The organism is Paraeggerthella hongkongensis, assembly GCF_003726035.1.
In the GTDB taxonomy this organism is placed as follows: Bacteria; Actinomycetota; Coriobacteriia; order Coriobacteriales; family Eggerthellaceae; genus Paraeggerthella; species Paraeggerthella hongkongensis.
On sequence record NZ_QICD01000003.1, the window covers coordinates 57,672 to 155,028 of the forward strand.

The 97,357-nt window shown below is 62.5% G+C and carries 78 protein-coding genes and 5 tRNA genes (1 of these 83 running past the window's edge); 24 read left to right on the forward strand and 59 right to left on the reverse strand.

Features of this window, described 5'->3' with window-relative positions:
* The 4 genes from DMP08_RS02935 to DMP08_RS02950 form a co-directional block, all read left to right on the forward strand.
* Positions 1-1,661: the 3' portion of a bifunctional diguanylate cyclase/phosphohydrolase gene (locus DMP08_RS02935; RefSeq protein WP_123191505.1), read on the forward strand. 436 nt of this gene lie to the left of the window's left edge; 1,661 of the gene's 2,097 nt are visible here — the last part of the coding sequence; the start codon falls outside the window, past its left edge; the stop codon is at positions 1,659-1,661.
* Complete coding sequence (locus DMP08_RS02940; protein WP_123191506.1) at positions 1,658-3,796, forward strand: ATP-binding response regulator; 2,139 nt, start codon at positions 1,658-1,660, stop codon at positions 3,794-3,796. Before DMP08_RS02935 ends, DMP08_RS02940 begins: the two co-directional genes overlap by 4 nt.
* A complete protein-coding gene (locus DMP08_RS02945; protein WP_123191507.1) occupies positions 3,793-5,649 on the forward strand; it encodes an extracellular solute-binding protein in 1,857 nt (618 codons plus the stop codon). Before DMP08_RS02940 ends, DMP08_RS02945 begins: the two co-directional genes overlap by 4 nt.
* Positions 5,650-6,022: 373 nt before the next feature.
* Positions 6,023-8,179 (forward strand): Tex family protein, encoded by a 2,157-nt coding sequence (locus DMP08_RS02950; protein WP_123191508.1) that lies wholly within the window; start codon positions 6,023-6,025, stop codon positions 8,177-8,179.
* Between the two features lie 129 nt (positions 8,180-8,308).
* Here the strand turns inward: DMP08_RS02950 and DMP08_RS02955 are convergent, their stop codons facing one another.
* Entirely contained in the window at positions 8,309-10,195 is a 1,887-nt protein-coding gene (locus DMP08_RS02955) for an SHIRT domain-containing protein (protein WP_123191509.1), read from the reverse strand.
* A 319-nt stretch (positions 10,196-10,514) separates the two neighbouring features.
* Here DMP08_RS02955 and DMP08_RS02960 point away from each other — a divergent pair, with 319 nt between their 5' ends.
* The 3 genes from DMP08_RS02960 to DMP08_RS02970 are packed head-to-tail and all read left to right on the forward strand — an operon-like array spanning position 10,515 to position 11,665.
* Positions 10,515-10,721, forward strand: a complete 207-nt coding sequence (locus DMP08_RS02960; protein WP_123191510.1) for an ATP-binding protein — start codon at positions 10,515-10,517, stop codon at positions 10,719-10,721.
* Positions 10,718-11,374 carry a 4Fe-4S binding protein gene (locus DMP08_RS02965; protein ID WP_123191511.1) on the forward strand — a complete coding sequence of 219 codons (657 nt, stop codon included), beginning with the start codon at positions 10,718-10,720 and terminating at the stop codon, positions 11,372-11,374. Before DMP08_RS02960 ends, DMP08_RS02965 begins: the two co-directional genes overlap by 4 nt.
* 9 nt (positions 11,375-11,383) lie before the next feature.
* Positions 11,384-11,665, forward strand: a complete 282-nt coding sequence (locus DMP08_RS02970) for an ArsR/SmtB family transcription factor (RefSeq protein ID WP_148042321.1) — start codon at positions 11,384-11,386, stop codon at positions 11,663-11,665.
* A gap of 59 nt (positions 11,666-11,724) precedes the next feature.
* Here the strand turns inward: DMP08_RS02970 and DMP08_RS02975 are convergent, their stop codons facing one another.
* The 3 genes from DMP08_RS02975 to DMP08_RS02985 form a co-directional block, all read right to left on the reverse strand.
* Positions 11,725-13,911: a YhgE/Pip domain-containing protein gene (locus DMP08_RS02975; protein WP_123191512.1), complete on the reverse strand. Its 2,187-nt coding sequence runs from the start codon at positions 13,909-13,911 to the stop codon at positions 11,725-11,727.
* Positions 13,904-16,495 carry a YhgE/Pip domain-containing protein gene (locus DMP08_RS02980; RefSeq protein WP_123191572.1) on the reverse strand — a complete coding sequence of 864 codons (2,592 nt, stop codon included), beginning with the start codon at positions 16,493-16,495 and terminating at the stop codon, positions 13,904-13,906. Before DMP08_RS02980 ends, DMP08_RS02975 begins: the two co-directional genes overlap by 8 nt.
* 511 nt (positions 16,496-17,006) lie before the next feature.
* A complete protein-coding gene (locus DMP08_RS02985; RefSeq protein WP_244596760.1) occupies positions 17,007-17,675 on the reverse strand; it encodes a hypothetical protein in 669 nt (222 codons plus the stop codon).
* Positions 17,676-18,291: 616 nt separating this feature from the next.
* Between DMP08_RS02985 and DMP08_RS02990 the strand changes: the two genes are divergently transcribed.
* Complete coding sequence (locus tag DMP08_RS02990) at positions 18,292-19,494, forward strand: NADP-dependent isocitrate dehydrogenase (protein WP_123191514.1); 1,203 nt, start codon at positions 18,292-18,294, stop codon at positions 19,492-19,494.
* Between the two features lie 112 nt (positions 19,495-19,606).
* On the opposite strand, the gene DMP08_RS02995 is transcribed toward DMP08_RS02990, so the two are convergent.
* The 3 genes from DMP08_RS02995 to brnQ all read right to left on the reverse strand — a co-directional run bounded on the left by DMP08_RS02995 (position 19,607) and on the right by brnQ (position 25,927).
* Complete coding sequence (locus DMP08_RS02995; RefSeq protein WP_123191573.1) at positions 19,607-21,394, reverse strand: ABC transporter ATP-binding protein; 1,788 nt, start codon at positions 21,392-21,394, stop codon at positions 19,607-19,609.
* Positions 21,395-21,541: 147 nt separating this feature from the next.
* Positions 21,542-24,157, reverse strand: a complete 2,616-nt coding sequence (locus DMP08_RS03000; protein WP_123191515.1) for a DEAD/DEAH box helicase — start codon at positions 24,155-24,157, stop codon at positions 21,542-21,544.
* Between the two features lie 429 nt (positions 24,158-24,586).
* Positions 24,587-25,927 carry a branched-chain amino acid transport system II carrier protein gene (gene brnQ / locus DMP08_RS03010; protein WP_244596761.1) on the reverse strand — a complete coding sequence of 447 codons (1,341 nt, stop codon included), beginning with the start codon at positions 25,925-25,927 and terminating at the stop codon, positions 24,587-24,589.
* A gap of 74 nt (positions 25,928-26,001) precedes the next feature.
* Here brnQ and DMP08_RS12415 point away from each other — a divergent pair, with 74 nt between their 5' ends.
* Entirely contained in the window at positions 26,002-26,193 is a 192-nt protein-coding gene (locus DMP08_RS12415) for a hypothetical protein (RefSeq protein ID WP_123191517.1), read from the forward strand.
* Positions 26,194-26,396: 203 nt separating this feature from the next.
* Here the strand turns inward: DMP08_RS12415 and DMP08_RS03020 are convergent, their stop codons facing one another.
* The 7 genes from DMP08_RS03020 to DMP08_RS03050 form a co-directional block, all read right to left on the reverse strand.
* Positions 26,397-27,842 (reverse strand): RsmB/NOP family class I SAM-dependent RNA methyltransferase, encoded by a 1,446-nt coding sequence (locus DMP08_RS03020; RefSeq protein ID WP_123191518.1) that lies wholly within the window; start codon positions 27,840-27,842, stop codon positions 26,397-26,399.
* Complete coding sequence (gene fmt, locus DMP08_RS03025; RefSeq protein ID WP_123191519.1) at positions 27,835-28,794, reverse strand: methionyl-tRNA formyltransferase; 960 nt, start codon at positions 28,792-28,794, stop codon at positions 27,835-27,837. The genes DMP08_RS03020 and fmt overlap by 8 nt, the downstream gene beginning before the upstream one ends.
* 2 nt (positions 28,795-28,796) lie before the next feature.
* The gene (gene def / locus DMP08_RS03030) at positions 28,797-29,345 is read right to left on the reverse strand and encodes a peptide deformylase (RefSeq protein ID WP_123191575.1); all 549 of its coding nucleotides are present in this window, start codon (positions 29,343-29,345) and stop codon (positions 28,797-28,799) included.
* Positions 29,346-29,599: 254 nt separating this feature from the next.
* On the reverse strand, positions 29,600-30,538 hold the full coding sequence (locus DMP08_RS03035; protein WP_123191520.1) for an SPFH domain-containing protein: 939 nt from the start codon (positions 30,536-30,538) through the stop codon (positions 29,600-29,602).
* Positions 30,535-30,963: an NfeD family protein gene (locus DMP08_RS03040; protein WP_123191521.1), complete on the reverse strand. Its 429-nt coding sequence runs from the start codon at positions 30,961-30,963 to the stop codon at positions 30,535-30,537. The genes DMP08_RS03035 and DMP08_RS03040 overlap by 4 nt, the downstream gene beginning before the upstream one ends.
* 88 nt (positions 30,964-31,051) lie before the next feature.
* Positions 31,052-32,908 (reverse strand): DNA primase, encoded by a 1,857-nt coding sequence (gene dnaG / locus DMP08_RS03045; RefSeq protein ID WP_123191522.1) that lies wholly within the window; start codon positions 32,906-32,908, stop codon positions 31,052-31,054.
* Positions 32,909-32,917: 9 nt separating this feature from the next.
* The gene (locus tag DMP08_RS03050) at positions 32,918-33,109 is read right to left on the reverse strand and encodes a hypothetical protein (RefSeq protein ID WP_114565961.1); all 192 of its coding nucleotides are present in this window, start codon (positions 33,107-33,109) and stop codon (positions 32,918-32,920) included.
* Between the two features lie 550 nt (positions 33,110-33,659).
* Here DMP08_RS03050 and DMP08_RS03055 point away from each other — a divergent pair.
* Positions 33,660-34,889, forward strand: coding sequence for a deoxyguanosinetriphosphate triphosphohydrolase family protein (locus tag DMP08_RS03055; RefSeq protein ID WP_123191523.1), 1,230 nt, complete (start codon positions 33,660-33,662; stop codon positions 34,887-34,889).
* Positions 34,890-34,905: 16 nt separating this feature from the next.
* Positions 34,906-35,451 (forward strand): phosphodiesterase, encoded by a 546-nt coding sequence (gene yfcE, locus DMP08_RS03060; protein WP_123191524.1) that lies wholly within the window; start codon positions 34,906-34,908, stop codon positions 35,449-35,451.
* 87 nt (positions 35,452-35,538) lie between these two features.
* On the opposite strand, the gene cydC is transcribed toward yfcE, so the two are convergent.
* The 4 genes from cydC to DMP08_RS03080 all read right to left on the reverse strand — a co-directional run bounded on the left by cydC (position 35,539) and on the right by DMP08_RS03080 (position 41,957).
* Positions 35,539-39,048, reverse strand: coding sequence for a thiol reductant ABC exporter subunit CydC (cydC, locus tag DMP08_RS03065; RefSeq protein ID WP_123191576.1), 3,510 nt, complete (start codon positions 39,046-39,048; stop codon positions 35,539-35,541).
* Positions 39,049-39,054: 6 nt separating this feature from the next.
* On the reverse strand, positions 39,055-39,498 hold the full coding sequence (locus tag DMP08_RS03070; protein WP_123191525.1) for a YbaN family protein: 444 nt from the start codon (positions 39,496-39,498) through the stop codon (positions 39,055-39,057).
* A 287-nt stretch (positions 39,499-39,785) separates the two neighbouring features.
* Positions 39,786-41,105, reverse strand: coding sequence for a Na+/H+ antiporter NhaC family protein (locus DMP08_RS03075; protein WP_123191526.1), 1,320 nt, complete (start codon positions 41,103-41,105; stop codon positions 39,786-39,788).
* Positions 41,106-41,147: 42 nt separating this feature from the next.
* Positions 41,148-41,957, reverse strand: a complete 810-nt coding sequence (locus DMP08_RS03080) for a type III pantothenate kinase (protein ID WP_123191527.1) — start codon at positions 41,955-41,957, stop codon at positions 41,148-41,150.
* 146 nt (positions 41,958-42,103) lie between these two features.
* Between DMP08_RS03080 and DMP08_RS03085 the strand changes: the two genes are divergently transcribed.
* Together DMP08_RS03085 and DMP08_RS12595 are read left to right on the forward strand one after the other, a co-directional pair.
* Positions 42,104-43,816 (forward strand): OPT/YSL family transporter, encoded by a 1,713-nt coding sequence (locus DMP08_RS03085; RefSeq protein WP_123191528.1) that lies wholly within the window; start codon positions 42,104-42,106, stop codon positions 43,814-43,816.
* Positions 43,817-44,323: 507 nt separating this feature from the next.
* Positions 44,324-44,761 carry a hypothetical protein gene (locus DMP08_RS12595; RefSeq protein ID WP_244596762.1) on the forward strand — a complete coding sequence of 146 codons (438 nt, stop codon included), beginning with the start codon at positions 44,324-44,326 and terminating at the stop codon, positions 44,759-44,761.
* Between the two features lie 613 nt (positions 44,762-45,374).
* Here DMP08_RS12595 and DMP08_RS03095 read toward each other — a convergent pair.
* Together DMP08_RS03095 and glf are read right to left on the reverse strand one after the other, a co-directional pair.
* Positions 45,375-46,397, reverse strand: coding sequence for a glycosyltransferase family 2 protein (locus DMP08_RS03095; protein WP_123191529.1), 1,023 nt, complete (start codon positions 46,395-46,397; stop codon positions 45,375-45,377).
* 65 nt (positions 46,398-46,462) lie between these two features.
* Positions 46,463-47,677 (reverse strand): UDP-galactopyranose mutase, encoded by a 1,215-nt coding sequence (gene glf / locus DMP08_RS03100; protein ID WP_123191530.1) that lies wholly within the window; start codon positions 47,675-47,677, stop codon positions 46,463-46,465.
* Positions 47,678-47,900: 223 nt separating this feature from the next.
* On the opposite strand from glf, the gene pta reads away from it, so the two are divergent.
* Positions 47,901-48,902 (forward strand): phosphate acetyltransferase, encoded by a 1,002-nt coding sequence (pta, locus tag DMP08_RS03105; RefSeq protein WP_123191531.1) that lies wholly within the window; start codon positions 47,901-47,903, stop codon positions 48,900-48,902.
* Positions 48,903-48,972: 70 nt separating this feature from the next.
* Here pta and DMP08_RS03110 read toward each other — a convergent pair whose 3' ends face one another.
* From DMP08_RS03110 to rnd, 6 genes are all read right to left on the reverse strand, one after another.
* A complete protein-coding gene (locus DMP08_RS03110; protein ID WP_123191532.1) occupies positions 48,973-50,187 on the reverse strand; it encodes an acetate/propionate family kinase in 1,215 nt (404 codons plus the stop codon).
* 220 nt (positions 50,188-50,407) lie between these two features.
* On the reverse strand, positions 50,408-50,761 hold the full coding sequence (locus tag DMP08_RS03115) for a histidine triad nucleotide-binding protein (protein ID WP_123191533.1): 354 nt from the start codon (positions 50,759-50,761) through the stop codon (positions 50,408-50,410).
* A gap of 159 nt (positions 50,762-50,920) precedes the next feature.
* On the reverse strand, positions 50,921-51,178 hold the full coding sequence (xseB, locus tag DMP08_RS03120; protein ID WP_123191534.1) for an exodeoxyribonuclease VII small subunit: 258 nt from the start codon (positions 51,176-51,178) through the stop codon (positions 50,921-50,923).
* Positions 51,175-52,545 carry an exodeoxyribonuclease VII large subunit gene (xseA, locus tag DMP08_RS03125; RefSeq protein WP_123191535.1) on the reverse strand — a complete coding sequence of 457 codons (1,371 nt, stop codon included), beginning with the start codon at positions 52,543-52,545 and terminating at the stop codon, positions 51,175-51,177. Before xseA ends, xseB begins: the two co-directional genes overlap by 4 nt.
* Positions 52,546-52,554: 9 nt before the next feature.
* Complete coding sequence (locus tag DMP08_RS03130) at positions 52,555-53,217, reverse strand: zinc metallopeptidase (protein ID WP_123191536.1); 663 nt, start codon at positions 53,215-53,217, stop codon at positions 52,555-52,557.
* A 185-nt stretch (positions 53,218-53,402) separates the two neighbouring features.
* Complete coding sequence (rnd, locus tag DMP08_RS03135; protein WP_123191537.1) at positions 53,403-54,548, reverse strand: ribonuclease D; 1,146 nt, start codon at positions 54,546-54,548, stop codon at positions 53,403-53,405.
* 70 nt (positions 54,549-54,618) lie between these two features.
* Between rnd and DMP08_RS03140 the strand changes: the two genes are divergently transcribed.
* On the forward strand, positions 54,619-55,527 hold the full coding sequence (locus DMP08_RS03140) for a diacylglycerol/lipid kinase family protein (RefSeq protein WP_123191538.1): 909 nt from the start codon (positions 54,619-54,621) through the stop codon (positions 55,525-55,527).
* Between the two features lie 528 nt (positions 55,528-56,055).
* Here DMP08_RS03140 and DMP08_RS03145 read toward each other — a convergent pair.
* Positions 56,056-57,168 (reverse strand): TerC family protein, encoded by a 1,113-nt coding sequence (locus DMP08_RS03145; protein ID WP_123191539.1) that lies wholly within the window; start codon positions 57,166-57,168, stop codon positions 56,056-56,058.
* Between the two features lie 307 nt (positions 57,169-57,475).
* Here DMP08_RS03145 and DMP08_RS03150 point away from each other — a divergent pair, with 307 nt between their 5' ends.
* The 6 genes from DMP08_RS03150 to DMP08_RS03175 all read left to right on the forward strand — a co-directional run bounded on the left by DMP08_RS03150 (position 57,476) and on the right by DMP08_RS03175 (position 63,416).
* On the forward strand, positions 57,476-58,267 hold the full coding sequence (locus DMP08_RS03150) for a teichoic acid transporter (RefSeq protein WP_123191540.1): 792 nt from the start codon (positions 57,476-57,478) through the stop codon (positions 58,265-58,267).
* A gap of 253 nt (positions 58,268-58,520) precedes the next feature.
* Positions 58,521-59,129 (forward strand): 4Fe-4S dicluster domain-containing protein, encoded by a 609-nt coding sequence (locus DMP08_RS03155; RefSeq protein ID WP_123191541.1) that lies wholly within the window; start codon positions 58,521-58,523, stop codon positions 59,127-59,129.
* A gap of 97 nt (positions 59,130-59,226) precedes the next feature.
* The gene (gene napA / locus DMP08_RS03160) at positions 59,227-61,782 is read left to right on the forward strand and encodes a nitrate reductase catalytic subunit NapA (RefSeq protein WP_123191542.1); all 2,556 of its coding nucleotides are present in this window, start codon (positions 59,227-59,229) and stop codon (positions 61,780-61,782) included.
* Between the two features lie 11 nt (positions 61,783-61,793).
* Entirely contained in the window at positions 61,794-62,126 is a 333-nt protein-coding gene (locus tag DMP08_RS03165; protein ID WP_123191543.1) for a hypothetical protein, read from the forward strand.
* A gap of 163 nt (positions 62,127-62,289) precedes the next feature.
* Positions 62,290-62,547: a chaperone NapD gene (locus DMP08_RS03170; RefSeq protein WP_123191544.1), complete on the forward strand. Its 258-nt coding sequence runs from the start codon at positions 62,290-62,292 to the stop codon at positions 62,545-62,547.
* A complete protein-coding gene (locus tag DMP08_RS03175; protein WP_123191545.1) occupies positions 62,544-63,416 on the forward strand; it encodes a 4Fe-4S binding protein in 873 nt (290 codons plus the stop codon). Before DMP08_RS03170 ends, DMP08_RS03175 begins: the two co-directional genes overlap by 4 nt.
* Before the next feature lie 126 nt (positions 63,417-63,542).
* Here the strand turns inward: DMP08_RS03175 and DMP08_RS03180 are convergent, their stop codons facing one another.
* The 20 genes from DMP08_RS03180 to DMP08_RS03275 form a co-directional block, all read right to left on the reverse strand.
* Positions 63,543-64,187, reverse strand: a complete 645-nt coding sequence (locus DMP08_RS03180) for a response regulator transcription factor (RefSeq protein ID WP_123191546.1) — start codon at positions 64,185-64,187, stop codon at positions 63,543-63,545.
* Entirely contained in the window at positions 64,184-65,383 is a 1,200-nt protein-coding gene (locus DMP08_RS03185; RefSeq protein WP_123191577.1) for a GAF domain-containing sensor histidine kinase, read from the reverse strand. The genes DMP08_RS03180 and DMP08_RS03185 overlap by 4 nt, the downstream gene beginning before the upstream one ends.
* 105 nt (positions 65,384-65,488) lie before the next feature.
* Positions 65,489-66,079, reverse strand: a complete 591-nt coding sequence (locus DMP08_RS03190; RefSeq protein WP_123191547.1) for a thiamine phosphate synthase — start codon at positions 66,077-66,079, stop codon at positions 65,489-65,491.
* A 1-nt stretch (position 66,080) separates the two neighbouring features.
* On the reverse strand, positions 66,081-67,352 hold the full coding sequence (thiH, locus tag DMP08_RS03195; RefSeq protein ID WP_244596764.1) for a 2-iminoacetate synthase ThiH: 1,272 nt from the start codon (positions 67,350-67,352) through the stop codon (positions 66,081-66,083).
* Between the two features lie 8 nt (positions 67,353-67,360).
* Entirely contained in the window at positions 67,361-68,134 is a 774-nt protein-coding gene (locus DMP08_RS03200) for a thiazole synthase (RefSeq protein ID WP_123191548.1), read from the reverse strand.
* A gap of 61 nt (positions 68,135-68,195) precedes the next feature.
* Positions 68,196-68,825, reverse strand: a complete 630-nt coding sequence (thiF, locus tag DMP08_RS03205; RefSeq protein ID WP_123191549.1) for a sulfur carrier protein ThiS adenylyltransferase ThiF — start codon at positions 68,823-68,825, stop codon at positions 68,196-68,198.
* The gene (thiS, locus tag DMP08_RS03210; RefSeq protein ID WP_123191579.1) at positions 68,825-69,022 is read right to left on the reverse strand and encodes a sulfur carrier protein ThiS; all 198 of its coding nucleotides are present in this window, start codon (positions 69,020-69,022) and stop codon (positions 68,825-68,827) included. The genes thiF and thiS overlap by 1 nt, the downstream gene beginning before the upstream one ends.
* Positions 69,023-69,410: 388 nt before the next feature.
* Positions 69,411-69,486: transfer RNA gene (locus DMP08_RS03215), tRNA-Gly, on the reverse strand.
* 44 nt (positions 69,487-69,530) lie between these two features.
* Positions 69,531-69,604, reverse strand: a tRNA-Cys gene (locus DMP08_RS03220).
* A gap of 66 nt (positions 69,605-69,670) precedes the next feature.
* Positions 69,671-69,746, reverse strand: a tRNA-Gly gene (locus tag DMP08_RS03225).
* 966 nt (positions 69,747-70,712) lie between these two features.
* Positions 70,713-70,787 (reverse strand) — tRNA-Val (locus tag DMP08_RS03230).
* 160 nt (positions 70,788-70,947) lie between these two features.
* A complete protein-coding gene (locus tag DMP08_RS03235) occupies positions 70,948-71,661 on the reverse strand; it encodes an HAD family hydrolase (RefSeq protein ID WP_123191550.1) in 714 nt (237 codons plus the stop codon).
* A complete protein-coding gene (locus DMP08_RS03240) occupies positions 71,658-72,563 on the reverse strand; it encodes a cation diffusion facilitator family transporter (RefSeq protein ID WP_123191551.1) in 906 nt (301 codons plus the stop codon). Before DMP08_RS03240 ends, DMP08_RS03235 begins: the two co-directional genes overlap by 4 nt.
* A 73-nt stretch (positions 72,564-72,636) precedes the next feature.
* Positions 72,637-72,723 (reverse strand) — tRNA-Leu (locus DMP08_RS03245).
* Positions 72,724-73,005: 282 nt separating this feature from the next.
* Positions 73,006-73,263, reverse strand: a complete 258-nt coding sequence (gene secG / locus DMP08_RS03250; protein WP_123191552.1) for a preprotein translocase subunit SecG — start codon at positions 73,261-73,263, stop codon at positions 73,006-73,008.
* Positions 73,264-73,420: 157 nt separating this feature from the next.
* Complete coding sequence (gene gpmI, locus DMP08_RS03255; protein WP_123191553.1) at positions 73,421-74,968, reverse strand: 2,3-bisphosphoglycerate-independent phosphoglycerate mutase; 1,548 nt, start codon at positions 74,966-74,968, stop codon at positions 73,421-73,423.
* The gene (gene tpiA / locus DMP08_RS03260) at positions 74,965-75,738 is read right to left on the reverse strand and encodes a triose-phosphate isomerase (protein WP_123191554.1); all 774 of its coding nucleotides are present in this window, start codon (positions 75,736-75,738) and stop codon (positions 74,965-74,967) included. The genes gpmI and tpiA overlap by 4 nt, the downstream gene beginning before the upstream one ends.
* A 45-nt stretch (positions 75,739-75,783) precedes the next feature.
* The gene (locus tag DMP08_RS03265) at positions 75,784-76,968 is read right to left on the reverse strand and encodes a phosphoglycerate kinase (RefSeq protein ID WP_123191555.1); all 1,185 of its coding nucleotides are present in this window, start codon (positions 76,966-76,968) and stop codon (positions 75,784-75,786) included.
* Positions 76,969-77,237: 269 nt separating this feature from the next.
* Positions 77,238-78,239 (reverse strand): type I glyceraldehyde-3-phosphate dehydrogenase, encoded by a 1,002-nt coding sequence (gene gap, locus DMP08_RS03270; RefSeq protein ID WP_123191556.1) that lies wholly within the window; start codon positions 78,237-78,239, stop codon positions 77,238-77,240.
* Positions 78,240-78,533: 294 nt separating this feature from the next.
* Positions 78,534-79,613: an AbrB family transcriptional regulator gene (locus tag DMP08_RS03275; protein WP_123191557.1), complete on the reverse strand. Its 1,080-nt coding sequence runs from the start codon at positions 79,611-79,613 to the stop codon at positions 78,534-78,536.
* A 156-nt stretch (positions 79,614-79,769) separates the two neighbouring features.
* Between DMP08_RS03275 and DMP08_RS03280 the strand changes: the two genes are divergently transcribed.
* On the forward strand, positions 79,770-80,657 hold the full coding sequence (locus DMP08_RS03280; RefSeq protein ID WP_211328376.1) for a helix-turn-helix transcriptional regulator: 888 nt from the start codon (positions 79,770-79,772) through the stop codon (positions 80,655-80,657).
* Between the two features lie 13 nt (positions 80,658-80,670).
* On the opposite strand, the gene whiA is transcribed toward DMP08_RS03280, so the two are convergent.
* The 11 genes from whiA to dltA form a co-directional block, all read right to left on the reverse strand.
* Positions 80,671-81,603 carry a DNA-binding protein WhiA gene (gene whiA / locus DMP08_RS03285; protein WP_114566916.1) on the reverse strand — a complete coding sequence of 311 codons (933 nt, stop codon included), beginning with the start codon at positions 81,601-81,603 and terminating at the stop codon, positions 80,671-80,673.
* Positions 81,582-82,706 carry a gluconeogenesis factor YvcK family protein gene (locus tag DMP08_RS03290; RefSeq protein WP_123191559.1) on the reverse strand — a complete coding sequence of 375 codons (1,125 nt, stop codon included), beginning with the start codon at positions 82,704-82,706 and terminating at the stop codon, positions 81,582-81,584. The genes whiA and DMP08_RS03290 overlap by 22 nt, the downstream gene beginning before the upstream one ends.
* An 8-nt stretch (positions 82,707-82,714) precedes the next feature.
* Positions 82,715-83,674, reverse strand: coding sequence for an RNase adapter RapZ (rapZ, locus tag DMP08_RS03295; RefSeq protein ID WP_123191560.1), 960 nt, complete (start codon positions 83,672-83,674; stop codon positions 82,715-82,717).
* Positions 83,655-85,919, reverse strand: a complete 2,265-nt coding sequence (gene uvrC / locus DMP08_RS03300; protein WP_244596766.1) for an excinuclease ABC subunit UvrC — start codon at positions 85,917-85,919, stop codon at positions 83,655-83,657. Before uvrC ends, rapZ begins: the two co-directional genes overlap by 20 nt.
* 129 nt (positions 85,920-86,048) lie before the next feature.
* Complete coding sequence (locus DMP08_RS03305) at positions 86,049-86,990, reverse strand: LysO family transporter (protein WP_244596769.1); 942 nt, start codon at positions 86,988-86,990, stop codon at positions 86,049-86,051.
* Between the two features lie 123 nt (positions 86,991-87,113).
* Complete coding sequence (locus DMP08_RS03310; RefSeq protein ID WP_123191561.1) at positions 87,114-88,748, reverse strand: serine hydrolase domain-containing protein; 1,635 nt, start codon at positions 88,746-88,748, stop codon at positions 87,114-87,116.
* A gap of 19 nt (positions 88,749-88,767) precedes the next feature.
* Positions 88,768-88,941 (reverse strand): hypothetical protein, encoded by a 174-nt coding sequence (locus tag DMP08_RS12420; protein WP_161555410.1) that lies wholly within the window; start codon positions 88,939-88,941, stop codon positions 88,768-88,770.
* A complete protein-coding gene (gene dltD / locus DMP08_RS03315; protein ID WP_123191562.1) occupies positions 88,938-90,215 on the reverse strand; it encodes a D-alanyl-lipoteichoic acid biosynthesis protein DltD in 1,278 nt (425 codons plus the stop codon). The genes DMP08_RS12420 and dltD overlap by 4 nt, the downstream gene beginning before the upstream one ends.
* A 12-nt stretch (positions 90,216-90,227) precedes the next feature.
* A complete protein-coding gene (gene dltC / locus DMP08_RS03320) occupies positions 90,228-90,482 on the reverse strand; it encodes a D-alanine--poly(phosphoribitol) ligase subunit DltC (RefSeq protein ID WP_114566922.1) in 255 nt (84 codons plus the stop codon).
* Positions 90,475-91,647, reverse strand: a complete 1,173-nt coding sequence (gene dltB / locus DMP08_RS03325; protein ID WP_123191563.1) for a D-alanyl-lipoteichoic acid biosynthesis protein DltB — start codon at positions 91,645-91,647, stop codon at positions 90,475-90,477. Before dltB ends, dltC begins: the two co-directional genes overlap by 8 nt.
* A 12-nt stretch (positions 91,648-91,659) precedes the next feature.
* On the reverse strand, positions 91,660-93,210 hold the full coding sequence (gene dltA / locus DMP08_RS03330) for a D-alanine--poly(phosphoribitol) ligase subunit DltA (RefSeq protein WP_123191564.1): 1,551 nt from the start codon (positions 93,208-93,210) through the stop codon (positions 91,660-91,662).
* 300 nt (positions 93,211-93,510) lie between these two features.
* Here dltA and DMP08_RS03335 point away from each other — a divergent pair, with 300 nt between their 5' ends.
* Positions 93,511-94,005, forward strand: coding sequence for a YaiI/YqxD family protein (locus DMP08_RS03335; protein WP_123191565.1), 495 nt, complete (start codon positions 93,511-93,513; stop codon positions 94,003-94,005).
* 84 nt (positions 94,006-94,089) lie between these two features.
* Here DMP08_RS03335 and DMP08_RS03340 read toward each other — a convergent pair whose 3' ends face one another.
* Positions 94,090-95,445: a DUF2130 domain-containing protein gene (locus DMP08_RS03340; protein ID WP_123191566.1), complete on the reverse strand. Its 1,356-nt coding sequence runs from the start codon at positions 95,443-95,445 to the stop codon at positions 94,090-94,092.
* A 238-nt stretch (positions 95,446-95,683) separates the two neighbouring features.
* On the opposite strand from DMP08_RS03340, the gene gdhA reads away from it, so the two are divergent.
* Entirely contained in the window at positions 95,684-97,015 is a 1,332-nt protein-coding gene (gene gdhA, locus DMP08_RS03345; RefSeq protein ID WP_123191567.1) for an NADP-specific glutamate dehydrogenase, read from the forward strand.
* The last annotated feature ends 342 nt before the right edge of the window (positions 97,016-97,357 follow it).

Genomic DNA, 97,357 nt, shown 5'->3' on the forward strand with positions numbered 1-97,357 from the left:
GCAACCTCATCATGGTGGAGCTTCTGAGCCACATCGTCGAGTTCCGCAACGGCGAAAGCGGCATGCACGTGCTCAACATCCGCTCCATCACCAAGATGCTGCTCACCCAACTGTGCCGCACGTCGGACCAGTACGCATCCATCCGATCGAAGATAGCGCTGATCGCGAACGCCTCCTCCTTGCACGACATCGGCAAGATCTCGGTGCCCGAGCACATCCTGAACAAGCCCGGCGCCCTCACGGCCGACGAATGGGCCGTCATGAAGACCCACAGCATGGCGGGCGCCAACATCTTGGAAAGCACCCGCTACTATCCAGACGAGGAATTGGTGCGGGTGGCGCGGGACATATGCCGGTGGCACCATGAGCGCTACGACGGAAGCGGATACCCCGATGCCCTGGTGGGTGACCAAATCCCCATCGAAGCCCAGGTGGTCGCGCTGGCGGACGCGTACGACGCCCTTACCCACAAACGGGTGTACAAAGACGCCATCTCGCACGAAGAAACGATGCGCATGATCTTCAACGGCGAATACGGGGCGTTCAACCCGCTGCTTTTGCAGTGCCTGGCCGACATCGGCCCTCAGCTGAAGAGCGAACTGGATCTGAAATCCCTCGGCCGCATCACGAAGGAGGACATGCTCGACGTCACGCGCAGCATGATGCAGGCGGGCAACGTCTCCAACCGAACGCTGGCCCTTTTGGAGCAAGAACGAACCAAGTACCGGTTCTTCGCCCATTTGTCCCAGGAGATCCAGTTCGAATACACCGTGCAAACCGACCTTTTGATGCTTTCGGAATGGGGCGCTGGCATGCTGGGCATGCCCAGCATCATCCCGAACCCGCGCGAGCACGGCCGCCTGCGCGAGATCATCATGCCCGACGATCTGCTCAGCCTGCGCGACCTCATCCTGTCCGCCACGCCCGACAACCCCAACGTGAGCTCGAACTACCTGCTGCACGTCAACGGCCAGCAGCGCTGGCACAAGCTTCTCGCGCGCCCCCTGTGGCTGGGAAACGATGCGAAAGCCCTGACCGGCTTCATCGGCAAATGCGTGGACGTGCACGAAGAGCAGCTGAAGCTCGACCATCTCATACGCCAAGCGAACACCGATCCGCTCACGGGCATGCTCCATCGCGAAGCCGCTCGACAGGCCATCCTGTCGCAGCTCGCGCAAGGCGAACGGCAGGGGAAGCGGTTCGCGCTCATGCTCTTCGACTTAGACCGCTTCAAGACGGCGAACGACAGCTACGGCCACCTGTTCGGCGACAAGATCCTGAAAGAGATGGCGCGGCGCGTGCAGCACGGCGTTCGCGAATCGGACATCACGGCGCGCATCGGCGGAGACGAGTTTCTCATATTCATCGAATACGAGAAGGACCCCCATGCGGCTTGCAAGCGGATATTCGAATCGCTTGCAAGCTCAAACGACGAATACCCCATGACCGTCAGCATGGGCATCGCCTTGTTCCCCGCCCACGCGACCCGCTACGACGAGCTGTTCCACTGCGCAGACCAAGCGCTCTACGCGGCCAAGCAGCAAGGGCGCGCCCGCTCCTGCTTCTACGACGACTCGATGGCCGGGCTCCTGTCCGTGCTTTCGGAGATCCCCTGCCAGGAACAGAAGCGGGAAGGCCTCGAAGGAACCCGCGGACGATGAAGCGAAGAGAAGGATCGTCGCTGGCGGAAGCGCCTTTCTGGCTCAAAGCCACAAGCGGGCTGCTCCTGGCGATGCTGCTATGCTCCGTGTTCGCCTTTGCGGGAACGTACAGCAACCTCAACCAGTCGATCAACGAAGAGCGCGTCGAATCCGTGCAGCAGATCGGCAGTTTGATCTCGAAGAAGCTCAAACTGCTCAAGCAAGGCCACGAAGAGGACGCCAGCATGTCGGCGCGCTTCCTGACGCACTCCGGCGCAACCACCATGGAGGAAGTCAAAGACCTCCTCGGCGACTCGGAGGAAACGTACCTGCTCGCCGAGGACGGAAGGTGCCTGTCGCTCCAAGGGCAGGCCATCGTCATATCGAGCACCATGCTCTCCGAGAACATCCATACCTGGGAAGGCGTGAAATCCGAGTTCTGCACCGTGCAGAGCAAAGGCGATTTCTGGGTGTTCGCAGCACCCGTCGAAGGCGTCGTCGTCAACGGCATACCCATGGCGGGCCTTTTGAAGGTGGTGGACGCCCAGCAATACGCCGACGTGGCCATTCTCCCCATCTTCAACGGCCAAGGAGCCTCGTACGTCGTCGACAAGAACGGCGTGATTCTGCTGCGGCCCTCGGACTCCCAGGCCAACAAAAGCTTCGAGAGCCACAACATCGTGCAGATCCTTGAGAAGGAGCATGTGGACCAAAGCTTGGTGAACACGCTGAAATCCTCGCTGCAAAACTGCACGGAAGCCCAGTTCCTCATGAAGTTCCTAGGCGATACATGGCTTTTGCAGTGCTTCCCCGACAACGAAGGTCGCAACATCGTCATGGCCATCCCCGTTTCGAAGACCGCCCAGAAGACGTTCGAGGGAATGCAGAGCGTCATCGCGCTGGTGGCGGTCATCGTGCTGATCGTCGCGACGCTGTCGGTCACCTGGATGTACCACTTCGTGAACAGAAACCAGAAAGTCAAGATAGAGAGCGCGCGCGTGAACCTGAAGAGCGACTTTTTGACCAAGATGTCGCACGACATACGAACGCCGCTCAACGCCATCATGGGGTCGAACGAATTGGCGCTGCGCTCCATCGACGATGCCGAAATCCTGAAAAAGCACCTGGAAACCTCGAGAAAGTCCGGGGAGTATCTGCTCTCCATCATCAACGACATGCTGGACATGAACCGCATAGACAGCGGGAAGATGACCATAGCGAACCGACCGTTCGCGCTGCCCGACCTTCTGGACTCCATCATCGTCTTGCAAATCGGTCCGGCCGAGAAGAAGGGCGTCGTGCTCGAGGAATCATCGCGCCATCTCGTTCACGAGCAGTTCCTCGGCGACGACACCCGAATAAAGCAGTGCTTGGTCAACCTTGTTTCGAATGCGGTGAAATTCACGCCCGAGCAGGGAACGGTCCTGCTTTCCTGCGAAGAGACCGTGCAGGAAGGATCGGACTCGCGCATAAGATTCACCGTGAGGGATACCGGCATCGGCATGAGCGAGTCGTTCATGGAAAGGCTGTTCGAACCGTTCGAGCAAGAGCAGTCGTCCCTCACCTCGACCCAGGTCGGCAGCGGATTGGGGCTTCCCATCGTGCATAACCTCGTGAGCCTGATGGGCGGCACCGTGCACGTCGAAAGCGAGCAGGGCCAAGGCACTACGTTCGTGGTGGAGATACCGCTGAAGCCGCTCGACGAACCTTACCGCCCCGCAGACGACCGCACCGCGAAGGCCCTGCGATCGGATTACAGCGGCACGCGCATCCTGCTGGCGGAAGACAACGAGATGAACCGTGAAATCATCGTCGACCTGCTTTCCGACCTCAACGTCGACGTGGAGGCGGCATGCAACGGCGCCGAAGCGCTCGAAAAAGTCGCCGCCTCCGAACCGGGGCGCTACGCGCTCGTGCTCATGGACATCCAGATGCCCGTCATGAACGGGCTTGAAGCCGCATCCGCCATCAGGGCGTCGGGCCACCCCGATGCGGCGCGCCTTCCCATTATCGCGCTTTCAGCGGGTGCGTTCGAAGAGGACGTGCAGCGCTCCCTGCGCCATGGCATGCAGGAGCACTTGTCCAAGCCAATGGACCTCGACGACGTGCGCAACGTGTTCCATCGTTACATCGACCAACAGGAGGGACCGCAATGAGAACCTGGGCACGAACCTTCGCGGCGGCTTTAACCGCCGCGGCCATGATGGCGGGGCTAACGTCGTGCGCGCAAGCCCAACCGGAGACCGATCGCGCAATCTGCGCGGAAAACGAGATCGTGACCTACGAGCCGACGGACACCGCCAAGACCGTCATCACCATGGGTCGCTACATCATATTCAACTCGGAGCCGCTGCAAAAAGCCCTGGTCGAGCGGCTGCCCGAGGCGAGCTTCGTCTTCGTCGACGCTCCCGGCACCAACGACGTGAGGGCCTACGTCGAAGAGCAAGCCGAACAAGAGGACCTGCCCGACGTGGTCTTCAGCGGCATGCGCATGGGATCGAGCGAATACGCTTGCGACCTGTCCGCAGAGGGGTTCACGGGCCGGTACAATCTTTCGGCGCTCGAAAAGCTGAGCGTTGACGGAACCTTGCGCCAGCTGCCCATCAACAGCTCCGTAAAGGGCATTTTCTACAACAAGACGCTCTTCGAGGAACACGGCTGGCAGATCCCCGAAACCCTTGACGAGTTCTACGCCCTTTGCGACGCCATCTCGGCCGAAGGCATCCGCCCCTTCGTTCCCTGCCTGAAATACTCGGTGCAGGACGTGGGCCTGGGCCTGGCCAGCCGAGAGCTTTTCGGCACTTCGGAGAAACGCGCCTGGTACGACGCCGTGGTCAAAAAAGAGGCGTCGTGCGAAGGCCTGCTCGAACCCTACTACGAGGTGCTCAAGGAGCTGTACGATCGAGGGATCGTGGTAGAAAGCGACTTCACGTCGAGCCTCACCAAAAACCGCCAAGCCATGTATGCCGGGGAGATCGCGATGATCCCCAACGACCTATCGATGTACGGCCTGTACGAACAAGAGAACCCCGGTTGCGAGATCGACTTCATAGGGTACCCGACCGACACGCCGAACGAGCGCTGGATGCAGATGTCGCTGGGCGTGAACATGATGGCTTCCCAAAAGGCCATGGACGACCCGGAGAAAAAGCGCATCCTGCTTGACATGCTGGACTTCCTGAGCACCGACGAGGGGCAAGCCGTCCTGTTCGAGTGCTTCACCGGCATAAGCAACGTCAAATCGTACCAGCAGAACATTCGCCCCGAGTTCTGGGACGTGAAGAACTGCCTTGATGCAGGCTCCATGTACTTCGCCGACCAATTCGGAGAGACGTCCGATTTCAAAACCGCATTCGAGTGGATGCGCGGCAACATGACCATGGACGAAGTCATACGGGCAACCGACGAGTTCGCGCCCTGCAACATATACGGCTCGACGCAGACCCCCGTCATAGGAAAGGCAGCCGAGGACTTCACGGTGCTGGAAACCAGCAACCTGATAGCGGACGTCATGCGCGATGCTTCCGGCGCCGACATGGCGCTGATGCTCAACAACCACTATTACAAGGGCAACTCCGGAAAGCTCTACCAAGGAGACATCTCCCTGGCCGACCGGTTCAACCTTCGCAGCGTCACAGCCGACGACGCGCTCACAACGTACGAGATCAGCGGAGCGAATCTGAAGAAGCTCATGGAGCACCCGATGATCAGCGGCAAGGAGATCGACGCGATGTACGCGTGCTCGGGCCTCAAGATGGAATACGCGCCTTGGCGCGCCGCCGACCAGAACGTGCTGAGCCTGACGCTGCCCGACGGAACCGAGATCTCCGACGACGCGAAGTACACGGTGGCCGCCTGGGCCGGGTCGATCGACGATTCCTACGTTTCCTCTATCGTGCAGGAGCATTCCGACCGAGGAACCTGCGTTGACCTCATGACCGAGTACCTGGCCGATGCAGGCGACGTATCCCCTGCCAAAGACGGTCGCATCGTGCTGAACTGGGAATAGACTGGCATCAGCCGGGCGACGGTTGCGCGTCGCTCGGCTGACGGCTTTGCGGAAGCGACGCCTCCGGCTAGCAGCGGCGCTTCCGGTTCCGCGTCGCTCGACGGACGATTCCGCCGCAGCGCCACGCATTGTCAAAACGGTCGAGTTTTACTGGTCCTCAAGTCAGGATAAAAGCTTATGACGGCTTTTTGACCTGGTGCGATGTAAAACGCATCCGAAAAGCAATGTGCTCAAAGGCGAAAAACCGCCACAAAACTCGATCGTTTTGACAGCGCGCGCCGACTTCTGCATCCGGAAACGCGGATATTCCGAACGGCAACGTTCGCGTATAATGGCAAGCTCGATTTCAAGCCGGAACACAGGAGCTCATTCCATGTCGAACATCCACACCACGCTCGCACGCGAGCTGGGGCTTTCCGCGGCGCAGGTCACAGCCGTCATTGCCCTCGTCGACGAGGGCAACACCATTCCGTTCATCGCCCGCTACCGCAAGGAAGCCACCGGAGGCATGGACGACGCCCAGCTGCGCGCCTTCGACGAGCGCCTAAGCTATCTGCGCGCCCTTGAGGCCCGCAAGGACGAAGTGCTGCGCGCTATCGACGAGCAGGGCAAACTCACGCCCGAACTGCGCACGAAGATCGAAGGCGCCGCGATCATGCAGCGCGTGGAGGACCTGTACAAGCCGTACAAGAAAAAGCGCGCCACCCGCGCGTCGAAAGCGCGTGATGCCGGGCTGGAGCCGCTTGCCCTGCTCATCTTGGCGCAGGGACGCTCGGACAAGAGCCCGCTCGCCCTTGCCGCCGAGCTCGCGAACGCAGAGGCCGGCTTCCCCACGGCTGAAGCAGCGCTGCAGGGCGCACGCGATATCGTAGCCGAGACGATAGCCGACGACGCCGAGCACACCGCCGTGCTGCGCAGCTTCACCCAGCGCACCGGCTCGTTGGCCGTCGAGGCAACCGACGCACAGGAAAAAACCGTCTACGAGTCGTACTACGATTTCTCGGAACCGCTCTCGCGCATTCCCAACCATCGCGTGCTCGCCGTGAACCGCGGCGAAAAAGAGGGCAAGCTGCGCGTGAAGGTGCGCGTTCAGGCAGACGCCGCAGTGGAGCAGCTGGAACGTCGCGTGGTCACGCGCCCGCAAAGCCCCTTCGCCGATACGCTACGCGAAGCCGTTTCCGACGGCTACAAACGTCTGATGGCGCCTGCTCTCGATCGCGAGATGCGCAGCCTTCTTACCGAGCGCGCGCAGACCGACGCCATCCGCGCGTTCGCCAAGAACACCGAGAACCTCCTGCAACAGCGCCCCGTGCGCGGCGCGCGCGTCCTTGCGCTCGACCCCGGTTACCGCACCGGCTGCAAAGTGGCGGTGCTCGACGAGTACGGCAAGCTGCTCGACTACACGACGGTCTACCCCACGCCGCCGCGCTCGCAAGTGAAGGAGGCGCAGGCCGCGCTCGAAAGCCTGATCAAGAAGCACCGCGTGAACGTGGTGGCCATCGGCAACGGCACCGGCAGCCGCGAAACCGAGGACGCCGTGGCCGACCTTCTAGCGCGATTGGACCAGCCCGTGCAGTACACCATCGTGAACGAAGCCGGGGCCTCGGTGTACTCTGCGTCGCAGCTTGCCAGCGAGGAGTATCCCGACCTCGACGTGACCACGCGCGGCGCCATGAGCCTGGGGCGCCGCCTGCAAGACCCCCTGGCCGAGCTGGTGAAGATTCCGCCCCAGGCAATCGGCGTGGGCCAATACCAGCACGACCTGGACCAGGCAGCGCTCGGACGCGCACTGGGCGACGTGGTGGAGCGCGTCGTGAACCGGGTAGGCGTCGATCTCAATACGGCAAGCGCAAGTCTTTTGGGCTACGTGTCGGGCGTGAACGCCACCGTGGCGAAGAACATCGTGGCCTATCGGGAAGAGCACGGCGCCTTTGCCGATCGCCGCGAACTGAAGAAGGTACCGAAGCTGGGCGCGAAAGCCTTCCAGAACTGCGCTGGATTCCTGCGCATCGCGAACGGCGCGAACCCGCTCGACGCCACGAGCGTTCATCCCGAAAGCTACCCCGTTGCGCGCGAGCTTTTGAAGCGCGCGCAGGTGAAGCCGGAAGCGCTCGCCCAAGGCGGAGTACCCGACGTCGCAAGCCGCCTGGGCAACGTGGCGGTCCTTTCCGAAGAACTGGGCGTCGGCCTTCCCACGCTTAAAGACATAGTGGCCGAACTGGAGAAACCGGGTCGCGACCCCCGCGACGACGCGCCGGCGGCGGTGTTCGATCGCACCGTGCGGGACTTCGACGACCTGTCCGTCGGCATGGAGCTGACCGGCACCGTGCGCAACGTGGTAGACTTCGGAGCGTTCGTCGACATCGGCGTCAAGCAAGACGGGCTCGTCCACATCTCCAAACTGTCCGACCGCTTCGTCAAGCACCCGAGCGAAATCGCGTCCGTTGGCGACACGGTAACCGTTTGGGTAACCGGCATCGACAAAGATCGCGGCAAGATCTCGCTTTCGATGGTGAAGGGAAAAGCATAGCGTCCCTGCATGCACTCGCAGCGCGAAGCAACGGCAACGATGCCCCTTCCGCGGCACACGCAGCATCGGGGCGGACACGCGCCTGCGCATCCGCCCCGATCACCTGCCCTTCAAACGACTTAGCGATTGTTACTTTCCCGACCGTCTCTTTCCTACGGCGATGGCAGCGGTAAGGATCGCCACGCCCGCCAGGAAGGCCGCGCCCGCGAACGCAGCGACGGCCGTCAAGCTTGAGTCGCCCGTAACGGGAAGCGCCTTTGCCAATGCCTTTGCGGATTCGGGCATCGGCTTGGGCTGCTGCCCCGTGGTCCCGTGCTCGACCGGGTCGGCCGGGTTGACCGGACCCGCCGGGTCGGTCGGACCCGGCGGATCGACCGGCACAGGATCGGCCACGAATTCCCAATACCCTACGAACTCGCCGTCGGCGTCGTCGACCAGATGCGACTCCTTGTCCCAGAAGCGGAACGCCCATTTCCCGCCTTCGACCTGGACCTCGGTCTGAAGCAGCTCTTCGGGGAACACGCGGATACCCGTCTCCAGACCTTCGAACGGCGCAGGCAGAAGAGCCAGCACGTCCGCAGGCAGGTCCTTGCCTTCCGTCATGCTTTCGAAGCGATACGAAACCTGGTAGGTTTGCGCCACGAAGGCTATCCGCACCGAAGGGCTGTCGATTCGGGGGATGCCCTGCTTGATCGAGGCCACCTTCACCACGCCGTCGATGTAGCCGCCCAGCGTAACCGACTCGTTCGCGGATTCAAGCGCATACGCCGCCTCCTTCGAAACGAAGAAGGGACGTCCCGGTGCTGTAAGCACCATCGGCTCGAGCACCTGCGAAGCCGAAGCGTTCAGGAGGTTCACCGGATTGCCGTCGCGTCGCACCGTAACCCGAACGATAAACGTGGTCTTGCCTTGGCGATCGAACGAGAACACCGAGGTCGGGCTCCCCTGCACCAGGGAATCGCCTATTCGGGCAAGCACGTTGTAGTTTTCATCGAGCACGTACGAAGGCTTGAACTGATAGCTGGTGAACGACACGTTCTCCAAAACGTCGGGCATGCCGATGCGCTCGTCAAGCACCACGTGCAGATCGACGTGCGTATACGACGCGCCCTGCTTCGGGCCGTCCGACCAGGTTCCGCTGTTGGTCATGATGCCGCCAGGATTCCTGAACACCATGTGCGCGAGCACCTTGTTGAAGCCGAATTCCGGACGCGCCGCAATCCCGTAACCCGGCGTCGACGGATCCAGCATCACGGTTGCCGTTTTGTCCGCCTGATCGGTCCCGAACCCTTCGTGCTCGACAATCTCGCCCTCCACGGTGTCGGAAGCACTCATGCCGCGGTTCATGTCAATGTAGCCCGCACTGTTCAAAGCTTCGAACCCGCCCGCGAAAATGGCGTACAGTCGACGCGGCTCGGACAGGCCTTCGGGAAACGCCGCAGAAACCGGCTCGCTTTCATAGAAAAGGCGGCCTTGCGCGTTAACCGCGTAGTCAGGCACGTCCGACCAGCCGATGAAGTACTTTTTGAATATCCAGCTTCCCATGTCGTACAAACCGAAATTGCCCAGCACGTCGTCGCCGCTCGCGAACGCCTTGGGCTGCACGCCGTTCCCGGCAACGGTCATGTCGAACTCCACGATGCCGTTGAAATCGGGTTGTTCCGCAGGTCCCGTACCGCGTGCATCTACCGGACGCCCCTCTTCCGTCCCCGATTCGGACACCATGGGATCTTCCTTGTCGATCGATATGGAAAGAGGCTCGGTGATCGCCGACGGCAACTCGGCGCCCGTCGGCGCTTCAGGCGCTGGCACCGGCACGCCGTCAACGGAAGAGCCCTCCTCGCCACGGCCCTCCGATAAGCCGACATCGCTCGAAGTCGCCTCGGGCGCAACGCCTCGAACCTCCGCCTCCGCCAAACTGCTGTCGGGGTCGGCAAACGCGAAGCTGCCCGGCATCGCAACGCCCGCAACCAGCCCGACGGCAACGACAAGGCGAAGCACGCTGTCTCGTAGCATTTCAACTCCCTTCGTCCTGATGGCTCAAGTTGAAGCGCAAAGCCCGCATCCTGCCAGCTCGAAAACCGTCCGTCACGACGCGAAGACTAGAAGCTTCCCAAGCTATGCTATTCCCATGACAGCGCCGTTACGGTCGGAAACCCCGGATGCTTTAGCACCTTATTCATTGCCCCCTCTATAATGAAACGTCGTTGACAGCCTTTTCCATGCGCATTTTTCGCTGATGAAGCCGAGCGCGCTATTGCACGGTTGCGCGTCGTTTCCTTTTGGTTTATTATTTAAGAATATTCTTATATTCTAATCTAGAGAAAGGAAGACGGTGGCAAAGAAGATAGCGGTCGTAGCCGAGAAAGCCTGCATCGCCTGCGGCGCATGCGCTCACGTCTGCCCCCGGGAAGCCGTTTCAGTCTGGCGCGGAACAAGGGCGTACGTGAACGCGACCCTTTGCGTGGGTTGCGGAGCATGCGAAGCAGAATGCCCGGCATCCGCCGTAACCGTGCACCGACGCGAGGCGGTGTCGGCATGAACGGCAAGAAGGCGTGCGGCAAGTCATGCGCACCGCGCTGGTACGACCGCCTGTACGTGATCACGCCCATCTACCTGGCACTGGGTTTCTTCAACATCCTGTTCGCATGGATCGGCCTCGTGTTCTTCTTCGTGCCGCTCATCGTTTCCCTAGCAGGCGGCGGAAAAGCCTACTGCAACCGCTACTGCGATCGCGGACAGTTCCTGACGCTTCTGGGCAAGCGGTTCGGCCTCTCGCGCAACAAGCCGACTCCGCGCATCCTGCGGTCGCGCGCGTTCAGGCTGGGCTTCCTGGTGTTCTTCATGGCCATGTTCGCGAACATGCTGTTCGTCACCTGGATGGTGTTCGCCGGAAGCAGCGAGCTGGGAACGGCCGTACAGCTTCTGTGGACCTTCTCGCTGCCGTGGGATTGGGCCTATCCGATGGAAGTGGAACCGTGGGTTGCGCAATTCGCCTTCGGGTTCTACAGTATCATGCTGACGTCGAACCTGATCGGACTTGCAGTCATGGCCCTGTACCGACCGCGCTCGTGGTGCGCGTTCTGCCCCATGGGCACCATGACCCAGCTCATCTCCAAAGGCCGCGCGCACGGCATGGAACCGCCGACAGAAGAGCGACCCGCGACGTCCGCAAACCCTTCGACTTCCGCATAGGAGACTGCCATGGAAGAAAAAGCGCATCAGGTAGCGGAACTGTTTCGCCTGCTCGCTAACGAGAATCGGCTCTTGATTCTCTGCGCGCTGCTTGAATCCGACCAAACCGTGGCCCAGTTGGCCGAAAGCGTTCCCAACATCAGCCGGCCCGCGCTTTCTCAGCATCTTTCGGCACTTCGCCTTGCAGGCGTGGTACATGCCCAGCGTACCGGGCATTACGTCGTGTACAGCTTGGCTGACCAGCGCATTCGATCGCTGTTTCAAGCGGTGAAGGATGCCTACTGCTCCTGATGCGCGCTACGTAGCGCATGCAGGCGATGCCCGCGATACGTGCGCGGGCATCGCCTGCTCTACCCCACCAGCTTCGAGGACTCCACCTGCTCGACGTACCATGTCATGAACTTCGCCAACGGCTTGCGCAGCACCAAGCCGATGAACGCAGCGGGAAGCAGGAACAGCGCCAGCTTGCCCAACTCGATCCAGAAGTCGTTGCCGAACGTTCCGAACATGGCCGCGCGCATGGCGTTGACCACATGGGTTGCCGGCAGCCATGGGCTGAGATCCTGGACGAACGAGGGCAGCAGCTGCAACGGATAGGAGCCCCCGCATCCCGTCACCTGAATGATCAGAAGCAGCACCGCAACGGCTTTGCCCAAGTTGGCGAACGCCGCCACCAGCGCATAGATCAAGAACGTGAACACCAGGCCCGCCACCCAGAAGCACAGCATGAACAGCATCGGGTGAGCTACCTGCACCTGCAAGAACAGCATGTTGCCCAAGCCCATGAGCGTGGTCTGCGCCAGCGACAGAAACGCCATGACTCCGAAATGCCCTAAGAACAGCTCGCGGGGACGCGGGTTGCTCAAAAGCGCCCTCGTCTTATCGGAGACACCCGGCTTCACCGCAACCAGAATAAGCAGCGAGCCAATGAACAGGGCAAGCGTCGTGTACAGCGGAGCCATGGCCGATCCGAAGTTGTCCGCCGGAAACACGGCGATGCGATCGATGGCAACCGGTGCCGAAAGCGCTTTCGAAAGCACCTGGGTGTCCGAGCCCAGCACATGGCGCAAAGCCTCCAAGTCGCCGCTTGCAAGCGCTTGGTCGATGCTGTCGGCCAAAGATGCCAGCTCGGTGGCCGATCCGCGCAGCTTCTGCGCCGCGCCGTCGATCTTCGAAGCCGCCGACCCCAGCAGATCGTTGGCCGACCCCGCGGAATCGGCCAGCCCGGAACTCGAAGCCCGCAGGTTGTCCACGCCAGCCCCAACGTTGGCCGCAAGCGTGGAGACATTGCTTGCCAACTGCTGCATGGCCGGTTTCACGTTCGCATCGAAATCGCCTTTGACCGCCGACATGCCCTCCTGCGCCTGCGCGGCAAGCTTCTTGATCTCCTCGCGCTCGGCCTGCGTGTTCGCGTTGCCCGCTTCCAGCTTGGTCGCCGCGCTGCGCAGGTTGTCGCGCACGCCCTCCATAAGCTCGACAACGGCGTTCAGCCGCACGATCACCGCGTCCACGGCAGGTTGATATTCTTCGGGCACCTGCCCCCGCAGCTGCTCCAACTGGTCGACCAGGGCAACGTAGTGGCTGATCTGCCCGTCCACCGTATCGGCCTGCGCGCGCATCTGCGCAACGCACTCCTGCGTTCCCGAAGAAGCCGTATCGAACAGGGCGTCCACCGAATCGGAAACCGCGCCGAAGCCCTGCCCCGTGCCCTCGAGCGCGCGCGACAGGTCGTCGACCGACTGCTTCAGGGCTTCGACCATGTCGCCCGTAGCCGCCGCGCCCTGCGAAGCCGTTGCGCCCATGCCGTCCAACTCGGAGCGGGCCGACCCAATGAGCTTGACCGAATCCCCGATAAGCGTTTGCGAAGAACGCGCGAGCGAAGCGTACAGATCGAGCACCGAGCCCATCTGCTTCACCTGCTCCCCCATGCCGCGCACGTGTTTGGACAGGTCGGCGATGCGGCCGTTCACGTCGGCGTCGTCGGCATAGCGCGAGAGAGATTCCGCCAAGCTGAGGGCAACTTCCGAAAGCGTTTCGGCAAACACCTCGTTTACCTGGTACGATACGGAATCGGCACCCTTGTCGGTAATTTTCGGGGCAATCGCGCTCTTCTTCTCGTTCGCGTAGTACACGATTTTCGCGTGCTGCACGTCCTGCGAATAAAAGGTGAGCATATCCTTGCTGAAGCTGCGCGGAATGACCACCGCCGCGTAGTAGCGTCCCGATTTCGCACCGTCCACGGCGTCCTCTTCGGACGTGAAGGTCCAATCGATCTGGTCGTTGGCGCGCAGCGCGGAAACCACCTGCTCGCCCACGTTGACGCGCAAGGGAACCAAATCGCTTTCATACCCCTCGTCAACATTGGCCACCGCCACGGTAAGGTTGCCGGTGTTATCGAACACGTTCCAGCACGCAATGACGTTGTACCAGGCGAAGATGGAAGGCATGACCACCAAGCCCACGGCGATGATGATGCTCATCGCGTTCGCGAACAGGCTTTTGAAGTCGCTGCGAAGGATGCGCCACAGGTTACTCATGGCCGCCACCTCCCTTCAAGCCGCGAAGGGCATCCGAGGTTCGCGCCATGCTGTTGCGCGACGCGCCCAGTTCCAGCAAACCTTCTTCGGACATGCCGTCAAGCTTCAGCTGCCGCTCGAAGCTGTCGCGCAAGCTCTCCAGCACCACCAAGAACACGAACACGGTAACCATCCATATCAGCCACGCGGTCAGCAGCCATACCTTCTCGGTGGGCGTGAGCGCGAATATCACGGTCAGCGCAACGGGCACCGCTAGGCCCAGCGCCACGGATCCGCGGATAAGCCGAGGATACCAGCGAGCGAAACGCTCGTAGCGAAGCTGCAGCTCTTCGCGGTACTCGTCCTTGTCCGCAAGCGCGCGGAACAGCTGCGCGAACCGGTACGGGCGCTCGGGAACTTCCACGTCCTCGCCGTTGAACAGGCCGCTTTGGCTCACTTGTCCCGCAACCATGCGGTTCACGTTCGCCATGAGGGGCCGAACGATGATCCCCAAGGCCATGAACAGCGCGAAAAACAACGCAAGCATGCCCACAGCGTCGGCGTAGTGGGAGCCGTAAAACCCGCAGATAGCCTCGCGCATGGCGCCGATGCCGTAGGTGAACGGGAAGAAGGGATACACCGCTTGGAAAAAGCCCGAGGTCATCTCGATGGGGTACAAGCCCGTCGCGCCCGGAATCTGCGCGAACACCAGCACCACGCAGATGCCCTTGCCAATGTGCTGCAACGTAACCGAAAGCGCGTAGATGATGCTCAGGTAGGAAAGCGACGCCACCGCCGCCGCGAAAAACAGCGCAGGCGCGTTCACGGCCTGGACCCCTATGACCAAAACGCCAGCGCAGCAGATGACCGCCTGCAGAACCGCCATGACGGCCAGCAGCAAAAACCTGCCCAAGTAGCGTTGCGTTACGGTCAGGTTCCGTATGCCCTCCCCATCCACCTCCTGTTTCATGATGACCAGCAGCATGAAGGCGCCGATCCAAAACGTCAGGTTCATGAACAGCGGAGCCATGGCGGACCCGTAGGCGTTAAGCGGATAAAGCTGCTCGGTGACAAGCTTGGTGGGAGATCCCATGAATTCAGCGATCTTCGTGGCATCCAGCCCGTCTTCTCCGAACAGCTTCGTCAAAACCCCCGACTCTCCCAGCGACAGCACATCGGTTTTCACCGTATCAAGGCTTTCGCTCAAGCTTGCCAGAATGGCGTCGGTTTGGCCAAGCGCTTCTTTCGCCGTGGCAAGCGTCGAGGAAAGCTGGTCGAGAACCAGCGACGTCTGATCAATCAGAAGCCGCTGGTTGGCAACGGCCGCGCCCAGCGTGGCCGAAGTTGCGCTCACCTGCGACAAGCTTTGGTTGACCAGGGGAATTGTAGTTCCGAACAACCCGTTTGAATACACGTTCGCATCGTTGACGGCAAGCTGCACCGCAGCATTGAGCGAATCGCCCGTCTGCGACACCGACTGGGACAGCTTGCCCGCTTCCCCGTTGAGGCTCGTAAGGCCGTCCAGGGTTTTCTGCGCATCGGCCGCGCGGCGATCCAGCTCGTCCGCCATGGCCGCAAGGGGTTCCTTGCCGGGGTCGCCGGCGGGAAGTCCGTCCGCCATCGTGCGCAGGTAGGCGGCTAGCGCCTTGCTCTCCTGGACGATCGCCTGCCCCTGGGACAACGAGGCGCCTATGCCCGCCTGGGCCTCCCCCGCAGCTGTCGTCAAATCCCCTATCGCGCCGTTTGCCTTGGAAGACGCCTGGGAAACAGCAAGCAGGCTTTGGCTCACGGCGGGCGCTGCGGCAGTCGAAACGCTTGCCAACCCGCTTTGCATCTGCCCGGCAAGGCTCGACACGTTTTGCAGCGCGCTGCTGGCGCTTGCAATCTCGGTGCGCGCGCGATCGAGCGTGCCGCGCGAATTCCCAACTTTATTCTGAGCCTCGTCGGTGGCCGCCGAAATAGCGCCGAGCGATGCGCGGGCGTCGCTTACCAGCTGAGCCGTTTCGGATATCTCGGAAACCGCGCGAGAGCGCGACGAGTCGATCGATCCGCGCGCATCGGACACCGCCTGGTCTATGGCTTCGGCAGCAACGTCGCTTACGGTCGAGACGAACGTGGAGTTGATGGTTTCGTCAAGCGTCGTGGCGCCCGTATCGGTGATCTTAGGCGAAACCGGGCCAAGCTTTTCGTTGACGTAGTATTGGATTTCCGGCTGCGTGAAATCACCGGTCGTCAAAGAGAGCAAGTGCTCGGTAAAGTCCTTCGGTATGACGAAGGACGCGTAGCTCTTACCCGATTGAAGTTCGGACAAAGCGGTATCATGATCGGTGAAAACCCAGTCCAACTGCTTGTTTTCATGCAGTTTCTCAACGATCATGTCGCCAACGTGAAGCTCGCCGGTCAAATCGCTTGAGCCGCCGACGTCCTCGTTCACCACGCACACGCGCAAATTCCCCGTATTGTCGTACGGGTTCCAAAAGCCCACCACGTTGTACCAAGTGTAGACCGACGGCAGAACCAGCAAGGCGACGACCACCACCAAGGCGGGCGGCACCTTCAACAGGCGCAAAAGGTCACGCTTGAACACGCGAAAAACGTTTCCCATCTTGCCGCAACCCTCCTTCGTGAAGCTCGCCGAACACATCCGGCCTATGATACTCCTCTTACATGAAGGCGCCATGCCCGATTGACGTTTGAATACCAAACGTCAATCGGGCATGGTTGAATCACGGTGTCTAGCAAAAAACAGGTTGCGAGCGGCGTGCAGGTTTCAAGCGGCGTGCCGATTGCGCAGCGGAAACCAGCGATTTTGGCAGGAAGTCGGCGATATTCGTCGTATTCGCCAGCTTTCTTGGCACCTCTTGTTCCAGATGATCGCAATAGCAAAACCACAGGCTTGCGAACTGGGGGGACAGTCAGGGTTTTTGGAGCTTGCATTCTGCCGCGCAGCGAGACCGGCGAGCGTGACGAATATCGCCGACTTCCTGCCACGAATGGGATTTTTCGCTGCACAGCGGGATCACGTCCCTGTTGCCCAAAGCTTAGCGGATGGATGCGTCGCGCGCTGGGTTGCGCGCACCTGGAGCGCCAAGGACGTCACGCGGCTGGATGCTGTTTCAGCTGAGCAGGGCTCTCCGAAGAGCGAACTGCCTTTGCGCATAGTTTGAGCATCCTGGCCTGATCCTGGTGCGCAGATGGCCGGCCAAAATCTTTACGAACCGATTGTATTCCTGATAATTGGCCACCTGCCGCCAGGTAGCAGTTACTACGGTGAGTCCCATAGCTTCAAGCGCGTTGCGCCGACTTGCGTCGCGTGCGATGCGCTCCGCCCCGGTATGGCATAAGGTGCTGTCGTATTCGACGACTACGTTTTGCTCGGGCCAAAGAAGGTCGCATCTGAAATGCGATTTTCCGGTTATTCCTTGATGCCGTTTTCCGGGAGCAACGGCCGAGTTCATGACGGGTTGCGCCAGCATACTTCCACCGCGTGCGTAGGGAAGCGTTGCCAGCATGGCCAGCGTAGATTCTCGCGGCGACGCTGAATTTGCCAGCACGTAGGGAAGCGCCGAGCGTGCTTGCGCCGATCCACGGACATGAGCTGCCTTTGCGCGAAAGGCAGCTAGCTTTTCCGGCGTGGTGAGCGGTTGTCTGCCGCGCACGCCGAAGGGCTGGCTTTCGTCTGGCGCGTAAGTGCCGCAAAGCTCGAACCCAAGGTGGACCGCATGGGGAAAGTCCAGCATTCCCGAAACTTGGATGAAGGTTAGTTCCGGACTGGTAACGAACACGCCGCCCTCGAGTCCGGGCGCGTCGACTCTTCGCAGCGATCCTCCGGGAATCTCCGAAAGCTGGTGGACTACAAGGTTGTCGCTGCGCCCACGCCGTCCATCGTGCGACAAAACATGAAGGGGCGCCGACATTGTGCGGCAGCAGGCGCGCTGGACGGCCCGCACCTCAGATGCGCTCGGGGCCTTTGCCGGTAGACCTCCGGCTCGGCACGCTTGCCGAGCCGCGCCCGCATCGCTTGCGATGCTGCGCCAGTATTCTAGAGCTGATTTATGCGAAACAACTGTTTTCATGGCGTGAGTATAGCATCTTATAATACCTGGTAAAAAGCTAATTTGGCCTTTTCTCACACGTTAGAAAACCGCTGGATCCGCGCTAGCTTCGCGCTGGTTCCGTGCTAGATCCACGCTGGAATCGCACTAGTTTCGTGCTAAATTCGCCCCGGATCCGCGTGAGAACGCGGAAAACGAGAACGTGCGAAAAACACGGTTCCGGAAATCGGAATCGCTGGGATTTGAGGCCGTCCGCGCGCATTCCGCGCTATCATGGTTTCATGCATGCGAACAAGCGCGCCGATGCGCGCGACGGGCGAAGGCCCGCAGGAACGAAAGGCTAGCTATGGCGAAAATTGCAATGACCACGCCGCTTGTTGAGATGGACGGCGACGAGATGACACGCATCATCTGGCAGATGATCAAAGACGAACTGCTCGCGCCGCATATCGACCTGAAGACCGAGTACTACGACCTAGGGCTGGAGCACCGCAACGCCACCGACGACCAGGTGACGGTCGATTCAGCCGAGGCGACCAAGCGCCTGGGCGTGGCCGTGAAATGCGCCACCATCACGCCGAACGCCGCGCGCATGGACGAGTACGACCTGAAGCAGATGTGGAAGAGCCCTAACGGCACTATCCGCGCCATGCTCGACGGCACCGTGTTCCGCACGCCCATCACGGTTGCGGGCATTGAGCCGTGCGTGCGCAACTGGGTGAAGCCCATCACCATCGCGCGCCACGCTTACGGCGACGTGTACAAGAACGCCGAGATCCGCGTTCCCGGTCCCGGCAGGGTGGAGCTCGTCTACACCGCGGAGGACGGTACCGAGACGCGCGAGCTCGTGCATGAGTTCGACGGTCCGGGTGTGGCGCAGGGCATGCACAACCTGGATGCATCCATCGAGAGCTTTGCGCGCAGCTGCTTCGAGTATGCGCTCGACATCAAGCAGGATATCTGGTTCGCCACGAAGGACACCATCTCGAAGAAGTACGACCATCGCTTCAAGGACGTGTTCCAGGAAGTCTACGACGCCGAGTATGCGAATCGCTTCGAAGAGGCCGGCATCGAGTACTTCTACACGCTGATCGACGACGCGGTGGCGCGCGTGATGAAGGCCGACGGCGGCTTCATCTGGGCATGCAAGAACTACGACGGCGACGTGATGAGCGACATGGTGTCGAGCGCGTTCGGCTCGCTTGCCATGATGACGTCGGTGCTGGTCAGTCCGCAGGGCTACTACGAGTACGAAGCCGCGCACGGCACCGTGCAGCGCCACTACTACAAGCACCTTGCCGGCGAGGAAACGTCCACGAACTCGGTGGCCACCATCTTCGCGTGGTCGGGCGCTTTGCGCAAGCGCGGCGAGCTTGACGGCTTGGACGACCTGGTGGACTTCGCGAATCGCCTGGAGAAGGCCACGCTCGACACCATCGAGGCCGGCGAGATGACGGGCGACCTGGCGCTCATCACCACGCTACCGAACCCGGTGAAGCTGAGCACGCGCGACTTCATCTTGGCGGTTGCCAAGCGTCTGGCGGCGTAGATTCAGCTTCTGTGCTCAATGGAACGTCCACGGCCCCGGATGGCATCGTGCTCCGGGGCCGCTTGCGCAGGCACGCCGCACGCAGCTTGCGAGCGGCGTGCCTGCGCAAGACCTACTCCAGGTACGCGCCCGTCTGGCACTCCCATAGGCGGGCGTACGCTCCACCGGCCTCGATCAGCTGCGCATGCGGGCCGTCCTCGACCACGCGGCCCCCGTCAAGCACCACGATGCGATCCAAGCTGGCCACCGTGGACAGGCGATGCGCCACCACGATAGCCGTACGCCCGTGCATGAGGGTGGCCAGCGCGTCCTGCACCAGGTGCTCGCTTTCGGAATCGAGCGCGCTGGTAGCCTCGTCCAGCACGAGCACCGGGCAATCGGCCAGAAGCGCACGCGCTATGGCGATGCGCTGGCGCTGGCCGCCCGACAGCTTGACGCCGCGCTCGCCCGTGACGGTATCGAAGCCTTGCGGAAGGCGCTCGATGAACTCGAGCGCGTTCGCACGGCGCGCCGCTTCGCGGATCTCGTCCATGGACGCGTCGGGTCGTCCGTACGCGATGTTCTCCGCAATGCTGCGATGAAACAGCAACGCCTCCTGCGGCACGTAGGCGATCTGGCGACGCAGCGATTGCTGCGCGGCGTCGGCGATGTCCTGGCCGTCCACCAGGATGCGACCCTCCTGTATGTCGGAAAGCCGCAGCAGCAGCTTCGTGAGCGTGGTTTTGCCCGCACCGCTCGCACCTACCAAGCCAACCCTCTGGCCTGCGGGTATATACAAGTCAAGCCCGTCGAACACCGCCGTGCGCACGTCGCCGTCGGTGTACCAGAATCCAATTCCCTCAAAATCGATGGCCCCTTCGCGCACCTCGAGCGGCACGGCATCGGGCGCATCGGCCACCAGACGCGGCTCGTCGAGAATGATAGTCATGCCGCTCGCGTCGCCGAACGCGCGATTGAAACGCTGCAACCCGTTGTTGATGAAGTTGAACTGGTTCGTCACCGTGTAGGTGTAGGTGAACATGACCACGAGCGTGCCCGGCGTGATGCCGTACCAAGCGTTGCCGCCCGCGATGAACACCGCCACCACGCTCATGATGGCAACGGTGATGCACGCCGTCACGATGCCGCGCGTAAGCGATGCCCACATGCGCTTGGAATCGCGCGCCACCACCTCGCGGTTCGCTTGGTCGAACAGGCCGCGCTCGTAATCCTCGCGACCGTAGGTTTTGACGGCAAGAATGTTCGCCACCGAATCCGACAGCTCGCCCGAAAGCTGGTTCTGCGCGCCCGCCGCCTTCTCGTTCAGAGCCAGGATGCGCTTGTACATGTAGTACGAAACCCCCGCGTACACCGCCAACAGCAGCATGAGGATGGCCACGTACACCGGCACGCGAGGAGCAAGGATGGCGCACGTGAACACCACCGAGCAGATCACCGGCAGAAACGGAAACGTGATGGTTTCCAACAGCAGTTGGTAAGCGCTCATGAACTTGGTGGTCTGACTTACCAGCGTCCCGCCGAAGCGATTGGAATGAAACGACATGGATTGGTTGCACAGCGCGTCGAACGACATGGTGGCCAAATCGTACGAGGCTGCGATTTGCAGACGGTACATGGTGTAGTCCTGCACCTTGCTGGCAACCTGACCCGCTACGTTGATTCCGATGAGCGCCAGAATGTACGGCCCGAACACCGCGAACACCTCGTCCGGCGACACCGACCCCGCGCTCACGCGGTCCACCACCAGGCTCATCACGTACGGGTTGCCGTACGAAAGCAGCGCCACAAACAGAAACGTCGACGCCATAAGGGCCGTGAACAGCCCGAAGTGCTTGCGAGTGACCAACCAGAAATAATGCAACGTGCGACGCGTTGTGGATGCAGCGGTTTGACGCGACATGAGGATCCCTTCTTTTTGCTTCGACACGATTATGCCACAAGCGCGTCGACTCATGCCGCGCCGAGCACCGCCGCACGTTTGCTCCAGCGAAGCGGCACCGAGAGCAAGGCCGCGGGACGGATTGCCCGCCCCGGCCAAGCCCATCAGCTATTCGATTCCCAGTTCTTCGAAGAAGCCCACGCGGAAGTTCTTGAACACGACCTCGCCCTCTTCCTGCGTGGCGTCCAAATCGACATCGGCGGCAATGCCGAAATCGTGATCGTCGTCAGAGTCACTGAAAATCTGGTGCACGTGCCACACGCGGGCCGATTTCTCGTCGGACTCGTCGATCTCCAGATAGGCCATCGACCGCGCATCGCCGTCGATGCGCACCTCGTCGTGCGCTTCGTAGTACGAATCCAAGGCGCGCTGCCAACGCGGCTCCCCGCAGCCCCAATCCTGGTCCAAGCGGCCCAACTCCGCCGCGCGCTCCTGCGCAGCCAGCCGCACGCGCGAGAACAAAGCGTTGCGCACGAGCACCGTGAGCCCGCGACGATCGGCGACCACTTCGTCCGCGCTCGTCGGCGGCGCCGCGTCGAGCACCGATCCCGCATTCTCCCATTCGTCCATCAAGCTGGAGTCCACCGACCTCACCACGAAGCCCAGCCATGCGATGACGTCCTCCAGCCGATCGTTGCGCTTGTCCACCGGCACCGTGCGCGCGATCACCCGGTACGCGTCGGCCAGGTATCGCAGCAGCAGCCCCTCCGACCGGGCGATGCCGTAACGCTGCACGTAGCCCTTGAAGTCGCTGGCGGTTTCCAGCATGTCGCGCAGGACCGACTTCGGCTCCAGCTGGAAATCGCGCGCCCACGGCACGTCTTGGCAGTAGCGCTCGAACGCGGCGCCCAGCAAGTCCTCGAGCGGACGAGGGTACGTGACCTCGGCGATCCGTTCCAAGCGCTCGTCGTAATCAACGCCGTCGGCCTTCATGTCGGCCATAGCCTTGTCTCGCGCCTGGCGCTCCTGCGCCCGCAGCACCTGGCGCGGGTTCTCCAATGTGGCCTCGGCCATGGAGATGACATCGTAGGCGTACGTTTCGCTCTCCGGATCCAACAGCTCGAGCGCTGCCAGCAAAAACGGCGAGAGCGGCTGGTCGAGCGCAAAGTCGTCGGGCAGATCAACGGTGGTCACGTACTCCGCCCCTCCGTCGTCCGCTTCCAAGCGCTCCACCACGTCGGCATCGATGAGCGTCTGGAATATCTCGTCGGCGCGCACGGCGAGCGCAGCCTTCTCCTCATCGGTCTGAGCGGAATCGGCGATGAGCTTGCGCACGCGCGCGTACGCGTCGCCGCCCTGCACCACTTCCGACAGCACCATCGAATGCGTGATCTTCATGCGTGGCTTCAGCGTTTCGGGCGTTGCCTCGATCAGGCGCTCGAACGTCTGCTTGTTCCAGGTGACGAACCCCTCGGGCGGCTGCTTCTTCTTGATCTTGCGCAGCTTCTTCGGGTCGCCGCCGGCCTTCTGCACCAGCTTCGCGTTCTCGATGTCGTGCTCGGGAGCTTCGGCCAGCACCACGCCCTCGGTGTCGAAGCCGCTGCGGCCCGCGCGGCCCGCGATCTGATGGAACTCGCGGGCGCGCAGACGGCGCATCTTGTAGCCGTCGAACTTCGTGAGCGCCGTCAAAAGCACGGTGTGAATGGGCACGTTAATGCCCACGCCCAGTGTGTCCGTGCCGCAGATGACGGGAAGGAGTCCCTGTTGAGCAAGCTTTTCCACCAGCAAGCGATACCGGGGCAGCATGCCGGCGTGATGCACGCCGACGCCGCTTGAAAGCAGGCGCTTGAGCGTTTTGCCGAACGCCGTGGTGAAGCGCGTGCCGGCCATGGCGCGCTTGATGTCCTCGCGCTGCTCTTTCGACGCCACCCCGAAGCTCGAAAGCGATTGCGCCGTGGCAAGCGCCGCATCCTGCGAGAAATGCACGATGTAGAGCGGAGCCTCGCCCTTGCGCAGCGCCAGCTCGACGGTGCCTTCGAGCGGCATTTCCACGTATTCGTAGGACAGCGGAACGGGGCGCGGGGCGTCGGCCACCACGTCGACGTCGACGCCCGTGCGCTCCTTGAGCGAGCTCGCAATGTTCGAGACGTCGCCCAGCGTTGCGCTCATCAGCAAGAACTGCGTTTTCGGAAGCGTGAGCAAGGGAACCTGCCACGCCCATCCGCGGTCGGCGTCGCCGTAGAAATGGAACTCGTCCATGGCAACGCAGCCCACGTCGGCGCGCTCGCCCTCGCGCAGCGCTTCGTTCGCCAGGATCTCGGCCGTGCAGCACACGACCGGCGCCTGCGCGTTGATGTGCGTGTCGCCCGTGATCATGCCCACGTTCTCGCGCCCCAGCACGTCGACCAGATCGAAGAACTTCTCGCTCACGAGCGCCTTGATGGGAGCCGTATAGTATGCGCGCCGCCCCGTGGCAAGCGCCATGAAATGCAGGCCCAGCGCCACCATCGACTTGCCCGACCCGGTAGGCGTGCCCAAAATGACATGGTCGCCCATCATGAGTGCCATGAGCGCTTCTTCCTGATGGGGCCACAGCTCGATGTCGCGCGACGACACCCACTCCAGGAAGCGGTCGAGCGCCTCGTCGGCCGTGAGCCACGGCTCGGGCGCGGGTTCGTCTCCTTCCGGCTCCCACCAACTTGGCGCGAGCCGACCGAGCGAACCATGCTCGAAGGCCTCTCCCTCCGCTTTCTCCGTCGTTTCTTCCGTTGCGCATTCGACCATGCGGGGCGACCTCCGAACATAACAGCGATACTTTTCAAAGAGATCATTCTACCCGCAACCGGCACCGCGCAGACGAGCAAGCGGCAAAGTCCTCGCGTTCTGCGCGCCAAAACGCGCGTGACGCCGGGCAAGGCCAGGTTGGCGTGACAGCACGTGGACCGATCCAGCAGCGCGAGCGCCGCCACCGAGCTTGTCGAGCTCCTGCGATCGCGCCTATCGGGCTCCTGCGATCACTCGTCCGATTTCTGCACGGTTTTGCCCTCAATGTTGCGCATCGCGCGCGCCCTGAGCGCGTTCGTCCCGGAAAACAGGCGTCGCACGATGGTTTTGCCAGGTCGCGCGAATGCAAGGTCGAAGAAGATCGAGCCGAGCGCAACATTGGGGACAAAACCGTGCAGCGCAGCGGTCCCGTTCGAAGACATTCCTTCGCTAATCGGCCGTCTTTCGCCGGACCGCGAGAGAAAGCCCCGCGCCCACCGCGGCGCCCGCAAGCGCAACCAACAGCCAGCCCAGGCCGAAATCAGCGAACGGCAGCGCATCAAGCAGCAGCCACGCGCCGGGAGCAAACGCATCGCGCAGACCCGCGACCACGCTGCACGCAGCCGTCGACAGCACCGCCCAAGGCCACATGAGCGGCAGCTTATCGCAGCGCGCGTGGAAAAGCCCCATGACCACCAGCACGATCGCAGGCGGGTACAGCGCACCCAGAAGCGGCGCGGAAAAGGCCAGGATCGCGTCCAGCCCCAAAAGCGACACGGCGCAGCTGAACACGGCGAACAGCGCTGCCCAGGCAATGAGCGGGATGCGCGGAAGCGCTTCGTAGAAGTATTCGGAACAGCACGAGATCAAGCCCGTGCACACGTTCAAGCATGCGATGAGGAAGATAGCCGCCACGATAATGGCCCCGGCCTCGCCGAAGTGCATGCTGGCCGATGCCGCCAGAATGGTCGCGCCATTGGTCGCATCGGGCAGCGAGCCGCCCATGGCAGCGCCCACGAACCCCAAGCCGCAGTAGATGACCATCATGAGCACGCCCGCCACGACGCCCGCACTCGAAATGGCGCCGGCGACCTGCTTAGGATCGCGCGCGCCCAACTGCTTGACGTTGGCGGCCACCACGATGCCGAAGCACAGCGCCGCGAGCAGATCCATGGTCTGGTATCCGGTCAGAAAGCCCTGCGCGGCCGCATTGGCATTGTAAGGAGCCTGCGCCTCGAGGACCGCTCCCCCGCCGCCGAGCACCGACGCCCCCACCACCAGCACGATGAGGATGATGAGCGCAGGGGCCGAGAACTTACCCAGCACGCGCGAAAGCAATCCAGGCCGCAACGCCAAAACGAACGCCACGGCGAAAAACGCCACCGAGAACGCGACCGCCGCCACGTTCGGGTCAATCATGTCAGATCCCGGCAGCAAAGGCCGCAGCATCTCGTACGCCGTAGAGGACGTGCGCGGAATAGCCAGAAACGGGCCGATGGTCAGGTACACGAGCGCAATGAACACCGATGCGAACAACGGACTCACGCGCCCCGCCAATTCGCGCACGCCACCGCACAGGGCCACGGCTACGATGCCCAGCACGGGCAGGCCGATGCCCGCCACCAAGAAGCCCGCCATGGCGGGCACGGCTTCGGTCCCGGCCTGAAGACCCAGAAGCGGCGGCAGGATCAGGTTTCCCGCTCCGAAAAACATAGAGAACAGCATGCCGCCCACCATCAGCATCTGACTGGGGCGCAGCCCGCCGCGCGCATCTTGTTGCCGCTCTTCCACGAGGTTCCTCCTGAGTTCCGTATCGTACTGGCATGCCCTTGCGCGCCGCAAAGCGGCGGCGCGAACGATCCGCAATGATAGCACTGCCCTCGTTCGATCGCTATTCCATATTGTTTCACTATGAAATCGACGCAAACGAGCGGGGCGAAAGGGCGAAGTCGATGGCCTGCTTTGCGCTGTTCGTCGGCGAACAGGCCGTCGACCCGCCCGTTCGCCTATCAAGCGCGGTCTTGCGCACGAAAACCGCGTTCGCTCGCAGGTTCTGACGTTTGGGGTTGCTGGAGAGCCTCTCGCTTGCGACCGCAATCAGATGACCCAGCATTGCACCAGGTCAGAAAGCTGTAAAAATTGCCAGGAGGTCGAATGCGGTTTGCGGCGCGTCCACGACAACCGCAAACCGCCAAAACCTGCCACGGAACGCATTCGCACGTGCGCTGGGCGGAGAAAAACGCACGACCCTTCGCGTCCCTTACGAAACGCGCGTGAACCTTACGGCGAAATGAGCGTCCGACGACCCCGGCGCAAGCCGCGTAGCCAAGCACGAACGACCGGCGATGGGGGCCAGTTGAAAGCGCTGCCCCTCTTCGCTCGCAAGGAACGCTTTCACCGTCTGGTTATCTTCCTCGCAGGTCACCGTACACGTCGCGTACGCCAGCGTTCCGCCTGGCGTCACATGCCCGGCAGCGGCGCGCAGCATGCCCAGCTGCGTCTTCGCGAACGCGGCCACGTCCTCGGGCTGCAAGCGCCAGCGAATCTCGGGGTGGCGTCGCAGCGTCCCCAGCCCCGAACACGGCGCGTCGATGAACACCACGTCGAACAGGCGACCGCGAACCACGTTGCCCAACGCCAGGGCATCGCCCGTCAGCGCCTCCGACACGCACGAGCCGTATCGCTCGGCGCGCTCGAGCAGCAGCTTCGTCTTGAACCCGTGGTTGTCCAACGTCACGTACGACTCGATCTGCGACCCCCACGTGCGCTGCGCCGCGCTCTGCAGCAAGATGGTCTTCGTTGCGCGACCGGCCCCCACTTCCAACAGGGACGCAGGCTTGTTCTGCGGCAAAACAGACGCAGCCACCAGCTGGGACGCGGCATCGGAGACAAGGATCTTTCCCTGCACGAACAGTTGCTTGACCTGAGGCAACAACAACGCGCGATTGTCCTTCACGCGCAGGCAGCCGGGCACGGGCACGCCGTCGATCTCGACCGGCTGCGTCGATTCCCCCGCCTTCGCGAATGCGGCGGCCACAGCGGCTTCGTCCGCTTTCGCCGCATTCGCCGCCACGAACAGCGGCGCAGGTTCGTTCGAGGCGCGCATGAAGTCCAGCGCCGCCTGAGGCCCCAGATCGAGCACCAGCTTGCGCGCCAGCCAAACAGGGAAAGCATGCAAGCGAGCGAGCGCCTCCACGTCGCGCGTCGGATCGCCGAACGGGAAGGACGCGCGCAAAGCCACCACCTTGCGCAGTACCGCGTTCGCAAGGCCAGCCGCCCTGGGCGCAAACGAGCGCACCAGCTCGACCCCCTGGTCAACCGCTGCATGCGGCGTCTTGTTCAAGAAGATGATCTCGTACACGCTCAAACGCAGGGCATCGCGCACGTCGGGCTGCACGTCCGTCGGCTTGCTGAGCGCGCGATCGAGCACGTCGTCGAGCGTACCCGCGGAGCTTACCACGCCCAATGCGAGCAACGTCGCGAACGAACGATCCTCGGGCGAAAGCGCGGAGCTGTCGATGCGCTTGCCGATAACGTCCTGAGCGAACGCCTCGCGCTCGCGCACGGTGCGCACCACGTCGAGCGCGGCAAGCCGAGCCGGGCTGGCCTTCGATCGCGCGGCGCGGCTCTCTCGCGGCTTCTCCACAGGTCCGGCGTACCCCTTCGGCGCGCGTCGATCCTGCGAGCCCTTATTACGATCAGGCATGAAGCCCCTTCCAGATAAGGCCACCGTCCTTGATCCCCTGGATCCCGGCGGCAAACGACTTCGCATCCATAGCTTGCTTGCCCGCCGGCTTCAGAATCAGAAGCTCCACCGCGCCGTCGGCCGCGCCCAAGAACAAGCGCTTCGCCGCATAGCGAACGTCGCCCGCGGACATGCCGGCAGCAAGCTCGCGCGCCTGGCCGTCGGCCGCCACGGAAGCAAGCGACAGCACCGTGACCGAGCGCCCCGCCACCTCGGCGCGCGCAGGGTGCGCGGCGCTCGAAGCCTGCACCTTGCGAATCATGAGCTCAGCGGAATCGCCGACGGACAAGTCCAGCTCGCCCTTGGCGATCTTATCGGCGTAGGTCACGCGCGATTCGTCCTGCTCGGTCCAATCGCACACGCCCCGCTCCACGCGAACCAGCGCGGTCAACAGGGCATGAGAACCTAAAATAGCCAGCTCGTCGGTCAGTTCTTCAGCGCTCAAATCCCCGACGCTCGCCGTACGGCACACGCAGTACGCGCCCGTATCCAAGCCCTCTTCCATGCGCATGATGCATACGCCGGCCTCCTCGTCGCCCGCAAGGATGGCGCGCTCGATAGGAGCGGCGCCGCGCCAGCGAGGCAGAAGCGACGCGTGCACGTTCAGGCAGCCGTACCGGGGAAGATCCAGTACAGCCTTCGGAAGAATAGCCCCGTAAGCGGCCACGCAAATGACATCGGGGCGAAACGAGGCCAGTTCACGCTGGACGTCCTCGTCGCGCAGAGTGCGCGGCGTGCGCACGGGAATGCCCCAGCGCTCAGCCGCCGCCTTCACCGGCGAAGGTTCTAACCGCTTCCCGCGGGCACGCACGGCGTCAGGGCGCGTGTAAACGGCGACCACCTCATGCTGCTGCACCAATTCGTCAAGGATGGTAGCCGAGAACCCCGGCGTGCCCATGAACACGACGCGCATGGTTATCGAACCCGAGGATCGAGCGAAGTCTCCCCCGGCTTCGCGCCGGAAGCAACCGCCTGATCGTAATCGCGAAGCGCCTGGATGCGCGCGAGGGGGTCGCAGCGCTCGAACATGGTCACGCCGTCCAGGTGGTCCAGCTCATGCTGCAGGCAGCGGCCCAGGAGGCCGTCGCCTTCGATCTCCCATTCCTCGCCGTCCAGGTCGAAGAAGCGCACGCGCGCCCACGACGGTCGGGCGATGGGCACGGAGATGCCGGGTATGGACAGGCAGCCTTCCCCTTCGACAACGACCTCGCCCTTCGTCTCCACCAGCACCGGGTTCACCAGCACCAGGGGATTCTGCTCGTCGGACTCGTCGCAGTCGATGACCACCAGGCGCTTGGTCACGCCCACCTGCGGCGCGGCAAGGCCGCAACCGGAATTCTTGTACATGGTCTTCACCATTTGCTTGGCCAAGCGCTTCAGGCTTTTGTCCCCAAGATCGCACGGCTCGCACGGCTGGTTCAAAATGGGATTGGGAGATTGCACAACAGTAATCACGATCAGCACGTCCTTTTGGTATCCACGCACGCGACGCTTAAAGCGCCGCGAAACAAAATTCTGGCAAGCATTGTCCGCAATCGCTTCGCCCTTGTCCAGCGGCTTGCCGAAAGATCCATAAAACGCGAGGTGAGAAGCGCAAGAGACCGAACTTGACGACCGTTCGCCGCAAGCGGCGGGCAGCCGATGAAAAGCGCCGCTCGACACGCGCCGCATCGCAGCGCGCTCGAACGGCGCTTCAAGCGCTTTTGAGCGTTCGGGCCCTACTCCGTACGAGCAGAATCCTCGCCGTCCACGACGATCTCTTTGAGCGAAGCCGCCAATCCGGCAAGGCCCTGGATATCAGAGGGGATGATGAGCTTCGTGGAGCGTCCGTCCGCCACTTTCTTGAGCGCCTCGAAAGCTTGCAGGGTCAAAACGGCGTTGTCGGCGCCCGCTTCCCGCACCGCGCGGATGCCGTCGGCCGTCGCCTGCTGCACGTTCTTGATAGCCTCCGCCTCGCCCTCGGCCTCGCGGATCTGCTTCTCCTTCTCGGCCTCGGCAGCCAAGATGACGGTCTGCTTCTCGGCTTCGGCGGAAAGAATCTGCGCCTGCTTCTTTCCCTCGGCGATGGTGATGGCGGCCTGCTTCTCGCCCTCGGCCAAAAGCACCGCCTCGCGCTTCTCGCGCTCGGCCTTCATCTGCTTTTCCATAGCCTGCTGAATGGCTGCCGGCGGCGTGATGTTCTTGACCTCCACGCGGTTGACCTTGATGCCCCAGGCGTCGGTGGCCTCGTCAAGGATGGAGCGCATCTTCGCGTTGATGGTGTCGCGCGAGGTGAGCGTGGTATCCAGGTCAAGATCGCCGATGATGTTGCGCAACGTGGTAGCCGACAGGTTCTCGATGGCGACGATGGGATTCTCCACGCCGTAGCAGTACAGCTTCGGGTCCATGATCTTGAAGAACACCACCGTGTCGATGGACATGGTCACGTTGTCCTTCGTGATGACGGGTTGCGGCGGGAAATCGAACACCTGCTCTTTGAGCGAAACGTAGGGGCGCACGCGGTCGATGAAGGGAATCTTCACATGCAACCCGTTGTTCCAGGTAGTCAGGTACGAGCCCAGGCGCTCCACGATAGCGGCCTCGGCCTGCGGCACGATCTTGATGCACGTGACCGAGAACAGAACCAGAATCACAACAAGCACGATAAGGAAGATCATGGGAGTTTCCTTTCAACGATGAGTTTGACGCTTTCTTGCGCGACCACGACAACGTTTTGGCCAACGGGCAGGGGCTCGCCGCTTGCAGAGCAGGCGGCCCAAGTCATGTGATCGGACGTTTCAACGCGCCCGACCAGGCGATCGTTGTCGATAGCCTCGCACACGACGGCAACCTGGCCGACCAGCGTCGGCTCCTTGGAATCGCCGCGATTGCGGTACTTCATAAACACGGGTCGAAGAGCCACAAGACACACGACGGAAACGACCAAAAAGACGATAACCTGCACGACAGCATCGACGCCAAGCAGGTTCGCGGCGAACGCCACCAGCGCGCCGACAACGAACCACAGGGTGATGAGGCCCAGCGAAACAACCTCGACAAGGGCCATCGCCGCTGCGATGCCCAACCATACGAAGGGGCTCATACGGTAGCTCCTTTCTCCTTGTTCGAGTATACACCATCCGCTGCACGACGGCATGATGCGCAGCGGACTCGAAACCGAACGGTTGCGCCTACACGTGCGCGGCGCGGCGACGCGTCAGGTCCTGCTGCATGGCGGCCACGGCTTCGAACAACATCTCGTATTCATCGGCCGGAAGACGCGATGGATCGGAAAGCTGGGCCTTGAGCGCGGCCACGGCATCTTCCGCGTCGCCTATGGACAGCTCCTCCACCAGGAAAGACGCCAAACGGCCCTCGTCCTCCACAGCGCTTTCGGCGCCAGCGGTCAATATGCCGGTCGCAGCGGGCAGCACGCGCGCGACCTCGCTGACCAGCCGCGCGGGCTGAGCTGCGGGATCCTCGGCCAGCGTGTCCAGCATGCTCTGCGCGATCGTAGCGTGCGCGGGCTCGTGCCACTGCGTTTGCGCGAGCGCGTCGGCATGCAGCAAGCCCAAGTCGGGTCGGGACGCGATCAGGGCGAGCAGCTGGCGTTCGAAGCGACGCCGGTTGACCTCCGGCTGAGGAAGTCGCTCGCGCCGCGGCTGCGGAACTCGCCGAGGCTCGTTGTCTGCCGCGGCATCCGCGCCCTCGGCATCGGCAGCACGCGGCGGCTTCAGCTTCCCCAGCTGATCGAGCACGTCCTCCTCGCGCGCACGGCATCTGCTGGCGATCTGCACGGCGTAGTCGCGCGCCAACATGGAGTCCTTGATGGGCGCGAGCACCGAAAGCGCGTCGGCCAAGGCGGCCGAGCGGCCTTCGGCCCGGCTCAGGTCGTGCCGCGCCAACCGGCGGTCTATGCCGTACTTGAGCAGCGGCTGCGCATGCTCGACCAGCTCTTGCAGCGCCGCGCCCCCGCGATCCGACACGAAATCAGCCGGGTCCAGATTGTCCGGCAGCGTGACGGCCGCCAGCTCGATCTTGGTGCGGCCCGCCTCCGGCGTCATGCTGTCGTCGATGAACGCCAAGGCGCGGTCGGCCGCGCGCTGCCCCGCTTCGTCACCGTCGAACAGGTAGACGATGCGATGCTGCGCATGGCGCGCGAGCAGGCGAATGTGGCGCATGGTGAGCGCCGTGCCCAGCGTGGCGACCGCGTTTCTGATGCCCGCCTCGTGCAGGGCGATCACATCGGTGTAGCCCTCGCATACGATGGCGGTGCCCGTCGACGCCATGGACGCCTTCGCCTTCTCCATGCCGTACAGCACCTGCGACTTGTGGAACAGCGGCGTTTCCTGGGAGTTCAGGTACTTCGGCTCGCCCTTGCCCACCACGCGCCCGCCGAAAGCGATGCACTCGCCCTGCGGGTCGTTTATGGGAAACATCACGCGATTGTAGAATCGGTCGCGCAACCGGCCTCCATCGCCGGCCAGCGCCACATTAGCCTGCACCATCTCGTCGGGCTTGAACCCCTTCGCCGCCAGATGGCGCACCAGCTGCCCGCGACCCGGCGCGAAGCCCAGCCGCCACGTTTTGGGAACGTCGCCGCCAAGCCCGCGCGCGCCCAGGTAGCTGCGCGCGGCGCTCGCCTCGGGGCCGGGATTGCGCATGAGCTGCGTGTGGTAGAAATCCGCCGCTTCCTCGCACACGGCCTTGAGCCGCGCTTTCTTGCTAGAGCCCACGCTGCGCGGCCCGTCGGCGTCCGATATCTCGATATGCGCGCGCTCCGCCAAACGGCGCACGGCTTCGGGAAAGTTCAAATCCTCGGTTTTCATGATGAAGGAGAACACGTCGCCGCCCTCGCCGCAGCCGAAGCAGTGCCACAGCTGCGTGGCGGGATCGATCTTGAAAGAGGGGGTTTTCTCGTTGTGCAGCGGACAGCAACACCAGAAATCGCGCCCGCGCTGCTTCACGGGCGTGCGCTCGCCGATAACGGCCACCAGGTCGTTCGCCTCGCGTACCTTCTGAATGTCCTCTTCGCTGATGCCGGCCATGCGCGAACCCTACCTCTGCTTGTTCTGTTTGGCCAGAACGACGTTCACCAAAAACAGCAGGCCAAGCGCAAGGGACGGGCCCAGGTCCAGCAAACCGACCTCGCCCTCGCCTGCGTTCATGTACGTCATCACCAAGCTGCCCGTCATCAAGACGAAGCTCAGCACCGCGATGCCTGCGTAGATTCGCTCCCGATTCCTCATGCGCCGCCCTTCCGAGTTTTGTTTCGGACAGTATAGCGCAAGCGTGCAACCGCCGCGCGCCACCGCTCGACACGACGCCGGCGCTCTTGCAGGACCGGTGCCTGTGCAGGAACGGGGCGCTTGCAGGGCCGGCGACCTTGCAGGGCCGGCGACCTTCTGCCAAAACGGACGAGTTTTGCGGCGGTTTTTCGCCTTGTCGGGGCGATGCTGCTACAAGTGTTTTACATCGCACCTGATCAGAGAGGTATCGCCTGCTATTATCCTAGTTTGAGGACCAGCAAAACTCGTCCGTTTTGACACGGGCTCGCAAGGACGTGCGGACGGCGGCAGCAGGCGCGCGAAAACGCGTGGGCGGCTCGTCGCGGGCGCACGAGCACGCGAAGGTGCGCGGCGCTAGCACGAAAATCTACCGGATACGCGAGCGGCCGGACGCGCGCGGACGCCCCGCCGCCGTATGCTTCACGTGAATTTCCAGGCGAGCATCAGGAAATGATACAATCGGACTCTACTATTGACGCGATCTTCAACCTCGAATCTCGAAGGAGGACGCATGAACGAACCAGCCTCCATCCCCTACCTTGCCCTCGACAAGGGCGTCGAGGCGGCCATCCTGTCCGACCGAGCCGCCGGAAGGCGGAACCCGCACGCGTTCGACGACGCGGCCATCGCGCGCCGCGAGCCGAACCCGCATGACGAGGCAACCCTTACGCGCCCCGCCTTCGCGCGCGATATCGAGAAGATCATCAACGTGCCCGCCTACAACCGCTACGCGGACAAGACGCAGGTGTTCTCGTTCATCGAAAACGACGACATCTGCCGGCGCGGGCTGCACGTGCAGCTTGTCAGCCGCATCGCGCGAAACATCGGCAGCCTGCTGGGCCTGAACTGCGACCTCATCGAGGCCATCGCGCTCGGCCACGACGTCGGGCACACGCCGTTCGGCCATGCGGGCGAGCGGTTCCTCAACAAGTGCTACCACGCGCGAACCGGTCGCTACTTCAACCACAACGTCCACTCCGTGCGCGTGCTCGACCAGCTGTATCGGCGAAACGTCAGCCTGCAGACGCTCGACGGCGTGCTCTGCCACAATGGGGAATTCGCTCAGCAGGTGCTGCGCATGGGCGATACTGCTACGTTTTCCCAGCTAGACAACCTCGTAGAAGCCTGCAACGCCGACGAGGCAACTATCAAGACGCTGCGACCGTCCACGCTGGAAGGATGCGTCGTGCGCGTGAGCGACATGATCGCCTACGTGGGAAAGGATCGCGCGGACGCCATCGACATGGGCGTGATCGATTCCCTTGACGTGTTCGACAGCACGGTCATCGGCCGCGACAACGCCCGCATCATCAACAACCTGACCGTAGACATCGTGAACAACAGCTACGGATCCGACCGCATCGCCATGAGCGAAAACGTGTTCGCCGACCTCAAGCGAGCAAAACGCCAGAATTACGAGATCATCTACGAACGCGAGGGCATGGTCTTTGGAGCGGGAAACGTGGTTGAGGAGATGTTCGCGGAGCTGTACGATCGCCTGCTGAGCGACCTCAAGGCAGGAGACGAATCGTCGCCCGTGTTCAAGCACCACGTCTCGAACCTTGCAGCGAAATCTCGCACAGTATCGGCCGAGGAATACCTAGCCACGGAGCCCAACCAAATCGTCGTGGACTACATGGCCTCGATGACCGACAGCTACTTCACGGCCTTGCATGCGCATCTGTTCCCCAACAGCGACAAACTGGTTTTCGGGCGCGACTACTGCGCCGACTTGAGCTGAATCGAAAGGACGCCCCATGAAGCTTGTCATCGCATCCGATCTGCACGGTTCGGCCGCCGCCGTGCGAACGCTTGCCACGCGCATTGAAGAGGAGGCGCCGGATCGCATCGTTTTGCTGGGAGATCTCCTCTACCACGGGCCCCGCAACGACCTGCCGCAAGGCTACGCGCCCAAAGAGGCGCTTGCCATACTGAACGGGATGGCGGATTCCATCGTAGCCGTGCGCGGAAACTGCGATGCGGAAGTCGACCAGATGGTGCTCGATTTTCCCTGTATGGCCGACTATGCGCTGATCGAAGCAGATGGGCGTCTGCTGTACTGCACGCACGGCCACCTGCCCGGAAAATCCCCCGACGACGCTCCGGCGCTGCCGAAGGGATCGGCGTTCCTTTCGGGCCACACGCACGCCAAAACCCTCGAGGAACGCAACGGGGTGCTGTTCGTCAATCCCGGCAGCACCTCTATTCCCAAAGACGGAAGCGCCAGCTACGCCGTATACGATCAGGGGAAGTTCACGCTCAAAAGCCTCGAGGGGGAAACGATCCGCGAGCAACGCCGGTAAACCGACAAGGCAGAAGGCGAAGCGAGAGACGGCGCGGCGCGCAACCCCGGCAGCGCCCGCATCCCGCTTCGCCTCGCACTCCGCCCGTTACGACACTCGACCTCGATCCACCGTGTACGTCGCGTCGGCCACCGAAGCCGTCGATGCACGGTGGCTCACCAGCACGATGGTCTTTCCCTCGCGGCCGTCAAGCAGCGCTTTGAGCACAGCCGCTTCGTTCAAGCTGTCAAGGTTCGACGTCGGCTCGTCCAACAGCACGAACGGCGCATCGTGCAAAAACACGCGCGCCAGGCCGATGCGCTGGCGCTCGCCTCCTGACAGCGTATCGCCCAATTCGCCTACCGGCGTATCCAAACCCTGGGGAAGCCGCTCGACCAGGCTGGTCAACGACGCTTTGTCGCATGCCGCTTGCAGTTCGTCCTCCGTCGCATCCGGCTTCGCAAGCATGATGTTGTCCCGCACGGAGCCTGCGAACAGGTGGGTTTCCTGGGTCATGTAGCCCTGCAGCGCACGCAGGCTTTCCGTGTTCACGCGGCGCACGTCGGTGCCGGACACCTCCACCACGCCGCGGGTCGCATCCCAAAAGCGCATGAACAGCTTGCACAGGGTCGACTTGCCCGATCCGCTCCTGCCGGCCAAGTGCACGATCGATCCCGGCTCGATGCGCACGTCCACGTTGTCGAGCACCGCGACGTCTCCGTAGGAAAAGTCCACGCCACGAGCGCTTGCGCCCAAGAACTCCGACACGTCCGCACCGTCGAGCACGTCGTCGGTCTGAGGACGCTCGTCCAAAAGATCGAGAACCCGCGCGCCGCTGGCCAGCGTCTGCTGCAGCGTCGAGCCCAGGTTCGCCACCGCGATCACCGGCCCGAACGACGACATGAGCGCAGACGAGGCGACGATGGCGGCACCCGGAGAGAGCTGGCCCTTCGCCACCAGCGTACCCGCAGCCAGCACCATGACAACGTCGAGCGCCAGCACAAGCGCGTTCACGCCCGCCAAAGCGACCGAAGCGCGCCCCTTGAGGCGAACCTCATCGCACTCCAACAGCTTCGTGCGCTCAGCCAGCTCGCGCACGCGATCGCCCGCCCGCCCGAACTGGAGCGTTTCGCGCAGTCCGCGCAAGCTGTCCAGCACGAACGCGTTCATCGACCCCAGCCCCTCGCGCACCGCCTGACCGCTTTCTCCGGCGGCGAGCGACGACACGAACGGAGCCACGACGCCCACCAGCGCATACGAAGCCAAAGCCAAAACGCCCAGCAACGGCGAGAACCAGCCGATGAACGCCGCCATGCCCAAGGACACCAGCAGCGCGATCAGCGCAGGCGACAGCGTATGCGCGTAGAAAACCTCCAGGAGCTCGATGTCCGACGTGACAAGCGACACAAGATCGCCTTTGTCGCGGCCCTCGAGCTTCGCCGGCGCCAGACGTCGCAGCGCAGCGAACACCTTGTCGCGCACGAGCGCAAGCAGCTTGAAAGCAAGATAGTGGTTGCACAACTGCTCGCCGTAACGCAAAGGGCCGCGCGCAACGCCGCACACCGCCACCAGGACCAACGCCGTCCCAAGCCCCACGCCCTGCGGCAGCCCCGCCGCATCGGCCAGCGCGAACGCAGCCAGAACCGTAAGGAAAATGGCAGCGCCGAAGCCCAGCACGCCCAGCACCGCCGCCAGCACCATCCACGGAAGCAGCGGTTTCACCAGGCCCACAAGCCGCATCATCACGGCCAGGTGAGAACGGCGCGGCGCAGTTGCGAACGAAGAAGCGGCCGATGACGGCGTATCTTCCGCACTCGAGGGCGTTGCTTCCCCGCCTTCGGCATCGCCCGCACCGTCATCCCCGTTCGCACGCGAAGCTTCGCCTTCGCTCGCGCTGGCGAACCTCTCCAATGAAATCTGCTGGCGCCACAAACGTGCGAACGCGCCGTCACGCGCCAGCAGTTCGCCGCATGCGCCCGATTCGGACACGCGGCCATCGTCGAGGACGTAGATGCGGTCGGCCGACGCCACGGCGGACAGCCGGTGCGTGATCATGATGACGGTTTTTTCGCGCGCAAGGGCATGCACCACGTGCACGATGGCGCGCTCGCTTTCGGCATCGACGTTCGACGTCGCCTCGTCGAACACGTACACGGGCGTATCGTGCAGAAGGGCGCGCGCCAAAGCCAAGCGCTGCCGCTGCCCGCCGGAGAAGTTCGATCCCTGCTCGGCTACAGGAGCGTCGAGCCCACCCGCCGCGCGCACGAACCCGTCGGCTCGACAACGCTCGAGCACCGCCCACATTTCAGCATCGCTTGCCTGCGGGTCGGCCATGAGCAGGTTCGATCGCACGGATCCTTTGAACAGGTAGCTTGCATACGAAACCACGGTCACGGTGCGCGCCGCCGATGCTTGCGACACGCAGCCGAGCGGCACCCCGGCCAGCTCGACCTCCCCGGTGAATCCCGCGTTGCGTCCGCACAGAACGCCCGCGAGCGTCGACTTGCCCGATCCGCTTTCTCCCACGATGCCCGTGAACGACCCTGCTGGAGCGTCGAAATCCACGTCCGAGAGAACCGTTCGCTCGCCGTCGTACGAATACCCCACGCGACGGCATGTCACGCCCGCCTGTTCCGATTCGACGACCCGCGACCCTCGAGCCGTCTCCGGCGCATCCAGAATGGAGAACATCTTGTCGGCGGCGGCCATGCCGTTCATCGCCGTATGGAAGAACGACCCCAAGGTGCGCAACGGAATGAAGAACTCGGCCGACAGGAAGATCACCGAAAACGCCGCGAATAACGGAATCTCCCCGTTCGCGAACTGCACGAGCGCAACCACGATGCCCACCGCCGCGCCGCCGTACGCGAACACGTCCATCACCGTAACCGAATTGAGCTGCATGCGCAGAAGGCGCATGGTAGCGCGGCGAAACGTCTCGGCTTCGTCGTTCATCAAGCGATGACGCTCCTCATCGGCCCGGTATATCTTGAGCGTGGTCAGCCCCTGCAAGTTCTCCAAGAACGATTCGCCCAGATCAGTGTACGCGCCCCAGTACTGGCGCATGGCGCGCTTGGCGATCCTCTGCACCGCGACGATGGAAAGCGGGATCAGCGGCACGCATGCAAGCAAGGCCGATGCAGCGGGAAGGCTCAACGGCGCCAAGCAGGCGAACAGCGTGAGCGGTGCCAGAACAGCATAGACCAGCTGGGGAACGTACTGCCCGAAATAGCTTTCAAGCTGCTCGCAGCCCTCCACGCTCACCTGGACCGCTTCGGCAGTGGACACGCGCTCGGAGTACGCAGGTCCCATGCGCACCAGCTTCTCGTACACCTGCTGGCGCACCTCGCGCTTGGCGGCCTGCGCAGCGGCAAGCCCGCAACGCTGCGCGCCGGCCAAACACGCCATCCGCACCGCGATGGCGGCGGCTCCCGCGCATCCCAGGCCGATCAGCCAAGAACCCAGATCCTTCACGCCCTCGAACCACGCTTGCACGAACAAGCCGATGAACACCATAAGCGCCACGTTCGCAGTAAGGGCCGCCCACTGCAGCGCGACGTTGACGACAATGGGCCCGCGCGCGGCGGGCACCATACGCAAAAGACGCATGCTGAACACGAACATCTACCTTTCAGTCGACTCGACGGGTCGCGACGGCGCATCGACGTTCGACGGCGCCGCAGGGGACGGCCGGTCGGTCTTGACCACAAACCCGAAATACACGATATGCGCGATCCACACCACAGCCACCACGATGCGGCCGACCGGCACGTTGGCCATGAGCGCGAACGAAACCCCCAGCACGACGGTAAGCGGGCCGAGCAGCAGGAGCTTCGCCTTGACGGTCATCGTGCGCTTGGTGGCGTACCCTTCGACAACCGAGCGGTAAAGCCTGGTCGAGCGGAACCACGCATTCACCCGATCCGAGCTGCGAGCGAAACAAAACGCTGCCAGAAGCAAAAACGGAGTCGTCGGCAGAATCGGGACCACAGCACCAAGCGCGCCCAAGCCGAAGCTCGCAAGCCCCCCGAAGGCCCATAACCGTTGTCCGATCCTGCGTTTCTTCATAGACGAGCATCCTTCGCATCGCACCGACCACGTCGCCCGAAGCCGGACGACCCTTTGTTATCCAAAACTAACATAGATAGGATACGAGACGACCGCCATATTGTAAACCTTGGCTAATTTTCTCAACCAAAGCAGGTATCCGATGAGACGAAGGGACGGGGTCAATGACTCATTTTCTGGCCTGCGGCTGAAAATGAGTCATTGACCCCGTCCCTTCGTCTCATCAAAAAAATGCTGCGCCCCTGAAGAGGCGCAGCATCGCAAAACACATGAAGCAAACGGCTGCCTTACGCGTTCTCGACCTTCTTTTCGGGCACCAGGAAGATGAACACAAGCGAACTGATCAACAGCAGGAACGGATAGAACAAAAACGGAATGATCTGGAACGCCGACAGCGCATATCCCAGTTCAGCCGTAGCCGAAACGGCCACGAGCATCTGCGCACCGTACGGGATAACCCCCTGGAACACGCAAGAGAACGTGTCCAGAATGGACGCGGTCTTGCGCGGCGTGATGTCGTAGGTCTTCGCCATGTCGGCCGCGATGGGGTTGGCCATAACGATGGCAACCGTGTTGTTCGCCGTGGCGACGTCCATAGCGCCTACCAGCAAACCCATGCCCAGCTGGCCGCCCTTCTTGCTCTTGAACAGGCTTTTGATGCCGTTCAGCAAAGCGGTGAAGCCGCCGTACTCGCGAATGAGGGCGCAAATCGCGCTTACCAGCACGGCCACCATGGTGGTCTCGAACATGCCGGCGGCGCCCGAACCCATGTTGGCCAGCAGGTCGGTGGGAGCGGTCGCCCCGGTTGCCATCATGATGAAAGAGCCGGACACGATGCCCAGCAGCAGCACGATGAACACGTTGATGCCCACGATGCCGCCGATCAGCACGATCAGGTACGGGACAAGCTGGATCAGATCGTACTCATGATGCACGGTCCCGCTGATGTCGGCGCCCAGCGACAGCACCAAGATGATGACCAGCGTCGCAATGGCGGCAGGCAGGGCGATCTTGAAGTTCTCGCGGAACTTGTCCTTCATCTGGCAACCTTGGCCCTGGCATGCCGCGATGGTGGTATCGGAAATGAACGAGAGGTTATCGCCGAACATCGCGCCGCCCATGACGCTGGCCACGCACAGGGGCATGTCAAACCCTGACGCAGCGGACACGGCCACGGCGATGGGCGTGATAAGCGTGATGGTACCCACCGACGTTCCCATGGACAGCGACACGAAACAGCTGACCACAAACAGAACAACCACTGAATACTCAGCAGGGATAACGGAAAGCAGCAGGTAAGCGACGCTTTCCGCGCTATCGCGCCCGACGGTGCCCACAAATATGCCGGCAGCCATGAAGATGAGGATCATGGTGACGATCGTCTTGTCCCCGATGCCGCGGCCCATGATGACAAGCTTGTCGTCGAAGGGAAGCTTGCGGTTTTGGAAGCAAGCAACCATCAGCGCGATCAGGAAGATCACCACGATGGGGATGTTGTAGAACCCCATCGAAATGCCCAGAACGTACTCGAACAGCACGCCCAAGCCCAGATACAGTACGAGGAACACCCCGATGGGCAGAAGCGCCTTCACGTTCCCCTTTTCCATGCACGAACCCCTTTCCAATTGGAACAATCCGCTTATTGTACCCTAGCAACGCCGATTCAGGCCGTGCAATATCCCCAAACCGCGCAAGGTCAAGTGCTCGTCGGCGCAGGTCACGCGCTGCGAAAGCGCCGCCATCGCCTGTGCGTCCTCGCCCGTGGCAACAACAGTCGTCCGATACCCCAGCTCGCGCCACACGGCATCCACCAACCCGTCGATGCGCGCGACTTCGCCCATGACCACGCCGGCCTGCATGGCTTCGCGCGTGTTCTTCCCGATCACCGACGCCGGCGTGCGAAGATCCACAACCGCCAGCTGGGCAGCCGCATCCGACACCGCCCGTGCAGAAAGCTTCAGGCCCGGAGCGATGATGCCGCCTACGAACACGCCGTCAGCATCAACTACCTCGAAGTTAGTCGTCGTACCCAAATCGACCACCAAAAACGGCGGCTCGTACGCAGCCTTCGCGGCGGCAAGGTCGGCTACGCGATCAGCCCCCAGCTCGCCCGGATCGTTGTAGCGCATCTTGACCCCCGTCTTCAAACCGGGACCCACCACGACCGGGCGCCTTCCCGTCAGGCTCTTCACGGCGGCAGTCCACGCGTCCGTCAAACCGGGAACCACCGACGCCACAATGCCGTCGTCAACGGAAACGGGATTGTCGAGCGTCGCCAGAAACGAGGATATCCGAACGCGAACCTCGTCGGCCGTCATGCGCTCGTACGTTGTAGCCGTCCAGGTAGCCGTCAGCTCGCCCGCTTCGAACAAGCCCAGATTGGTCACCGAATTCCCCACGTCAACAGCCAATACCGACTGAAACGCGCATATACGCTGCCCGGCTCGACCCTCGCTCATAGAAGCCGCCTTCCTTCATGAATTACACAATCACGCGAATTTAACGATACTCGTCGCGCGCCGCACCGATTATACTGTACGCGTCCGATCAGTAACCCGACTTCCTAAAACGCAAGGGGAAGCGGATATACGAAAAGGAGAAGGATATGGACTCTGTCAAAGGGCAGCTGACGCTGCGCGGCGTTCTTATAGGCTGCGCGGGCTGCGCCATCATCACCGCGGCATCGGTGTACACGGCCCTCAAAATGGGGGCGCTCCCTTGGCCTATCGTGTTCGCGGCCATCATCTCGCTGTTTTTCCTGAAAGGCCTCGGTCGCGGAAAAGCCAGCCTCAACGAAGCGAACGTCACGCATACGGTTATGTCGGCCGGCGCCATGGTGGCGGGCGGCCTCGCGTTCACCATCCCCGGCATCTGGATGCTGGGCTATGCCGACGAAGTGGGATGGTTCGAGATGCTGCTGGTTGCGCTGTCCGGCGTGATCTTGGGCCTTATCTGCACCGTTATGTTGCGGCGGCACTTCATCGAGGACGCCGAGCTGGAATACCCTATTGGAGAAGCGGCTGCGCAAACGCTCATCGCCGGCAACGCAGGGGGCAAGGTGGGCCTCAAGCTGTTCGGTTCCATGGGCCTTGCCGGCGTCTACACTGCGCTGCGTGATTTCTTCGGCGTGATCCCGGCCATGCTGTTCGGCAACGTAGCCGTTCCCGGAGTCGCATTCGGCATCTACAACTCGCCCATGCTCTTAGCCGTAGGCTTTTTGGTGGGCACGGGCGCGGTGATCGTATGGTTCGCCGGAGCGCTGTTCGCAAACTTCGGCATCATCGTAGGCGGATCGGCAACCGGGCTGTGGGACGTTGCATCCGGGCAGGGAATCGCGTCCAGCTTGGGCATGGGCGTGATGATGGGCGCCGGCCTGGGCGTCATTTTCAAGAACATCCTGCCTAAAGCATGGCAGATGATCAAGAACACGAAAGGCTCGCTCACCGTGGCCGCCAGCTCCGCGCCCTCGAACGGCTCGAGCGACAATCCGGCAGCACGGCGCCGCATCCGCCTAAGCGCGGGCATTGCCGCATGCGGCGTGGCAGCCGTGGCGCTGCTCATCTGCTTCGGGCTGCAGCTCGGCCCCGTACCCGCCGTGATCGTGGTGGCGCTGGCCTGGGTGGCTACGGCCATGAGCGCGCAAAGCGTGGGCCAAACGGGCATCGACCCCATGGAGATCTTCGGCCTTATCGTGCTTCTGGCCGTGGCGGCCGTATCGAGCGTACCGCAGGTTCAGCTGTTCTTCGTCGCAGGCATCGTGGCCGTCGCATGCGGCTTGGCCGGCGACGTGATGAACGATTTCCATGCCGGCCACGTGCTGGGCACGTCCCCGAAGGCGCAGTGGATCGGCCAGGCCATCGGCGCCGTGCTGGGCGCGATCGTGGCCGTGGCCGTCATGGCCGTGCTGGTGAGCGCTTACGGGCCGGAATCGTTCGGCCCCACCGGATCGTTCGTGTCGGCGCAAGCGTCGGTAGTGGCCACCATGGTGTCGGGCATCCCGTCCGTGCCGGCGTTCGCCCTTGGGCTTGCGGCGGGATTCGCGCTCTACCTGCTGAACTTCCCCGCCATGATGCTGGGCCTGGGCATCTACCTGCCTTTCTACATGTCGCTCACCGCGTTCATCGGCGCCATGGTCAAGGTAGTCTACGAGAGCGCGTGCAAGCGCCGCCGCGCCAAGCTCTCCCCCGACGAGCGCGCCGCGAAGGAGAAGGAGCAACAGGAGACCGGTCTTGTGGTATCGAGCGGCGTTTTGGGCGGCGAGTCCATCGTCGGCGTACTGGTGGCCTTCGCCGCCGTGTTCGCCGGAATGGGCGCGTAACGCCGAGCCTGCAGCAACAATGCGACCTGCAACGATATCGCTGCAGGTCGCATCGCGAACCACCGGCTGCGTGCTGCGCCCGCGTCGCAGCACGCAGCCGTGGCGTCCGCAGGCTTTAGCCCGCATTGTCGCCCGAAACGTACGGTTTCAATGAGAAAACCGTACGTTTCGGGCGACAATGTTCGTCCTACGAACCGAATGTCTGCCGTCCGCCTGCACGGATTCTGTGAAATGATAGGTCAAGGTCTCATGGGTCGGATGATGGTGGGATGCGATGAAAGCCAATGATGCAGAACTAGCCGGGCTGCTCTTGCAAGCCGAACGTACGGAAAAATGCCTGGTTCCCTCTTGCGATCGCGTTCGGGCGGCCTTGCGGAGACGCGCCGAATGCGGGGCAGTCGTTCGTCCGATGCGAGGCGTGTATGCAAGCTCGTCGCGCTGGAATGGACTTTCGAGGTTCGATCAGGCACTCTACGTGCTCCGCACCGTGCAGGAACTGCATCCGGATTGGGTTTTTGCCACGAATCGGCTGCCGTTGCATTCGGCCTGTCCGTTTCGTACAGCAGCCTGGACGTGGTTCACGTTGCAACGTCCCGGTCGAGGCGCAACGTCAGCTCGAAGAGCGTTCGATGGCACGTGATTTCGGGCGACGAGCCCGTGGTCGTTCGCGGGCTTCGGGTAACGTCGCTTTCACGAACCGTTTTCGACTGCATGCGCACTTCCGGCTTCGAGCAAGCGCTTGCCGTTGCCGACAGCGCGCTGCGCGTGAGCGGAAAACCATCGAGTTGGTTCGTTTCCTGCTTCAAACGCTTGGGAAGCGGCCATTCTCGTGTCGCCGATGCTGTTCGCACGATGTACCACGCTGACCCTTTGAGCGAAAGCGGAGGCGAATCTATTGCGCGCGCCGTGATGATCAGGCAGGGTTTTGCGCTTCCCGAGCTTTAGGTCGTTCTACCGCAGCCCTTGCATGTGGGACGGTTCTATCGCGTCGATTTCCTTTGGACTCGCTTGGATGGAGGCAAGGTCCTTGGGGAGTTCGATGGGATGCAGAAATACGAGGATGCGAAATTGCTCGGTGGCCGGTCTTCGTTGCGGGCGCTTGCCGACGAGCGTCATAGAGAAGCCCAGATTACGCTGTACGGCATGCCGATCGTCAGGTTTTCGTACGAAGACCTGACAAACGAGGCGCACTTCGTGAAACTGCTCGAGAGGTATGGGATTCCTCGCAGCACCGAAACTGCTCTTGCCGAGCGGAAGCTCGAACGCTCCCGCTCGGATTCGGCGCAGGTTTTCACGGTGCGCAGCTTCGAGGAGGGTCCTTTCGAGCCTTTTGGCGTCTAGTTCAGGAAATTGTCGCCCGAAACGTACGGTTTCGACGAGAAAACCGTACGTTTCGGGCGACAATGAGCCACGAAGGAGCGAGAACGGGAGCTGAGGGTCGAGGGGTCTCGAACTGCAAAACGATGATCGGAAACAAAGAGCAACGGCGTGGTTCGAAAACCGGATCCAAGAAGCAGAAAGCGGGCCGAAGGCCGCTTTCGCTCTAGTTGGTTGCGCTCTAGTTGAACTTGAAGATCTTCTGGGCCATGCGATAGCCCGTGATGCCTATCTTGCGACCAAGGCCGGTAGGCAGGTTCGTGCCCATGTTGAGCGCGCTGCGACGTATGCGGCGATACACATCCGGATCCTGGCGCTTAAGGTAATCCCAGATAGCCTCGCGCTTGTCCTCCGCCTCGTCGGTGTCGATCATGCGCAAGAAGATGGAGCAAATGCACATCATCATGGACAGGTAGTTCTCCATGTAGCGCTCGAGTCGCTTCTCGGGCACGTCGTCAGGCAGGCGCACGGCATCGATCATGGTGCGCGTGACACGCAGCTGCTGGTCGATGCGGCCGATCATCACGCTTTCGTTGACGCTCTGATCCTCGCGACCGATGAAGTACCGGTACATGTCCAAATCGCGATAGTAAATGGTCTTGACATGCGGCAACGGCACGTACACGAAAATATTGTCCACATAGAACGTGTGCTTCGGCAATTCAAGCCCGATATCCTTCAAAAGCTGGGTGCGATAGATGACCGAATGCATGAGCAGGTATTGGCTAGGCAGGAAATGCCCCACGTCGGACCAGCCGAACACGCGGCCTTCGGGGAACACGTTACGGTAGTGCATGACGGTGCGCGACCCCTCGTGCACCTTCTCGTACACGTAGTTGCCGATTACCAGGTCAACGGCGTTTTCCAGCTCGCACTGGAAGCGCAGGTAACCCATGATCTCGGACATGGAGTGCTCGTCGAGCCAGTCGTCCGAATCAACCACCTTGAAGTAACGGCCCGTCGCGTTCGCGAGACCCGTGTTCACCGCCTGACCGTGGCCGCCGTTCTCCTGGTGCACGGCGCGGATGATGTCCGGATACTTCGCCGCCCAAGCATCGGCCTTCGCCGGCGTCTCGTCTTTGGTCGATCCATCGTCCACGATGATGATCTCTATATCATCGCCGCACTTCAGGATGGACTCGATGCACTTGTCCATGTACGCCGCCGAGTTGTAGCACGGAATGGCGAATGAAATGGTCTTCATGGTTCTTATCCCCGTCGTCTTGGTAGAGCGCGGCAGGAGCGCCCCCGCCGCGCAATCGATGCCTGTTACCCCGCCAGCTGATCGGCCAGCGCAAGGGCCCGACCGATGATGACATCCATGTTGTAGTAGCGGTACTCGGCCAAGCGACCCAGCGGATAGAAGTTCGCAAGGGGCTTGGTCAACGCCAGATAGCGCTCGTAGTGAGCGTTGTTCTGATCGTTGATGATGGCGTAGTACGGAATCTGCTTCTTGGGATCGTCGTAGGAGTGGCTGTACTCTTTCATGATGGTGGTCTTGGGAGCCGCCTGACCCGTCAGATGCTTGAACTCGGTGATGCGCGTGTAGTCCTCGGTCACGGTGAAGTTCACCGTTCCGCACGGAAGAACCTGCTCTTTGTCGTGCGTTTCGTACACGAAGTCCAAGCTGCGGTACGGAAGGCGCCCAAAACGCGAGAGGAACAGCTCGTCAAGCGGGCCCGTATAGACGATGGGGCCCTCGAACGCCTGGTCCTTGACGTTGATAGCCGTGAGCGGGGCATTCTCGTCGCCGCTCTCGAACTCCAGGTCGAACACGCTTTCCGCTTCGGTATTCAGGCATACCACAATGTTCTCGTGGTCGAGCATGCGCTCGAACAGCGGCGTGTAGCCGTCTGCAGGCATGCCCTGGTAGGCGTCCTGGAAGTAGCGGTTGTCGCGCGACACGAACACGGGCACGCGCGCGGTCACGCTGGGATCGACCTCTTCGGGCGTGAGGCCCCACTGCTTCTGCGTGTAGTAGAGGAAGACGTTCTTGTAGATGAAGTCGGCGATCTCGGTAAGCTCGGGATCGTCCTGCGCGCGCAACTCGTTGATGGTGACCTTGCGCTCGTCGCCGAACGTCTCGATCAGCTTTTCGGTCAGCTTGGCAGCCTTCTCCTGGCCGAACGCTATTTCCATCGAATTCTTGTTGAACGGCACCGGCATGTACGTGCCGTACCAGTCCGCCAGCACCTCGTGCTGGTAATCGCGCCAATCGGTGAAGCGGCGCACGTAGTCGAAGGCGCGCTTGTCGTTGGTATGGAAGATATGCGGCCCGTAGCGGTGCACCAGGATGCCCGCTTCGTCCGCCTCGTCGTACATATTGCCGCCGATGTGGCTGCGCTTCTCGATGATGAGAACGCGCTTGCCGGCGCGCTCCGCCAACTCGCGCGCCACCACGCTGCCAGCAAAACCGCTGCCCACAACGATGACGTCGAAATCAGACCTGTCTAGGTCAGTGAACTTCCGGTACTGCACACCCATGAAGCTGCCTTCCTTGTCCTTCCCGCCAGCTCATCTGCGCCTGCGAGGGAATCCTATGCTTGAAACGCGCGCTTTGCCGCGCCAAATATGCCGCACGTTATTTTACCGGGAAGGGTCGGGGCTGCGTGGATTATCATATAAAGTGGATAAATTCGGAAACGAATGCGAGCGCGGCCGCAGCGCTGGAAGCGGCAATTTGATACTTGATCGTAAGGACGGTGCCATGAGTTCATTTCTCGATTCCATGCTCGCCCGAGCCACGGAGAACAAGCAAACCATCGTGCTCCCTGAAGGCGACGACGAGCGTACGCTGGCGGCTGCGGAACGCATCCTGGCCGACGGCGTGGCCGACCTCGTCATTCTTGGCGACGCGGCCGCCATCGAAGCCTCCGCATACCGACTCGACGGTGCGCGGATCGTGGACCCGCGCACGTCCGAGCTGCGCGCCGAGCTTGCAAGCCAGTTCTACGAGCTGCGCAAAGCGAAGGGCATGACCCCCGAAGCCGCCGACGAGAAGCTGAACGACGTTCTGTACTTCGGCGTCATGATGGTGAAGGCCGGCCTTGCCGACGGCATGGTGGCTGGCGCTTGCCACTCCACGGGCGACGTGCTGCGCCCCAGCCTGCAGATTCTCAAGACCGCACCGGGCGTGAAGCTGGTCAGCTCGTTCTTCATCATGGTGGTGCCCAACTGCGATCTGGGCCAGGAAGGAACCTTCCTGTTCAGCGACTGCGGCCTGGAAGTCCAGCCCGATGCTGAAAAGCTCGCCCATATCGCCGTGAACTCGGCGCAGTCGTGGAAAACGCTCATCGGCACCGAGCCCACCGTGGCGATGCTCTCGCATTCGTCGTACGGCTCAGCGAAGAACGACGACGCCGCCAAGGTGGTCGAAGCGACGGCCATCGCCAAAGAGTTGGCGCCGGAATTGGCGCTTGACGGCGAGCTTCAGCTCGATGCCGCTATCGTTCCCTCCGTGGGCGCATCGAAGGCTCCGGACTCCCCCGTTGCAGGCCGTGCCAACGTGCTGATCTTCCCTGATCTGGACGCCGGCAACATCGGCTACAAGCTGGTGCAGCGTCTGGCGCGCGCCGAGGCGTACGGCCCGGTAACGCAGGGTATCGCCGCCCCGGTGAACGATCTGTCGCGCGGATGCACCGCCGACGACATCGTAGGCGTCATCGCCATCACCTGCGTGCAGGCCCAGGCAAAGAAGGCCGCTGAATAACCTACCGGAACGGTACTTGCAAGCGATAAGAAAAGGCGACCGTAGTCGCCTTTTCTTATCGCCGATTACCCTAGATCAACGGCTCGTTCGCCTTCTCGTGCACAATGTCGAAGGTGTCGCGAGCGATCATGTACTCCTCGTTCGTGGGAATGATGATGATCTTCACCAACGAGCCGTCCGTCGAAATCTCGCGCTCGAAGCCGCGCTGGCGGTTGCGCTCCTCGTCCAAGACGATGCCAAGGGGCTGCAGGCCCGAGAAGATCATGCGGCGCATTTTCTCGCAGTTCTCGCCCACGCCCGCCGTCAACACGATAGCATCCACGCCGCCCATAACGGCGATGTACTGGCCAATGTACTTTTTCACCGAGTTCGAGTACATGTCGTAAGCCAGCTGCGCACGTTCGTCGCCCTGCTCGGAGGCGTCGCGCACGCTGCGCAGATCGTTCGAGATGCCGGAGATGCCCAGAAGGCCCGACTTCTTGTTCATCAAGTCGTTCATCTCGGCGCCGGTCAAGTTCTCATGCTCCATAACGAACGGCACGATGGCGGGGTCGATCGCCCCGCAACGCGTGCCCATCATGAGACCGTCGAGGGGCGTGAGCCCCATGGACGTGTCCACAGCCACGCCGTGATCGATGGCGCTGATGGAGCAGCCGTTGCCCAGGTGGCACGTGATCAGCTTGAGGTCTTCGATCGGCTCGTCGAGCACCACTGCCGCGCGCTCGGAGATGTAGCGATGGGACGTGCCGTGCGCACCGTACTTGCGAATGGCGTACTTCTCGTACAGCTCGTAAGGCAAGGGGTACATGAACGCCTTCGGCGGCAACGTCTGGAAAAACGACGTGTCGAACACGGCAACCATGGGCACGTCCGGCATATGCTTCATGCACGCATGGATGCCCATGAGGGCGGCGCCGTTGTGCAGGGGAGCAAGCTCTGCCAGCTCGTCGATCTTCGCGATCACGTCATCGTCGATGAGGACGGACCGGTCAAAGTACTTCCCGCCCTGAACGATGCGATGCCCAACGGCGTCGATCTCCGAAAGGGAATCGATAGCCTTGGTGGGTCCCTCGGTCAAAGATTCGAGCACCAGCGCCATCGCGTCGTCATGATCGGCCATCTTCGCATCGATGACCTGCTCGTTCTCGTCGAGCCCGTGCTTGTGAAACGCTTCAGCCGAACCGACGCGCTCGCAGATGCCCTTCGCCAAAAGCTCATGCTGCTCAACGTTGACCAGCTGGTACTTCAAGGAAGATGATCCCGCATTGATAACTAGGACGTTCAACGATCTGCCTCCTTATTTACTATTCCCAAGGGATATATTTTAGGCGCATGCGCAAAAGGCCGTATTCAAAGGAGGTGTCCTATCGGCAAGCGGCGCGCCGTTCACCGAAAACAAAGCTGGGACTTTATGCCGAACACAACGAGAGCCGGCAAGGCGGAAGGACATCCCCCCGCCTTACCGGCTCTGTCTCGTTGGTCCTGCGCCCTTGCGGGCGAAAAGACTATTTTTGCGAGGGATCGCCCGAGTTCATGGGCGCGCCGCCCAAAACGTGCACGTGAATATGGTGCACGGACTGCTGTGCGTCGTCGTTCGTATTCACGATCACACGGTAGCCGCTCTCGGCGATGCCTTTGAGCTCAGCTACTTTCTTTACCGTGTTGAACAGGTACCCCATCTCATCCTCGGGGATGCCGTCGCCGATGTTGTCGTAGTGATTCTTCGGCACGATGAGCGTGTGCACGGGCATCTGCGGATTGACGTCCTCGAACGCCAGCACCCGATCGTCCTCGTACACCTTGGTCGACGGGATTTCCCCCGCCACGATCTTGCAGAACAGGCAATCCTCTTTGATCATGCTAATCCCTTTCTCCGGTTCCAGCGTATCCTGGGGCCGCCGTCGACAACGGCACGTCCCGAAACCTACCAGCTCCGCCGAGCAATCGAGGTGGGGTCCGCAAGATCCTTGGAGCGAAGCGACGGTCTTGCAAGACCCCATCTCGAACACAGGAACGCATTAAGACAGGCTGGTGTCGCGCGCGCCGTCGTCGACGTCGGCCACGAGCTCGCCCATGAGCACGTCCACCTTTTGCTGTGCCTCGGTCAAGCGGCCCTGCAAAGCGCGCAGAAGCGACACGCCGCGCTCGTAGCTTCGCAGGCTGTCCTCCAGTTCGAGCGAATTGCTCTCCAAAACGCCTACGATGCCGTCCAGCTCCGCCATGGCCTCGCGAAACGACAGCTCCTCAATAGGTTTAGGTTCGGTATTCTCCATCATGACACGTCCTCCCAAACTACGACTTCGGTATCAATTCGATGCGCTTTCTCCACGCGGCAAGCAAGCACGCCGTCAGACACCGACACGTCCACCAACGATCCGACAGGCGCAGCCTCCACGCTTTTCACCACACCGCCCTCGGCGGTGCGCGCAATAGCGTAGCCGCGACCCAATACGGCAAGCGGCGAAAGGTCGTTCAAGCGAGCGGCGGCAAGACCAGCCTGCTGTTCGAACCGCGAAACGACCGCGTTGCCCGCAAGGGCGAGCCGATCGCGTTCGCGGGCAAGCCGATCGCGATCGCGCGCCACGTTCTGTGGAAGGACGCGCGCAAGACGTTCGCGCTGTCGCTCCAAGCGCTCTTGATCGCGCTCGAGATTCGCGGGAATGGCGCGGAACAAACGCTCCGCAGCCATATCAAGCCCTTGCGCCTCGGCCGCGAGCAGCAGGTTCGCATCGCGCAGCACGGGCCGGGTCGCAATGCGTCGCACCTCGGCCGTCGCTCGTTCCACCGCCCGCCCGGCGCTCGCCGCGAGCGAGCGCGAGCGCGCCTCGAGCACATGCTCCAAGTTTTCGCGTGCCGGGCTTACCGCTTCGGCGGCCGCCGTGGGCGTGGAAGCGCGCACGTCGGCGACCATGTCGGCGATGGACGTGTCGGGCTCATGCCCGATGCCGGTCACCACGGGCACGGGGCACTTTGAGATCGCTCGCGCAAGGCCCTCGTCGTTGAACGGCATAAGATCTTCGAACGAGCCGCCGCCGCGCACGACCAAGATCACCTCGGCGCCCGCGCGCAGTACGCAGCGCATGCCCTCCACGATATCCTCCGGCGCGCGCGGACCCTCTACCGGAACGCCCGCCAAGACCACGCGCGCCACAGGGAAACGACGCCGCAGCGTGCGCAGGACATCGTGGACCGCCGCGCCCCTCGGAGACGTCACCAAGCCAATCGTCAGGGGAAACGCCGGGACGGATAGTTTGCGCTCAGGCCGCATGAGCCCTTCCGCCTCCAGCTTGCGAGCCAGGTTCGCAACCTGCAAGCGCAAGTTGCCCTCGCCCGCCAACGCCACGGAGAACACGTCGAAGTTCATGCGGCCCTTCGCCGCGTACAGCGTGAAACGCCCGGTCAGCTCAACCAGCTGCCCCACGTTCAGCTGCACGCCCGACGCCTGATAGCGATTGACCCACATCATGCATGGCAGTGCGGCGCTCTTGTCCTTGACGGTGAAGTACACCGCCTTGTAGCCGGGCTTGTTCGACAGCTCGGAGACCTCGCCCACAAGCCGCACCGTCACGCCCTCGAGCGCGCCCTTCGCCAGCGCCATCGCGGCGGAGACGGAAAGCGCCGAGGCTCTTTCTTGCCCATCCATGCGCCGAAGCTATTCCTGACGTTGGCCCAGCAGCCACAGCAGCTGGAGGACGGAGGTGAGGGCAGCCGCCACGTAGGTGAAGGCGCACGCGCGCAGCACGCTGAACGCGCCAGCCTGCTCCGACTGCGGCAGCGCGGCAGTGTTCATGTACACCATAGCGCGTTTGGATGCGTCGAACTCGACCGGCAACGTGACCAGCTGGAACAGCACCACTGCGCCGTACATGATGATCGCAAGGGTGGTCAGACCGGAAAGCTGCATGAAGATGCCGAGCATCAGCAGGAATATCCAGGCGTTCGACGCCAGGTTCACCACGGGCACCAAAGCGCCGCGGATCTTCATGGGCGCATAGTTCTGCGCGTACTGGTACGCATGCCCCACCTCATGGCAGGCGGTGGCGGTGGCGGTGATGGAACGCCCGTCGTAGGAATCGGGGCCCAACGTCACCGAGTTCGTGCGAGGATCGAAGAAGTCCTGGCCAGGACCGCCCCTATGCACCTCAACGCCCGTAATGCCGTAGTACTGCAACATGCGACGAGCCGTCTCGGCGCCTGTCAGCCCCGTGGAAATGGGCACATGCGTGTACTTCTTCAACTGGGAGTTAACGTACCACGTGGCAAGGCCGCCGACGGCAAGCGTAACGATGATCAAAAGCAAATACGAACCACTCAACTTGAAACACTCCTTCAAAGGGGTAGCTTCCACGGCCGCCTCGGCCGCTGCATCTCTTACCCTTTCAGTATACAAGACCGGGAAATCACGCTGAAAACAAGCCGAAAAGCTATGTGAAATCACCAAACGTCCGTCACCGTTTCGTGAACTGCAAGATGCGGGGTCAGGCCCTCTAAAGCAGGTGCTTACGCGATGCGATCCACCTTGAGCTCGCCGCCGTCGAGCCTGAGCGACAGCTTGCCCTCCAAAAGCTCCAAAAGCTCCTCGCCCACAAGCGAGCGACGCCATCCGCGCAGAAGGTCGATGTCGTCGCGATAGCCGCGTGCGACCCGCGCAAGATCGTCATGGCTCGCCAAGGTGGGAAACGCCACGCCGCTCTCCTTCGCACGCAAGCGCACGACAGCCGTCATCATATCCACCTGCGCGTCGACGTTCGGCTCGTTTTTGCTGCAACGATCGACGTCAGGCCAGGAATCAGGCGGCGCGTCCAGCGCGGACGTCATGAGAGAGACCACCGTGCGCGCGTCGCGCGTCGACAGCTTGTCGGACATGCCGCGCACCATGAACAACTCGTCGATGGAGCGCGCCTCGCGCTTGCACGCCTCGACGATCTGCTCGTCGGTGACCACCCATTTGCGCGGCACGTCGCGGCGCTGGGCCTCCAGCTCTCGCCATGCGGCCACTTCGCGCGCCGCGGAAAGCTGGCGGCGCGACAACTGGGAAACGCGCTTGAGGCGGCGATACCGGCTGCGCTCGTCGGTTGCGTACTTGGCCGGATCGCTCATCTCCTCGAAATCGCGTTCGAGCCAGTCCAGCCTGCCCCTGCGCTCCAGTTCCGCACGCATGCGCTTGTACATGCGCGGTAGGTACACCACGTCGTCGGCAGCGTAATCCAACTGGGATTCGGACAAAGGTCGACGCGACCAATCGGTGAACGAGTCGATCTTCTTGAGCGTGACGCCGCATTCCGCCCCCACCAGCGCGGCGTAACCGATCTGCTGCGTGTGGCCCAGAAGGGCCGCCGCCACCTGCGTGTCGAAAATCGGCCGCGGCAGCACGCCCACTTCGCGCAAAAGAATCTCCAGATCCTGAGAGCCCGCATGGAACAGCTTCACGACGCTTTCGTTTTCCAGCACCGGCTTCAGTGCGCCCAGATCGCCGACGGAGAACGGGTCCACGATAACAGCTTCGTCGTCGGTGGCCAGCTGAATAAGGCACAGCTTCGCGTAGTAGGTTTTCTCGCGAAGAAACTCCGTATCGATCGCCAGAACGCTCGAACGCATGGCGCGCTCGACGAACGCCACGAGGTTTTCTTGGTTTGCTATGTACACCGGGGGTTCCTTACCTTGTGTTTCACGCTCTATGTTGTACCATGCCATCATAGCAACTGAAAGGGAATCTGTGAAACTGCTCGTCATCAACAATCTCTCGTCCGGGTTCGGAGACGGCTCCGTATACGACTTCATCCGTTCCGCCGTCCAAGACGGCGACGAGGTGTGCGTCCGCTCCACCGACGGAACGACCCCTGTGAGCGCGCTGCTCGACGACGCCGCATCCTACGATGCCGTGGTTGCAAGCGGCGGCGACGGCACGGTGGCGACGGTCAACTATCTGCTGGCGAACACGGGCGTGCCCGTTTTGCCGTTTCCCGCGGGAACCGCGAACCTGCTTGCGCTGAACCTCTCCTCGCCTCTTGAGCCGCACGCCTTGGCGAAGATGGTTAGGGAGATGCGCACCCTCGACTTCGACATGGGCGAAATCGAGGTGGCCGACAAGCGGTTCGGCTTCGGCATCATGGCCGGAGCAGGCTACGACGCCGCCATCATGCACGGCGCCGAGCCTGCAAAGCGCCTGTTCGGACCTATGGCCTATCTGTCAGCGGCCATTGCGAACCCTCTGCCGCAAACGTCGCGCTTCACCATCGAGCTGGACGGGGAAACCGTGCAAAGCGAGGGCGTGGGCATCCTTTTGGTGAACTTCTCCCGCATCCAATTCGACATCGCCGTCACGCACGAGAACAAGCCGCGCGACGGCGTGTTCGACGTAGTGGTGCTCAAAGCGCAAAACGCCTTCGAACTGATACCGGCGCTGTTGGCGGGAATCCTGGATCGAGGGGGCGATTTTCCCGATCGAACGGGTGCCCTGGAAATCCACCGCGCACGTGCGGTACGCGTAGAGGCCGATCCGCCCATGGAAGTGCAGTACGACGGCGAAGCCACCCGCCTCACCACTCCCTTCAGCGCCCGCATCCTGCCCAAGGCGGCGCGCCTCATCGTGTCCGAAGAAGGCTACGCCCAGTTCGCGGAATAGCTGCTTCGCGCCTCGCGCTCGCTGGCTGCGAAACGCTTCCGCGCCAGCATCGGAGGCGTTTTCCCCGCGAACCTCGCACCCCCGCAACCTCGCAAACCTTGCACCCCGTTGCGAACCCTGCACCCCCCGTGAACCTCACGAACCCTGCACCCCCGCAAATCTCGCCCGCGTGTCAAAACGGACGAGTTTTGCGGGGATTTTGCGCTTCCGCCCGAAGGCTGCGCGCCAAGGTTTTTTATCGTCCCAGTTCACGGAGCTGCCGGTTGCCTTTATTCTCGCTTAAGGACCAGTAAAACTCGTCCGTTTTGACACGCACGGCAACGTTCACGCAACACCGACTCGCCAGCGCAGCAACAGCACCCGGCGGCACACCCGCCAGCGCAGCAACAGCACCCGGCGGTACACCCGCCAGCGCAGCAACGCGCACCCGGCATCGCGCACTCCAGCACGGCAGCGCGCGCAAAACGGCCGTGCGGCTTGTTGCAGCTGCACGGCCGTTCATCGGCGAACCTTCGGGAAGGAGCGGCCCTATTTGCCCTTCGGCACCTCGTAGGCAGGATCGTCGCCGGAAACGTCCTCCACGTGCGCCCCGATCTCGAGCGGCGCGCTGAACGACTCCCCGGCCGCGGCAGAACCGGCCATCAGCTCTTTGAACGACGCGGCATCCTCGCCCACCATCGGCATCATCACGTACACGTTGTTGCCGATGATCACCGGACGGACGCGATCGGCAACGGCGTCGCGCGCAGCGTCGGCCGGCTTGCCGGAGGCCACGTCGGCAGCCGCCTCGCGCTTGAGTTCTTCAAGCATCTCGGTGCGCACGTTCTCGATCTGGGCAGCCGTCTCGTTTTTCCAGCGCTCCTTGCGCCATGCGAGGAAGTTCGCGTTGTAGCGCATCTGGATAAGCTCGAGCACGATGCAGAACACCATGGCGAAGTACACGATCAGCTTCTCAAGCGGCATGTGAAGAAGCTCGATGCCCGTATGGAAGCCGGCGCTGTCGATGACGAGCAACCCGCCGATAGCCACGATGAACGTGAGCGCGAGCATCTTCATCTCGGGATGACCGTTGATGAAGTTGGAGATGGGGTCGATGAAGATCATCATCAAGAACACGGCCGACATGACCGCGATGATCATGATGATAAGGTGGTCGGCCATGCCCACGGCCGTGATGACCGAGTCGATGGAGAACACCAGGTCCATGACCATGATGGTGCCCACGGCCTGCGGCAGCGCGATGCGGTGCAGCGCCTTGTGCTCTTCGCAATGCTCGGCCTTGACCTCGGTGAGCTTGAGCGTGTCGCGCAGCTCGGCGATACCCTTGTAGATCAAGTACCCGCCGCCGATCAGCAGAACCAGGTCGCGCACGGAGAATCCGTGGGTGTAGGGGCCCAGGTCGACCGTGAACAAAGGCTCGGTCATGTGCACGAGGAACGAGGCGAAGCACAGAAACACGATGCGCATGACGAGCGCGCCGGCAAGGCCGAGCTTGCGACCGATGTGCTGCTTGTCCTCGGGCAGGCGGTTCGTCGTGATGGAGATGAACACCAGGTTGTCCACGCCCAGCACGATCTCCAGGAAAATGAGGCTGACCAAGCTGATCCAAGCCTCGGGTGATGCGAAGATTGAAAGATCCACGGGTTGATTGCTCCTTCTGCTGCTTCTTCGGTTGCTCGTCTTTTCCCGGGGAAGGCGCAGTTCACAAAAAAAGACTCATGGCGCGGCTGCAGATGCATGCGAACCGCGCCATGAGTCTCGTTAATTAAGACACGCCAGACCTTACGGCCATGATGTTGAACGTGTCGCATGCGCGCTAAAGCCGCATGCCAACTACTCCCCCACGGGCGGATCGTATCCTAACACGAGGTTCCCACGTCGGCAATGCTATACTACGCAATGCACAAAATCATCCCGGACGAACCCGAGACCTCCTGCAGGAGATGCCATGCAGTTCAATTTCTTCAACAAGCGCAACGACTACGTCGAAAGCGACGGTCCCGTCCGCTACCTGGACGCCAGCGGACTTCAACGCCCGCTCGACATGCCGCGCTCCCAAATGGCCATCATGGGCCTGTTCGTGGTGGCAGCCGCCGTCATCGGCGGGTTCATGCTGTTCAACGTGCTTGACGAGGTACAGGGCAAAGCGGCTCGCGCCCAGGCGAGCGTCGAGCAGAACCTAGCTCGCGAAGTTACGTACGACCTGCCGGTTTTGCCATCCGTCATCCAAAACGGCGACAATGCCAGCATAAAGCAAGGATTCGTGGACGCCGGCGCAACCATCTACGACACCACCAGCGAAGAGGAAGCCGCCGCCGGCAACATGGACATCATCAAGCTGCCCTCCGACGTGAGCGAGCTTGACGCGGGCGTTCTGTACAGCAAGGGCATACCGAACCTGAGCGCCGCCGAAGCCGCGCTGCTGCTGAACGGGTCGTGGACCCTCGAGGTCGACCGCAGCGAAGGCGTTTCCATGCGCGTCACGTACGCGGACTTCACGTCGGGAACCGTGGAAGCAGCCGTGCAGGCGGCCATCGCCTCCGAAGGATTCGACCCGGCCACCACCCCCGAGGGCGGTGCGGGCGTCGACGAGGTGGGCAACACCTTCCAAACCGGCACCGTCGACGTAGGGGGCACCGTCTACACCTGGAAGGTGTCCGCCATCGCGCTTTCCAGCGTCTACAACATCTCCGGCCTGCCCGACACCGCCGTGTACGTCGGCATTCGCCTGACAGCCTAGCACCTGCAGTCCCCTCCAAGGGAATGAGACGAAGGGACGGGGTCAATGACTCATTTTCTGGCCTGCGGCCGAAAATGAGTCATTGACCCCGTCCCTTCGTCTCATCGTTTTCCCACGTCCCTAGTATTCTCGTATAAAAATAGAAGAAAACCCGTACGATGGGAAGGGTTTATCCCCCTCTCGTGCTCGGACATACCCCGATAGGCATAATGCCCGTTCAAGCGCATGATACGAGTCACGAGGAGGAGATTCTATGAAAGTATCGAGCGTCATAGCGGGCGCATCCGCAGCCATCGTTGCCTTTCAGGCCGTCGCCTACGCAACCCGTGGCGAATCGAGCCTGCTGCGCCCGCCGGGCGCTCAAGGCGAATCCGACTTCATGGCGCGCTGCATCAAGTGCGGAAAATGCATCGAAGCATGCCCCTATCAAGCCCTCGGACCCGCTGGCGACGATGCCGGCATGGCCGTGGGAACTCCGTGCATCGACGCACGGAGCCAGGCATGCCGCCTTTGCGAGGACTTCCCCTGCGTCGACGTCTGTCCCACCGATGCCCTGCGCGACGTATCCGCGCGTTCCGACGTGCGCATGGGCGTGGCCGTCATCGACGAAGAAGGGTGCATCGCGTTTCAGGGCATGCGCTGCGAAGTATGCTATCGAGCTTGCCCCCTGATCGACGAAGCCATCCTCATCGATTACCGCATGCGCGAAGGCGACGCCATCCACACGTTGTTCGCCCCCGTCATCGACGAGGACGCATGCGTGGGATGCGGCTTGTGCGTGGAGCGCTGCGTGGTCAGCGAGCCAACCGTGCCCATCCGCATCGCCACCGATGCGCAACGCACGCGCGAACGAGGGCAGTAGCAAGGCGCGCCGCAGGGCGCAATCAAGTTCCGAACCGTCCGGACGACGGTGAAGATACGAGTGCAACGGGAGAGAATACGGGAGAAGGAGGGGTGTCATGGACATCTCGAGACGAGGGTTCGTCAAAGCCACGGCAGTAGCGCTGGCAAGCGCCGCTGCAGCAGGCACCATGTCGTCGCTCGTTGGATGCGCCGACGGCGGTCAGAAGGGGGCTTCCTCCGGGGAGGGCCAGAAGTTCACCTCGGTATGCCGCTTCTGCGGCTGCGGCTGCGGCGTCATCTGCGAAGTGAAGGACAACAAGCTGGTGTCGGTCACGGGCGACCCGGACAACCAGTCCAACAAGGGCCTCAACTGCGTCAAAGGCTACTACCTGGCGAAGATCCTCTACGGAGACGACCGCCTGACCGTGCCGCTCATCCGCGACGACAAGTCCACGAAGGGCACCGACGAGGGCCTGCGCGAGGCAACTTGGGACGAAGCGCTTGAACTGGTGGCCGGCAAGCTCAAGGACACCTGGAAAAAGGACAAGAGCCGCCTGGCGTTCTGGGGATCGGGCCAGCAGCCCATCACGGAAGGCTACGCCACCGCCAAGTTCTGGAAGGCCGGCCTGCTGTCCAACAACATCGACCCGAACGCGCGCCTGTGCATGGCCAGCGCCGTGGTCGGCTTCATGAACGTGTTCCAGACCGACGAGCCGGCCGGCAGCTACAGCGACCTGGACGAAGCCGACGTGTTCGTCACCTGGGGCGCCAACATGGCCGAAGCGCACCCCATGCTGTACTCGCGCCTGACCGCGCGCAAGATCTCGGGCACCAACGTGAAGCACTACGACTTGACCACGCTCAAAACGCGTACGAGCGCAAGCGCGGACAAGGTCATGGTCTTCAAGCCCAACACCGACCTGGCCATCGCCAACTGCATCGCAAACTACCTGGTCCAGAACAAGAAGTACGACGCAGCCTTCGTCAACGACCACCTGCAGTTCAAGCAGGGCACTGAGAACATCGGCAACGCGACCGACGACGGCTACGATGCCAGCGACATCGGCAAGTCGGTGGACAAGGTGGAGCCCATCACGTTCGAGGAGTACGCCGCGCGCCTGGAGCCCTACACCTTCGAGCACACCGCGCAGCTGTCCGGCGTCGCCATCGAGGACCTCAAAGAGCTGGCCGAGGTGTTCGCCGACCCGAACAAGAAGGTCATGTCGCTGTGGACCATGGGCGTGAACCAGCACAACCGCGGCACGTGGATGAACCATAACATCTACAACGTCCACCTGCTGTCGGGCAAGATCGCGCAGCCCGGCAACGGCCCCTTCTCGTTGACCGGCCAGCCCACCGCCTGCGGCACCGCGCGCGAAGTGGGCACCTTCAGCCACCGTTTGCCCGCCGACCTGCTGGTCGCCAACGCACAGCACCGTCGCTACACCGAAGTCATCTGGAACCTGCCCGAGGGATACCTGGACGAAATCCAGAAGCCCGGCTTCCACACGGTCAAGATCTTCCGCGAAATGTCCAAGGGCAACATGGACTTTTTGTGGTCCGCGCATAACAACTGGGCCGTCTCCATGCCCAACCTCACCCGCTTCTTGGGCAAGGGCGACAAGACGGGCGTCATGGACACGTTCGTCGTGGTGAACGAAGTCTATCCCACCCTGTCCACCAAGTACGCCGACGTGGTGTTCCCCGTGGCCATGTGGGTGGAGCGCGAAGGCCAGTTCGGCAACGCCGAGCGCCGCACCGCCGTGTTCGAGAAGGCCGTCGATCCCCCGGGCGAGGCGAAGTGGGACCTGTGGGTCATCATGGAAGTGGCGCGTCGCGTGCTCGATGGCGAGAAAATCGACGGGCAGGATGCGTTCGACCGCCTGTTCGGCGCCATTTACGACAAGAACGCCGCCGACTTCAAGGGAGATTCGCGCGAAACGAACCGCACCATCTGGGAAGAGTACCGCATTTTCTCCAATCCCAGCCTCAACGACAAGGCGAAGGCGATCAACGACGACGCCGACGGGAAGTTCGAGGCCAAGCTGAAGATGGAGAACAAGCAGCTGGCCCCTTACGACGAGTACCTGGCGCATCACGGCCTAACCTGGCCCGTGCGCGAAGTGAACGGCACCTGGATGCCCACGAAGTGGCGTTTCTCCACCGGCAAGCAGGAAGACGGCTTCGACGAGATCGGCGTGGCGCAGTACGGCAAGGAAGGCCTTGCCGGCGGTGTGAGCTTCTACAAATCCGCCAAGATGAAGCCGTCCGTGGTGTTCCGTCCCTACGAACCGCCCGCGGAGGAGCCGGACAAGGAATACCCGTTCGTGTTCTGCACGGGCCGCTTGCTGGAGCACTGGCACACCGGCTCCATGACGCGCCGCGTTCCCGAGCTCGACCGCGCGCTCCCCGAAGCGCTGCTCAACATGAGCCCGGAGGACTGCGCGAAGATGGACATCAAGGACGGCGACATGGTCAAGGTCAAGTCGCGCTTCGGCGAATTCGACATCAAGGTGTCGACGGCAGGACGCACCGAGCCGCCCGCCGGAACGGTGTTCGCGCCCTTCTTCGCGGAGGAAACGCTCATCAACCTGGCCGTGCAGGATACGTACTGCCCGCTGTCCAAGGAGCCCGACTACAAGAAGACCTGCGTGTCCATCACGAAGATATAGAGGTGAAACCGATGAAGAAGAAAGCTATCGCCACCGCCCTCGTGCTGACCATGACCCTTGGGGTGGGCGCGCTGGCCGGCTGCTCCACCGAGCGCGCAGGCTACGCCGGAAACGACGACATTCCTCCCGGAGCGGCGCCGCTCATGCCGCCCACGCATGTTGGGCGCGCGGACAGCCTGGGAGCGGCCGGCTGTTACGGCTGCCACGGCGCGAACGACCAGGCGAACCCCATGCTGAACGGGGCCACGGCGCTGCCCGACGACCACTACAAGGACGGCGACGTGGGATCCAAGCAGATCGAGCCCACGCGCGAGCAATGCATCACCTGTCACCCGCAGGGTTAGCCCGGATATGCCGGCCCTTCGCGATAGGCCGGCATACATCGGGTTGATCGCCCATCCCGCGGTTGCGCCCGTTACCGTCCGCAACCGCATTCCCTCCCCATCCCGCCTCCCCTGTTGAGGGGAGGCGGGGCACCGGAAGGATAGAACGAGTAAGGAGAGCACCATGGTTATCTCGAGCCTGGTCATCGAAACGGCGCCCGCGCTCACTGCGGACGTCGCCCGCGAGCTTGATCTGCGCGAAGGCGTGGAGGTTCACGAAGTGAACGAATACAAGATCGTCGTCACCATCGAGGCCGAAACGGTCGATGCGTCGCATGCCGTTGCAAGCGGATTCATCGGCATCGAAGGCGTCACCGGCATCAATCTGGTATACGCGAATTTCGAGGACGACCCCACGCTTGCAAAGGCCGGATCGCGATGAGCGACGCAGGGACCGCATCGCACGGGTTTCGCTGGACATGGCTGCGCCGCGGCGTGCAGGCGGCCGCCCTCGTGCTGTTCGCGTTGCCGCTGATTGCAGCCGGATGGGGTCTTTTCGGCCTGTTCGCCGGAGGCGAGGAAACGGTCTCCACGCCCGCGCAGCTGCCGTTCTTCGGAAGCCTGTCGTCGTCCTCGATCTTCGGCATCGAAGTGCTCGATCCGTTCGCCATGCTCCAAACGGCAGCCGCATCGAAGGCCTTCGCGCTTGACTGGGCACTGGCCGCTTTGCCCGTTCTTGTCTTATACGGCCTGATCAGAGGGCGCGCGTTCTGCGGATGGGTATGTCCCGTGAACCTGCTCCTGGAACTCTTCGACGCGCTGCGCCGCAAGCTGGGCATGCAGGTTCGCGAAATGCCCGTGCCCCGACATGCGAAGATGGGGATAGTCGCTGCCGTCGTGGTGCTGTCCGCCGTCACGAGCATCCCGGTGTTCGAAGCGTTCTCGCCCATCAGCGCGATCAACAAAGGCATCCTGTTCGGCGCCGTTACGGGCTTGTGGGTGCTGGCGGCCATCGTGCTGGCCGAGCTGTTCTGGGGCCATCGCGTATGGTGTCGTTCGCTCTGCCCGCTTGGCGGCTTCTACGAAGCGCTCGGACGCATCGGCCAGGTGAACGTGCGCTTCGATCGCGAAGCCTGCATCCATTGCGATTCCTGCAAAAACGCCTGCCTGTGCGATCCCGCCATCCTCGACCCGGTGCTCACCGAGCGCGACGTCATCGTGCGAGCCGGCGACTGCATGGCATGCGGATCGTGCATCGACGCCTGTCCGGCGAACGCGCTTTCGATGAGATTGGGCCGACCGAAAGCCTAGGGGGCGCTGATCAACTGCGGGAAGCCCGAAAGCCGAGCGCAGCGTATACGAGATACGCAAGCGAAGCTCGAGCGCTGCATGCTTCAACCAGTGCTTCCAGCCGACGTTTAAGGGACGGCGCGTCCCTTAAACGTTGAGCAGCTTGTGCCGCAAGGCATAATCCACCAGGTCGGCACGGGTCTTCAAGCCCAACTTTTGATAGATCTTCGAACGATGCGCCTCGATAGTCTTCACGGAAAGGTATATCTGCTCTGAGATTTCCTTGTTCGTGAATCCCTTGGCCAAGAGCTGAAGCACCTCCAACTCTCGATTCGAGAGCTGCTGATAGGATCGATCTTCTTCCTCTCCGCCTTTGACCAACTGTTTCGTAAGAAGCGCCGTCATCTTCGGATGAATGTAACTACCCCCTTCAGCAACGGCATGCACCGCCGCAAGCAGTTCTTCGGAGCTTGAGTTCTTCAGCACGTAGCCTGCCGCGCCTCCGCGCAAGGTGTAGAACAGGTACTCCGGCTCGGCGAACATCGTCAGGATGATCACCTTGGTGCACGGAAAGTCCTTCGTGATCTTCTCGCACGCAACCAGTCCGCTTTGTCCCGGAGGCATCGAGATGTCCATGAGCAGGATGTCGGGCTTTTCGCGCGCGACGATGGCGTACGCCTGCGCGCCGTCCGCCGCCTCCGCCACTACCTTGAGGTCGGGGTCTTGCTCCAAGATCATCTTGAATCCTGCGCGCACCACCTCGTGATCGTCCGCAAGCATGACACGTATCATGCGTCCACCTCCTTGCCCTCGACAATATTCATCGGCGAAACGAGCGTGATCTTCGTACCGTTCGGGCCCGATTCCATAGTCAGCATCGCGCCGATGATGCTCGCACGCTCCCGCATGCCGGAAAGCCCGCAGCCGCTCCCCTTGATCACGGGGCGTTCGGTATCGAAACCGCAGCCGTGGTCGATGACGGACGCATGCAGCCATCCGTCAGAATCCTCCAGCGTCACGTATATTTTGTCAGCCTCGGAATACTTGCACGCGTTGAGAATGGCCTCTTGGCAAATACGGTACGCCTGAGTCTCGAGGGCTTGGTCGAACCGGTTACGCGATAACGACCCCTCGAAAACGATCTCGGTGCCGTACGTTTTCTCGTAGACCGACGCTTGGGAGTGCAGCGCCGCCATGAACCCCAGGTGATCGAGGGTCGAAGGACGCAACTCGACCGATATGTTGTGCAGCTCGTCCAAAATGCGCCCGATGTTGTTGTTGGCCGACGCCAACACCTCCGCGCCTGCCTGGTCGACGTGCCCTTCCAGCAGTTTGAGCGAGAACGAAACGGTAAGCAGCTCCTGGGCGATGCCGTCGTGCAGCTCGCGCGATATGCGTTTTCGCTCGTCCTCTTGCGCCGCGATCACGCGCGACAGATCCGAACGCACGAAAATGGGATTGTGCTGCGTGTCGACGCGCTTTTCCGCCGCAATGCTCTCGAAGTCCATGAAGTCGGTCGAGACCACGTCCATCCCAAGAAGGGATCCGTCCAGATTCAGGATCAAGTCTCGGTACACCTCTTGATGATGGTCGCTCACCGAGCGAAACGCCGTCAGCAACACGGCGACCACGCGTCCCTTTCTGGTCAAGGGAAGCGCGCAGAAGCTGCGCAGGTCCTCGGCGAACACGATCGGGTACGACGAGTACTCGCGCGGATCTATCTCCTCGTCAATATCCGTGAACATCATGGGTTTGCCCGCCTTGATGGTGATGCCGCCTATGCCGTGGCCGGGCGCCAGTACGATGCGCCGATGACGCTCGCCCGTGGCGCCAGCGCTGTAAACCCACTTGAGCGGCGCGCCGATGAACGCCGTCAAGCCCAACGAGACGAAATCGAATCCGTACGAACGCTTGATGTCCTCAACCAGGCGCGCGTATTCCGCGCACGTGCCCGCCAGCTCGCATTCGCTGAAATTTGATGCCCCCACGCGCGTCCCCCGCCTTCCCTGCACGCGACCGTTTCTTTCAGCGTTTCATTATCCCCTACTTTACCGGTAATTGCACGGACGCTCCTGTCGGATGCGCCCGGCTCGTCAGCGGCGAGCGTAGTCGGCCATGCGGCATGCGCCCGCCGCCCCGCAGGCGCGTACGACCTGCTCGTTTTCGTCCGTTATGCCCCCGAGCGCCAATACCGGAATCCGGGCTTGCTCGACCACGTCCCGCAAAAACGCCGCACCGCCAAACGGCGCGCCCGGCTTGCACGAAGGGGCGAACACGGGACTTGCTATCAGCAGGTCGGCGCCGAGCGCTTCGGCCTCGCGCACCTCCCCCGTCGCATGCACGTTGGTTCCGACGCACGAAAAGCCCTCGGGGCGGCCCTGCGCGCGCAGAAGCGGCAGCGGCAGGTGGACGACCGAGCAGCCCATGCGGCGCGCGACGTCAACCTGCGTATGGACCGCAAACGCCATTCCGACGCGGGCGCATGCTGCAGACACGTCTTGCGCGAGCGCTTCGTACTCTTTTGCGCCCAAGTCCTTCTCGCGCAGGATGACCAGATCGACGCAATCCTTCAGCAACGCCACGTGATCTGCGAGAGGCCGGGCGCACGAGCGTCTGTCCGTGACGAACGCCCGCACGAAAGTCCCGCTGGCAAGAACGTTTGCAAGCTCGATGGAAGGCTGCATTTCACACCCGCACGTAATCGTTCGCGACCGGCTCCAAGCCATGCGCGCGCAGAGCTGCCGAAACAGCCTCCACGTCGCGGTCGTCGGCGATCTCGAACTGATCGTCGCCCGCCGACGCAGCGTTCGACCCTTCGGCAGCGGCGTGCTCTCCCACGCCCGTCGACACGCCCGCCGAGATCTTCGTGGCCGCAATACCCATGACCCGATCGCGGAATCCCGCACGCTCTCGCGACGAAATAGTGATGCCGGCTTGAGGGAGGAACAGGCGGTACGCGCACATGACCTGGAGAAGCTTGCGCTCCCCTACGCCGCGAGGGCCCAATCCCTCGTTGCCGACGATGGGCCGCAAGCGCGGACAGGAAAGCGAGAGCTCCGCCGCCGGATACGCGCGCTGCAAAAGCCAGGCATGCAGCCCGCAGGCAAACGCGTCGCGCCGCGCATCGCCCAATCCCAGAAGCGCGCCGAAGGCCACGCCGCGCATGCCGGCCCGCAACGCGCGCTCCTGGGCGTTCGCACGGTACGGAAACACGCGCTTACGACCGGCTCGGTGCAGTTTGCCGTACAGAGCGGGATCGTAGGTTTCCTGAAACACGGTCACGTAGTCCGCGCCGCTTCGATGCAGCAGCGCGTACTCATCTTCGTTCAGCGGATAGACTTCCACGCCCACCGTGCGGAAGCGCTCCGACGCAAGCCGGCACGCTTCGGCGATATAGGCGGGATCGGTGCGCTCGCGGTCCTCCCCCGTGAGCAGCAGGACGTCCTCCAAGCCGGTTTCGGCGATAGCGTCAAGCTCGCGCACGATGCCGAGCTGGTCGAGCTGGGCGCGGCAGATGTCGTTTTTGCGATTGAACCCGCAGTACACGCAGTGGTTGTCGCAATAGTTCGCCAGATACAGAGGGGTGAACAGGTACGCCGTGCTGCCGAACCAACGACGGCGGACGCGTTGAGCGGCGGCGGCCATCTCCTCCAAAAACGGCTCGGCTGCCGGAGAAAGCAGCGCCCCGAAGTCTTCGGGAGAAAGCCGCTCGGCCGCCAAGGCGCGACGGACGTCGGCGGCGGTCGCAGATACGAAATCGAAGGCGGACGCCCGCTCGAGCACTTCCGAGACGACCGAGGAGTCAAGCGCATCCATGTCGGGAAGGTAGGAAAGCGAGTCGATGCCGCAATCGCGCACAACGTCTGACGGATCGACCGCCTGCGCGCGCGAAAAGCCAGGGGCCTTCCAGCCAGGTTCGCCCCATGCGGGCGCGTTCAAACGCTGCTCGTTTTGCACGACGCCTCCTAATCCGCTAGGAACCCGGTCAAAGGCGACGACGCCTCGGCCCGTTCGAGAACGCGCCCGAATCCCGCACGGTACGCCGCACGCCCCGCCTCGACCGCATGCTTGAAAGCAGCCGCCATGAGCGCGACGTCGCCCGCGGTAGCAACGGCCGTGTTCGCCATGACCGCGGCAGCGCCCAGCTCCATGGCTTCGCACGCCTGCGAGGGGCGCCCGATGCCGGCGTCCACGATAACGGGCACGTCCACTTCGTCGATGATGATCTTGATGAAATCGCGCGCGGCAAGCCCTTTGTTCGAGCCGATGGGAGCGCCCAGCGGCATCACCGCGGCCGCGCCGGCGCTCACCAGGTCGCGCGCCGTGGTAAGGTCGGGGAACATGTAGGGAAGCACGACGAAGCCCTCGTTCGCCAAAAGCTCCGTAGCGCGCACCGTTTCCGCGTTGTCGGGCATGAGGTACGCCGCATCGCGGATGACCTCGACCTTGACGAAATCCCCGCAGCCCATGGCGCGCGCAAGCCGCGCGATGCGCACGGCTTCCTCGGCTGTGCGCGCGCCCGACGTGTTGGGCAGAAGCGTCACGCCTTCCGGGATGGCGTCCAGGATGTTCTCCTCCTGTCCCGTGTCGGCGCGACGAACCGCCAGCGTCACCATCTGGGCGCCCGCATCGCGCACCGCCGCTTCCACGAGTTCCAGATTAAATTTGCCCGAGCCCAAAATGAAACGCGAGTAGAACGAGCGCCCTCCAAGCGACCATGTATCCGGTTCGTATCCCATAAACATTTCCTTTCCTAGGCCGATCCGGCCTTTTCCCTGCAGCGGGGCAAACGTCGAGCCCTCAGCGCTGCTCAAGCCCCAATATCAAACGAACCGTCGCCAAGGCCTGCTGCGCGGCGCACAGCGCCACGCGCGGCGCGTAAAGCGCCGCATCGGCGACATCGGTCGTCCCATCCCCGCAGATATAGAGCCGCTTGCCCGCTCGTCGCGTGACCATGTCCGAAGCCGGACCGGCGCCGGCCATGCCGCTTCCCGCAACCACGATCGTATCGGGCGAAGCCGTCAACAGGGCGTTCACCAGGTCCGCTTTGCACGCCGGGTCGTCGAACGCCTCGCACACGATGCGTTCGCACTCGAATACCCACGCAGCGTTCTCCACGTCGACTCGTACGCAATCGATATCGACTTCGATGCGCGGATCGATTCGCGCAAGCTGCTCGGCAAGCGCTTCGGTCTTCGGGCGGCCCAGATGCTCTCGAAAGTAGTGCTGCCTGTTCAGGTTGCTTTCATCCACCAGGTCGAAATCGACCAGATGAAGCACGCCAACGCCCGATCGCGCCAACATGACGGCGATATGGGACCCCAAGCCGCCAAGACCCGCAACGCCCACGCGCGCCTGCCGAAGCCGCTCGCGCGCATCGCCGCCGATGCGCGCCGACAGCGCGTCCTCTCCCGCCTGCCGCGCGTCCATCAGCCGCCCCCGACGAACCGCACCACTTCGAGCGCGTCATCGGGCTTGAGGATCGCCGTCGCGTACGCATCGGGCGACACGATGACCTCGTTCAGCTCGCAAGCAACCCGCCGTGCGTCGAACCCGTCGAGCAACAAGACGTCGGTAAGCGACATGCCGTCGACGTCTTGTCGCTGCACACCGTTCACTTGTGCCACTCGCCCCTCCTTCTTTCCCTGGTCGTTATCAATCCAGAACGCAAAAAAGCGCGCACGAAGAAAACCGCACCCGAGGTGGTGCGCCCCTTCGTACGCGCTTGCGTAGTCTGAGAACGTAGGATAGCGAAAGAGCGCCGCCCGCGCAATGCCAAGACGGCAAACGGCGGTGGCGCATACAAGCCGAGATGGCGACGTGCAGCCTGGAATGCCAAGTTGAAGCGCCGATGCGCGAGCCGGAATGCCAAGTTGGAGCGCCACCCCAACTTTCTGCCGTGCCGCTCAACTCCGCCTTTACCGAAAAGGCGCTCGTTGCCGCCTGCGCGCCGTGCAAGCGGCAACGAGCGCATGAAAAAAGCCCGGTGAACACTTCACCGAGCTTTGCATGTAATGGAGCGGACGACGGGGTTCGAACCCGCGACCCCGACCTTGGCAAGGTCGTGCTCTACCAGCTGAGCCACGTCCGCATGTTAGCGTATTGCTTTTTCAACTCCACCGCTCTTTCAAACGATGGAGGCGACGCCCGGATTCGAACCGGGGGTGAAGGCTTTGCAGGCCTCTGCCTTACCACTTGGCCACGTCGCCGTCTTGGCCTTCTGTCATTAAAAGGCCGGCCAAAACTTTTCGGCCTGGCCGGCCTTGCACTGACGATGGAGCGGACGACGGGGTTCGAACCCGCGACCCCGACCTTGGCAAGGTCGTGCTCTACCAGCTGAGCCACGTCCGCATCGGCGAGGAAATATATTACGTGAACTCCCCTGGTAGCGCAAGCCCCAATTTCAACTTTTTTGAAAATTCTTGGAAAGCGGCGGATGCATAAGGCGATCGCACGAAGGCGCTACGTTCTGAAGCCATCGAGCCGCCGTCTCATCAAAGCTGCCGCCGCCACGCAAGCCCCTGAGGACGCTTGCGGATAGCCGCCCACCCGTTCGGACCTTCTGCCAAAACGAACGAGTTTTGTTGACCCTCAAGCAAGGATAATGACAGGCAGTAAACCTCTGACCAGGCATGATAAAAAACGGCCCTCGTCGCATCACTTCGACAAGGCGGAAAATTGCCGCAAAACTCAACTTTTTTGACATAAGGCCGGCGCCGGCCGGTTCGTACCGGATGGGCAAGGTCGCGAACCGCTACGGAAGGCGGGCGCCGGGAATTCAACAGCTGGGCGCGAATCGGGACCTGCGATAGAGAAGTCGAGCTCCGCCAGCGCGCTTCGGAACCGCCCGCCTCGCAGTCCCAGCCGAGGGACACGCTCACTTCGTACCTTTCGGGCTTTCCGGGATCACTGATCAGCTTGACGGTGCCGTCTCCGTGCGCCACGCTCATCACCTCCCCCCCCCCCGTCGATCGCGACCGATCGACCCCTACCGTAAGGGGCATTTTCGTCCGCCGGGAGAAGGATTCTCGTTTTCACGGCTTTCGACCTGCATCGATGCGCCGTCCCGTGAAAACCAGGAGCGGATTCGCCCCTTCGGGTAGGGGTCGGGGCGACCACGTCGTTCAAACCGTGCATTCCAGCCCCCTTAACAGGGTTAATGCGCAGTTTGGCGGTCCGACGGCTTTTCCCCGCATGCAGATCGTGCAAATCGTCCGCGTCCGGGAGAGGAAGGGGGTTCACCTCCCGGCGCGCCGCCAAAGGGGCAGGGCAAATAAAAAAGCACCTGCGACCTGCGCAAGTGCTTTCTGCATTTCATGGTGGGCGATACAAGATTTGAACTTGTGACCCCTACCGTGTCAAGGTAGTGCTCTCCCCCTGAGCTAATCGCCCATGAAAACTCGGCGTTGGAATCTCTTCCGTGCCAGCGAGCAAACAGTCTACCAGAACTCGCCGGCATGTCAAAGAACTTTTTCAAAAAAGTTTCCGACTTTTTTCGCACCTGGCTTCGCACCCGATGGAGCATTCGAATCGGGCCGCACGTTCAACCTGTTCAGCCTAGCAATTTGTCAATGTCGGTCAGCACTCCAACACGTTCGTAACCGCTTTCGGTCTCGGTATCGTGTCGGTCGATGATGATCGGGCGAATACCGGCCGCACACGCGCCGTCGCCGTCCGCATCGGGACGATCGCCCACATGCACCACCGCGTCCGCGCACACGCCCAGCTGCTCGCACGCAAGATCGAATATAACCGGATCGGGCTTGCGATACCCCACCACCGCCGAAGACACCACGGCATCGAAGTACGGAAGCAGCCTCAGATCGCGCAGAAGCCCCTCCAGGCCCGCATCCCAGTTCGACACCACCGCCAGCGCCAGCCCCCGCTGCTTGAGCGCCCTCAAGCAGCCCATGACGTCGGGATACAGCGCCCAATGATCCCCTTTGCGGTACGCTTCGTGCACCGATTGCGCCATACCCTCGGCATCATGGGAAATGCCCGTCAAGTGGCACACGTAGCGATACTGGTCCATCCAGATGGCAACCGAGCCCTCGTGGGAGCACCAGAAATCGCCGTCGCGCAGGTATTCGGCCTCGTAGTAAGCATCCATTGCCGGCATGTGAGGCTCCACGTCCCGCACGGTCAAATCATGACCGCGCTCCTGAGCCACCCGCGCAAACGTCTCCGCAACCGAAGGGCCCGGGTACAAAAGCGTGCTTCCCACGTCGAAGAACACGGCCTTCACGGCCGCAGATCCCCCGTTCATTCGCTATGCCCGTCGTCTGGCTCCACATGCACGAGCACATCCACCACGTTTTCGAACCGTCGGCGCACGGATTGCTCCACCTCATCGGCCAGATCGTGCGCGGCCGCAACGGTCATCTCGGGCGCAACAAGCACGTGCAGGTCCACGTAGATCTCGCCCTCCGTGCCGCGCGTGCGCACGCGGTGAGCGTCCTGAACCCCGGAAACCTCCATGACGGCCTTGCGCACGTCCTCTTCAGGAATGCGCGCATGGTCCGACAAGGTTGCCAGCGCATGCTTGAACACGTCGTACGCGGTTGCCAGAATGGCCACGGTCACGATGAGCGCCATGATAGGGTCGGCCATGGGAAAGCCCAGGGAAACAAGGGCCAGCCCGATGATGACCCCGATGGAAACCATCGCGTCGGACAAGGTATGGCTCGCGTCGGCGGCTAGGATCTCGCTTTTCAGCAGCTTTCCCTGCTTGCGCTCGTATACGGTCACGCCCAGGTTCACGGCCAACGTGCCGATCATAACCGCGAAAGACAGCGGGCCCACCTCGGCGGTGTACGTTTGCGTGGCCAGCTTCCCCACTGCAGAGCTTCCCACCTCGAACGCCGCGAGCAAAAGCAGAACGCCGATCACCAAGCTGGCGTACGTTTCGAACTTGGCATGGCCGTAGGGATGCCCCTCGTCGGCCGGGCGCGCAGCAAGGGCGATGCCCACCAGGCCCACTACGTTGCCGGCCGAGTCGAATACCGAATGGATGCCGTCGGCCTGCATGGAGGCCGACCCGCTGTACGTTCCGTACAGGTACTTCGCCGCGGCCACGGCAAGGTTCAAGAACAGGATGCCCCACAGAACACGCCTTATGGAGCGCATGCGATCGGACACGGGGCTTTTCGTCGTCAATGATCGGGCCATGGTTCGTCCCCTTTCAAAGGATGCGCGCAAATGCAAAAAAGGAGAGCCACTCGGACTCTCCTTCTAGCTTTACTGGTGTCGGAGGCGGGATTTGAACCCGCACACCCTATACGGGCACTAGCACCTCAAGCTAGCGTGTCTGCCGTTCCACCACTCCGACTTGTTGCGAAAAGCAACGGTGGTTATTCTACCCGAACCTCTTCGCGTTGTGAAGGGGAAATTTTGACGAATTTTCACCTCTTGCCGCGGCCACCGCAAAACAGGACAACCTCCCGGCCGCACAGCCGCTGCGCGCTTCGATTCGCACGGCTCGAAAACAAGCGTTGCGCAACCGATCCCCAAGGATGCGTCTGCAACGCGAAAAGGCGCCTGTTACGGCGCCCGTTCATACTGCTTCGTTCCCGCTGAAACCACGTGCGCCGACCACAGACGGCGCTGCGTGCTACCTCCCCGCGATCGTACCGTGCGGGTAGATGATCATAAGTACGATAAGCGACAGCAAAAACACCGCTGCCAAGATAATGGTGATGCGATCGAGGTTCTTCTCGACAATGCTCGTGCCGGTCTGCGTGGAGTACACGGAGCTGGCGATCATGTCGGAGATGCCCGTGCCCTTGCCGGAATGCAGCAAGATGAAAATGATGAGGCCGATGCCCGACAGAACGAGCAGGGCGATCACGATGATGAGAAGCGGGTTCAAGGTTCGTCTCTTCTTTCGTTCGGAATCAAACGGTATGCAAGTTGCCTAGTATAGCGAAACGCGCCGCCAAGGGCAAGCAGCGACGCGTTTCACCACCGATACGGGAGCCGACCTGGCCGACCTGCGCGCGTCCACATCGGCTCCCGCTATCGCGAAGCTATGCCAGCAGGCTTCTTCCCGTCATGGCTTCAGGGACCGGCAGCCCGATCAACTCCAGCAGCGTGGGCGCGATGTCGCAAAGTGCGCCCCGAGAGCCATCGAGCGTGCGCCCGGTTCCCGCGAAATCCACGAACGCCAGCGGCACGAGCGCCGTGGTATGAGCCGTGAACGGGCTGCCGTCTTCGGCCAGCATCTTGTCGGCGTTGCCATGGTCGGCCGTGATCAGGGCCATGCCCCCCGCCCGCTCGACGGCGGCGAGCACCTGTCCCACGCCCGCGTCCACCGCTTCCACGGCGGCCACGGCGGCGGAGATGACGCCCGTATGCCCCACCATGTCCGGGTTGGCGAAGTTCACGATGTACACGTCGGCCTCGCCGGAGTCGATGGCGGCCGCCAGCGTGGACGCCACGTCAGGCTCGCTCATCTCCGGCTTCAGATCGTACGTGGCCACCTTGGGACTGGGAATGAGCGCGCGCTCCTCCCCCGCCTTCGGCTCCTCGCGGCCGCCGTTCAAGAAAAACGTCACGTGCGCGTATTTTTCCGTCTCGGCGATATGGTATTGGCGAAGACCGGCGGCTGCCAACACGTCCGCCAGCACGTCTTCGGGAAACTCCTTCGCGTACGCCACGGGAGCGGCGATCTCGGGATCGTACTCGGTCAGGCAGACGAACGACACCTGCGGAACCCGGCTGCGCTCGAAGCCGTCGAACGAAGCATCCACCAGGGACCGGGTCAGCTCCCTCGCACGATCCGGCCGGAAGTTGAAGAACACCACCGCATCACCGTCGCGCACGCCGCGCTCCGACAACGCCACGGGTTCCACGAACTCATCGGTAACGTCGGCGGCATAAGAGTCGGTCATGACCTGAACCGGAGCGCGGTCGACGCAAGGCTCGGCCTCCACGACGGCTCTCCAGGCTCGCTCGACGCGCTCCCAACGATTGTCGCGGTCCATAGCGAAGTAGCGGCCGGATATGCTGCCGATTCGCACATCGCACGTTTCGTCGGAAAGCTCTGCCACCACTGCTTCCAGCTGCTCCACGAAATCCGAGCCGCTCTTGGGCGGCACGTCGCGACCGTCCATGAAGCAATGCACGACGATGCGCCCAACGCCCGCCGCCTTGGCTGCGCGCATAAGGGCGTACAGGTGCTCGTTGGAGGAATGGACGCCGCCATCGGACAACAGGCCCATGAGGTGCAAGGCCGCGCCCGGCGCAGACGCCGCAGCGAACGCGTCGTTGAGCGCCGGATTGGCCGCCAGCGACCCGTCCGCGCACGCGCGGTTGATGCGCGTGAGCTCCTGGAACACCACGCGGCCGGCTCCTATGTTGAGGTGCCCCACTTCGGAGTTGCCCATCTGGCCGTCGGGCAAGCCCACGGCCTCGCCCGACGCTTCGAGCTTCGTCCAAGGACAATGCGCGAACACGTCGTCCAAACACGGCGTGCTCGCAAGCGAAATGGCGTTGCCCGGCCCCGGCTCGGCCAAGCCGAACCCGTCCATGATGATGAGGCAGGCCGGCAAAGCAAAACCGGACGCGCCGCTCATAGGCACGCCTTGACAAGCTGCACGAACGATTCCGCCTTGAGGCTGGCGCCGCCCACCAGGCCGCCGTCGATGTTCGGCTGGGCCAGCAGGTCGTCCACGTTGCCCACGTTCATGGAGCCTCCGTACAGCACGCGCATCTGCTGCGCGATGTCGTCCCCGTACAGGTCGGCGAGCGTCGCGCGAATGGCGGCGCACACCGCTTCCGCCTGCTCGGGCGTGGCCGTGCGGCCCGTGCCGATGGCCCAGATGGGCTCGTACGCCACGACGCACGTTGCGGCATCGCGCGCGTCGACGCCCGCGAACGCAGCGCGCACCTGTGCGCACACGTACTCCTCGGTCGCCCCTTCGTCGCGCACGGCAAGCGACTCGCCCACGCACACGATGGCGTACAGCCCGGCTTCAACGAGGGCCTTGACCTTCCGGTTGACGTCCTCGTTCGATTCGCCGAACAGCTCGCGACGCTCGGAGTGGCCCACGATGGAGCACGCGCAGCCGATCTCCTTGATCATCGGCACCGAGATCTCGCCGGTGAACGCGCCCGACGCCTCCCAGTACACGTTCTGAGCGCCCACGGACACCTTGGTCTTGTCGAACTCGAGCACCGTCTTCGCCGGCTTGAGGTCGATGAAGGGAGGGCAGATGAGGATGTCGACATCCTCGCCCCAGATGCCCTTGTCGTACTGGTTGGAAATCTCCTGCGTGAGCACGACGGCCTCGCCGATCGTGTTGTTCATCTTCCAGTTGCCCGCCATAAGAGGGGTTCGCTTCATACGTACCATCCTTTCAGATAGAGGAAACGCGATGGATGCGGCCAGCTAGCGCAATGCCTCGACGCCGGGGAGCTTCTCGCCCTGGACAAGCTCCATGGACGCGCCGCCGCCGGTGGAGATGAAGGTCATCTGCGCCGCCAGATCGAACTTGTTGACCGCGGCAACGCTGTCGCCGCCGCCGATGACGGTGTCGGCTTCCGCGTTGTCGGCCACCGCCTGCGCCACGGCCTTCGTGCCGGCTTCGAACGCCGCCATCTCGAACACGCCCATGGGGCCGTTCCAGAACACGGTGCCCGCCTCGGCCACGGCCTGGGCGTACAGCTTCGCGGTCTCAGGTCCGATATCGAGGCCCATCATAGCATCGGGAATATCGTCCACCGAAACCGTGAGCGTTTCGGCATCTTCGGCGAAACGGTCGGCGCACACCACGTCGACGGGAAGCAGCAGCTTCACGCCCCGCTCGTCCGCCTTGGCGATCATGGCCGCCGCGCGCTCGATCCAATCCTCTTCCTTGAGCGACGAGCCCACCTGCTTGCCCTGCGCCAACAGGAACGTGAAGCACATGCCGCCGCCGATGACGAGCGTGTCGCACTTGTCCATGAGCGCGTCGATGACCTTGATCTTGTCGGACACCTTCGATCCGCCCAGGATGGCCACGAACGGGCGCTTCGGCTCCTCGAGCATGCCGGCGAGCGTTGCCACCTCGCGCTGCATGAGATAGCCCGCGTATGCGGGAAGCAGCGCCGCGACGCCCGCCGTGGAAGCGTGCGCGCGATGCGCGGTGCCGAACGCGTCGTTCACGTACACGTCGCCGAGCTTTGCCAGCTCTTCGCAGAACGCAAGGTCGTTCTTCTTCTCGCGCTTGTCGAAGCGCAGGTTCTCCACCACCAGCACGTCGCCTTCGCGCAGGGAGGCCGCCTTGACCTGCGCGTCCGCGCCTACGGTATCGGCGGCGAACACCACGGGCTTGCCCATGAGCTCGGAAAGCTTCTGGGCGGCCGGGCGCAGCGTGAACGACTCCTCGAAGCCCTCGCCCGACGGACGGCCCAGATGGCTCATGAGAACGACGCGCGCGCCTTGCGCGACAAGCTTCTCGATCGTGGGCAGCGCCGCGCGGATGCGCGTGTCGTCGGTAACGACGCCGTCTTTCACCGGCACGTTGAAATCGACGCGCACGAGCGCGCGCTTCCCCGCCGCGTCCAGCTCGTCGATGGTCTTGATGTCAGCCATACAACCCTCTTCCACAGACTAATGATACCTATTGATTTCCGTTTCCCGGCGTCGTGCTTTCCTCGATTCGCGCGAAGCGCGAAAACAGCCGGACAGGTTGGCGCAGTAAAACAGCGAGGGGCGCTGCGGTGCCCGAGATTCGCGGGAGGACGCGGGCGAAGCGTACTTGGGTACGCGAGCCCGCGGCATCGTGCGAAGATCGGGTGCCCCAGCGCCCCGCAGCGTCGAGCGGTTCCGCCGGCCTGCGGGCCGGCGGAACGAGCATTCCTTTACAGCAGGATCTTCACCAGGTCCTTGACGCGGTTGGAGTAGCCCCACTCGTTGTCGTACCAGCTGATGCACTTGACGAAGTTGCCTTCGCCGCCCATCACCATGGTCAGCTTGCTGTCGAAGATGGAGGAGTGCGGGTTGCCCACGATGTCGATGGACACGATGGGATCCTCGGTGTATTCCAGCACGCCCTTCATCGGGCCCTCGGCAGCTGCCTTCATGGCTGCGTTGATCTCCTCGATGGTGGCGTCGCGCTCAAGCTCGACCGTCAGGTCGACCATCGATCCGTCCGGCGTGGGAACGCGCGTAGCGAAGCCGTCCAGCTTGCCCTTGAGCTCGGGAAGCACGAGCGAAACCGCGCGGGCGGCGCCCGTGGTGGTGGGGATCATCGACACGGCTGCGGCGCGAGCGCGGCGCAGATCCTTGTGGGGAAGGTCGAGGATCTTCTGGTCGTTGGTGTAGGAGTGGATGGTGTTCATGTAGCCGCGCTTGATGCCGAACGTGTCCAGCAGCACTTTCGCGAAGGGAGCCAGGCAGTTCGTGGTGCACGAAGCGTTGGAGATGATGTGATGCTCGTCCTTGTTGTACTGATCGTCGTTCACGCCCATGACGATGGTGATGTCCTCGTTCTTGGCGGGCGCGGAGATGACGACCTTCTTGGCGCCGGCGTCAAGGTGCGCCTTGGCCTTCGTGCCGTCCGTGAAGAAGCCCGTGGACTCGACGACCACGTCGACGCCCAGCTCGCCCCAAGGCAGGTTGGCGGGCTCGCGCTCCGAGAGCACCTTGACCGCATGGCCGTCGGCCACGAAGCCGTCCTCGGTGACCTCGACGGCGTCGAAGGCACGACCGTGGATGGAATCGTACTTGAGCAGGTGGGCCATCGTCGGAATGTCGCCAAGGTCGTTAACCGCCACGACCTCGATCTCGGGGTCGTTCGCCATCGCGCGGAACGCCAGGCGGCCGATGCGACCGAATCCGTTAATGCCTACTTTGATTGCCATGCGTATCCCCTTTCATAAAGATACTCAGTTTCTCGTTTACGGCACAAAACGATAATACAACACAAGCACTCGCCATTCTACCCGCACTCGTCCTGCATCATCCGTGCGATCCGACAAACACGGTGGTAAGCGGCGCTTTTGAAGAGACAAACCGGCTCTTGCCGCATCGAGGCATCAGAAAATCCAGGCGTGTGCCTTCATTTATCGTTGCGATTCCCGTCACGATAGCATCACGTGCCGAAGCGCAAACCCACCGCCTGCGCCAGCCGACGGCAACCAGTCCCCCATCGAGGGTCAACTCCCCGTGAAATAGCAGATAAGGTTGACGATCTGAGGAAAGAATGCCATGACGAAAACTGCTCGTATCACCTGCATGACAACCACGTCGGTGTTCTTGACGTTCAGGTCATCGATTATAAGAGCCATGTCGGACGCCCCGGCGGGAGACGCTATGAGCATCCCTTCCTTTCTGCCGTACCCGAACAGCTTGCTTTCAAGCTTTCCCGTAACAAAGCAGTTGAGCGTGTAACCCACCACCAGAACGACTGCGGGAAGCACCAAATCGGCCAAGCCCGTCAGTCCCTCAGCAGTGAGCAACGTTCCAAGATAGCATCCGGCAACAAGCTGGCAAACCTTCTTAACCCATTTAGGGATGAAAGCAAAATCGAACACGAGCTTCAGGATAAGCACGGCAACGATCGCCGCAGTGAAGGTAAGCCCCGCAACGCCCATCATCCTCCCAAGGACCCCCGCCAGCGCGGCAACAGCCAAAGCTGCTACAGTCGATGCTGGAGACTTCTGATTCGACTTCATGCGGTTCTCGCCGGGAGCAGTTTCGGCGCCGCGCGCATCAGGGTGCCCATGCGCCGTGCGGTACCCGTCGAACAACGCGATCATCACCGGAAACGCCCCGATGCCGAGCACCTGCCTGATCAGCTGCATCACGGTAACCGCAGGAGCGTCGGCCCCCATGTCCGCCGCGACAATCGGAGTGTCGTTGATGCCGCCCGGCACGGCGCACATGAGGGAGGTAACCAAATCGAGCGGAGACACCGCCCAGATGACGAATCCAAGAACAAGGTTCAAAATGAGAAACGCGAGGAGCATCAGCGCGACCGGCTTCGCGAATCGCCTCAAACGCACAAGGTCGCTCCGCTCCATGGAGCAGCCTACGAACGCGCCGGCGATGATCTGAACCGCGGTTCGCGTTTCAGCAGGCAGCCAGGTGAATCCCGTCGCAACGCTCAACACGGCAACGCCCGCGAAAGCGCCGATCATATACCCAGCAGGCACTTTGAGCCTCTTGAACAGCAATCCGCACGCGATGCCGACCGACAACGTGGCGAGCAGCGGCGCTATCGTCGAAGTATCCATGCGCACGTCCTTTTCATCGATTCTCGCAGGAGTATAATCATCGACACACCGGCAATCAAACGAATCGAAACGAATACGCTTTCTTAACCCCTGTTCATGCTGTTTCGTCCCAATTCGTAGAATCGAGGCTTTGTGAGAAACGACGAGGCGTTAACCGTGGACGAAGTAGCCGACATACTGCAAGTAGGTCGCAACACCGTCTACGCGCTCAAAGACCGGGGGAAGCTCAGCTCGTACAAGGTCGGCAGGAAGCTGCGCTTCACCTACGCGGACGTGCAGAGCTATATCGCAAGATCAAAAAACCCGAACCGATTCGAGCGCCAAAACGATCCGAGCGAGCGAAAGCGGCAATTCGTGATATGCGGGCAAGACATCATCTTGGACGTTCTTTCCAACTACATCGCCCAGACGGGAGTAGAATCGCTGCGCTCCTATATCGGGAGCTACGATGCCTTGACCGACCTTTACAAAGACAAAGTGCAGGTTGCCTCCGCACATCTCTGGGACGGAGACGCCGACGAGTACAACGTCTCCTACGTCAAGAAGCTTCTCCCCGGCACCCCGACCGTCATCGTGAACCTCACCTACCGTATGCAGGGCTTTTACGTGGCAAGGGGAAATCCGAAGGGCTTGACCACCTGGGAAGACCTGCTTGCGCCGGGAGTGAAGATCGTCAATCGCGAGAAAGGTTCGGGTTCCCGGGTACTGCTAGACGAGCACGTCAGGCTGCTGGGCGCGCAGCCTTCCTCCATTCAAGGCTACGAGATAGAGACCCAGTCCCACATCGCCGTTGCAAGCATGGTGGCTCGAGGGCGCGGGGACGTGGCGATCGGAAGCGAGAAAGTGGCAAAGCAGGTGGAGGGCATCGATTTTATACCCCTGCAAAAAGAACGATACGACCTTGTAGTCAAGCAGGAGAACTTCGATACGCGCGCCGTGCGGACGATGATGGGCATCCTGGAGTCGGGACTGCTTCGCGAAGAGTTCGCAAGCCTGGGCGGATACGACACCTCGGACATGGGGCGCATCATGTCGATCGGCTGACGACGCGCGACCCCTACCCGCGCACCTCTTTCGCCATCTGCTCGATCCGGCGAACGCGGTGGTAAACGGCGCTTTTGGACAGCGGAGGGTTCGCGCGCTCCCCCAACTCTTTGAGGGTGGCATCGGGATACCTGACCCGCAGCTTGATGAACTCCTGCAACGCTGGCGGCAAGTTCTCCATGCCATGCGCCTCCAGCACCATGCGAATTGCGTACAGCTGGTCAACGGAAGCGTTTGCCGCTTTGGCCTGATTCGCTATCTCGGCGTTGGTCTGCCGGTTCACGTCGTTGCGCACGCTTTTTATAACGCGCGCGTTCTCCATGGCGAGCGCGCTTTGATGAGCTCCCGCGAACGCTAAAAATTCCAGAATAGCCGCGCCGCTTTTGAGGTAGACCATGTACGAGCTGCGCCGCTGCATGACGCGTGCGTTGATGCCCTTGCGCTCCAGCAAGCTCACCAGGCTGTCGGCCAAGTCCTCGTTTTCAACCGTGATCTCGAAATGGAAATCGCCGCGCGGATCCGAGACGAACCCGCTTCCCAAAAACGCGCCGCGCAAATAAGCCGCAGTGCAGCACTCCTTCGCCACCAGGTCCGAGGTAAGCCCCATCATCAGGCCGCCCTCAGCGGAAAGCACGCCCATGTCGACGAGCGATTCCGCCAAGCGCGCCTGGGAAGGCACCTCGATGAGGTAGTTCGGCGTCTTGTGCAGCACGCTGCGGCGCACCGTGAGGTTCGTCTCCAGGTGGTACAGCTCGTGCAACAACTTGATGACCAGGCGCGCGACGGACGGGACGTCCGTCGCGATCTCGATGCGGTACTTGCCTTGCCCGCTGAAGAACAGCGTGCCTTCGATGCGCACGAGCGCCGCCAACGTCGCCTTCTCGCAGTGCGAGCAGGTGGGCGGAACGCGAGCAAGCTCGTCTTTTACTTCCGCCGTGAACGACATAGGCGCAACACCCCCGAAAACGCTTCCCGCAACGCAGCCGGATCATGCCAGGTAGGCCGCAGCGGATCAACCAGATTGCGCGCGATGACCACCGGCCCGCGCGCCTGGATGGCCTGCACGTCCTGATAGCTGACGCGTACGGGACGCACCCGTCGCGACAGCTCCAGATCACCCATGTCCGACGTCGAAGCATGCTCCGGCTCAGCCCCAGCCAAAGCGCTGAACAGGCCCGTTGCCGGACTATCGGGCCGCAGCGGAACCGGCGTGTGCACCAACACGTAATCGAGCAGCCCGCGCATGCCGTGGTCCATGAGAGCCTCCACATGCTCGCGAGCGGCAAGGCCCCACGTCTCCCCTTGCATATCGGCAAGCGAGCACACGAACAGCGTGCTGCCCTTCGATGCGCGTATGGCATCCACCACGCCGGGGACCAACAGGTTCGGGATGATGGACGTGAACAGCGAGCCCGGCCCCAGAACGATGAGGTCCGCATTGCGAATGGCCTCGAGCGCAGGTTCGTAGGGCACCACGCCGCGCTCTGCGCGAAGCCGCACGCATTCGAGCGCAGTGCGCGAATGACACGCCACCGCCTGTCCCTCTAAAATACGCCCGTCGCACGTGCGCGCGGCAAGCGAAACCCGATCGAGCGTGGACGGGTACACGTGTCCCCGCGCTTGCAGCAACCGCTCGCATATAGCGATAGCCTGGGGAAACGACCCTGCCGCATCCTCCAATGCCGACAGCATGAGATTCCCCAAGGTGTGGTTGCGCGCAAACGAGAACCGGTACTTGAACGCTTTGGTCAAAGGATCGCCCGGGTCGGCCGCCATGGCGGCGATGCACTTGCGCACGTCGCCGGGAGGGGTGACGTCGGCCTCCTCGCGCAGGATGCCGGTCGACCCGCCGTCGTCGGCCATCGCCACGACGGCGCTCGTTTCGACGCCCATCGACAGCAACGTGCGGATGGACACCGGCGCGCCCGTGCCGCCGCCTATCACGACGGCGCGCACATGCTCGCCGCCGGCGACGGCAGACTGAGCCGGATTCAAAGACGCGAACGCCGCGGTCATGGACGGATCGTGCGAGAACGGTTGCGTTGCCATGCAAAGCCCTAGCGCCCGGCAACCGGAGCGGCGGCGGCGGAATCCGTTACCAGCAAACCGTCGGCCCCTTCGGCCAGCTTGAGGTCGCGATGGGCGATGCTCACGCGGTAGCCCTTCGCCTTGAGGTAGTCGGCCGTGGCCTCCGCCAGCGCCACGCTGCGATGCTGGCCGCCCGTGCATCCGATGCCGATGGCAAGCTGCTGCTTGCCCTCGGCCACGTAGCCCGGCATCACGCAATCGAGCAGCGCGCGCCAGCGCTTCTGGAACTCTTCGGTTTCGGGACGGTACAGCACGAAGTCGCGCACCGGGGCGTCCAGGCCCGTGAAGGGGCGCAGCTGGGGATCGTAGTACGGGTTCGGCAGGAAGCGCACGTCCATGACCAGGTCTGCATCGAGCGGCGCACCGTGCTTGAACCCGAACGAGTACACCGTCACCTGCAAGCCCGTGCGGTCCTCGCCGGGTGCGAACAGGGCGCGGATGGTGGTGCGCAGCTGCGGCGGCAGCATGTCGGTGGTGTCGATGACATGATGCGCGCTCTCGCGCAGCTCGAACAGCAGGTCGCGCTCGCGCTCGATGCCGCGCGCGATGGACGCGCCGTCCACGGAAAGCGGATGACGGCGGCGGCTGGACTTGTACCGCGCTATCAGCTTCTCATCCTCGGCGTCCAAGAACAGGACGCGGTAATCGAGCCCGCGCTCTTTGAGCTTTTTGAGCTCGCTTGTCAAGCTGGCGAAGAAATCGCGGTTACGCGCGTCGCATACCACGGCCAGGCGTCGCCGCTCGTCGGGCTGGCCGGGCATGCCCGTAAGCTCGAGCAGGTTCCCGATCAGGCTGGAGGGCAGGTTGTCCACGCAAAAGTAATCCAGGTCCTCGAACACGTGCATCGCTTCGGTGCGGCCCGCGCCGCTCATGCCGCTCACGATGACAAGTTCGGGCATGTGCTCAAGATCAACCGTCGATTCGCTCATCAGCAACCCCTTCGTCGGTACGGGAGCGCTCGCCCGTGCGGGCAAGCGCGTCGGATTCGCATTGCTGCGCGCCGCCCACGACGCGCACGTCCTTTCGCTCCCTATTATACTGCTGAAGCACGCGGTACAGCTCCTCGGCCACCTCTTCGGGCACAAGGCGCGCCGCTTTGATGTCGTCAAGGGCGGCGTCTTTGAGGTTCTTGAACGATTTGAAGTGCTTGAGCAGCGCCTTTTTGCGCACGGGCCCAAGGCCCGTCACGTCGTCGAGGATGGAAGCCGTCATGCCCTTGCCGCGCAGTTCCCGGTGGAACGTGATCGCGAAACGGTGGGCCTCGTCGCGCACCTGCTTCACCAAATACAGGGACGCGGAACCGCTCGGCAGCACCACCGGGCCCGTGTCCTGCCAGGGAACGAACAGCTCTTCGTCGCGTTTCGCCAGGCCGCACATCGCAATGTCGTGGATTCCCAGCTCGTCGAACATTTCGAGCGCCGCGGACAGCTGCGGCTTGCCGCCGTCCAAGATGATGAGATCCGGCTTGCTCCCGAAGCGCTCGTCGGCCATGCGCTCGGGCGCGTAGCGACGGCTCATCACCTCCTGCATGCTCAGGAAGTCGTTCGCTTCGTCGAGCGGCGTCTTGATCTTGAAGCGACGGTACTGGTTCTTGTCGGGCTTGCCGTTCGTGAACACCACCATGGAGGCCACCGTGTAGGAACCGTGAATGGTGGAGATGTCGAAGCATTCGATGCGCATGGGAGGCTCGTCGAGGGCCAACGCGCTTTCCAGCTGCAAAAGCGCCTCGTTGATGCGCTTGTCCTCGTAGTTGGTGCGCACCTTGTAACGCATGAGCGTGTGCTTCGCATTCGTCTCGGCCATGCTCACAAGCTCGTGCTTCTCGCCTTTGCGCGGCGCCGTGAACCGCACCTTCGCGCCATGGGGGCTTGCCAGCTTCTCGGTGAGCCACGCTTCCATGGCCTCTTGGTCCTCGGGCTCGTCGCGCACGATGATCTCGTGCGGAATGGAGGTGGTGGCATCGTAGTAGCGCAGCAGGAACATGTGCAGCAGGTCGTCGTCGGGCACGTCTTTGCCGCGGTTCAGCACGAACTCGTTCGAGTTGATGATACGGCCCTCGCGCACCATGAACACGTGCACGCCGGCGATGGTCTCCTCGCGGAATATCCCCACCACGTCGGCGTCCAGATTGCGCGTGGACACGGCATGCTGCTTGTCGGTCAGGCTGTTGATGGTATCGATGCGCGCCTTGATGCGCGCGGCGCGCTCGAAGTCGAGTTCCTCGGCCGCAGCTTGCATGTCAGCGGTCAGCTCGTCGACGAATTCCCGATGCTGCCCGGACAGGAATCGTCCGATACGCTTCACGTTGACCTGATACTCTTCGGGCGTCACCGCGCCGCAGCACGCACCGGGCCCCAAGCCCACGTGCGCATCGAAGCACGGGCGCGCATCGCTCGCCATGAGCGCGAGCGGGTTCTTTTCCAAACGGCGCTTGAGCTGGCGCCAGTCGGCGCACGACGTTGCGCACAGCGGCACGACGCGCCGCGCGATGTCCACCATATCGCGCGCGGCGCGGCTGTCGGTGTAGGGGCCGAAGTACTTCGTGTCGGGCTTGTGCTTCTCGCGCGTGTACTTGATGGCGGGAAACACGTCGCCTTTCGTGAGCGCGATGAACGGGTACGACTTGTCGTCTTTGAAGTCGGCGTTGAAAAACGGGCTGTGCTGGTTGATGAGGTTCTTCTCCAGCACGAGCGATTCGTGCTCGTTCTCCACCACGATGTAGTCGAAGCTGTCGATCTGGTCGACCAGCAAGGGAATCTTGGCGCGCTCGTCCTGGAAATTCACGTACTGGCGCATGCGCGCGCGCAGCTGCTTCGCCTTGCCTACGTAGATGACCTGGCCGGACTTGTCTTTCCATAGGTACACGCCCGGCAGCGCGGGCACGGCGTTGAGCTCCTGCTTGATGCGCTCGAGCTTGCCCGATGCCGCCTGGCCTTCCGGCAAGGTCGGCTTCCCATCGGCCGAAACGGCGGAACCGAAGCCGCGCGTCGCCTGGTCGAGGTCGGAGCGATGCCGCTCGCGCTCGATGCGCGAGCGCCGCCCCGCCGACTGATCCAGGTTGTCGAAGCCAAGGGCGTCGCCGTCGTCGAGCGCGGAAAAGCCGGCCGAATCGGCAGCTTTCCCTTCTTCGTTCGCAGCGTTCGCCTTGATGGGTTTGTCGAGGTATTCGTCCATGAACGGCAGTATAGCAAAGCCCCGTTGCGCGCCGGTCGAGCCGCCGCTGCGCGAACAAACGCTTCATGTTTGAGAACGGGCCGATAACGTGGTCCGACGACCAGGCAGGCTGCTCGCATCCACGCGCCGCTATATGAACGGGTGGAACGCCTCTATCAGAACCGGGACCATCGCCGAGCAGATAACGCCGTTGAGCACCGAAAGCACCACTGTCTCGCCGTTCGTGCAGCGAATGAGCATGGGCAGCGTGGTGTCCTCGCTCGTCGCGCCGGCGGGCGCGATGCACGTAGGGTAGTTGAGGTGCCGGGCGATCCAGGGAATGCAGAAGAATGACACCAACTCGCGCAGCAGATTCGACAAGAACGTGATGCTGCCCACCTGCGCTCCGGCGATCTCGGTCATCATGACGCCCGACAAGCTGTACCAGCCTAATCCCGACGCGATGGCTCCTCCCGTCGGCAGGGAAAGCCCCGTCAAGGGAGCGCACAGCAAACCGCCCGCAACGGATCCGACCACGATGCCGAAGGGAATGATGAGCACGCGCACATGATACTGCCGTAGCTTGCCCAAAAGGCCGCGGCTGCCGCCCACGCTAACGCCTACGAACAGCATGAGACCGTACAGGACCAGGTCGGAATGGTCGGCCAACGCGTCGAGCGGCGCAAGGTGCACGCCCGCCAATCCGTAGGCTATTCCCAGCGCAAGCGCCCCCACCGCCATGCCGATCATGACGGCTTCGCCATTGCCGGCAGGCTCCCCCGCCGCTGGCGCCTCCTGCGCAGCAGCCACGTTCGGGCCGGCCGCTTTGCGGGTTATGTCGCTCATGAACCAGTTCGTCAGGCCGTACACCACCAGAGTCGAAAGAGCCACCGGCACCAGGCAGAACAAGGCGCTCGCCCACCCGACGGTGCCCAGTTCCTCCAAAAACGTGTCGCGCCCTCCCAGCAAAGCCCCCATCGAGAAGATGAGCAGCGCCGTGAACAGCAGCGTCAGTTTCTCGTTCGCGCCTTTGAGGCGCGCGGGGAACACCGTCGCGCCCACGAGCACGCCCACGGCCATGATGACGAGCACTTCCAACCTTGATCCCCCTTTGCTGCGAAAACATCCATTGTAGCGCAAAGCGGCGATACGGGGCTTCAGGTTCGCGGGGCATGCGTTCGGCTCGCACCGGTTCGCGCCGCGAGCCACGGGACTTCAGGTTCGCCGGGAGCGCGGTCGGCTCTCCTTCGCCGGAGGCGCAGCGGCGCGAACCCGCCCGCGCCCCATGCGCACGGCTACCGCCAGCTTGGCGGCGCCGCCCACAGCAAGGAGCGCCGCGCTTGCCGCCAACACCGCGGCCACGTCGGGAGCGAAGGTGATCACGTCGCGCCACGGCACCCCGCGCAGGATGGGAAGCGTCAAAACCGCAAGCGGCGCAACAACGTGCAAGGCGACGGCGCGCGCAGCCAGCATTCGCCTCGCGCGCAACCGCAGCACCGGCGATGCTTGCGATGCGTACGTCGCGCGCATGCGGCGCATCCACCGCCGCAGCAACCCCAGCGGCGCTGCGCTCGCCAGCAAGACGCAGGCGTACAGCACGTCGTTGCGAACATGCGCCGCCTGCACCCATGAGGCGTCAACCGGGCCTGGATCGGCTCCCACCGCCGCAGCCACCACGCCGTTCGCCAGCTCGAAGAACAGGTTGTCGCCGCCCGCATGATCGCTCGCATCGCCCAGCACCACCACGCCCAAACCGCGCTCGGGCAGCAGGCACATGCTTGCCACGTAGTTCTCCACCTGCCCGTCATGAGACAGCACCGTCTCCCCATCGTCCCAGGAAAACGACGTCCAACCCATGCCGTAGTACGTGTCGCCTTCGGGATCGGGGACGCGATCCATGAACATCGAATCTATTCCCTGCGGCGAAATCACGCGCTCCCCCGCGTCGCTTCGCCCGCCGTTAAGGTACATCCGCAGATAGCGCGCCATGTCGGAAACGCTTGCCGCCACATAACCCGACGGAGCGGCTCCCCATGCCTCGTCGCTTGGCGCATGCGCGAACCCATCGGCTACGGACACGCCGAACCAACCGCGATGGCCGGGCGCCATGCCCCTTTCCCGCGCTATCGCGCCGTCGGCCGTCGAGCGGTCCATCCCAAGGGGAAGAAGCACGTGATCGCGCAGGTACGCCGCGTACTCCTGTCCTGAAGCCGATTCGACGACGCGGCCCAGCAAATCGTAGTTGGCGTTCGCGTACGAGAACGTCCCGAACGACGCGCCCTTCCGCGCATCGGCAAGCGCATCGTAGTACCCGAAACCGCTCGTCTGATTAAGCAGGGATCGCACCGTAACCTCCGGCGGAATGCCGTACTGCGGCACGTAACGCGATGCGGGCGCATCAAGGTCGATCTCCCCCGCCTCCACCAGCTGCATCACCGCAAGAGCCGTGAACGACTTGCTAAGCGACCCTATCGTGAAAAGAGCCTCGGCATCCGGGCAATCCCCCAGCGTACGCAGGTACCGAACGCCCGAAGCATCCACCACGGCCACGGCAACGCCCGGCACGCCCGTACGGGGCACGTTGTCGTCCAGGTAGGAATCGAGCCGAACCGCAAGCGCGCCGCCTTCGGGCTCCATCCCCTGGGGAGGCGCTTCGTCGGCCAAATCTCCCAGGTCGCCGCCGTCTTCGACGCCAAGATCCGCAGGCTCGTCGGAGGGCGCCGCAAGATTGGGCTCCTGGTCAGGCACGTCGGCGACAGGTGCGCAGCCGACAGCTGCACCGGTGCACGAAAGCGCCAAAAAAGCCGCAATCGCCGCACGCCTGCCGATGCTCGCCATCCCGTTCGCCATCACGATTGCACCCGGCTTCCTAGAAACTGTCGTATACGAATTGAACCGGTTGGGAAAAACCGGAGAACACGATAAACCAAGCAAGCAGGGCAACCAGGAGAACCACGGCTGCGCCGGCCGCCGCAACCAGCAGCCCGGGACGCCGTCGCACCGCGGCGCGCACACCGTCCGCCCACCGACGAAGCGGGCTCACGATGCGCTCCCATCGGCTACGCCGACAAGCGAGGCGCCCGCATCGCCCGCCGCAGCCAAGCCCTCGGCTCGACCGAAGCCAGCCCCGCCCAGAAACGCGTCGTCGCGCCCGTTCACAAAGTTGTAGAACGCCTGCTCGATGCGCACCCAACCGCGCCAGCCGGGATGCACGGTATCGCACAGAAAGTACTTCTCGTACTCGCAGCTGGAGAAGTCGGCGTACGCAGCCCCTGCCACATCGCACGCGCCGCGCACGCGATCGTAGAACGCGCTGCGCACATCGGCCGTAACTCCCTCGCGGTCGTACCAGGCGCCGTGCATCGGCAGGATCACCACAAGCGGCTCCAGACCCGTTTCGCGACACACGTCCAAAAAACACGAGAGATCGTCGTATTCGGCATTCGCCTCCGTGAAGTTCTGCCCGCGCTCCACGTTGTAGCGGGAATTCTTCTGCCAATAGGCGTCGTAAATACCGTACGGGTTGGTGGTGCAGGCGGCAGCGCCGGATGCATCCGCCTGCGACAGCAGGGCCCTCCAGTCGGGTTCGCCCGTCGGGTTGCCGATCGCGCGAGCAGCGCTCTTGTGCGGAGCCTGCTCGATCACCTGGGACAAGCGGCTGCGAATGCGCGCGTCTTCCGCAAACGAATACGCCGCATCGTTCACGACGTCGAACGGCGTGTCCCTGTTGGCTGCGGCAAGCTGCCCCGCGTTCACCCCAAGGGCCGCCATGCGGGATCGAACGTAAGCCTTCGTTTTCTCGGACAGGCGCGGATTGTCGACGAACTGCCGGTACAGGCTGTACGAGAACTTCGAGGGAAACTTCGCCTGCGCCCCATTGCCCTTGAAAAACCATTGCGGCGACACCACGATCATGACCTTCTTGTTCTTGACCTTGTCGCCGTACGCACCGGCCGCAACAACTTGCCACAGGCTTTGATCGTACGCTTCGCCGACGAAAGTCAGATCCACTCCGGTCGCGTTCTCGCCAAACACCACCTGCGGGCACTGCGCGACCTTGTCCTTCGAAATGTAGAACTCCGACGATCCGAACGCCAGGTGGCCGCCCGCGCTCATCGAAGACAGCGTGAACGCGGTGCTCTCGGACTTCACGCCCGAATACACGTAATCGTAAAGCCGTGCCGGATCGTGGTCGGTTTGCCGGGGCAGCCCCCAGGCGCAAAACCCCGCGAACGCCAGCACGGCCGCGAGCAGCGCCGCAACCACGCCGCGCAGCAAGGCCATGCCCGCAAGACCGGTCGATGCCCCTTTCGCCATGGTCCCGCCCGCCTACAGGCGGATCTCCACTTGGCGAATGATCAAATCCACCGTGTTCATCTCGTCGCGCTCCACCTCGGTAGGAGCAATGGACACGCCGAACTCCTCTTCGATGGTAACCAAAAGCTCGATAGCCCCCATAGAGTCCAAAAGGCCAAGTGCGAACAGGTCTTCGCTTCGGCGCTCGCGCACCTCGTCATCGTCGCAGATATCCTCCAAAATGCAGAGCATGCGCTCCTCAAGCTGATCGTGCGTGACGCTACCCATTGATCGCTCCTTTCACGAGCATCGTTGCCTGCCCCGAGAACAGCGCGAACCCGATCATCACCAACTGCAGCGTGACAAACCAGGACAGCGCCTTAAACCAGGGGTCTTTCTTATGCTGCTTGTAGAACTTCGATTTCTTCTGAAACGCCTCCGTACCCGCCATCACCAAGCCATGGTACAAGCCGTACAAAAGGTAATTCGGCGTCAGGCCGTGCCAAGCGCCCATAAGCACCATGTCGAACACGAAACCCCAGCACGCCGTGGTCAGACGGCTCTCGAACCAGCGCTTCTTGAGCGCCAGGCGCGAAAACCGCATGAACACGAAATCGCGCAGCCAAAACGAGAGCGTGATGTTCCATCGGTTCCAAAAATCCTTGATGTCGATCGACGCGAACGGCGCACGGAAGTTGCGCGGCGTGCGGACGCCGAAGCAGTAGCTAGCGCCCATCGCCATGAGGCTGTACCCTGCGAAGTCGAAGAACAAGTACAAGCCGTACACGTACGCGGTCTGCACCTGCGCGCCCAGCTCTGCAAGAAGCGGGCCGCCGCCCCATGCGGTCGGCGCGTACAAGCGATGCAGCCACACCGCGATTACGAACGTGTACGCCATTCCCACGAGCAGTAGCAGGATACCGCGCGCGAGCAAGCCCGCGTACTCGTCGCGCGTCCGTACCGCATCGGCATCCTGCGCGAAACGGCGGGAACGGTCGATGGGGCCGGACGTGAACACGGGGAAGAACAGCAGGAAGTACACGTAATCGAACAGGCTCATGCGCTCGATCAGGCCGTCGCGAATTTCGAAGAGCACCTGCAGCGCTTTGAACGTAATGTAGGAAACGCCCATAAATCCCAGCAGATTCTGATCGAGCACCGCGCCCGCCTTCGCGGACACGAGCGGCACAAGCGTGACGGCAACGGCCGCATAGAAGCGCGCGTTCGATTTCGGGTCGGCTGAAAGCCACCGCATGCACGCCACGGCCACCAGCACGAACCCCGCCGCGATCGTAAAGCCGGCAACGTCCTTCGAGAACAAGCACACGAGCAGCACTACGGACACCACCAGGCCATAGCGCTTGAGGGGCTTCTCGCGCAGGCCGAGAAAAGCCGCGCCCGCTACCGCTGCGGCCAGCGCCACGAAAAAGCTGGGGTCAGCGTAAAACGACATGTGCGCGACCCGTTACGCCTCGGCCAGAGCTTTTCGATCAAGCTTGCCGTTGCAGGTCAGCGGCAGCTCGTCGAACAGCTTCACGGTACGCGGCACCATATACGCAGGAACGCGCTCGGCCAGGCCGCGCCGAATCTCCTGGCGAGCGTCAAAGGCGTCGAGCGCAGCAGCCGAAGCGTCCAGCACCACGCATGCCTTCAGATGGGAAACGCGCCCGCGGCGCAGCACCGGCACAACGACGGCTTGCTTCACCTGCGGCAACGAAACAATGTTTCTTTCCACGTCTTCGAGCTCGATGCGAAACCCGTTCACCTTCACCAGCGCGTCAAATCGTCCTTCGCAGTGCAACACGCCTTCCTTGTCCAATCGACCCAGGTCGCCCGTGCGATACGCCCGCATTTTGCGACCGTCGGAGCGCATCGACCACGAGAACGCCTCGGCAGTTTTATCGGGATTGCGGTAGTAGCCCTTCGCCACCGTGTCTCCCACGATGACGATCTCGCCGCTTCTCCCCGGCTCGCACGGCGCCCCCGTTTCGGGGTTCACGATGCGCAGCTCGGTCCCCGGACGAGGACGCCCCACCGGCAAGGGGGTCGCATCCGCAAGCTCGGCGGGACCGATTTCGGCGTACGTTACCGCTACGGTGGACTCGGTAGGTCCGTAGGTGTTCACAACAAGAGCCTGCGGAAACCGACGCATCAAGTCTTCGGCCGTCGCATGATGCAGGGTCTCCCCGCAAAAGAGAAACATGCGAACGTCGGAAAGAAGCGCCTGATCGAACGAAGGATCCGCCAGACATAGATCGGCGAACGACGGCGTGGAAACCCACACCTGCACGCCCGAGGCGCGCAGATCCTCGAACAGCATGCGCGCATCCTCGGTTTTCTCGCGCGGCACCGCATGCAGGCAACCACCCGTCGACAGCGCGCCCACCACTTCGTACTGCGACAGATCGAACGAGTACGGCGGCTGGTCCAGGAACACGCGCGCACCGTCCGATACCACCGGAAACGCGCAGAGCCACCGCATGAAGTTCGCCACGTTGTCCGCACTCACCTCGATGCCCTTGGGTCGCCCAGTCGATCCGGACGTGAAAATAAGGTAATGCGTTTCCTCGCCGGAAACCCAGCAGGAGCGATCGGGGATGCTCGCACGGTCAAACGACAAACCTGCAACCTTGCGCGCATCCACAACGCGGTCCTTGCATGTCAGCTCTCGCAACGCATCAGGAAGCTCCACGGTGGTCAACAGCACCGGTTCTCCCAATTGCAAAGCAATGTCGGCCAACCGCGATGCCGGCATCTCGACATCGACGGGCACAAAGGCGTGCCCGCTTTTCAAACAGCCCAGAAACCCGACGATCATCAAGGGGCCCTTATGCCCCAAAACGACAACCGGCTCGCGATCGCTCGAGCGTTCGCGCAGCGCGCACGCCACGGCATCGGACATAGTCCACAGCTCGGCGTAGGTCATGGTCGCATCGTCTGCGCGATAGGCCAAAGCATCCGGCGTCGTCCGCGCCCATCGCTCGACCTCCAGTAAAAACCCGTTCTCGTTCGCCATACTCTCGCCTCTTCTCTCGCCCCGTTGCGCACCAAGCCGCCCCATGCGACCGGGGTTCAAGATAGACTTCGAATATCTACGGCGCATCGAGGTCACAGACTGAGCACAAATCGGTAACCGAAACGACGCTCAAAAAGCTGCGCCTTCACATGCTGCACACGACAACGAACCGGCGATGCGCGCAGCGGGTCGACATCCGCGCAGCGCGCGCCTTGGACTTCGATCCTATGCGGAAGCACGCGGGTTCGCAACCTGAGATGCCTGCCGCTATACTGAACCAACCCAAGAGAAAGCAGGTCCATGAAGCCCACCGTGTACATCGACGCCGACGCCTGCCCCGTCACCGCCGAGACCATCAACATCGCACGAAACCGCAAAATTCCCGTTGTTATCGCAGGCAACTCAACACAGAACCTGCTTCGGCACGTGCGGCGAAGCGACCCCCGTCAACCCACCGACGGATTCTGGGTCGACACCCTTGCCGTGGGCATCGGCGCCGATGCGGCCGATTTCGCCATCGTACAGGAGCTGAAGCCCGGCGACATCGTAGTGACGCAAGACATCGGCCTTGCGGCCATGGCGCTTGGGAGACGCGCGCGAGCCATCGGCGTGCGCGGGCGCGTGTACTCGCGCGCGACCATCGATGCCGACATGCAGATACGCCATCTTGAGAAGAACGTCCGCCGACAAGGCGGCAGGACGAAGGGCCCTGCGGCGTTCGAAGACGAGGATCGCGAACGCTTCGCGGAGAACCTGCAACGCCTGGTGGACGAGTCGCTTCGCGACGGGGACTAGCGCAACGTCGAGGGCGGCAAGGCTCCGGAAAGCGAAATCGGACGGCGCACCCCATCCCGCCGCCCGGACATTGGCAAGCCGTACCTATTCGGCAACGTCGGCACTACCATCCTCAAGCGCTTTGAAGGCAGCTTTCATGGTGGGATTATTCCTGGTCAAACGCTTGATAGTCAAGTCCTGCGCCTTGTTGTTCGCCAGGCGCAGGTTGTTCTCGGAGGAAAGCAGGGCCTCTTTGGTTTTCTGCAAGTGCGTGATGGTCTTGTCGATCTCGTCGATGGCCGTCTGGAACCTCCTGCTGGCAAGATCGTAGTTGCGGGCAAAGCCCGACTTGAACGTCTCCATCTGCTCTTCGAAGTTCGTGATATCGATGTTCTGGTTGCGCACCACGGCCAGCTCCGCCTTGTAGGCAAGCGAGTTGAGCGCCGCGTTGCGCAGAATGGATATGATGGGCAGGAAGAACTGCGGGCGCACTACGTACATCTTCTCGTAGCGGTACGACACGTCCACGATGCCCTGGTTGTACAATTCGCTGTCCGGTTCCAGCAACGACACGAGCACCGCATACTCGCAATCTTTTTTCTTGCGATCGACGTCCAGCTTCTTGAAGAACTCGTCGTTTCTATGGTGGCGGGACGGATCGTCCGACTCGTTCTTCATCTCGAACATGATGGACACGATCTCGTTACCCGCCTCGTCGCACTCCCGGAAGATGAAGTCGCCCTTCGAGCCGCCGGATGCATCGTTGTCCTTCTCGAAGTACGCCCGCGGGAACGCCGTTGCGCGAATCTTGTTGAACTCGGTCTCGCAATGCTGTTCAAGCGACTCGCCTACCATCTTGGTAGACAGGCGCGCCTTCATGTCGCGATAGCGCTCGATCTCGTCTTCCTTGTACGCGATGATGTCGTCTTTCGCCTTCAACTCGATGGACAGCTGCTCCTTGAGCGCGCTTTCAACCTGATTGCGCTCGGCATCCTTGAGCGCCACCTGGGCGGCCAGGGCATCGCGCTCGCGTTCGATCTCGATGCGCGCCTGCTGCACGGCCAGCTGCTTCTCGGTTTCGCTGGCGTGTTGCTGCGCGGACAAGCGCTGCTCGAGTTCGACGATGCGGGCGTCCTTCGCCGCTGCAATGTCGGCAAGGGCGCGCTCGCGCTCGGCCTGCGCAACGCGCTCCCGAGCTTCGCTTTCGCGCTTCGCTGCGTCCAGCCTAGCCTCCAATTCGGCAATGCGGGTCTCCTTCTCGGAAGCCTTCGCCTGCGCCGCTCCCAAAGCCTGCGCCACCGCAAGCTCGATAGCCTGCTTCTTTTCGATTGCCAGCAGCTGCTCGTGCCGTTTCACTTCCTTGTCGAATTCGCTGTCGCGCACCTGCTTCATGATGGCCGCGAAACCGGTCTCGTCAACCTGAAACACCGTTTGGCAATGGGGGCACTTGATCTCGTTCATGCACGCTCCTTATCTCTTGCCCCGATTCTACCCCATCGGCTGTTTTCGAGAGGGTCGCAATAGGGACAGTCAGGCAATTCATCGTTGAAATTCGCAACGAGCCGGACGTTCCGAATCGCTTCGATCGCGACCTTTCGGCGCAAAGGTTTGTTTCGAATCGTTTAAATAATCATTACGTGCGCCCGGCTCTCTTTATAATGATGCTATTGCGTACTGCATTTCCCAAAGGAGGTCCGAATTGAGTTACGTCGATCGAGTTATCGAGCAAGTCAAGGCGAAGGACGCCAGCCAGCCGGAGTTCATCCAGGCCGTCACCGAGGTGCTGCGGTCCCTCGAGCCGGTCATCGAGGCGCATCCCGAGTACGAGGCCGCCGGCCTGCTCGAGCGCATCGTGGAACCCGAGCGCGTGATCATGTTTCGCGTCCCCTGGGTCGATGACGCGGGCAAAGTGCAGGTCAATCGCGGCTTCCGCGTGCAGTACAACAGTTGTCTGGGACCCTACAAAGGCGGCCTGCGCCTGCATCCGTCCGTGAACCTGGGCATCATCAAGTTCTTGGGCTTCGAACAGATCTTCAAGAACAGCCTGACCACGCTTCCCATGGGCGGCGGCAAGGGCGGCTGCGACTTCGATCCCAAGGGCAAATCGGACATGGAAGTCATGCGCTTCTGCCAGAGCTTCATGACCGAGCTCCAGCGCCACATCGGCGCCGACACCGATGTGCCGGCCGGTGACATCGGCACGGGCGCGCGCGAGATCGGCTACATGTTCGGCCAGTACAAGCGCATGAAGAACGTTTGGGAAGGCGTGCTCACCGGCAAGGGCCTGTCCTACGGCGGCTCGCTCGCTCGAACCGAAGCGACCGGCTACGGCCTGATCTACTTCGTGCAGGAATACCTGGAGTGCCACGGCGACTCGTTCGAGGGCAAGACGGTATCGGTTTCCGGCTCCGGCAACGTGGCCATCTACGCCACGCAGAAGGCTCAGCAGCTGGGCGCCAAGGTGGTCACCCTCAGCGACTCCACCGGCTGGATCCACGACCCCAACGGCATCGACGTTGCCCTGGTCAAGCAGATCAAGGAAGTCGAGCGCGCCCGCATCTCTGAGTACGCGAAGCGTCGCGAAGGCGTGGAATACCACGAGGGTCGTGGCGTGTGGAGCGTACCCGTGGACATCGCCCTGCCCTGCGCAACCCAAAACGAGCTGTTCATCGAGGATGCGCAGCAGCTGGTCGCGAACGGCTGCAAAGTGGTCGCGGAGGGCGCCAACATGCCCACCACGATGGACGCGACCGATTACTTCCTGGAAAACGGCGTGACGTTCTGCCCCGGCAAGGCCGCCAACGCCGGCGGCGTGGCCACCTCCGGCCTGGAAATGTCGCAAAACTCCGAGCGTCTGTCCTGGTCGTTCGAAGAAGTCGACGCCAAGCTGCAGGGCATCATGAAGAGCATCTACCATGCAGCCGACGACGCAGCCCGCGAGTTCGGACACGAAGGCAACTACGTCATGGGCGCGAACATCGCAGGCTTCAAGAAGCTCGCCGATGCCATGATGGCGCAAGGCGTGGTGTAAACCGCAAGATCCAGCGAAAACCAAATCCCGTGGCATAAGAAACCCCTAAAGTCGTGACCGATTTTATTAAATCTGGTCTAACTTTAGGGGTTCACTTCATCACTGGCCGGGCTTTTTTCATGCTCCCGCGGTGCACGACGCACGGAAATCGCACCGCACCCCCATCGAGCAGTCCGCGCGCGATGCCGAATCTCGCACAGTTCTGTCAAAACGATCGAGTTTGGGGGTGCGGCAGGATTCTTGGACTGCTCAGGCTGCCAGCCCGAGTCTTTTGCGACGACCTTCGATGGTCTCGTAAGACGTCTTCTTCCCATTGGTCTTGAACGCCTTGAGACGACCGTC

Excerpts from the sequence above, each read along its gene's own strand:
- DMP08_RS03075 (WP_123191526.1), bottom strand. The coding sequence starts at position 41,105 with ATGGAAAAGGGGAACGTGAAGGCGCTTCTGCCCATCGGGGTGTTCCTC.
- DMP08_RS03085 (WP_123191528.1), top strand. The coding sequence starts at position 42,104 with ATGGACTCTGTCAAAGGGCAGCTGACGCTGCGCGGCGTTCTTATAGGC.
- DMP08_RS03115 (WP_123191533.1), bottom strand. The coding sequence starts at position 50,761 with ATGATCAAAGAGGATTGCCTGTTCTGCAAGATCGTGGCGGGGGAAATC.
- DMP08_RS02965 (WP_123191511.1), top strand. The coding sequence starts at position 10,718 with ATGAACGGCAAGAAGGCGTGCGGCAAGTCATGCGCACCGCGCTGGTAC.
- gpmI (WP_123191553.1), bottom strand. The coding sequence starts at position 74,968 with ATGAGCGGCGCGTCCGGTTTTGCTTTGCCGGCCTGCCTCATCATCATG.
- DMP08_RS03070 (WP_123191525.1), bottom strand. The coding sequence starts at position 39,498 with ATGAAGAAACGCAGGATCGGACAACGGTTATGGGCCTTCGGGGGGCTT.
- DMP08_RS03265 (WP_123191555.1), bottom strand. The coding sequence starts at position 76,968 with ATGGCTGACATCAAGACCATCGACGAGCTGGACGCGGCGGGGAAGCGC.
- DMP08_RS03290 (WP_123191559.1), bottom strand. The coding sequence starts at position 82,706 with ATGGCAACGCAACCGTTCTCGCACGATCCGTCCATGACCGCGGCGTTC.
- DMP08_RS03095 (WP_123191529.1), bottom strand. The coding sequence starts at position 46,397 with ATGAAGACCATTTCATTCGCCATTCCGTGCTACAACTCGGCGGCGTAC.
- dltA (WP_123191564.1), bottom strand. The coding sequence starts at position 93,210 with ATGGCGAACGAGAACGGGTTTTTACTGGAGGTCGAGCGATGGGCGCGG.
- DMP08_RS02970 (WP_148042321.1), top strand. The coding sequence starts at position 11,384 with ATGGAAGAAAAAGCGCATCAGGTAGCGGAACTGTTTCGCCTGCTCGCT.
- whiA (WP_114566916.1), bottom strand. The coding sequence starts at position 81,603 with ATGTCGTTCACGGCGGAAGTAAAAGACGAGCTTGCTCGCGTTCCGCCC.
- DMP08_RS03040 (WP_123191521.1), bottom strand. The coding sequence starts at position 30,963 with ATGAGCCCCTTCGTATGGTTGGGCATCGCAGCGGCGATGGCCCTTGTC.
- glf (WP_123191530.1), bottom strand. The coding sequence starts at position 47,677 with ATGGGTGTGCAGTACCGGAAGTTCACTGACCTAGACAGGTCTGATTTC.
- DMP08_RS03035 (WP_123191520.1), bottom strand. The coding sequence starts at position 30,538 with ATGATCTTCCTTATCGTGCTTGTTGTGATTCTGGTTCTGTTCTCGGTC.
- gap (WP_123191556.1), bottom strand. The coding sequence starts at position 78,239 with ATGGCAATCAAAGTAGGCATTAACGGATTCGGTCGCATCGGCCGCCTG.
- DMP08_RS02955 (WP_123191509.1), bottom strand. The coding sequence starts at position 10,195 with ATGCTACGAGACAGCGTGCTTCGCCTTGTCGTTGCCGTCGGGCTGGTT.
- DMP08_RS02980 (WP_123191572.1), bottom strand. The coding sequence starts at position 16,495 with ATGGGAAACGTTTTTCGCGTGTTCAAGCGTGACCTTTTGCGCCTGTTG.
- napA (WP_123191542.1), top strand. The coding sequence starts at position 59,227 with ATGGACATCTCGAGACGAGGGTTCGTCAAAGCCACGGCAGTAGCGCTG.
- DMP08_RS03175 (WP_123191545.1), top strand. The coding sequence starts at position 62,544 with ATGAGCGACGCAGGGACCGCATCGCACGGGTTTCGCTGGACATGGCTG.
- DMP08_RS02945 (WP_123191507.1), top strand. The coding sequence starts at position 3,793 with ATGAGAACCTGGGCACGAACCTTCGCGGCGGCTTTAACCGCCGCGGCC.
- dltD (WP_123191562.1), bottom strand. The coding sequence starts at position 90,215 with ATGGCGAAAGGGGCATCGACCGGTCTTGCGGGCATGGCCTTGCTGCGC.
- fmt (WP_123191519.1), bottom strand. The coding sequence starts at position 28,794 with ATGCGCGTCGTGTTCATGGGCACGCCGGGGTTCTCGGCTACCATCCTT.
- DMP08_RS12415 (WP_123191517.1), top strand. The coding sequence starts at position 26,002 with ATGATAGCACTGCCCTCGTTCGATCGCTATTCCATATTGTTTCACTAT.
- DMP08_RS03150 (WP_123191540.1), top strand. The coding sequence starts at position 57,476 with ATGCAGTTCAATTTCTTCAACAAGCGCAACGACTACGTCGAAAGCGAC.
- DMP08_RS03335 (WP_123191565.1), top strand. The coding sequence starts at position 93,511 with ATGAAGCCCACCGTGTACATCGACGCCGACGCCTGCCCCGTCACCGCC.
- dnaG (WP_123191522.1), bottom strand. The coding sequence starts at position 32,908 with ATGGCCGGCATCAGCGAAGAGGACATTCAGAAGGTACGCGAGGCGAAC.
- rapZ (WP_123191560.1), bottom strand. The coding sequence starts at position 83,674 with ATGAGCGAATCGACGGTTGATCTTGAGCACATGCCCGAACTTGTCATC.
- DMP08_RS03020 (WP_123191518.1), bottom strand. The coding sequence starts at position 27,842 with ATGCCTGATCGTAATAAGGGCTCGCAGGATCGACGCGCGCCGAAGGGG.
- DMP08_RS02950 (WP_123191508.1), top strand. The coding sequence starts at position 6,023 with ATGTCGAACATCCACACCACGCTCGCACGCGAGCTGGGGCTTTCCGCG.
- DMP08_RS03050 (WP_114565961.1), bottom strand. The coding sequence starts at position 33,109 with ATGAGGAATCGGGAGCGAATCTACGCAGGCATCGCGGTGCTGAGCTTC.
- DMP08_RS03055 (WP_123191523.1), top strand. The coding sequence starts at position 33,660 with ATGAACGAACCAGCCTCCATCCCCTACCTTGCCCTCGACAAGGGCGTC.
- DMP08_RS02975 (WP_123191512.1), bottom strand. The coding sequence starts at position 13,911 with ATGAGTAACCTGTGGCGCATCCTTCGCAGCGACTTCAAAAGCCTGTTC.
- tpiA (WP_123191554.1), bottom strand. The coding sequence starts at position 75,738 with ATGAAGCGAACCCCTCTTATGGCGGGCAACTGGAAGATGAACAACACG.
- DMP08_RS03275 (WP_123191557.1), bottom strand. The coding sequence starts at position 79,613 with ATGGATACTTCGACGATAGCGCCGCTGCTCGCCACGTTGTCGGTCGGC.
- DMP08_RS02940 (WP_123191506.1), top strand. The coding sequence starts at position 1,658 with ATGAAGCGAAGAGAAGGATCGTCGCTGGCGGAAGCGCCTTTCTGGCTC.
- DMP08_RS03200 (WP_123191548.1), bottom strand. The coding sequence starts at position 68,134 with ATGGGATACGAACCGGATACATGGTCGCTTGGAGGGCGCTCGTTCTAC.
- DMP08_RS03000 (WP_123191515.1), bottom strand. The coding sequence starts at position 24,157 with ATGGTCGAATGCGCAACGGAAGAAACGACGGAGAAAGCGGAGGGAGAG.
- DMP08_RS02990 (WP_123191514.1), top strand. The coding sequence starts at position 18,292 with ATGGCGAAAATTGCAATGACCACGCCGCTTGTTGAGATGGACGGCGAC.
- DMP08_RS03080 (WP_123191527.1), bottom strand. The coding sequence starts at position 41,957 with ATGAGCGAGGGTCGAGCCGGGCAGCGTATATGCGCGTTTCAGTCGGTA.
- yfcE (WP_123191524.1), top strand. The coding sequence starts at position 34,906 with ATGAAGCTTGTCATCGCATCCGATCTGCACGGTTCGGCCGCCGCCGTG.
- dltB (WP_123191563.1), bottom strand. The coding sequence starts at position 91,647 with ATGTCGTTTTACGCTGACCCCAGCTTTTTCGTGGCGCTGGCCGCAGCG.
- dltC (WP_114566922.1), bottom strand. The coding sequence starts at position 90,482 with ATGGGTAGCGTCACGCACGATCAGCTTGAGGAGCGCATGCTCTGCATT.
- xseA (WP_123191535.1), bottom strand. The coding sequence starts at position 52,545 with ATGGATGGGCAAGAAAGAGCCTCGGCGCTTTCCGTCTCCGCCGCGATG.
- pta (WP_123191531.1), top strand. The coding sequence starts at position 47,901 with ATGAGTTCATTTCTCGATTCCATGCTCGCCCGAGCCACGGAGAACAAG.
- thiF (WP_123191549.1), bottom strand. The coding sequence starts at position 68,825 with ATGGACGCGCGGCAGGCGGGAGAGGACGCGCTGTCGGCGCGCATCGGC.
- uvrC (WP_244596766.1), bottom strand. The coding sequence starts at position 85,919 with ATGGACGAATACCTCGACAAACCCATCAAGGCGAACGCTGCGAACGAA.
- DMP08_RS03235 (WP_123191550.1), bottom strand. The coding sequence starts at position 71,661 with ATGAACGGGGGATCTGCGGCCGTGAAGGCCGTGTTCTTCGACGTGGGA.
- DMP08_RS03180 (WP_123191546.1), bottom strand. The coding sequence starts at position 64,187 with ATGATACGTGTCATGCTTGCGGACGATCACGAGGTGGTGCGCGCAGGA.
- DMP08_RS03165 (WP_123191543.1), top strand. The coding sequence starts at position 61,794 with ATGAAGAAGAAAGCTATCGCCACCGCCCTCGTGCTGACCATGACCCTT.
- DMP08_RS03340 (WP_123191566.1), bottom strand. The coding sequence starts at position 95,445 with ATGAACGAGATCAAGTGCCCCCATTGCCAAACGGTGTTTCAGGTTGAC.
- DMP08_RS02995 (WP_123191573.1), bottom strand. The coding sequence starts at position 21,394 with ATGTCGCGTCAAACCGCTGCATCCACAACGCGTCGCACGTTGCATTAT.
- DMP08_RS03190 (WP_123191547.1), bottom strand. The coding sequence starts at position 66,079 with ATGCAGCCTTCCATCGAGCTTGCAAACGTTCTTGCCAGCGGGACTTTC.
- DMP08_RS03170 (WP_123191544.1), top strand. The coding sequence starts at position 62,290 with ATGGTTATCTCGAGCCTGGTCATCGAAACGGCGCCCGCGCTCACTGCG.
- DMP08_RS03240 (WP_123191551.1), bottom strand. The coding sequence starts at position 72,563 with ATGGCCCGATCATTGACGACGAAAAGCCCCGTGTCCGATCGCATGCGC.
- xseB (WP_123191534.1), bottom strand. The coding sequence starts at position 51,178 with ATGATGGAGAATACCGAACCTAAACCTATTGAGGAGCTGTCGTTTCGC.
- DMP08_RS03155 (WP_123191541.1), top strand. The coding sequence starts at position 58,521 with ATGAAAGTATCGAGCGTCATAGCGGGCGCATCCGCAGCCATCGTTGCC.
- DMP08_RS03310 (WP_123191561.1), bottom strand. The coding sequence starts at position 88,748 with ATGGCGAACGGGATGGCGAGCATCGGCAGGCGTGCGGCGATTGCGGCT.